The following is a 112220-nucleotide window of genomic DNA, read 5'->3' as shown; positions in this document are numbered from 1 at the left end:
TACGCCACAGTGATGCGCGATGGACACGGGGAAAAGATGCCGAATCGGGCTGTCAATCCGCGTCGCGACGTGAGAAAGTAACCCCCGTCATCGCCACACGTGGCAGATCCGCCTTGCGGTGCGGTCTGAGTTGCGTCAGGAGTGTGGCGGTCATCTTGGTCACCGCAGCCGGGAATGGAACGATCTCGAGGCGTCGGCTGTCAGGCACAGAGCGCACCGGGGTACAAGGGTGGTCGGCGGTTTTTACGTTTTGGCGAGCTTCTAATGGGACGTGGTCGTGATTTCCGGGAGCCGCGCCGTCGCGGCTTCGACGAGGGTGGTGGTAGCGAGCCGCGGTGGCCTGACCAGGCGCCGCAGGGCAGCAGCTACGGCGGTGGCTATGGTGGCGGTGGCGGCGGCTACGGTGGTGGCGGCGGCGGTGGTTACGGCGGCGGCGGCTTCGGCGGCGGCGGCGGTGGCTTCGACCGCGGCGGACCGCGTGGCGCTGCCCCCTCGGGGCCGGAGCGTGACGCGACGGTCAAGTGGTTCAACAAGGAGAAGGGCTTCGGCTTCGTCGAGCTCGGCGACGGCTCGGGCGACGCCTTCCTCCACATCCGCGCCGTCGAGGCGGCCGGTCATGCCGATCTGATGCCGGGCACCCGCCTGACCGTCCAGACCGCGCAGGGCCAGAAGGGCCCGCAGGTGACCAACATCACCAGCGTGGACACCAGCACGGCCGAGGCTCCGGTCCGTCGCGATCCCCGTCCGCCGCGTGCCGGCGGCTTCGGTGGCGGCGGCTTCGGCGACCGTCCCGAGCGCGGTGGCGGCGGTGGCCGCTTCGCCTCCGGTCCGTCGACCGAGATGAGCGGCACCGTGAAGTGGTACGATCCCGCCAAGGGCTTCGGCTTCGTCTCGGTGAATGACGGCGGCAAGGATGTCTTCATCCACCGCTCGGCGCTCGCCCGCGCCGGTCTCGAGTCCCTCGCCGAGGGCCAGCCCGTCACCATGGGCGTGGTCGAGGGCATGAAGGGCCGCGAGGCTCAGAGCATCAACGTGGATTGATCCTCGGTGCGTTGTCGCACGAGTGATCGATCGACACGGACGGAGCGGTGGTCCCTGGCCACCGCTCCTTTCCGTTTGTGCGCCGTCCTGATCGGTCCCGCCCTGGCGGGTGTCCTCTCCGGGCCGGCGGCGGCGGAGGACTTCACCGGCTTCTATGCCGGGGTCAATGCGGGCTATGGCTGGGGCAAGGCGCATCGCGAGGGCGCGAAGCCCGGCACGCCCCCTCCCGCCTGGGACAGGCCGCAGGAGGCCGACGGCCTGCCGCCGAGCGCCGCCCGGGCCGCCGACCGCAATCCCGCCCTGTCCGGGTCGAGGAACGGCGCGCGCTGAGCATCCCGGCCGCGCGCGCCTGTTTTCGTATGGCGGCCGATCGGTGCGGGTGCCTCACGCGCCGTACTGCTTCAGGACCGACACCTCCGCGAAGGGGGCCGGCCACAGGACGATCCGGTACCGGTCCTGGCCGTCGAGGCCGTCCGGGCTGATCGTTCCCAGGCCGCCATGCTCGGCTCTCACCCGGTAGATGCCGGGAGCCACCGGGACGACGTCGACCGACCCGCCCGTGCATTCGTGGATCTCCAGCCGCCCGGAGGGAAGGGCGAGGCTCGCTTCCGCGACGTGATCCCAGCGATCCAGATCGAGGGGCGGGGCGTCCCGCACGACCTCGACCTCGACGGGCACCTCCATGTTCCGCTCGGGCTGGACGACGACCACGAAGGGCGCCGCCTTGATCCGGCGAGCGACGTCCGCGGCGGTGAAGTCCGTCGGCGCGTCGGGACTTGCCCCGTGGTCCCACAGGTAGAACTGATGGTAGTCGGCGAGGATGCGGTAGCGCCTGACCATCGCGTCGGATCCCCTGCCCCGCCGGCGTGATCGGCGGCTCTCGTCGAAAAATGCTGTAGGGCGATGCCGCCGCGGGACAAGCGCAGGCGTGCGGAACCGCCGTGCTTGTGGCATGGTGCCGGCCGAACCCAACCGGGCTCGGGACCCCTCCACCATGACCAGTGTTCACGACGTCACCCCGGACCAGCTGCGCGGGCTGGAAGCCGCCGGCGAGGCCGCGCTCAACGCCGCGCTCGGCCGCCTCTCGGCCCGCGAGCGCGAGGCCTACTGGGCCTCGGTGCGCCGCGCCTACAACGCGCCCTACAACGACGCGGTGAAGAAGCCGCGGTCGGCCGGCGCGGCAGCGCGGGCCTGACGGCCGGATCCACGCTTCGCGGGCGCATCCCCGCCCGCGAGCGCTCGGGCGGATGCCGCCTCGTCCTGCCCCGCCTCGGCCCTTCGGAAACAGGTGCGACTCATGAAGAAGACAGCCGCGATCTCCGCCCTGCTGCTGCTGGCCGGCGTAACGCCCGTCCTGGCGCAGTCCTGCGACGAGTTCTGGTATCAGCGGAACATGATCTTCAAGGAGGCGGGCTACTGCTTCAAGACCGCCAAGGCGATCCGGAACTTCGGCAATGCCGGCTGCCGCTACGACGATCAGGCCGACGTGCCCCTGTCGGCGCGGCAGCGCGCCGAGATCGCCGAGATCACCTCGATGGAGCGGGCGATGCGGTGTGCCCCGTGATCGCCATCAACCCTCCCGCCTCTGCGGGGAGGGTGCCCTGCGAAGCAGGGCCGGAGAGGGGACGACGCTTCCGGAAGTGATTGACCCGTTCCGACGGGCGCCACCTGGATCAGCGTCGCGCTGCCCCTCTCGGCGGGACTTCGTCCCGCTGCGCTCGCTCCGCTTGCCACCCTCCCCCGCAGGGGGGAGGGTTCGCGTCCTGGTCTTCAGATGGGAAAGGGCGGGCGCCCGCCCCTCACTCCGCCTTCTTGGCCCGCTCGATACCCTCGAGGATCAGGCGATGTGCCTCGGCCTTGTCGCCCCAGCGCACGATCTTGACCCACTTGCCGGGCTCGAGATCCTTGTAGTGCTCGAAGAAGTGCTGGATCTGGTGGATCGTGATGTCGGGCAGGTCGGTGTAGTTCTCGATCCGGTCGTAGCGCTTGGTCAGGTTGCGCGACGGGACGGCGATGATCTTCTCGTCCTCGCCGGCATTGTCCTCCATCACCAGCACGCCGACCGGGCGCACGCTCATCACGGCGCCGGGGACGATCGCCCGGGTGTTGGCGACGAGCACGTCGCACGGATCGCCGTCGCCCGACAGGGTGTGGGGAATGAAGCCGTAATTCCCCGGATAATGCATCGCGGTGTACAGGAAGCGGTCGACGATCAGCGTCCCGGCCTCCTTGTCCATCTCGTACTTGATCGGCTCGCCGCCGACCGGAACCTCGATGACGACGTTGACGTCTTCGGGCGGGTTCTTGCCGATGGAGATGGCATCGAGGCGCATGAGCAAACTCCCTGCAAGGGCGCGAATGCCCCTGAATGGCGCGGTCCTGAGTGTCTCTCACGAAGCTTCCACGGTCGCCGCCGTTGCTCGCCGTGGCGGCGTCAGCGCAGCGGGAGCTTCGTGAGGTGCACTTAGAGGGACGCGGGCGCCCGCACAAGCGCCGGGACGCAACGGTCGCCGTGACAGTCGAGGACAAGTTCCGCGGCGGCCGGGCCACGGGCAATGTCCCTCGCGCCCCCGGGCCCGCTGCTGTGGATGACCGCAGATTGGGCAGCCGCCCGCCTCCGTGATCACCGAAGAGGCAGGACCGCTCCGCCGGGGAGCCGCTTCCTTGCGTCAGCCGAACAAGTAGGCGACCTTGTGCAGGTCGGCGCCGGCGATGCGGTCGGTCGCCTCGGCCACCACGCGCCCACCCATCCGCTCGTAGAAGTCCCGCGCCCGGTCGTTCTCCGCGAGCGACCACACCGCGACCCGGCGCACGTCGCGGTCGGCGAGATCGTTGCGCACCGCCCGGAACAGCCGGGTGCCATAGCCGAGGCCCTGATAGGTCGGCGCCAGATAGATCTCGTCGATCTCGCCCTCGGCCTTCAGCCCCCGGTCGCGGCAGCGGCCGTAGGAGACGTAGCCGATGACGCTCTCGCCCAGTTCCAGCACCACCAGCGGCCGGTTGCGGCCGATGGTGGAGCGCCACCAGCGCGGCCCGCGCCGGGCCAGCATCCGGTCGAGGGCGACGCCCGGGATGATGCCCTGATAGGCCTCGCGCCAGGCGGCGTCGAAGATCTCCGACAGCATCCCGGCATCCTGGTCCCGGGCCCGGCGAATGCTGACGACCTGAGTGCTCACGGCCTTCCCCCTCGATTGTTAGCCGACGGATCGCGTCCCCACGATGCGGGGGAGACGTCGCAAGCGCAATGCCAGGCTTGTGCGCCGGCTCATCTGCGGCGGCGTCGTTGCGGCCGGGTCACGCGGCTGATAGAGCGGCACGCTGCGCGTGACGCGAATCGCGTATTTTCTCTTAAAGCCAGGCGCCCGCCCCTTCGTGCTCAACCGCTTCCTTCCGCCCGAGACCCGCTACGCCCGCCGCATGGCCCGCATCGCCCGCTGGGAGCAGCCGATCGCCGGCCCGGGCGGGCGCCTGCGCGCCTGGGCCAACATGCTGCTGATCGATCACGGGGTGATCCGGCTGGCCTACCTCAACCGCCACCGGATCGGGCGCGGGATGGTCTGGCGCTCGGCCCAGCCGGCGCCGCACGATCTCGCCTGGTTCCGCCGCCAGGGCGTGCGCACGATCATCTCGCTGCGCGGCGGGCGCGAGCACGGCTCCTGGCAGCTCCAGCGCGAGGCCTGCGAGCGCGAGGGGCTGCAACTCGTCGAGTTCGTGATGCGCTCGCGCGAGGCGCCCGACCGGGCGACGCTGCTCGCCGCCAAGGATTTCTTCGCCGGCCTCGCCTACCCGGCGGTGCTGCACTGCAAGTCCGGCGCCGACCGGGCGGGGCTGGCCGCCGCGCTCTACCTGATCCTGCACGAGGGCCGGCCGGTGCGCGAGGCGGCGCGCCAGCTCTCGGCGAAGTTCGGCCATTTCCGCTTCGCCAAGACCGGCATCCTCGACGCGTTCTTCGAACGCTACCTCACCGAGGGCGAGCCGAAGGGCCTGAGCTTCCTCGACTGGGTCGAGCACGTCTACGATCCGGTGGCGCTCAAGCGCGACTTCCGCGCCGGGCTGTGGTCGGACCTGCTGGTGGACCGGCTGCTGCGGCGGGAGTGAGACGGGAGCCGGACGGTGACGTCCGGTTCTCGTTTCACAAGCCCGCGCGGCACTTGAGCGAAGGCAGCACCGGGCTCACCCCCGTGTCGTCAGCAGAACCCCCGCCCCGATCGCCAGGATGGCCCCGACATGGAGCGGGTCCGGCACCTCGCCGAGGACCGGAATCGCCAGCAGGGTCGCGATCACCGGCACCAGGGCGGTGAAGGCCGGGGTGCGCCGCCCGATCAGCGCGAGCGAGCGGTTGAAGGCGATGAGCGCGACGACGCTCACCATCACGCCCTGATAGACCGCCTGGATCGCCACCTCCTCCGCCGGTGCCTCCAAGACGCGCGAGAGCCCGGAGGCGAGGTAGAGCGGGATGTAGGTGACGAGCGAGCCGACGCAGATCAGTGCCGTCGCCTCCGGGGCCGTGAGGCGCGAGCGGCGCATCCGCACCGTGCCGACGGCCCACAGGAAGGCCGCGGTGAGGAGCAGGCCGTAGCCGAACAGCTCGTCGGCATCGCGAAAGCCGCCCGCCAGGGTGAGCGCCCCGGCGGCGATCAGCCCGAGGCCGGCGAGCGCGAGGCGCCCCGGCCGGTCACCAAGCACCAGCGCGCCGAGAAGGGCGGCGAAGAGCGGCATCGTGCCGGGCGTCAGCGCCGCGCCGTGGCCGGCGGGGGCATAGCGCAGGGCGATCGAGATCAGGAGCGCGAAGGGCGCGCCCTGTGCCACATACAGGAACGCCCCATCGACGAGCGCCCTCCGGTCGAGGCGCTGCCGGCGCAGCAGCAGCACCGGCAGCAGCAGGCACCCGCCGATGCCGAAGCGCAGAGCCACGAGGTCGGCGGGCCCGAGCACGCCCCCCACCCCCACCGTCCGGCGGGTGATGACGAACCAGCCGCCCCACAGGCTGATGGCCAGCAGCGCGAAGGCGACGCCCTCGGCGAGGCGGCGGCCGGATGGCGCATCGGCCGAGGTCATTCCCGAGGTCTTGCCCGGAATGTCGGGCCTCACGACGCCTGCGCCGCGGAAGCGGGCTCCCGGTCGTCGGCGAGCTGGAGCCGGTGCAGCCGGGCATAGGTGCCGCCCCGGGCAATCAGCGCGGCGTGGCTGCCGGTCTCGGCGATCCGGCCGCCCTCCATCGCGACGATCAGGTCGGCGTCGCGCACCGTCGAGAGGCGGTGGGCGATGACGAGCGTGGTCCGGCCCCGCATCAGCCGGGTCAGGGCTGCCTGGACGAGTTGCTCGGATTCGGCGTCCAGCGCCGAGGTCGCCTCGTCGAGGAGCAGGATCGGCGCGTCGCGCAGGAAGGCGCGGGCGAGCGCGATGCGCTGGCGCTCCCCGCCCGAGAGCCGGTTGCCGGCGGGCCCGACCCGGAAGTCGTAGCCCTCGGCCTTGGCGGTGATGAAGCCATGCGCCGCCGCGGCCTTCGCCGCCGCCTCGATCTCCTCGCGGCTCGCGCCTTCGCGGCCGAAGGCGATGTTCTGCGCGACGGTGTCGTCGAACAGCACCACGTCCTGCGACACCACCGCGACGGCGCGGCGGAGCGAGGCCAGCGTCACGTCGCGCACGTCCTGCCCGTCGATCGCGACCCGGCCCTGCCCGACGTCGTAGAGCCGCGGCACCAGGGAGAGCAGCGTCGACTTGCCCGAGCCCGAGCGGCCGACGAGCGCCGTGGTGCGCCCGGCCGGCACGGTCAGGTCGATGCCCTCCAGTGCCGGCGCGTCGTCGCGGTAGCGGAAGTGCACGCCCTCGAACCGGACCTCGCCGCCGGAGACCGTGAGAGCCGGCGCGCCCGGCTTCTCCCGGATCGTCGGCGCCTCGTCCATCAGCGCGAAGGTGCGCGACAGGGCGGCGAGCGCCTCCTGCAGGATGGCGTTGAGGTTGCCCAGCGCGCGGGCCGGCTGGGCGGCGAGCAGGAGCGCCGCGACGTAGCCGGTGAAATCCCCCACCGTCTTCTCGCCCGAGAGGATGCGGTGGCCGATGAAGGCGAGCACGCCCGCGACGGCGAGCCCGCCGCCGACCTCGAGCAGCGGGTCGAGCCGGCCGCGGGCATTGGCGGCCTTCATCTTCAGGCGGCGCACCTCGTCGAGGGCGTCGCGGGTGCGGCCCTTGAGATAGCCCTCGAGGCCGTAGGTCTTGGCGACGCGCACGCCGGCGAGGCTCTCGCTGATCAGGCTCGCGGTGACGCCGACCTGCTCCTGGGTCGAGGTCGAGACCCGGCGCAGCTTCTTGCCGATCCGGGCGATCGGCCCGGCGACGAACGGCACCGTGACCCCGGCGACGAGGGTCAGCCAGGGATCCATCCACACCATCGCGCAGACCAACGCCACCAGCATCGCCACGTCGCGCAGGAGCACGGTGGAGATCCGCGTCAGCGCCTCCTTGATGAAGGCGAAGTCGGTGGTGAAGCGCTGGGTCAGGCTCGCCGGGCTCTCGCGGCCGATCTGGGCCAGGTCCTGCTCGATCATGTGGCCGTAGAGCGCCGCCTGCATGTCGGCCTCGATCCGGGTGACGACCCGGTTGGTCAGCACCGTCTGGCCGAGCAGCGCGAAGCCCCGCACCGCGGTGACGACGATCACCAGGACGGGGCCGTAGGCGAGCGCGCCGGCATCCTTGGCGTCGAAGGCGTCGAAGGCGGCCTTGATCAGGGTGGGATAGAAGCCGGTGGCGGCGCCGATCACCGCGATCAGCCCCAGCACGATGGCCAGCGTGCCGGCATGCGGCCGCAGCCAGTCGCGCCACAGCCGGGTGAGCAGCGGCAGCATGTCGCCGGAGAGGAGGGGGCGCCGCGCCATGATGCTCGCTTCGTCCGTGGAATCGGACGCCGCGCTAGCACGGGGGTCGGCCAAGCGGCAATTCGGCACCGCGCGGGGCTGGGCTGCGGCTTCGCGAAAGTTGCCCACGACCGGACAATTGCCACCTGCACGTCAAGGCCGTGTCAAAACCTCAGCGTGCAGATTGCCCCGCGACACGGAGATCCGACGACCATGGCCCTGCATCGCGCTCACCGGACCGCCCTCGCCGTCGGTCTCGCGCTTGCGGGGCCTTGGCCGCTGGAATCCGCGCCGGCCCTCGCTCAGGCACCCCCGGGCTATGCCGAGGCGGAATCTCGCTTCGCCTTCATGGAGACCGAGCGGCGGGTGCGGGTGCAGACGCTCCTGACCGCCGCCGGCTACTGGACCGGCATGCCGAACGTCACCTTCGGGCGGCGGCTGTTCGAGGCGATCGCGCAGTTCCAGGGCGAGAACGGCTTCCGGCCGACCGGATGGCTCGATGGCACACAACTCGCCCGGTTGCGGGTGCTGGCGACGCAGAAGCTCGCGCCGTGGGGCCTGCGAACGATCGCCCATCCCCTTCGTCCCGTGGCGATCTGGGCGCCGATGGGCCTCGGCCTCACCGTCGAGCGCACGCCCCGCGGGCTCGACCTCAAGGATCCGACACGGCGGCTTTCGCTCGCCTACAACTACCTTCCGGGAGCCACGGTGGCGGACTCGTATGCCTATACGGTCGAGAAGTTCCAGCGCGAGGGCGCCACGCTCCATTACAAGGTGCTGCGGTCGGACTTCTTCGCCATCGCCGCCTCGCAGGACGGCACCGACATCTACATGCGCTACCACCAGGACGGGCCGGGTGCGCTCGGTTTCGCCCTGCGATGGGACACACGGGCGACCGATCTCGCCGCGGAGCGCATCGCGGTCCTGCTCTCCGCCTCCTTGTGGTCGGCGATGACGCCGGACGCGCCCTTCATCCCGCTGCCCGAATTCTCGGTACCGGATGCCCGCGCCGTCGCCCTGCCGCCGGTCCAGACCCCGCTGCCGGCCGTGCCGCCTCCGCAAGCCCCTCCGGCCGTGCCGCCGCCGAGCCCGTCCGGCGGAAAGCCGAGCGGCAGTTCCGGTACCGGCTTCTTCGTCGGCCGGGCCGGCGAGGTGCTGACCAACGCGCACGTGGTCGAGGATTGCGCACGGGTCGAGGTGCGCGGCCCCCTCGGGAGCGTTCTGGCCCAGGTCGTCGCCCGCGACCCCGCCAACGACCTCGCGATCCTGCGCACCGGCCTGACGCCCCCGAAGGTCGCAGGCCTGCGCACCGGCATCCGCCTCGGCGAGCCCGTGGCGGCCTTCGGCTATCCCCTCGCCGGCATGCTCTCCACCTCGGGCAACTTCACCCTCGGCAACGTCACGGCGCTGACCGGGCTCGGCGACAACACCAGCTACCTGCAGGTCTCGGCGCCGGTGCAGCCGGGCAATTCCGGCGGGCCGCTCCTCGACGGCAACGGCAACCTGATCGGCGTGGTGACGGCGAAGCTCAACGCCCTCAACGTGATGAAGGCGAACGGCGACATCCCGCAGAACGTCAACTTCGCCCTCAAGGGCATGGTGGCGGCGAACTTCCTGGACAGCAACGGCGTCACCTTCACGCCGGGCGCGGCCACGGCCCCGATGGCGCCGGCCGACCTCGCCGACCATTCCAAGGCGATGAGCGTCTTCGTCACCTGCCGGTAATCACCGGCCGGTGAGCCTGGCCTGACCTATTGATGCATCATCGCCAGCGCCGCGTGGATCACAGTCGCGCCGCCGATCGGGGCGAGGAACCACAAGAGCACGTTGACCACGATGATCCAGACCAGCACCCGCTCCTGGCGCCCGGTCAGCCTGGGCCGGGGCGGGCGCGGCGGCGGCTCCCAGGGGGGCCGCCATCCTCCCTCGACGAACATCGGCGCCTCCGCTCGGGCCTATGCCAAGGGAAGGTAGGAGGCCGGGACGATACTGTCAGTGCGGCGTGTTGTGCTCTGGAAAGGATCTGCCTTGGGCAAGGATCAGCCCTTGTCGCGCATCAGCCGCGCCTTGTCGCGCTGCCAGTCGCGCTCCTTGGCGGTCTCGCGCTTGTCGTGGAGCTTCTTGCCGCGCCCGAGCCCCAGCTCGACCTTCGCCCGGCCGCGCTCGTTGAAGTAGATCTTCAGCGGCACCACCGTGTAACCCTCGCGCTGGGTCGCGCCGATGAACTTGTCGATTTGGCGGCGGTGCAGCAGCAGGCGGCGCGGCCGCTTGGTGTCGTGGTTGAAGCGGTTCGCCTCGAGGTATTCGGGGATGTAGGCGTTGAACAGCAGGAGGTCGTTGCCCGACGGTCCGGCGAAGGCCTCGCCGATCGTCGCCTTGCCGCCGCGCAGGGACTTCACCTCGGTGCCCGTCAGCGCGATGCCCGCCTCGACCGTGTCGGTGATCTCGTAGTTGAAGCGGGCCTTCCGGTTGTCGGCGACGACGCGGTTCTTCGGCTCGGGTTTCTTGGCCATCGGGCGGCGGACGTCCTCGGGAGCGGGCAGCGGGAGCCGGAAGGCTCCCGCCCTCATATAAGGCGCGGCTCAGCCGTTGGTGAGGCCGGCGTGGCGCAGCGCGCCGTCGACGAGGCCGCGCGTCCCCTCGCCCACCGGCACCATCGGCAGGCGGACGTCCTCGCGCATCAGGTCCAGCTTGGCGAGCGCGTACTTGGTCGGCGACGGGTTCGTCTCGGCGAAGAGGTGGGTGTGGAGCGGCATCAGCCGGTCCTGGAGCGCGAGCGCCGTGCGGTAATCGCCCGACAGGCAGGCCTCCTGGAAGTCGGCGCAGAGGCGCGGCGCGACGTTCGAGGTCACCGAGATCGTGCCGTGGCCGCCATGCGCCATGAATCCCAAGGCGGTCGCATCTTCGCCAGAAAGTTGGACGAAGTCTTCGCCCATGGCTTGGCGTTGCAGGCTGACCCGGGCGACGTTGGCGGTGGCGTCCTTCACCCCGGCGATGTTCGGCAGCTCGAAGAGGCGGGCCATGGTGTCGACGCTCATGTCGATCACCGAGCGACCGGGGATGTTGTAGATCAGGATGGGAATGCCGACCGCATCGTTCACCGCCTTGAAGTGCTGGTACAGCCCTTCCTGGGTCGGCTTGTTGTAGTAGGGCGTGACGATGAGCAGCGCGTCCGCCCCGGCCTTCTCCGCATGACGGGACCGCTCGATCGCCTCCGCGGTGGAGTTCGAGCCGGCGCCGGCCACCACCGGCACCTTGCCGGCGGCCTCGTCGATGCAGGCCTCGACCACCCGGTCGTGCTCGGCGTGGCTCAGGGTCGGGCTCTCGCCGGTGGTGCCGGTCGGCACCAGGCCGTGGGTGCCGTTCTCGATCTGCCAGGCGACGAAGGCCCGGAAGGCGTGCTCGTCGAAGGCGCCATCGCGAAAGGGCGTCACCAGGGCGGTGAGCGAGCCCCTGAGGCGCTGCGAAGTCTGCGTCGACGTCATGGTGGCGTTCCTCGCCCGGTCGGGGCGACGCCCCCGGGATCTCTGGTTGGGAGGCCGGTCCGTAGGCCGATCTTGGGAGGGATCCAGCTCTGGGGACCAACAACTCGGCCGTCCGGCGTCCGACACATAGGACCTTCGGGGCCCCGGCGCAAACGCTCCGGCGCCCGCGGCAACGCGCCCGAACGCCCACGTCCAGCCTCGCGTTCCGGCACGACCGGGCGCCAGGGTTAATTGCTTCTTAACGCGGCGCCCGCACGATGGGCGTCCGGTCTTTCGAGCTCTCCAGGGGAACGGGAACCATGCTGCTCTCGCCTCGACGGCGCCGCCTCGCGGTCCTCGCCCTCACGGTGTCCGGCGCCGCGCTGACCTCGCTGTCGGCGCTCGGCGGCTCGACCGTGACGGCCCCGCCGGACGCTCCGGCTTCCGCGGCAGCCCTTCCTGGGGCGACCCTGACGGGGACGTCCCTGCCCGGGTCGACCCTGCCGGCCCCCACCGCCCGCGCGGTCGAGCGGGTCGACGAGGACGGCCTGCGCCCGGGCGCGGCGTCGGAGCGGCTGCCCGCGACCGCCGCGGCTTTCGCCGCCGCCGACCCGGAGGTACCGATCCCCTTCCCCGCCCCGGACGCGGCGATCAACCCCCCTGCCCCGGTGCCCAGCGTGCCCGATCCGGGCCGGCCGGTGCTCGGCATCGAGGTCGACGGCCCGGCCCTGCGCAGCGCGGTCGAGGCCTACCGGCGCGGCCAGGTGAGCGAGGGCGACCGGATCCGCGACGGGCTCAAGGACCCGGCCGCCCGCGCGCTCCTCGACTGGGCGGCAATCCGCGCCGGGGCCGGCATCGGTTTCGAGCGCACGGTGGCGTTCATCCGCGACAACCCGGACTGGCCGGTGGGCGCCGTACTGCGCCGGCGCGCCGAGGAGGCCCTGCTCTCCCAGCGCAAGTCCCCGTCCCTGGTGCGGTCCTACTTCGCCGCGCGCCGGCCGCAGAGCGCGCCGGGCAAGTTCGCCCTGGCCCTCGCCTTCAAGGCCGACGGGCTCTCCGAGGACGCCGCCGGGCTGGTGCGCGACCTGTGGCGCGAGGACACGTTCGGCCGCACCCTGGAGCTGAGGGTCCTCGACGCCTTCCCGGGGCTGATCGGCGAGGTCGATCACCGCTACCGCATGGAGCGGGCGCTGATGAAGGAGGACTGGGACACCGCCGGCCGCGCCGCGGCCTACGCCGGCAAGGCCTACGGCACCCTGGTGCGCGCCCGCCGCGCCGTCGAGGCGAAGGCCGCGAATGCCGGCTCCGCCCTCGACGCGGTGCCGCCGAGCCTGCGCCAGGATTCCTCCTACCTCTATTCCCGCGCCCAGTATTTCCGCCGCCTCGACCGGCCGGCCGAGGCCGCCGCGGTGATGGCCCAGGCGCCGCGCAACCCCGAGGTCCTGGCCGATCCCGACGAGTGGTGGATCGAGCGACGCATCGTCGCCCGCAAGCTCCTCGATGCCGGCGACGCCAAGGCCGCCTACGCGGTCGCGGCGGGCAACAGCGCCCGCTCGGTCGAGAAGCGCATCGAGGCCGAGTTCCATGCCGGCTGGATCGCGCTGCGCTTCCTCCACGACGCTCCCGTCGCGGCGACGCATTTCGCCGCCGCCGCGGCGATCGCCGAGACGCCGATCTCCGTGGCGCGCGCCGCCTACTGGCAGGGCCGCGCCGCGGAGGCCTCGGGCCAGTCGGTCGAGGCGCGGGCCTTCTACGAGCGCGCGAGCGCCCAGCCGATCGCCTATTACGGCCAGCTCGCCCGGGCGAAGCTCGGCCAGTCGTCCCTGGCCCTGCGCCCGTGCAGCACCCTCGACGAGGCCGCCCGCACCGCCTTCGAGAACCGCAACGCCGTACGGGCCCTGCGCCTGCTGGCGGCGGCCGGCCTCAAGGAGCTGATGCTGCCGCTCTACATGGACTTCGCCCAGCGGCTGACCGAGCCGGCGGAGCTCAACGCACTGGGCGACGTCGCGATGTCGCTCAACGATCCCCGTGCCCTCGTGGCGATCGGCAAGACCGCGGTGCAGCGCGGCCTGCCCCTCGACCGCCACGCCTACCCGACCAACGGCATCCCGTCCTACGAGGCCTCGGCCGCCGTGCCGCAGGTCGAGCGCGCGATGGTCTTCGCCATCGCCCGGCAGGAGAGCCAGTTCGACCCGCGGGCGCAGTCGAGCGTCGGGGCCCGCGGCCTGATGCAGATGATGCCGGCCACGGCGCAGCGCACCGCCCGCCGGGTCAGCGCCGCCTTCGACACCGACCGCCTGACCAGCGACCCGGCCTACAATGCCCGCCTCGGCCAGGCCCATCTCGGCGAGCTGATGGAGGATTGGCGCGGCTCCTACATCCTCGCCTTCGCGGCCTACAATGCCGGCGGCGGCAACGTGAAGAAGTGGATCGACGCCTACGGCGATCCCCGCAACCCGGGCGTCGACCCGGTCGACTGGGTCGAGCGCATCCCCTTCACCGAGACCCGCAACTACGTCCAGCGGGTGACCGAGAACCTGCAGGTCTACCGCAACCGCCTGGCCGAGGCCGGGGACGGGCGCAGCGCGCTCCTGATCGCGGACGACCTCAAGCGCGGGATGCGGTGAGCGCCGTCCGTCGCGGCAGCCCGCGACGGGAGAACGATCAGACGTCGCCGACGAACCGCAGCACGTCCCACATCGTCAGGATCGAGGATCCCGGCTTCGCCGGCGGGGTCTACCCCTTGGGTTGTCTGCGAAAACTCGGAAGCTGCCTCGTCCGGGAATGCCCCAGAGCATTGTCCGATGAGGTGGATACCGGTTCGTCGAGGAAAATGCGGCAAAATCAAAGAGCTGGAGAGCCTCGCGATTGCAGCGCGATCGTGAAATGCTCTAGGTGCCGGCGTCGAACCGCTCGCCCTCGTAGTCGAGATGCAGGTAATCCGGATCGAACCGGGCAACCGCCGTCAGGGCGTCGAGATCCGGGATGCCGAGCTGCTTGTCGCGCCAGTCGATCAGGCCGGACAGGCGCAATTCGCGCAAGGTGCGGTTGACGTGCACGGCCGAGAGGCCGAGCGCGTCGGCAAGCTCGACCTGGGTGATGGGCAGTTCGCACCGGCCCTCCCGCACCCGCCCGACCGCCTGCTGGCGCACGTAGACCTCGCAGAGCAGGTGGGCGACGCGCTCCAGAGCCGTGCGCCGGCCGATATTGACCAGCCATTCGCGGTGGATCGCGGCCGTCACCAGCACCTCCCACCACAGGGCCTGGGTCAGCCGCGGATCGGCGTTCAGCATCTCCTCGAGCAGGTCGCGCGAGATCTTGGCCACCGCCACGGGCGTGAGGGTGCCCAAGGCGTGGTCCATGCGGCGCAGGAGGAAGATGTTGAGGTCGCACAGGTCGCCCGGGAGCAGAAACGACATGATCTGGCGGCCGCCATCGGCGAGCTGCTTGTAGCGGCAGACCCAGCCGCCGAGGATGAGGTTGACGTCGTTCGGCTCCTCGCCCTCGGCGATGATGTCCTGGTGCGAGTCGTAGTTGACAATCCGGGCGCTCGCGGCCTGCTGCAGCAGGCGCTTGTCCGCGTCGCTCAGGCGCGTGAACCGTTCGAGCTTCCGGATCAGCGGATTCATCGTGCACCCCTCCGGCCCGCGGCTCGGCAGCGCGAGTTTCCCGTCGTTCCCCGACGGGAAGTTAGCGTCTGTCGCGGTTCAGTAAAGCGTCCGGTCGGGCGCTAACATGAAGGAGGTGCAGGGGCGGGTTTCGGCCCACTGACTTGGCGGCCGCCCCGTCTTCCTTGCGGGAAGGCGCCGGTTGAGCGGTGATGTCCGGCCCTCGCCGCGCCGGCTACCCCGCCCAGCCCAGATCCCGGCTGATCGCGCCGGCGACCGCCCGGACCGTCCCGGCCAGCGCCTCCATCCGGGCCTCGTCCATGTATTGCACCGTGCTCGTTACGCTGAAGGCCGCGACGATCGCGCCGCTGGCGTCGCGGATCGGGCCGGCGACGCAGCGCACCTCGGGCTCGTTCTCCTCGCGGTCGTAGGCGATGCCCCGGGCCGCGTAGGTCCGCATCCGCGCGAGCCAGGTCTCTAGGCTTAGCGTCTCCAGGTCCGGGCTGTGGCCGCCGCGCGCCGCGCCGAGGCGGTGGAAGCTCCGCCAGCGCGCCTCGTCGAGATCGAGGATCAGCGCCTTGCCGAGGCCGGTCGACCAGACCGGCTGGCGCTCGCCGACCCGCGAGCTGATCTCGATGCGCCGGCGTCCCGGCAGCTTGTCGAGGTAGAGCGCCCAGTCGCCCTCCAGCACGCCGAGATGGATGGTGTCGCCGCATTCCGCCGAGAGGCGCTCGAGATGGGGCCGGGCCACCCGGGTCACCGGCGCCGCCTGCTGGGCGCGAAATCCCAATTCGACGAGCTTCGGGCCGAGGGCGTAGCCCTCCCGCGGCGCGAAAGTGAGGTAGCGCTGCTCGACCAGGGCCGCGGCGAGGCGGTGGGTGGTGCTGCGGGTGGTGCCGAGCGCGGCCGACAGGGCGGCGAGGTCCCGCGCGCCCCCCGCCACCGCATCCAGGATGGCGAGGCCGCGCAGGAGCGTCTGGCTCCCCGGCGCCGCGCCCACCTCCGCGGTTGACGGCTTCGATCGCATCGGCGTATCGTCCCACATACAAGAACAAGATCCCACTATATGGGATCGTATGGCGCGGCGCCAGGGCTGTGCCGGAGGAAACCGAAGTTTCGAACCCTCCGTCCCGCCCTGCCCCGCGCCCGCACACCTGCACGCTGTGAGCGTGCTTGGATTCCACGGAGGTTCGATCCCATGAAGCTGTTGCGCTACGGCCCCGCGGGCCAGGAGAAGCCCGGCCTGCTCGACGCGGAGGGCCGCATCCGCGACCTCTCCGCCCACCTGCCCGATCTCGGTCCCGAGGCGCTGGCCCCCGAGGCGCTGGCCCGCCTCGCGGCGATCGATGCCGGCAGCCTGCCCGTGGTCGAGGGCGCGCCGCGCCTTGGCACCCCGGTCGCCAATGTGGGCAAGTTCATCGCCATCGGTCTCAACTTCGCCGACCATGCCGCCGAGTCGAACCTGCCTGTGCCGAAGGAGCCGATCGTCTTCACCAAGGCGATCAGCTCGCTCTCGGGCCCGAACGACCCGGTGATGCTGCCGAAGGATTCGGTGAAGAGCGACTGGGAGGTCGAGCTCGGCATCGTCATCGGCCGCCGCGCCGCTTACGTCGAGGAGGCGCAGGCGCTCGACTTTGTTGCCGGCTACTGCCTCGTCAACGACGTCTCGGAGCGCGAGTACCAGATCGAGCGCGGCGGCACCTGGGACAAGGGCAAGGGCTGCGATACCTTCGGGCCGGTCGGCCCCTGGCTCGTCACCTCCGACGAGGTCGGCGATCCGCAGAACCTCGACATGTGGCTCGACCTGAACGGCAAGCGCATGCAGACCGGCAACACCCGGACGATGATCTTCACCTGCGCGCAGATCGTCTCCTACGTCAGCCGGTTCATGACCCTGATGCCCGGCGACGTCATCACCACCGGCACGCCCCCCGGCGTCGGCATGGGCATGAAGCCCGAGCCGGTCTTCCTCAAGGCCGGCGACGTGATGACGCTCGGCATCGAGAAGCTCGGTGAGCAGCGCCAGGACGTGACCGCCTGGCAGCGCCGGGAGGCGTGATCCCATGACCTATCCGAACCGCTTCGAGGGCCGCATGGCCCTCGTCACCGGCGGCGCCTCCGGCATCGGCCTCGCGGTCGCCGCGCGGCTCAAGGCCGAGGGCGCCACGGTCGCCATCTGGGACCTCAACGAGGAGGCGCTGGCGAAGGCCAAGGCCGAGAGCGGCGCCGCCGACACGCGGGCCCTCGACATCGCGGACGCCGCCGCGGTCGAGACCGCGATGCGTGAGACCCTGGCGGCGCTCGGTGGCCGCCTCGACGTGCTGGTGTGCAGCGCCGGCATCACCGGGCCGAACACCAGCTTGCGCGACTATCCCGTCGACGCCTGGCAGCGGGTGATCGACGTCAACCTCAACGGCCTGTTCTACTGCAACCGTGCCGCGGTGCCGGCGATGGAGGCGGGCGGCTACGGCCGCATCGTCAACGTCGCGTCGATCGCCGGCAAGGAGGGCAACCCCAACGCCTCGGCCTACTCGGCCTCCAAGGCCGGGGTGATCGGGCTGACGAAGTCGCTCGGCAAGGAACTGGCGAAGTCCGAGATCCGGGTGAACTGCATCACGCCGGCGGCGGTGCGCACCGCGATCTTCGACCAGATGACCCAACAGCACATCGACTTCATGCTGTCGAAGATCCCGATCGGCCGCTTCGGCGCCATCGACGAGGTGACCTCTCTGATCTGCTTCCTGGCGAGCGAGGAGGCGTCGTTCTCGACCGGCGCGGTATTCGACGTGTCGGGGGGCCGGGCGACGTACTGAGCGCGACGCCCCCGCTCTTGGGCGGGGGCGATCCCCTCTGCCCTGCCGGAGGGCTTTACGCTTTCACGGTGGAGGTGAAATCGGACCACTGCTCCACCCGGAACGCCCGGATGTCTCTCACGCACAACGGAAACCACGCCAGAGCTTTGAGCGCTGTGATCGCCGCAAACAGCTTGGCCAAATCTTCTGTTTGACTCACATAGAGGCTGCCCTGAATCCAGTCGAAGCCGTGTCCGGCAAGGCTGGATCGAATATCCGCATAGGCCTGGGCAACGCCTCGTGGGTGATGCTTCTGTGTCTCGGCCACCACGAGATCGAAGGCGATGGCGAACATCATTGTTCCCGAGGATCGTCGAGAATGTCCGTGAAGCGGTAATCCACTTCCTCGCCCGTCTCGACGAGCCGCACGCGCATCAGGCAGTCGTCACCCACAATCTGCCCGACGCCGACGATCTCGTAGACCGGGCCTGTCACGCCGAAGCGCCGCCAAGTCCCAATCAGGCTTCGCGGCTGCGGCAGGAGTTTCGATTCGGTGCGCTGGTCCATGCCGCGAGCGTACCCGATCGCGGCGCAGGGTACCACGCCTCCGGGGTCGGACTTCGACCGACCACGCATTCTTGACCGCCCGCCGGCCCGCCCCTCGCGCGCCGTCCGGCTTTTCATCGAGAGGACCCTATGAACACCGCCTCCATGGCCGCCGTCGCGGATGTCTCCGCGGCGGCGGGCCGAGACCCCGACCTGCGCCGGCGCGTGCTCGCCAAGCTCCGGCCGCGCATCGTGCTCTATTGCTTCGTCCTGTTCATCATCAACTACCTCGACCGGGTGAACGTCGGCTTCGCGGCGCTTCACATGAACAAGGATCTCGGGCTGTCGGCCACCGCCTACGGGTTCGGCGCCGGCATCTTCTTTCTCGGCTACATCCTGTTCGAAGTGCCGAGCAACATGATCATGCACCGGGTCGGCCCCCGGCGCTGGATCGCCCGGATCATGGTGAGCTGGGGCCTCGTCTCCGGCGGCATGGCCTTCGTCCAGGGCGAGTGGAGCTTCTACGCCATGCGCTTCCTGCTCGGGCTGGCCGAGGCCGGCTTCGTGCCCGGGATCCTGCTCTACCTCACCTACTGGTACCCGGCCCGCGACCGCGCCAAGGCGACCGCCGGCTTCATGACCGCGACGGTGCTGTCGAGCGTGATCGGCGCGCCGCTCTCCGGCTGGATCCTCGCCAGCAACCCGACCTGGTTCGGGCTGGCCGCCTGGCAGTGGCTGTTCATCCTCGAGGCCGCTCCCGCGGTGATCCTCGGCGTCGTGACGTTCTTCTACCTCGTCGACCGGCCCGAGGACGGGCGCTGGCTCGATGCGGAAGAGCGCGCCTGGCTGATCCGCACGCTCGCCGAGGAGAACCGCCAGGTCGAGAGCGTCGGCTCGCACGAGTTCCGCGCCATCTTCCGCGATTACCGCGTCTGGCTGCTCACCCTCGTCTACATGTTCAACGCCGTGGCGGTGTACGGCGTGGTGTTGTGGCTGCCGCAGATCGTGCGCAGCATCGGCAGCCTCTCCGACCTGCAGACCGGCTTCGTCACCGCGATCCCGTTCGTCTTCGCGGCGATCGGCCTCGTCGTAGTGGCGCGCTCCTCCGACCGGACCGGCGAGCGCAAGTACCACACCGCGCTCTCGGCGCTGATCGGCGGCCTGTTCCTGGCCGCCAGCGCCGTGGCGCCGACGCCGCTCCTCAGCCTGCTCCTGCTCTGCGCCGCCGCCTTCGGGGTCTGGGCCCTGCTCGGCGTGTTCTGGGCCCTGCCGACGCAGTTCCTCACCGGCGCGGCGGCGGCCGGCGGCCTGGCGATGATCAACGGGCTCGCCCAGATCGCCGGCTTCGGCGGGCCCTACCTGGTCGGGTGGATCCGCGACGCGACGCAGAGCTTCACCCCCGCCCTCCTCGCCCTGGCGGCCGGGCCGGTGATCGCCGCCTTCCTGTGCCTCGCCGTGCGGGTGCGGCGCGAGCCGGCGGCCTGACCCGACGCCGCGGGGGGCTCGAAACCCGCGCGGCGCTGCTGCCAGCGCCGCGACCCGTCCCGTCCACGAGGTCGGGACGGGATCGCGGATGAGGGATTCGGATCCGCCCTACTTCGCCCCGGGCCCGTAGGGCGGCCGCGGGATCGCCCGGTGGGCCGCCCGCAGGGCCGCCGACCAGCGCTCGCGCAGGTCGTGGAAATACGGCTCGCCGGCCTCGATCCGGTGCAGCACCTCGGTGTCGCAGGTGTTGCGGCGGATCACCGTGAGGTCGATCGGCAGGCCGACGCCGAGATTCGAGCGCATCGTCGAATCCATCGAGACCAGGCCGACCTTCAGGGCGTCGTAGATGTCGGTGCGATAGGTCACCGCGCGGTCGAGGATCGGCTTGCCGTATTTGTGCTCGCCGATCTGCAGGAACGGCGCGTCCTGGCTGCAGGCGATGAAGTTGCCGGCGGAGTAGATCATGTAGAGCCGCATCGGCCCGTCGCCGATCTGGCCGCCGAACAGGAATGACACCTCGAAGCGCAGCTGCGCCGCCTCGAAGCCGGCGCGCTCGATCGTCCGCACCTTGCGGATCGCCCGGCCTATGAGCTGGGCGGCGCGGAACATCGTCGGCGCGTCGTAGATCGTCTCCGGCTTGCCGGTATCGGGATCCTCGACGCCCTCGGTCAGGAGCGAGAGCACCGACTGGGTCACTGAGAGGTTGCCGGCCGAGGCGAGCGCCAGCACCCGCTCGCCCGGCTTCGTGAACATGTGGAGCTTGCGATAGGTCGAGATGTCGTCGAGCCCCGCATTCGTGCGGGTGTCGGCGATCATGACGAGACCCTCTTCGACCAGGATCCCGACGCAATAGGTCATCGCTCGCCCCCCGGCGATCTCAGGCGGACGGTCCGTCACCGCGCGCGGCGCCACCCTGGCGCAGCCCGTGGCCTTAATCCAGCCGAATCGGCTGCCCCCAGGTGAGGTGGACCCCGCCTGGCGCGGCGGGGCCACAGGAGGGCCGTCGCTAGCCTTGCGCCTGCACCTGATCCCGCACCTGATCTTGGGCCTGAACCTTGACCTTCTGCGGTGCCTGCGCCTGCGCCCGGGCGTCCTCGACCCTGACCCGCACCGTCATGGTCTCGGTGCCGCCGCCGGTGCGGCTGCCGCGGACCGGGGCGGCGTCGAGGTAGTCGAGGCCGATCGCCACCCGCAGATGCGCCTCGGTGACGGCGATGCCGTGGGCGGGATCGAACCCGACCCAGCCGAGATCCGGCACCCGCGCCTCGACCCAGGCGTGGCCGGCTTCCCGGTCCGCCATGTCGGGCTGCCAGCAATAGCCCGAGACGTAGCGCACCGGGATCTCGAGGTGGCGCGCCGCCGCGATGAAGACGTGGGCGAGGTCCTGGCCCACCCCCTTGCGCAAGCCGAAGGCCTCCGCCGCCGTGGTGGCGGCGCCGGTCGGGCCGGGAGCGTAGTCGACGCTCTCGTGCACGGCGGCGAGCAGGCGGTGCAGCTGGTCGAGCCGATTGGTCGCGGCGCCGACCGCCTCGTCGGCGAAGGCCCGGATCGCCTCGTCGGCGACGGCGAAGCGCGATTCGCGCAGGTAGAACGGGTCCGGCAGCCACTCGGAGATGCCGCGCATCACCCCGTGGGTCTCAGCCGTCTCGATCTCGCCGGTGGCCCGGATGGTCAGCGCCTCTTCCGGCCCGTCGGCGCTGAAGACGTGGACGATGTTGCCGAAGCCGTCCTCGCGCCGGCTGAGCCGCCCGTCCACCGTCGGCTCGATGCGCCAGGCGCGCACGTGCTGGCCGTCATGGTCCCGCGGCGTCAGCCGCAGCATCTGGATCAGGCCCCGGGCCGGGCTGTCGTACTGGTAAACCGTCTCGTGGACGACGCGGATGCGCATGGTGTCGCGATGCTCGCTGTCATGCTGAAAGCGGGGCGGTCGTACACCGTCCCGCGGCTGGGCGAAACCTTGGCCGGATTGCGGAGCCTGCCCTCAGCCGAGATACTGCTCGACCACCGCCGCTCCGAGACGGTTGTTCTCGGCGATGAAGGCCTGGATGAACTCGTGCAGGCCGGAGGCGAAGATCTCCTCCACCGTGAGGTCGTCGAGCTTGGCCAGCATGCCGCGGGCGAGGCGCTGGCTCGGACCCCGGCGGCCGTAGGAATCGGCGATGCGATCGAGGTTGTTGACCAGCATCTCGTAGCAGTTGGCCAGCGAGCGCGGCATCTCGCGGTTGAGGATCAGGAGGTCGGCGACCAGCCAGGGCTTGATGCTCTCGCGGTAGACCCAGTGATAGGCGGTGAGCGCCGAGACCTCGCGCAGGATCGTGGTCCACTGGAAGTAGTCGAGGCTGCCGCCGACCCGCTCGGTCTCGGGCAGCAGCACGTGGTACTTCACGTCGAGGATGCGGGCGGTGTTGTCAGCGCGTTCGAGGGCGACGCCGAGGCGGGTGAACCAGTAGGCGTCGTTGCGCAGCATCGTGCGGTAGGCCGAGCCGTCGAAGGCCAGCGACACGCCCTTCACCCAGTCGAGGAAGCGGGCGAATTCCTCCCGGGTCATGTCCCGGCCCTCGAAGCTGCGCAGGTGCAGGAAGGCCTCGTTGATCGCCTCCCACATCTCGCTCGTCAGCGCCGTGCGCACGGAGCGGGCGTTCTCCCGGGCGGTCTGCAGGCAGGAGCGGATCGAGGACGGGTTGTTGGGGCTGAAGGCCAGGAAGTCCCGGACGGTGTGCTCGTTGACGCTGTCGTAGAGCGGGCGGAAGAGCTCGATGTTGCCGGCCGAGGCCAGCGCCGATTCCCACTCGTTGGTGTCGCTGCCGCCGTAATTGGCCGGCAGGGCGGAGAGGCGCAGGGCCGCGTCGAGGATGCGGGCGACGAAGTCGGCGCGCTCGGCGTAGCGCGAGAGCCAGTACAGGTTGTCGGCGGTGCGGGAGAGCATGGCGGAAGGAGGCTCACGCTGTGGGGCAGTGCGGGCGAAAACCGGGCCGGACGGCCCGGCTGACTCTCTCGGGAGGCGGGGGTGCCGCGGCGGCGATCAGCCGTCGAGCACCCAGGTGTCCTTGGTGCCGCCGCCCTGGCTCGAATTGACCACGAGGGACCCCTCCTTCAGCGCCACACGGGTCAGCCCGCCCGGCACGATCCGGATCTCGTCGGCGCCCGCGAGCACGAAGGGCCGGAGGTCGACGTGGCGCGGCGCGACGCCGGAGGCGACGAAGGTCGGGCAGGTCGAGAGCGCGAGGGTCGGCTGGGCGATGAAGCCGTCCGGCGCGTGGCGCAGCTTGCGCCCGAACTCCTCGATCTCGCGCTTGGTGGCGTGGGGGCCGACCAGCATGCCGTAGCCGCCCGAGCCGTTGACCTCCTTGACCACGAGGTCGCCGAGGTTGGCCAGCACGTGGTTCAGCGCGTCCTTCTCGCGGCAGCGCCAGGTCGGCACGTTGTGCAGGATCGGCTCCTCGCCCGTGAAGAAGCGCACGATCTCCGGCATGTAGCTGTAGACCGCCTTGTCGTCGGCGATGCCGGTGCCGACGGCGTTGGCGAGCGTGACGCTGCCGCTCTGGTAGGCGCTCATCAGCCCCGGCACGCCGAGCACCGAATCGGGCCGGAACACCAGCGGATCGAGGAAGTCGTCGTCGATGCGCCGGTAGATCACGTCGACGCGCCGCGGCCCCTCGGTGGTCCGCATGTAGACCACGTCGTCCTTGGTGAAGAGGTCGGAGGCCTCGACGAGGTCGACGCCGAGCTTGTCGGCCAGGAAGGAGTGCTCGTAGAAGGCCGAGTTGAAGCGGCCGGGGGTCAGCAGCACCACCGTCGGATCGCGGGCCGCGCTCATCGGCGCGAGGCTGCGCAGGGTCGCGAGCAGGGCGTCCGGATAGGCCTCGACCGGGGAGACCCGGTGCTTGGAGAACAGCTCGGGGAAGAGCCGCAGCATCACCTCCCGGTTCTCCAGCATGTAGGAGACCCCGGACGGCGTGCGGGCATTGTCTTCCAGCACGAAGAACTGGTCCTCGCCGGTGCGCACGATGTCGATGCCGGCGATGTGGACGTACTTGCCGTGCGGAACCTTGAAGTCCCGCATCTCGAGCCGGTAATGCGGATTGCGGTAGACGAGGTCGCCCGGGATGATCCCGGCCTTGATGCATTCCTGCGGGCCGTAGACGTCGGCGAGGAACATGTTGAGCGCGGTGACGCGCTGCTTGAGGCCGCGCTCCAGGAAGCCCCATTCGGGCTTGGTCAGCACCCGGGGGATGATGTCGAACGGGATCAGCCGCTCGGTCGATTCGTTGTCGCCGTAGACCGCGAAGGTGATCCCGATCCGGCGGAAGAACAATTCGGCCTGGCTGCGCCGCGTGTCGAAATGCTCGGGCGGAGTACTGTCGAGCCAGGTCTTGAGCGCCGCGTACGCCTCGCGCACCGCGGCCGGGCTCAGTCCGCTCTCCTGAGTACCCGTCATCTCGTCGAACGCGCTGAGCGGCATGGGCGTCCCTCTGTTTGCGCCGAAGCTAGACGCAAGACGGGGGCCAAGGCAAAGGAAATGCGTCCTGCGCGGGTGTTAACCCCCATTCCTCGCGCAAGGTCAGGGGCCATGGTGCGGGACGCACCGGGATCGGCGCGACTCTGCTCAAATTTGCGGCAACACGGCCGATGGACGGGGTGGCCTCAGGCCTCCGCCACCTGCCGCTCGCCCGCGACGTCGATGCCGGCGCCGAATTGCAGCGCCGCCAGCTGGGCGTAGAGGCCGCCGCGGGCGAGCAGCGCGTCGTGGCTGCCCTGCTCGGCGATGCGGCCGTCCTCCAACACCAGGATGCGGTCGGCGGCCCGGATGGTGGCGAGCCGGTGGGCGATGACCAGGGTGGTGCGGCCCTTCATCAGCACGTCGAGGGCCGCCTGCACCGCCCGCTCGCTCTCGGCGTCGAGGGCGGAGGTGGCCTCGTCGAGGAGCAGGATCGGCGCGTCCTTGAGGATCGCGCGGGCGATGGCGATGCGCTGGCGCTGGCCGCCCGACAGGGTGACGCCGCGCTCGCCGACGAGGGTCGCGTAGCCCTGCGGCAGGGCGCGGATGAAGCCGTCGGCATGGGCCTGGGCGGCGGCGCGCTCCACCTCGGCCTGGGTCGCCTTCGGCCGGCCGTAGCGGATGTTGTCGAGGATGCTGCCGCTGAACACCGTCGGGTCCTGCGGCACCAGGGCCATGCGGGCGCGCAACGCCTCGGGCTCGACCGCGTCGACCGGCACGCCGTCGACCCGGACCTCGCCGGATTCCGGATCGTAGAAGCGCAGCAGCAGTTGCAGCACCGTGCTCTTGCCGGCGCCCGAGGGTCCGACGAGGGCGACGCGCTCGCCCGGCGCCACCGTGAAGCTGAGGTCGTGGAGCGCCGCGTGCTCGGGTCGCGTCGGATAGTGGAAGCGCACCCGCTCGAAGGCGATCTCGCCCCGCGGCGGCACCGGCAGGGCGCGGGGCCGATCGGGCGCCGCGATGACCGGCACGGTGTCGAGGATTTCGCCCAAGCGCTCCGCGGCGCCGGCGGCCAGCGTCAGCTCGCCATAGACCTCGGAGAGCTGGCCGAGGGCGCTCGCGCCGAACACCGCGTAGAGCACGAATTGCGACAATTGCCCGGCCGAGATCGTGCCGGCCGCGACCCCTTGCGCGCCGTACCACAGCACGCCGACGACGCTGGCCGAGATCAGGAAGATCGCGACGCCGGTGAGCAGCGCCCGCGCCCGGGCCGAGCCGCGGGAGGCCAGGAACGCCTCCTCGGAGGCGGCGGCGAAGCGGGCGGCGGTGGCAGGCGCCATGCCGAAGGCCTGCATGGTCCGCACCGCCCCCACGGCCTCCGTGGCGAAGGCCGAGGCGTCGGCGAGCCGGTCCTGCGCCGCCCGCGAGCGGCGGCGCACGCCGCGGCCCGACAGGATCAGCGGGAAGACGATGAGCGGGATCGCGGCGAGCACCAGCACCGAGAGCCGGGGGCTGGTCCAGACCATCATGCCGACAGCGCCGGCGAACAGGAACAGGTTGCGCAACAGGATCGAGAGCGAGACCCCGAAGACCGACTTCACCTGAGCGGCATCCGCGGTGAGGCGCGAGACCAGCTCGCCGCTGCGCGACCGGTCGAAGAAGGCGGGATCGAGGGTCGTGAGGCGGGCGAACACCGCGGCGCGCAGGTCCGCCACCACCCGCTCGCCGAGCGTGACCACGCAGTAGTAGCGGGCGGCGCTGGCGAGCGCGAGAACCGCCACCACCCCGATCAGCGCGCCGAAATAGGCGTCGATCATCCCGACCTCGCCGTGCGAGAAGCCGAGATCGACCACCCGGCGCACCGCCACCGGCACCGTCAGGGTCGCGCCCGAGGCCGCGACCAGCGCCACGATCGCGGCGGCGATCCGCCCCTTGTAGCGCGCCGCGAAGGGAAAGAGGGGCTTCAGCGCCCCCAGGGACGCGCGGGGACGGGCGGTGTCGGAACGTGCCATCTGAACTGTCGTGCTGTCCGGGGTACGGCGCTTGTTTGGCGCACGGAGGTGAGGTATAGGCCGCCGCTCATCCGATTACGCGCGATCAATGGCCGCGGCCCGAGGCGGAGCGTTCGGCGCGGGTCGCACTCTTAGGAATTCGTCATGGCAAAGCAAGCAGCCCCCGCCGCCAAGCAGGCGATCCCCGCCGGCAAGTCGGTCGCGACCCCGAAGGTGGCCCGCACGGCGACCGAGCACCCGGACTACCACTTCATCAAGGTGGTGCTGACCGACGGCAGCTCGTTCATGACCCGGTCGACCTACGGCAAGGAGGGCGACACCCTCAACCTCGACATCGACCCGAGCACGCACCCGGCCTGGACCGGCGGCGAGCAGAAGCTGATGGACCGCGGCGGCCGCCTGTCCCGCTTCAACTCGCGCTTCGCCGGCATCTCGTTCGCGGCCAAGAAGTAAGCCTCCCGATCTCGAAGCTTCGCGCGAAAAAAGCCCCGGCCTTGAGGCCGGGGCTTTTTTCGTGCCTGCAACGAAGGCGGGGAGGGCGAAAGCCCTCCCCCATCCGTCAGCCGAAGGCCACGCGCAGCATGTCGTGCTGGGCGAAGACCGGGCTCACCCGCGGCTCAGGCGTAGGGCGGTCGTCGGAGATCAGGCGGTCGAGGTGGATGATGCGGGCGTGCAGCCGCTTCGACTGGGCGATGAGGGCCTGGAGTGACAGCGGCAGCTCGGCGATCAGGACCGGGCCGCTCTCGTTCGGCTCGGCGGTCGAGAGGCGGACCCGGGTCTTCTCCTCGGCGGCCTCGCTCAGGCTCAGCTCGCCCTCGGACACGGCGCGCTGCACGAGGAGCCACGAGGCGATCTGCATCAGCCGGGTGGTGAGCCGCATGCTCTCGCTGGCATAGGTCAAGGAGGCGTGGCGGGCGAGCAGGCGCGATTCGTCGCGGCCGGGACCGTCGAGATAGGCCGCCGTCTCCTCCACGAGGGTCATACCCTCGCGAAACAGCATCTTGAAGCTGTCGGAGGCTACGAAGGTCTCGCCGAACCGCACGGTGGGCTGCTCGTCCCGAAACATCACGTCCATCACGCCCATGATCCCTCCTGTGCCACCGCGACGCCGGTCCCGCGTCGATACGGGACATTCACGGTGCGCTCGGGCTGTCTGGCGCAACGATAGCGCCACTCGGCGGGCCGCGCGCCGTCAACGATCGGTTAACCTTAACGTCAACGCAGGCAGGGGACGGACGATCCCGGGGAAAACGGGAATTTCTGCGGAACCGCAGCCGTGAGAGCAAAAAAGAAAGCCGCCCCAAGGGGGCGGCTGAAAGAGTCGTACAGGGAGGCATCAAACAGAGTGGACAGAGACCACTCGACATCCAGAAAGCTGGACTGCGTTGGTTATCACCCGGAAGGCTTAAAAAATGGTTAACACGAAGGGAGGGGGGGTGGTGAAAGCGGTGGGGGTGCAACGCGGTGGGGTTGGCGTGATCGGGACGGGCGACGCGAGGGTGCCCGGGCAAAGGGAAGGCGCAGAATTCCTCCTCTCCCCGCCCGCGGCAGGGCTGTCCGGAGAAAATCCCTTTTAAGATCAAGCGCGCGATCCCCTCTCCCGAGTGGGAGAGGGGTAGGGGTGAGGGTGGCTCGGGTCCAGAATAGAACTCAACCGTTGAACTGCCAGCACTACGGCCTGAGCTTTGTTGCGGAAGCCGAGCCACCCTCACCCCCGGCCCCTCTCCCAAACGGGAGAGGGGAGACACGCCACATCTTTTCTCCGGACAGCCCTGCCGCCCACGGGGAGAGGGGGGAGATCCGCGCCCCTAGGTCGCCCAAGCATCACCGCCCCAGCGCCCCAAACCGGTACACCCTCCCCCACCCCCGTCCCGCTTCGGAACTCGCCCGGCGTCAGAACTTGAACGCCGCCCGGGCCGCCTCCTGCGAGGCCTGCTTGCGCCGCTTGTCCTCCTCCAGGCGGGCGATCTCGCGGTGCAGGGCCGCGATCCGCTCGTCGAGGTCGGAGACGGACAGGGCGGCGAGGTCCTGGCCGATCTGGTGCGCGGTCTGCGAAGGCTTGCGGGTCTCGGCGTCGTCGAACATCGGCGTCTCCCTCGCGTGCGGGCGCCCTCACGGTACCCGCGGCGCGATCCTTAACGCGATTGACTCGCCCGGACCATTCCGCCATACACCGGCGCGACGTGACCGCGCCCCATTCGGGCGCGGTTCGCTTTCGCCAAGACATTCTGGACCACGAGGGCCTCGGCAGCGCGTCGCGCGTCAGCCGGCCCCGGCCTTCGGAGAACGAGCCGTGAAGAGAACCTATCAACCGTCGAAGCTCGTGCGCAAGCGCCGCCACGGCTTCCGTGCCCGCATGGCCACCGTCGGCGGCCGCAAGGTCATCGCCGCCCGCCGCGCCCGCGGCCGCAAGCGCCTGTCGGCGTAAGGCCCCTCGCGGTGCCGACAAGCGCCGCGATGACCGGTGGTTCGCCGCCGCTCGGCCGGATCACCCGGCGCCCGGATTATCTGGCGGCGGCCAAGGGCCGCCGTTTTCATACCGAGCGCCTGACGGCACAGGGCCGCCTGCGGGACGATGGACCGCCGGGCGGCCTGCGCGTGGGCTTCACCGTGACGAAGCGCGAGGGCCACGCCACCGAGCGCAACCGCATCCGCCGCCGCCTCAAGGTCGCGGCGCAGATCGCGGCGGCGCAGGCCGGTCCGGCGCAGCGGGACAAGGCGGCCGACGTGGTGCTGATCGGCCGGCGCGACGCCCTGGCGGCGCCCTTCGCGCAGCTGGTCGAGGACGTCCGCCAGGCCCTCGGCGCGGTCACGAAGCCGCGGGCGCCGAAGCCGCCCTCCCCCGACGGCGGGCAGCCCGCCCGCAAGGCGGGACGCGGCAAGCGGGGCTCGGGCGGAGCGGGGACGACCCCGCGACCGGAGCCGAGACCCCCGGAACGGAATTCGTGAGGCGATCCCGGCCAGCCGGAATCGCCTCGTCGTGTTGGTCGTGAGGGCCGGGACGCGGGCCGCCAGGCCCGCCCTCGGTCCCGCTCTTTAGGCGGCAGGCGTCGCGGGTCCATGGGTAACGACAAGACGAACATGATCATCGCCGTGGTGCTGTCCTTGGCAGTGCTGCTCGGCTGGAACTACTTCGTCAGCGCGCCGCAGGTGGAGCGCCAGCGTCAGGAGCAGGCCGCCAAGCAGGCTCAGGCCGCGAAGGACGGTCCGGCGGCGAGCCCCCGCGAGGGCGGCCCCGCGGCGCCGTTGCCCGGCACCCTGCCGGGCGCCCCGGCCGGCAGCCCGGCCCTCGCCGCGAGCCGCGCCGAGGCGCTCGCCCGCTCGCCGCGGGTGAAGATCGACACCCCGGCGCTGGCCGGCTCGGTGGCGCTCAAGGGCGGCCGCATCGACGACGTGCTCCTGAAGAACTATCACGAGACCGTCGACAATTCGTCGCCGCGCATCGAGCTGCTCTCGCCGACCGGCTCGGCCAACCCCTACTACGCCGAGTTCGGCTGGGTCGGGCAGAATGCCGGCCCGCTGCCGGGCGGCGACACGCTCTGGACCGCCGAGAGCGACGTGCTGACGCCGCAGAAGCCCCTGGTGCTGACCTGGGACAACGGCGCCGGCCTCACCTTCCGCCGCACCATCTCGGTCGACGACAAGTTCATGTTCACGGTCGCCGACGCGGTCGAGAACAAGGGCGGCAACGCCGTCACGCTCTACCCGTACGGCCTCGTCTCGCGCTGGGGCAAGCCGCACACGCAAGGGTACTACGTCCTGCACGAGGGCATGATCGGCGTACTCGGCGACCAGGGCCTGCAGGAATTCACCTACGACAAGCTCGCCAAGGAGAACCCGCTCGGCGCCCCCGGCACCCGCGGCCATTCCTGGACCGGCGTGACCGGCGGCTTCCTCGGCATCACCGACAAGTACTGGGCGGCGGCCGCGATCCCCGACCAGGCGGCGCCCTATACCGGCTCGTTCACCGAGCGCGACGAGGGGGCGACCAAGGTCTACCAGGCCAGCAGCCTCGGCGAGGCCAAGCAGCTGGCCCCCGGCGCCACCGTCGAGGCCAGCCAGCGCCTGTTCGCCGGCGCCAAGGAGGTCGGCGCCATCGACGGCTACGAGAAGTCGCTCGGCATCAAGCGCTTCGATCTGCTGATCGACTGGGGCTGGTTCTACTTCATCACCAAGCCGATGTTCAAGGCGCTGGACTTCTTCTACCGGCTGTTCGGCAACTTCGGCGTCTCGATCCTGGTCGTCACCCTCATCCTGAAGCTGTTCTTCCTGCCGATCGCCAACCGCTCCTACGTCTCGATGGCCAAGATGAAGGCCGTCCAGCCGGAGATGACCGCCATCCGCGAGCGCTACGGTGACGACAAGGTCAAGCAGCAGCAGGCGATGATGGAGCTGTACAAGAAGGAGAAGATCAATCCGGTCGCCGGCTGCTGGCCGGTGCTGGTGCAGATCCCGGTCTTCTTCGCGCTCTACAAGGTGCTGTTCGTCACCATCGAGATGCGGCACGCGCCGTTCTTCGGCTGGATCCGCGACCTCGCGGCGCCGGACCCGACCTCGCTGTTCAACCTGTTCGGCCTCCTGCCATACACCCCGCCGGACTTCCTCCACCTCGGCATCTGGCCGCTCATCATGGGCGTGACGATGTTCGTGCAGATGAAGATGAACCCTGCGCCGCCGGATCCGGTCCAGGCTCAGGTCTTCACCTTCATGCCGATCATCTTCACCTTCATGCTCGGCTCGTTCCCGGCCGGCCTGGTGATCTACTGGGCCTGGAACAACACCCTGTCGGTGATCCAGCAATACGTGATCATGCGGCGCAACGGGGTGAAGGTGGAGCTGTGGGACAACCTGCGCTCGACGTTCTCGCGCACGCCGAAGGCCGCCAAGGCCAAGAGCTGAGGACCAAGAGCTGATGCAGGACGATCCTCGTTCTGAGGAAGAGAAGGTTGCCGCCCTGCGTGAAGCGGGGCGGCTGCTCTTCGCCGGCTCGGCCGACTTCTTCTACGCCGCCGACAAGCTCGCGATCCTGCCGCCGATGCGGGGCCACGAGATCGCCTTCGCGGGCCGCTCCAACGTCGGCAAGTCGAGCCTGATCAACGCGCTCACCGGGCGCAACGCGCTGGCGCGCACCTCGCACACGCCGGGGCGCACCCAGCAGCTCAACTTCTTCGACATAGGGGGCGGCAAGCTCGTCCTCGTCGACATGCCGGGCTACGGCTACGCCGCGGTCGAGAAGGCGAAGGTCGCGGCCTGGACCGAGCTGATCCACGACTACCTGCGCGGGCGGGCCAACCTCGCCCGGGTCTACGTGCTGATCGACTCGCGCCACGGCATCAAGCCGATCGACGCCGAGGTGCTGGACGGCCTCGACAAGGCGGCGGTCTCCTACCAGATCGTGCTGACCAAGGCCGACGCGCTCAAGAAGGGCGAGATCGACGCGCGGCTCGACGCCACCGCGACGGCGATCTCGCGGCGCCCGGCGGCTTACCCCGAGATCATCCTGACCTCGAGCCGCACCGACGACGGCGTCGCCGACCTGCGCGCCAGCATCGCCCGCCTGCTCTCTGAGCGCGGCGAGTGATGCAGACCTTCAACGGGATGTCTGCTGCCGACCGTGCCCTGATCGCGCTCGCCGGGCTCGCCGGCGCGCTCGGCGTCGGGCTGTCGGCGGCGGCGGCCCACATCGCAGGCGCCACGAGCCTCGCGACGGCCGCGCAATTCCTCCTCTTCCACGCCCCTGCCCTGCTCGGCCTCGCGCTGCTCGCAGGGAATGGGCGCGTGCATCCGGTCCCGGCGCGGGTCGCGGGCTTCGCCCTCGCGCTCGGCCTCGCGCTGTTCTCCGGCGACCTCTCGGTTCGGGCGCTCCTGCAGGTGCCGCTCTTCCCCATGGCGGCGCCGGGCGGCGGCATGATCCTGATCGTCGGCTGGGTGCTGGTGGCGGTCGCGGGCCTCTGGCCTGCCAGGCGCTGACGGGCGGTCCCGGGCGCCGTTTTCGGCCTCAAGGCCAAGCTTCCCTCGGCCCTCCCCCTGGACATCACCCGCCTGCGGGCCACATCTGCCGCAAACACGCGGAGACCGCAGGCATGAACCCGCTCAAGAAGCTGCACGCCGAACAGGACCAGGCCGTCTGGCTCGATTTCGTGGCCCGGGGCTTCGTTCAGGAGGGTGGGCTCAAGCGCCTGGTCGACGAGGACGGCCTGCGCGGCGTGACCTCCAACCCGGCGATCTTCGAGAAGGCGATCGGCCATTCCGACGAGTACGACGACGCCTTGAAGGCGGCCGGCGACGAGCGGGTGATCGACCTCTACGAGGGCCTGGCCATCGCCGACATCCAGGCCGCGGCGGACGTGCTGCGCCCGGTCTACGACGCCAGCGGCGGCCAGGACGGCTTCGTCAGCCTGGAAGTGTCGCCCTATCTCGCCCTCGACACCGCCGAGACCCTCGCCGAGGCCCGCCGCCTGCACAAGGCGGTGGCCCGCGACAACCTGATGGTGAAGGTGCCGGCCACGCCCGAGGGCATCCCGGCGATCCGCGACCTCACCGCCGACGGCATCAACATCAACGTCACGCTGCTCTTCGCGCAGGATGCCTACGAGCAGGTGGCGAACGCCTATATCGAGGGCCTGGAAAAGTACGCGGCGAGCGGCGGCGCGATCGACCGGGTGGCGAGCGTCGCGAGCTTCTTCATCAGCCGCATCGACGCGGCGGTCGACAAGCTGCTGGACGAAAAGATCGCCGCGGCCAACGATCCGGACGAGAAGGCGGCCCTGGAGGGCCTGAAGGGCAAGGTCGCCATCGCCAACGCCAAGCTCGCCTATCGGCGCTACAAGCGCCTGTTCGCCGGCGAGCGCTGGCAGACGCTGGCGGACAAGGGCGCCCATCCGCAGCGCCTGCTCTGGGCCTCGACGGGCGTGAAGAACAAGGCTTATTCCGACGTGCTCTACGTCGAGGAGCTGATCGGTCCCAACACCGTCAACACCATCCCGCCGGCGACGATGGACGCCTTCCGCGATCACGGAAAGGTGCGGGCGAGCCTGGAAGAGGGCGTCGACGAGGCCGAGCGGGTGCTCGCCCACCTCGCCAAGACCGGGATCGACCTCGACGCCGTGGCGCGCCAACTCGTCGAGGAGGGTGTGCAGCTCTTCGTCGACGCCGCCGACAAGGTGCTGGGCGCCGTCGCCGGCAAGCGCCAAAAATTTCTCGATCACGGCCTCGACCGGCAGGCGCTCGCGCTCGGCAGCCTCGACGCGCCGCTGAAGACCGCGATCGAGACCTGGCGCAAGGACGGGCTGGTGCGCCGCCTGTGGCAGCGCGACGCCAAGGTGTGGAGCGGCGCCGACGAGGCGAAGTGGCTCGGCTGGCTCACCATCGTGGAGGACGAGGCCAGGAAGGCGGCCGACTACGCCGCCTTCGCCGACGAGGTGAAGCGGGAGGGCTTCACCGACGCGGTGGTGCTCGGCATGGGCGGCTCCAGCCTCGGGCCGGAGGTGCTCGCCGAGACCTACGGCCCGCAAGCCGGCTTCCCGCGCCTGCGCATCCTCGATTCGACCGATCCGGACGAGGTCCGGGCGGTCGAGGCCGCGGTCAACCTCGAGCGCACCCTGTTCATCGTCGCCTCGAAGTCGGGCTCGACCCTCGAGCCCAACGTCTTCCGCGACTACTTCCTCGGCCGGATGCGCGACGTGGTCGGGGACGACAAGGCCGGCCGGCACTTCGTCGCCGTGACCGATCCGGGCTCGGCGATGGAGAAGGCGGCGCAGGACGACGGCTTCCGGCGCATCTTCTACGGCGTTCCGCAGATCGGCGGGCGCTACTCGGTGCTCTCGGCCTTCGGGCTGGTGCCGGCCGCCGCCATGGGCCTCGACGTCGCGGCCTTCCTGGCGAGCGCCCGCACCATGGTGCGCTCCTGCGGCTCCGACGTGCCGCCGGACCTCAACCCCGGCGTGCAGCTCGGCCTCGCGATGGGCATCGCGGCGACGGCCGAGGGGCGCGACAAGGTCACGCTGATCGCGTCGCCCGGCATCGACACCTTCGGTGCCTGGGCCGAGCAGCTGATCGCCGAGTCGACCGGCAAGGAGGGCAAGGGCCTCATCCCGATCGACAACGAGCCGCTCGCGGCGCCCGCCGCCTACGGCAAGGACCGGTTCTTCGTTTATCTCCGCCTCGACGAAGGCGCGGATCCTGCGCAGGATTCCGCTGTCAAGGCGCTGGAGGAGGCCGGCCACCCGGTGGTGCGGATCGCACTCGCCTCGAAGGCGAGCCTGCCGCAGGAATTCTTCCGCTTCGAGATCGCCACGGCGGTGGCGGGCGCGGTGCTCGGCATCAACCCGTTCGACCAGCCCGACGTCGAGGCGAGCAAGATCAAGACCCGGGAGCTGTTCTCGGCGGCGGAAAAGGACGGCGCGCTGCCGGCCGAGACGCCGGTGGCGGAGAACGAGACCTTCGCCCTCTACACCGACCCGACCAATGCCGACGCCCTGCGCAAGGCCGGCGCCGGCGCGGACCCGGAGAGCTGGATCAAGGCGCAGATCGGCCGGGTCTCTGCCGGCGACTACGTCGCACTGCTCGCCTACGTCACCCGCAACCCGGAGCACCTGAGGCCGCTCCAGGAGGCCCGGGTGGCCCTGCGCGAGGCCAGGCACGTCGCGACCTGCGCCGAGTTCGGGCCGCGCTTCCTGCACTCGACCGGCCAGGCCTACAAGGGCGGGCCCGACAGCGGCGTCTTCCTGCAGATCACCTCGGAGGCCCCCGACCTCGCCATCCCCGGCCGCAGCCTCGGCTTCGCGACCGTGATCGCCGCGCAGGCCCGGGGTGATTTCGGCGTGCTCTCCGAGCGCGGCCGCCGGGCGTTGCGCGTCCACATCAAGGGCGACGTCGCCAAGGGGCTCGACCGGCTGAAGTCGGCGCTTAGTTAGGGCTAGCGCCATCTCCCCTCTCCCGCACGGGAGAGGGGGACCGCGCCAGTAACACGAGACAACGGGCCCCACGCCCACGGGCCGCCGGCCCCGGCCTCGCCGGCGAGGAGTGACACGATGCAACTCGGCATGGTCGGTCTCGGTCGGATGGGCGGCAACATCGTCCGGCGGCTCCTGCGCAACGGACACACAGCCGTGGTGTTCGACCAGGATCCCAAGGCCGTGGCGGCCCTGGTGCAGGAGGGCGCGGTCGGCGCCGACAGCCTCGAGGACTTCGTCGCGAAGCTCGAGGCGCCCCGCACCGCCTGGGTGATGCTGCCGGCGGGCGACCCGACCGAGGTGACGGTGATGAAGATCGCCGGGCTGATGCAGCCCGACGACGTCATCATCGACGGCGGCAACTCGTTCTACAAGGACGACATCCGCCGCGCGGCCGTGCTCGACGAGAAGGGCCTGCACTACGTCGATGTCGGCACCTCCGGCGGCGTCTGGGGGCTGGAGCGCGGCTACTGCATGATGATCGGCGGCCACAAGGCGGCGGTCGACCGGCTCGACCCGATCTTCTCGACCCTCGCCCCCGGCCTCGGCGAGGTGCCTCGCACACCCGGCCGCGACGGCCGCGACCCCCGCGCCGAGCACGGCTACATCCATGCCGGCCCGAGCGGCGCCGGCCACTTCGTCAAGATGATCCATAACGGCATCGAGTACGGCCTGATGCAGGCCTATGCCGAGGGCTTCGACATCCTCAAGCACGCCAATTCGACGGAACTGCCGGAGGCGCAACGCTTCGACCTCAACATCGGCGACATCGCGGAAGTGTGGCGCCGGGGCAGCGTGGTCTCGTCCTGGCTCCTCGACCTGACCGCGACCGCGCTCGCCGGCGACGAGGACCTCGACGCCTTCTCGGGCCACGTCGCCGATTCCGGCGAGGGCCGCTGGACGCTGAACGCCGCGATCGAGGAGGCCGTGCCGGCCCACGTGCTCTCGGCCGCCCTCTACGCCCGCTTCCGCTCGCGCCAGGGCGCCACCTACGCCGACAAGCTGCTCTCGGCAATGCGCAAGGGCTTCGGCGGCCACCAGGAGCCGAAATGACGAGCGCCGAAATGACGAGTGCCATGGCCGAGGGGGCTGCCCCCCCGCCCGCCTGCACCCTGGTGATCTTCGGGGCGACCGGCGACCTCACCCACCGGCTCCTGATGCCGGCCCTCTACAATCTCGGCCGCTGGGGCCTGCTGCCGAAGGATTTTTCCGTCATCGGCGTCAGCCGCACCGAGATGTCGTCGGAGGAGTTCCGCGCCGAGCTGAGCGAGACCGTGCGCGGCTTCATCACCGCCAAGGGCGGCGAGGCCGGCGGCGGCTCCTTCGACGAGGGCGTGTGGAACGACCTCGTCGGGCGGGTCCATTACCGCTCGGGCGACCTCTCGGATTCAGGCTTCTTCGCGGAGCTGAAGGGCGCGATCGCCGAGATCTCCGGCAAGGAGGATGGCGGCAGCGTGCTGTTCTACCTCGCGGTCGCCGCCAGCCTGTTCGGCACGACGATCGCCAAGCTCGGCGAGGCTGGCCTGACCGAGGAGGGGGAGGATCGCTGGCGTCGGGTCATCATCGAGAAGCCGTTCGGCCACGACCTGCCCTCGGCGGAAAAGCTCGACGCCGACATCCTGAAGGTCCTGTCCGAGGACCAGATCTTCCGCATCGACCACTTCCTGGGGAAGGAGACGGTGCAGAACATCATGGCGTTCCGGTTCGGCAACGGCCTGTTCGAGCCGCTGTGGAACCGCGATCACATCGACCACGTCCAGATCACCGTGGCCGAGACCGTCGGCGTCGAGGGGCGGGGGAAGTTCTACGAGGCCACCGGTGCGCTCCGCGACATGGTGCCGAACCACCTGTTCCAGCTCTACACGCTCGTCGCGATGGAGCCGCCGATCTCGTTCGAGGCCGAGGCCGTGCGCGACAAGAAGGAGGAGGTGCTGCTCGCCACCCCCTCGGCCAGAATCGAGGACGTGGTGCGGGGCCGCTACACCGCCGGCACCGTCAACGGTAAGCCGGTGAAGGATTACCGCGAGGAGCCGGAGGTCGCGGGTGACAGCGACACCGAGACCTTCGTGGCGTTGAAGCTCGGCATCGACAACTGGCGCTGGGCCGGGGTCCCGTTCTACCTGCGCACCGGCAAGGCGATGACCCGGCGCGACACCGAGATCGCGATCCGCTTCAAGCAGGCGCCGCTCTCGCTGTTCAAGGGCACCAACGTCCGCGAGGACGTGCCGAACTGGCTCGTGCTGCAGCTCCAGCCCGACGAGGGCATCTCGCTGCAATTCGGCGCCAAGGTGCCGGGTCCGGCGGTGCGGCTGGGCAGCGTCGACATGCGGTTCTGCTACAAGGACTACTTCAAGACCGAGCCCAGCACCGGCTATGAGACCCTGATCTACGACGCGATGATCGGCGACCCGACCTTGTTCCAGCGCGCCGACATGATCGAGGCCGGCTGGCGCATCGTCCAGCCGATCCTCGATGCGGCGGCGAAGGGCGAGCTCGCCACCCTCCCCTACGAGGCCGGCAGCGCCGGGCCGGGCCGAGCCCGGGACCTCCTGACCCGAGACGGGCGGGACTGGCGCTCGCTGGAGCACGGGTCGTGAGCGCCCTCCCCGCCGGAGCTCAAGTCCTGCCGGATGCCGACCCGGTCGCCCGGGCGGCGGCCGAGCGGCTGGTGGCCGTGGCATCCGCGAAGCAGGGCCGGGTCGGGATCTGCCTGTCGGGGGGCTCGACCCCAAAACTCCTCTACCGGCTGCTCGCCGGGCCGGAGTTTCGCGATTCGCTGCCCTGGGAGCGCCTGCACTGGTTCTTCGGCGACGAGCGCGTCGGTGATGGGCCGGAGGCCGGCAGCAACCGGCGCCTGGCCGAGGAGGCGTTCGGGGAACTCGTGCCCGACGGCCACCTGCACCCGATCCCGACCGACCGCGCCGTGCCGGCCTGCGCCGAGGCCTACGCGGCGGAGCTGCGGGCTTGGTACGGCGCAGACCGGCTCGACCCGGCCCGGCCGCTCTTCGACCTCGTGCTCCTCGGCCTCGGCGAGGACGGCCACACCGCCTCGCTGTTCCCGGGCAAGCCCGAGGCACGGGAGGGCGAGGCCTGGGTCGTGGCGGTGCCGGAGGCCGGCCTCGCCCCCTTCGTGCCGCGGGTGAGCCTGACCTTGCCGGCGCTCGGCGCGACGCCGCTGATCCTGTTCCTGGTCACCGGGGCGGGCAAGCAGGCGCCCCTCGCCCGCCTCGCCGCCGGCGAGGACCTGCCCTCCGGCCATGCGAGAGCCCGCGGCGAGACGGTCTGGCTGCTCGACCAGGCTGCCGCGGGCTGATGGATGCAGGTGAGAGGCGGCGCCGGCGACGCAACTCGAGCGTGCGTGGTGGATCGTTGCATCGGGCCGGCCCGGTGCCGTCCGGTCGTCCCCCGAGACGTCCCGGGGCACGCCAGTCCTTGCTGTCTCGCATCCGTCATCTCGCTGTCAAAGCGCGTTCATCACGCCGCAAGCGGCGTTCCGACATCATCGGCGGCAGCTTCCGGTCGTGGCGATGCCGATCCCTGTATTCGATGATAAGATACCCAGGGTGAGCATCGCAATTACAATCTGTAATTGACGAAATCTTGGCCATAACGGTTAGCCGGCCAAAATAGCGTCACTGATGAATCGATCTTAACGGCTCACCATCGAGGATGGGCGGACGCAGATCTGCGTCACCCATCCACCGTCGGCTTCCGGGAGCCGACCTGCCGAGCAGGCCGATGCGCGCGCTCAACAATCTCAAGATCGTTCCCAAGCTGGCCATCGCGTTCGGCAGCCTGGTGGTCGTCACCCTGACGGTCAACGCCCTGAACTACTGGAGCTTCCAGTCGATCAAGGAGCGGAATTACTGGACCGACCACACGCAGGCGGTGCTCCACGCCGTCGATGACGTGGTGGCCGGGATGCTCAACCAGGAGACGGGGGTGCGCGGCTACTTGCTGTCGGCCGATCCGTCCTTCCTCGCCCCCTACCGCCAGGGCCAGCAGGGCTACCGGACCGCCTTCACCGAGGCCAAGCGCCTGACAGCCGATAACCCGGCGCAGCAGGCCCGCCTCGACGCGCTCGACGGGCATGCCCGCCGCTGGATGCAGGAGATCGGCGAGAAGGAGGTCGCCCTGATGGGCGACGCAGCGACCCGCGACCAGGCGCGCGCCATCGCCGTCAAGGGAGCCGGCAAGGCGGCGATGGACGCCCTGCGCGAGACGGCGGCCGAGATCCGGTCCGTCGAGGTCGCGCTGATGGACGAGCGCGGCCGCGCGCAAGGACGCACCTTCCGGCTCGCCGACCTGCTGAACCTGGCCGGGGTCGCCGCGAGCCTGCTGATCGCCGCCGCGATGGCTCTCATGGTCTCGCGCACCCTGGCCGTGCCGCTGCGGGCGATGGCCGGGCTGATGCAGCGGCTGGCGCAGGGCGACAAGACGATCGTGGTCGCCGGCCTCGGGCGCGGCGACGAGGTCGGCGCCATGGCGCAGGCCGTCGAGGTCTTTCGCCGGAACGCCATCGAGGCGGAGCGGCTCGCCGCCGCCCAGGCCGCCGAGGACGAGGCCCGGATGCGCCGCGCGCGCCTCGTCGACGACCTGGCGCGGGACTTCGAGCGGACCGTCTCGGGCCTCACCGCCGGCCTCGCCGGCGCCGCCACCGAGATGGAGGCGACCGCGCGCGCCATGACGGGCGTGGCCGAGGAGACGACCCGCCAGACCGTCACGGTGGCGGGTGCCGCCTCGCAGACCTCCTCCAACGTCCAGACGGTCGCGGCGGCGAGCGAGGAGATGACCGCTTCGATCCAGGAGATCGTCCAGCAGGTCGCCCAATCGTCCCGCATCGCCGCCCGCGCGGTGGAGGATGCGGCGCGCACCAACGCGACGGTGCAGCGCCTCGCCGGGACGGCGGAGCGGATCGGCGACTTCGTCGCCACCGTGTCGAGCATCGCCAGCCAGACCAACCTGCTGGCGCTGAACGCCACGATCGAGGCGGCGCGGGCGGGCGCGGCGGGCCGCGGCTTCGCGGTGGTGGCCGCCGAGGTCAAGGAACTCGCCGGCCAGACCGGCAAGGCCACCGACGAGATCGGCGCCCGGATCGGCGAGATCCAGGACGCGACCCGCGAGACCGTGACCGACATCCGCCAGATCGCCAAGGTGATCGAGGACCTGTCGACCTACGCCGCCACCATCGCGGCGGCGATGGAGGAGCAGGGCAGCGCCGTGCAGGAGATCACCCGCAACGTGCAGCAGGCGGCCCGCGGCACCGAGCAGGTCACCGGCAACATTGCCGGCGTCCGCGACGGCGCCGGCCAGACCAGCGCCGCGGCGTCCCAGGTCCTGGACGCGGCGCAGGAACTATCGCGGCAATCGGAGATGCTGCGGCACGAGGTGACGCACTTCCTCGGGCAGGTGAAGGCGGCCTGAAATCCCAGAACCTGTTCCCGGCTGGATCGAGCCGGTTGCTCCGGCACGCACACCGGTGCCTGTCCACGGTCATGGATCCCGGGGCTCGACGAAGTCGAGGAACCGGGATCCATGACCGCAGACGCTTCAGGATGAAGCGGGACATCCTCCGCGTCCTTCTCGACCGTCAGCCGAGATGGATCCCGGGCTCCGCATCGCGGCCCCGGGATTGCGGCCAGGGTTTGGACGGGGTCGACGGGCGTGAACGGACGCTCATACGATTTTCGATTGATCGCTCGGCGATTGCTGCGCAATCGCTTTCGCGACGCGGACATCGGACTCGCTCACGTGTGTGGAGCCGGAGGCTCCACCGCGCGGGCTGGTGATACGATGTCCGAACCGATCGTCCGGAAATCGTATCACACGAAGTGCTTCGAGAGCTTCAGCCCCTGCGCCTGGTAGTTCGAGCCCGCAGCACTTCCGTAGAGCGCGGCCGGGCGCTGGGCCATGCGCTCGTAGACGAGGCGGCCGACGATCTGGCCGTCCTCCAGCATGAACGGCACGTCGCGGGAGCGCACCTCCAGCACCGCGCGGGCGCCGGTGCCGCCGGCCTCGGCATGGCCGAAGCCGGGATCGAAGAAGCCCGCGTAATGGACCCGGAACTCGCCGACGAGCGGATCGAACGGCACCATCTCGGCGGCGAAGTCCGGCGGCACCTGCACCGATTCCTTCGAGGCCAGGATGTAGAACTGGCCCGGATCGAGGATCAGGGTGCCGGAGCCGTCGGCCCGCAGGGGCTCCCAGAAGTCGGAGGCCGGGTAGGTGCGGGGCCGGTCGACGTCGACGAGGCCGGTATGGCGCTTGGCGCGGTAGCCGATCAGCCCGTCGAAGCCCGACAGGTCGACCGAGACCGCGACCCCGCCCTGGAACGAGGGATCGGCGGCGTCGACCAGCGGCGTCGCCGCGTGCAGGCGGGCGAGCGCGGCGTCGTCGAGCCGCACCGCGCCGCGGCGGAAGCGTGCTTGCGACAGGCGCGAGCCGGTGCGCACCAGCACCGGGAAGGTCCGCGGCGAGATCTCGGCGAAGAGCGGGCCGGCATAGCCGGCCTCGACCATGTCGAATTCCCGCGCCTGGTCGGTGATGACCCGGGTGAACACGTCAATGCGCCCGGTCGAGCTTTTGGGATTGGCGCTGGCGGCCAGGTCCGGCGGCAGGGCGAGGCCCTCCTGCAACTCGGCGATGTAGACGCAGCCGGTCTCCAGCACCGCGCCCTGGCGCAGGTCGATCTCGTGCAGCTTCAGCTTGGCGAGGCAGGCGGCGACGTCGCGGGTGCGTCCCGGCAGGAAGCTCGCCCGCACCCGCCAGGCCCTGGCACCCAGCCGCAGGTCGAGGCTCGCCGGCTGGATCTGGTCGTCCGCGAAGGGGCTGGCCGGCCGGATCACCCCGGCGCCGGCGAGCGCCGCGATGGCCTCCGCCGATTGAATCCCGTCCTCGAGCTTCACCATGACCCGTCCATCCCTGATGGGCCATTGTCGTAGGCCAGGGTTTCGACGAGGTGAAGAGCCTCACGACAGGGTTTCGACGAGGGTTCACGAGGCTCACGCCTCGTCGCGGACGCCTCGGACCACGGCGACCGCGAGACTCGCCCGGGCGATCGCCCCCATGGCGGTGAGGCCGGCGAGCGCGCCGGCGACCAGCGGCAGGGGCTCCGGCCACAGGATCAGGGCGGTAAAGCCCAGGGCGGCGACGAGGTCGGCCCCCTGCCCGCCGGCGAGGATCAGCGAGTGCAGGTCGGCGCCGGGCAGCGCGGTCCCGGCCCGGGCGGCGGCGCGCGCGGTCAGCCGCGCCACCGCGATCTCGAGGAAGAGGCTCGCGACGAGGGCCGCCGCCGGCCCGCCGGGCGCCCGCCAGGCGAGCGCGAGGGACAGGGCGAGGCGGATCCAGGGCGTGTCCCCCACCCCCTCCCGCCGCGCCGCGACGAGCGCCAGCCTGCACCAGAGGGCGAGCAGGACGAGGGCGGCGGCGTCGGCGCGGAGCGCCAGGCCTACGGCGGCGCCGAGGCCTGCGAGACGCCCCGCGCGGGCTGTGGACGAGCGAAGGAACCTCATGGCGGGGATGGGCGCACCTCGTGCAGGATTACCGACCGTGGTCGCCGGTGATTGACGATCCGGAAGGCCGGACGTACCACGACCCCCGTCGGCCGTCGCGCTTGCCCGCGGGCCGCCAGCGGAGGTTCCCTGATGTACAAGGCAGAGACCCGCGGCATCAGCGTGTCCGTGCAGCCGCGCTTCGTCGAGGAGGAATCCTCGCCCGACAGCGGACGCTACTTCTTCGCCTATACGGTGGAGATCACCAACAACGGCAGCGAGCAGGTGCAGCTGCGCTCCCGCCACTGGCGCATCGTCGACGGTCGCGGCGAGATGCAGGAGGTGCGCGGCGCCGGCGTGGTGGGCAAGCAGCCGGTGCTCGGGCCCGGCGAATCGTTCAGCTACACCAGCGGCTGCCCCCTCACGACGCCGGACGGCACGATGGAGGGCACCTACACCATGGCGACCCCGGACGGCCGCAGCTTCGAGGCGGCGATCCCTGCCTTCTCGCTCGACTCGCCGCATGTGCGCCGGGTGATGCACTAGAGCAGCGCCCGATCGCGGTGCAATCGAACGCTGCTCTCGGTCTTTGATTTGGCCGCATCGTCTTCGCCCGACCGGCATCCACTTGGTCGGAAAATGCTCCAACCCGTGCTCGGAGGTCTGGGGGTGGCTGCACCGGCACGGCTGTCTGGGGCGGCGGGCTTGGGCTAAGACCTGGGCTTTCCCACCCTTGTGAGCCTGCTCGCCCCGATGACCCAGACCGGCCCCCGCCTGACCCCGCTCGAACTCCTCGCCCGGCTGGTCTCCTTCGATACCGAGAGCCAGAAGTCGAACCTGCCGCTGATCGCGTGGGTCCGCGACTACCTCGATGCCTGGGGCGTGCCGTACGTCGTCGCCCCCAACGAGGCCGGCGACAAGGCGGCGCTCTTCGCCACGATCGGGCCGATGCGGGACGGCGGCGTGGTGCTGTCGGGCCATACCGACGTGGTACCGGTGGCCGGGCAATCCTGGACAAGCGACCCCTACACGCTCCGCATCGCCGACGGCAAAGCCTATGGCCGCGGCGCCGTCGACATGAAGGGCTTCGACGCGCTCTGCCTCGCCCTGGTGCCGGAGATGCTGGCGGCCGACCTCAAGACGCCGATCCACATCCTGCTCTCCTACGACGAGGAGCTGACCTGCCTCGGCGTCGCCGACGTGATCGCCCGGTTCGGCAAGGACCTGCCGCGGCCCGGCGCGGTGATCGTCGGCGAGCCGACCGACCTCGACGTCGCCGACGCCCACAAGAGCATCTACACCTACCGCACCACCGTGCACGGCCACGAGGCGCATTCCTCGAAGCCGGCGCTCGGCGCCAACGCCGTGATGGCGGCGGCCGAGCTGGTGGCGGGCCTGAACCGCATCGCCGACCAGATGGCGGCGCGGGGCGATGCCGGCGGCCGGTTCGATCCGGGCTACACCACGGTCCATGTCGGGGTGATCGGTGGCGGCACCGCCCGCAACATCCTGCCGAAATCCTGCGAATTCCAGTGGGAGTTCCGCGGCCTGCCGGACTTGGCCCCCGACGAGATCCCGAACCTGTTCGCGACCGAGGTGGAGCGGGTGACCCGCGAGCGGCTCAACCGCTTCGGGGCCTACGGCCATATCGCGACCGAGGAGGACGCGGCGGTGCCGGGGCTCGCTCCCGAGCCCGGCTCCCCGGCCGAGCGCCTGGCCCTGCGGCTCGCCGGCCGCAACCACACCATCACGGTGCCCTACGCCACCGAGGCCGGCCGCTTCCAGCTCGCCGGCCTGCCGACCGTGGTCTGCGGCCCGGGCTCGATCGACCAGGCGCACCAGCCCGACGAGTACATCACGCTCGCGGCGCTCGAGGCGGGGGAAGTCTTCCTGCGTCAGCTGGTGCGGGATTGCGCGGCGGGGTGGAGCCCGGTGTAAGCGGCCGGCCTGTCAGATCGGGAAAAATACACGCACCATTGCCACCTCTCAGGGTCATCCCGGGGCTCGCCGAAGGCGAGAGCCCGGGATCCAGAACCTCGGCTGATCCCGAAAGAAGCGGTCGGCGTCCCACTCGATCCTGAACCATCCGCGGTTCTGGATTCCGGGCTCCGCTTCGCGGCCCCGGAATGACCCGGAGGGTGTTGACAGACCTGAGAGAAGCGACCGGCCGTTAAGCGGTCGCGCTTCGCTGACCTCACGGCTTCCGGGCCAGCGCCAGCCCCAAACCCGCCCCGAGCAGCAGCCCGCCAGTCAGCCGGTTGCGCCAACGCCCCTTCGCCAGCACGACCCGCGCCCGCCCCGCCAGTACCGCCCAGACCGCGTCGCCGGCGACCGCGAGCACCAGGAAGGTCGCGGCGAGCAGCACCAGCTGCCCGAAGGGCGCCGCGTCGCGGCTGACGAATTGCGGCAGGAAGGCGCCGAAGAACAGCAGCGTCTTCGGGTTGGTCAGCGCCACCAGGAAGCCCCGCACGGCGATGGCCCGGACGACCCGGGGCTCCGGGGCGGTCCGGCCGAGGTCGGTCGCGGGCGCCCGCCAGGCGCGGAAGGCGAGCCAGGCGAGGTAGGCGACGCCGAGCCAGCGCAGCACCTCGAACCACGCCGCCATCACCGCCAGCATCGCCGAGAGGCCGGCGACCGTCAGTGCCAGCTGCACGGTGAGCGCCGCCCCGACGCTCGCCACGGTGACGAGGCCGTAGCGGCTGCCATGGGCGACGCTGTTGGCGACGATGAGGGCGACGTTCGGGCCCGGGATCAGGATCAGGACGAGCGTCGCGGCGACGAAGCCGAGATAGAGGTCGAGGGGCATGGCGGGAGATGTCCGGTCGTGAACCGGACGGCAGCGTGCCACGCACGATGCCGTCCCGCCAAGCTCGGGCTCTACTGCTGCGCCGGCTGGGTCGCGGTGGTGCCGGTGGCGGCCGGGACGTCGGACTTCTGGGCGTCCGTCTTGCTCGCGTCCGTCTTGGCCGCATCCGCCTTGGCGGGCTGCTGGCCGAGATAGACGTATTCCGGTGCGGCGCGCAGCTGGTCCTTGTCGGTGTTGATCACCGCCTTCAGCGTCTTGTCGTCGACGCGGGAGACCTGCAGCGCTTCCTTGGCGACCGAGACGTACTTGGTGCCCAGCCCGAGGAAGCCGCCGACGCCGACGACGTAGGACTTCACGGCCAGATCCGGCCCGAGCACGATGTCGGCCACCGAGCCGATCGTCTCGTTGGCGCCGTTCACGATGCTCTGGCCGATCATCTTCGAGGCCATGAGATCGCTCGGCTCCTGCGCGACGAAGGTCGGCCGCAGGTCGTTGGCGAGGGTGGCGGGGGCGCCCGGCACGGGTTTGGGACCGCTCGCATCCTGCGCCAGGCCGGCGCTGGCGCCGGCGACGAGGAGGAACGCGGCGGCGAGGAAGGGGCGAGACATCGTGGGCTCCGACTTCGTGCGCCCGACACGCTCGGGCGCATGATGAGTCGGTTGCGGTGCGAAAGGTTCCCTCCCGCACCCGCTTTCCCAGCGGAAGGCCCGGAACTCAGCCCTGCTGGCCGGCTTCCTGATCGCGGGCGATCTCGGCCTCCACCTCGGCCGGGTCGAGGTCGTAGTGCCGCGAGCAGAACTCGCAGGTGATGCCGATGCGGCCGTCCTCGCCGACGATGTCGCGGCGCTCCTCGGGCGAGAAGTTGCGCACCATCCCCATCACCCGCTCGCGCGAGCAGCGACAGGCCTCGTGCACCCCCTGCGCCTCGAACACCCGCACGCCGCGCTCGTGGAACAGGCGGTAGAGCAGGCGCTCGCTCGACACGGTCGGATCGACCAGTTCGTGATCCTCGATCGTGGCGATCAGCGACTTCGCCTCGACCCAGGCATCGTCCTCCTGGGTCCGGCTGTCGTCGAGCAGCGCGTGCCCCTCCGGCAAGTCGCCGGGCGGCAGGTCGGCGAGGCGGGCACGGTCGGGCGAGTGGGGCAGGAACTGCACCAGCAGGCCGCCGGAGCGCCAGGAATTCCCGGGCCCCTCTCCCCCGCCCTCGACCTGCTCGGCGACGGCGAGGCGGACCCGGGTCGGGATCTGCTCCGACTGCCGGAAATACTGGTGCGCCGCCTCCTCGAAGCCCTGGCCCTCGAGCGCCACCACGCCCTGGTAGCGGCTCTGGGCCGAGCCCTGGTCGATGGTCATGGCGAGATGGCCGTGGCCCAGCAGCTGGGCGGTGCCGGCCCGGGGACCGGCCGCGGCGACGCGCCCGGCATCGAAGCGAGCGGTGGCGCGCACCCGGTCGGGCGCCTCGAAATCCACCACCACCATCTCGACCGGTCCGTCGGACTTGGTCTGGAGCTGGAACCGGCCCTCGAACTTGAGCGAGGAGCCGAGCAGCACGGTCAGCGCCGCGGCCTCGCCGAGGAGCCGCGCGACGGTGTCGGGATAGCCGTGCCGGCGCAGGATGGTGTCGACCGAGGGGCCGAGGCGCACGACGCGGCCGCGCACGTCGAGGGGCTCGACCGCGAAAGGCAGGATCGCGTCGTCGCGGCCGTCGGGATTCTGGGAAGTGGTCGTGTCGGACATGCTCTCACCGCCGCCGGTCCGACGAGGGTCCGGCACTCGTGCAGGAAGAAGGTCTCCCAGCGGGGCGCCTTCCGCACGAGCCGCAGCGCATGCCGTCACGAGAAGCAAGCAGACAGAGCGGAGGCGGGAGATGCCGCGGCGAGAGACCGGCGTATCCCGGCATATGGGAGCCGGAGCGATGTTTTCGAAGGGGTTACCGCTCGGATCGGAGTATCGGAGTCGGCTCGATCGAACCCGACGGGTACCAAACCCTCCGTGTCATTCCGGGGCCGCGCAGCGGAACCCGGAATCCATAACCGCGGATGGTGCCGGACAAGGCGGGCGCGTTCCGACCATTTCCGAAGCGTCAGCGGTTATGGATCCCGGGTTCTCGCTTGCAGCGAGCCCCGGGATGACCGTCGAGGGTATCAGTCTCGTCGTCGGGTCAGAAACAGCTCGTCAGGCGACGGCGCCGAGGCACCAGGCCAGGATGCCCTTCTGGGCGTGGAGCCGGTTCTCGGCCTCGTCGAACACCACCGATTGCGGCCCGTCGATCACGTCCGCGGTGACCTCCTCGCCGCGATGGGCCGGCAGGCAGTGCATGAACACCGCGTCCTTGGCGGCGGCCCCCATCAGCCGGCCGTTGACCTGGTAGGGCATCAGCAGGTTGTGGCGGTGCGCCTCGTCCTCGTCGCCCATCGAGACCCAGCAATCGGTCACGACCGCGTCGGCTCCCGCCACCGCCTCGAACGGGTCGGCGGTGACCTTCAGCTCCGCGCCCTCGGCCTTGGCGCGGGCGATCAGGCTCTCCGGCACCGGCAGCTCCGGCGGGCAGGCGACGTTGAGCTTGAAGTCGAACCGGGCCGCGGCGTGGGCCCAGGAGGCCAGCACGTTGTTGGAATCCCCCGACCAGGCGACGGTGCGGCCCTTGATGGGGCCGCGATGCTCCTCGAAGGTCATCACGTCGGCCATGATCTGGCACGGATGCGAGTCCTTCGTCAGGCCGTTGATGACCGGGATCGACGCGTATTCCGCCAGTTCCAGCATCATGCCGTGGTCGAGGATGCGGATCATGATCGCGTCGAGGTAGCGCGACAGGACCCGGGCGGTGTCGGCGACGGTCTCGCCGCGGCCTAGCTGCATCTCCCGGCCGGTGAGCATCAGGGTCTCGCCGCCGAGCTCCCGCATCGCCACGTCGAACGAGACGCGGGTGCGGGTCGAGGGCTTGTCGAACACCATGCCGAGGAACTTGCCGGCGAGCGGCCGCTCGGCCGGCGGCTCGCCCTTGCGGCGGCGCCGCTTCAGCTCGGCGCAGGCGTCGAGCACCGTGCGCAGCTCGGGCCCGGAAAAGTCGGTCAGGTCGAGGAAGTGCCGGGGGGCCGGCGCGATCTTCACGGGCGCGTTCATCACTCTGCGGCCCTCCGGCCCCTCGTTTCCATGGCGGCGCAGGCCGCCTCCAGCTTGTCCAGGGCCGCCCCCACCTCGGCTTCGCCGATGATCAGCGGCGGCAGCAGGCGTACGACGTTGTCGCCGGCCGGGATCACCAGGAGGTGCTCGTCCCGCGCGGCGGCGGCGAAGTCGGTGTTGGTGACCACGAGGCGCAGGCCCATCATCAGGCCCTCGCCGCGGATCTCGTCGACGATGTCGGGATGACGGTCCTTGAGGGAGGCGAGGCGCTGCTTCAGGAGCAGGCCGGTCTGGCGCACGTGCTCCAGGAAGCCCGGGGCCAGGATGATGTCGAGCACGGCGTTGCCCACCGCCATGGCGAGCGGGTTGCCGCCGAAGGTGGTGCCGTGGGTGCCCACCACCATGCCGCGGGCCGCCTCGCTTGTGGCGAGGCAGGCGCCCATCGGGAAGCCGCCGCCGATGCCCTTGGCCGAGGACAGGATGTCCGGCGTCACGCCGGACCACTCGTGGGCGAAGAGCTTGCCGGTGCGGCCGATGCCGGTCTGGACCTCGTCCATGATCAGCAGGAGGCCGTGCTCGTCGCACAGGCCGCGCAGGGTGCGCAGCCACTCGTGCGAGACGACGCGCAGGCCGCCCTCGCCCTGGATCGGCTCGATCATCAGGGCGGCGGTCTCGGGCGTGATGGCGCTTTTAAGGGCCTCCAGGTCGCCGAACGGCACTTGGTCGAACCCGTCGACCTTCGGGCCGAAGCCGTCGATGTACTTCTGCTGGCCGCCGGCCGCGATGGTGGCGAGCGTGCGGCCGTGGAAGGCGCCCTCGAAGGTGATGATCCGGTAGCGCTCCGGGTGGCCGCCGGCGGCGTGGTACTTGCGCGCCATCTTGATGCAGGCCTCGTTGGCCTCGGCACCGGAATTGGCGAAGAACACCACGTCGGCAAAGCTCGCCTCGGTCAGCCGCTGGGCCAGCCGCTCGGCCTCCGGCACCTCGAACAGATTCGAGACGTGCCAGACCTTCTGGGCCTGCTCGGTCAGCGCGGCGACGAGGTGCGGATGGCCGTGGCCGACCGAGTTGACCGCGATGCCGGCGCCGAAATCGAGGTATCGCGAGCCGTCTCGGGCGATGAGCCAAGCGCCCTCACCGCGCTCGAAGGACACCTTGGCCCGGGCGTAGGTCGGCAGCAGCGAGGAGGTCACGATCTCGTCTCCGTCGCGGTCGAGTGAGTCGGTCGACCGGAAAACAAAGCGCCGCCTCGAAGGGCGGCGCGCGCGGATACTATGGAACGAGCGCGCTGTGTCAACGTCGCGCCATGAAGATGACGCCGAGATGACGGCGCGAGGTCACCTCGCCCGGGGTTGCGGCGGGACTTCCTTCCGGGCACAGACCCTCGGGCGGCCGGTCCCGGCCGCGCCGCGGCGGGGGCGCCGCGGGACGACGGACCGGCCCGGCATGCCCGGCGGATCGATGCCCCTTCGACGCCCCGGGGCGGGCCTGGTGGGAGACCAGACAGATGAGCGCGACCCTCGACCGCCTGAAGGAGCTCGGCCTCACCCTGCCGCCGGCCGCGGCACCCGTGGCGAACTACGTCGGCTTCCAGCGCAGCGGCAACCTGGTGGTGATCTCGGGCCAGCTGCCCTTCAACGCGCAAGGCCAGATCGACCCGGCCCACAAGGGCAAGGTCGGGGCCCAGGTCTCGCCGGAGGCGGCGGCCGAGGCCGCGCGGCACTGCGCCCTCAACGTGCTGGCCCAGCTGCGCGCCGCGGCCGGCAACCTCGACGACGCGGTGGTGGCCTGCCTGCGGCTCGGCGGCTTCATCAACACGGCGCCGGGCTTCTCGGCGGTGGCGGGCGTGATGAACGGCGCCTCCGACCTGATGGTGCAGGTGCTGGGCGAGCGCGGCCGCCACGCCCGCTCGACGATCGGCGTCGCCGAGCTGCCGCTCGACGCCGTGGTCGAGGTCGAGGGTATGTTCGAGATCCGCTGAGACGGGACCGAGCAGCGTCTCACTTTATTCCGATCAGCGACCTCATCCTGAGGCGTCAGTCGATCGAGGATCGATCGACCTCGAAGGAGATATCCAGATCTCTGGAGGCCTCCTTCGAGGCTGCTGCACGCAGCAGCACCTCAGGATGAGGGTGCGGGTGGGATCGAACGCCCATACCCATCAGACAGGCTGCGACCGATGACAGACCGCCTCGCCCCCGACTGGCTGACCGCCCGCCCGATCGCCCATCGCGGCCTGCACGACCGCAACGCCGGCATTCCCGAGAACACGATCGCGGCGGCCGAGGCTGCGATCACCGGCGGCTACGCGATCGAATGCGACGTGCAGCTCAGCCGTGACGGCGAGGCGATGGTCTTTCACGATGCCGGTCTCGGCCGGCTCACCGGGGCCGAGGGCCTCGTTCGCGAGCGCGACGCCGCCGATCTCAGGGAACTGACGGTGCTCGGCAGCGTCGAGCGCGTGCCCACCCTAGCGGAGTTCCTGAAGAAAATCGCCGGCCGCACGCCGCTCGTCGTCGAGGTGAAGACCCGGTTCGACGGCGACCTGGCGCTCGCCCGGCGCACCGCGGAGATCGTCGCAGCGCATGTTGCCGCCGATGGCGGCCCGGTGGCGCTGAAGTCGTTCGATCCCGCCATCGTCGGGGCGCTCGCCGATCTCGCGCCCGGCATCCCGCGCGGCATCGTGGCGGAGAGCCGGCACGACGACCCGGCCTACGCCTCCCTGACCGAGGCGCAGCGGCACGGGCTGGCGCACCTGCTGCACTTTTCCGAGAGCCGGCCGGACTTCCTGTCCTGGCGCGTCGACGACCTGCCGAACGCCGCGACCCATCTCTGCCGCCTGCTCGGCCGCATGCCGGTGATGACCTGGACCGTGCGCAACGAGGCGCAGGTGCGGCTCGCGCGGGCGCATGCCGACCAGATGGTGTTCGAGGGCTTCCGGGCCTGACGGCTCAGGGCCGCGCCGGATCCTGGAACCAGGCGTAGCGGGGCATCATCCCGGCGAGCGGAGCGGACGGCAGGTCCGTGCTGAGCGCGTCCGCCACGGCGTCGGCCTCGTCCATGGCGAGGCCGACCTGCAGCACCTCGTCGATCACCGCGATGGCGCCGGAGCGGACGTCGTAGACCGTCCAGCCGGCACGGTCGCGGCGGATGTCGTAGCGGACGACGTCGTGATGGATGGTCTGGATCGACATGGCGGACGTCCCGGCTGGTGGTGAAGCTTTAGGGTCGGTGAGGGCGTGCTCGATGTGCCGGCGCGCACGCTGCGCGGTGGGTCGTGTGGGGAGAGGATGTCGAGGTGAAGCGCGACGCTTGACCCCTCCCCCCTCTGCGGGGGAGGGTGCCCCACGGAGTGGGGCGGGAGAGGGGAACCCGCTTCCGGAGATGTCGCGACGATTCTGACGGGCGCCCCCTGGATCAGCGTCGCGCCGCCCCTCTCCCGGCCCGCTCCGCGGGCCACCCTCCCCCGCAGAGGGGGGAGGGTTCAGGTGGGCGCCCTCACGGCCAGCTCGCCTCCCCGCCCGGCCCCGCCCGCACGTAGCCGCGGGAGATCAGCCGGTCCCTCTGGCGCGTCCGCCGCTCCGCCTCGCCGAGATCCGCGAGCGCGTCGGCGATCGCCCGGCGCAGAGCGAGGCCCGCATCGCCCCCGGCGGCGGTGAGATAGGCGACGGCGATCGTCTCGACGCCGGGCGCCCGCCCATCCCGTCGTTCCGCCGGCTCGTGATTCATGGGTCTGGCTCGCCGCTGCACGAAGCCGGCGCCGCCGACTCACGTTAGAACATAACGTGAACAAGCCACGGCGAGGCCGTCCTGGTCAAGCTGCGTTCGCGCCTGACTCGGGCGATGTGAATAACGGGGAGAGCGACGCTCAGGGGGTCCGCGTCGCCTCTGGGTCGCCGGCGCGTACCGGCGCCTCGACGTAGCGCCCCGTCTCCGGCACCGCCACCGCCGCGAAGTCGCGGGCGAGGTCGTGCAGGGCCTGGCGCAGGCCCGGGCCGTGCAGGGGCCGGCCGTGGCCGGTGAGCGCCAGCTCGGGCTCGAGCTGCGCCAGCGCCGCGACCGAGCGCCCGGCGGCGTCCCAGTCGGTGGTGAGGTAGCGCGGCGGGCCGTGCATCTCGGGCGCCTGGGTAGCGACGGCGTAGACCGATTCCTGCGCCGTCGTGACGAAGGCGTCGCCAGCGATCAGCGTCCGGTCGGCGGCGCGCCAGAGCGAGACGTGGCCGGGGGCATGACCCGGGGTGTGGATCCAGCGCCAGCCCGGCAGCGGCGGCACGCCGCCATCCTCCGGCAGCAGGCGCAGGCGGGCGCCGACATCGACCGGCTTCGTCGGGAACAGCGGCGAGAGCCGGGCGACGAGACCGCCGCCGACGCTCGGATCCGGGGCCGGATAGGCGGCGCAGCCGTCGAGATAGGGGCGCTCCAGGGGATGGGCCCAGACCGGGACGTCCCAGGCCTCGGCGAGATCCTCCAGCACCCCGACATGGTCGAAATGGCCGTGGGTGAGGACGATCGCCGCCGGCCGGGCCCCCGCACCGAACCGCGCCGCCGCGGCCGCTTCGATGGCGCCGCGCGAGCCCATGATCCCGGCATCGACCAGCACCCAGCCGCGGTCGCCGGCGCCGGGCGCGCCGAGATACGCGACGTTGACGAGGACGTGGCGCTGGTAGGCGAGGTCCGGGCGCAGGCCGTGGGTGCCGTCCGGGCCGGCGGGCTCGTCGGAGACCGAATCGGGGCCGATCGGGATCTGCTGGGTCATGCCGGCACCTCGCGTCGGGACTGCCCGGCTCAATGCCCCCAAGGAGTATCGGTTCCCGCCGGCGGCTCCGGGGCGTGCCGGTTCCGTGACGTTTCTGCCACGGCGCGCGGGAAATACACGATTGCGAAACATCCGCGGCCCCAATCGGGCTTTTTCGCGGCTAGCATTGTTGTCGGCGCCCAGGCGCGTCGTCCCCGAAGAAGAAGTCTGAAAAGACCGCGGCCAAATCGAGGCAACGTGATGCAAGTCCAGACAATGTCGAGACGCAAGGTGATGGCCGCGCGCGGCCTGATCTCGCTCCTCTGCTCGACGATCTCTTACGCAGCTTTGGCACAGTCGACCGGCTATCAGGATCCGGGGCGCGCCGGCGACGCCGCGAGCTGGCGGACGCCGGAATATCTCGCCGACTGGGGCCTGACCTCGATGCGGGCCGACCAGGCCTATGCCCGTGGCGTCACCGGCCGCGGCGTCGTGGTCGGCTCGGTCGATTCCGGCTTCCTCGCCACCCATCCGGAATTTGCCGGGCAGGTGACGCCGCTGACCGTCCAGGGCACCTACCTGGCGAACGGCTACCGCTACGAGACCGCCGCGGGCGTGCGCAGCGACCTGTTCTCGGCCGGTACCCCGTTCTCGGTGCCGGGCACCTGGATCCGCGGCACCAACGACGACCACGGCACCCATGTCGACGGCACCATCGTGGCGCGCCGCGACGGCACCGGGATGCACGGCGTCGCCTTCGGGGCAACCCTGCTCGCCACCAACACCAACGCCACCGATTCGTCGATCTACGGCGCCAACCAGGACTACACCTACTTCAAGGCCGCCTACGGCAACCTGGCGGCCTCCGGCGCGCGGGCGATCAACTCGTCCTGGGGCAGCCCGCCGCCCTCCGAGAATTACAACACCGTCGCCGGGGTCGCCGCCGGCTACGCCAAGTTCCAGGGCCGGCCCGACTGGCTCGACGCGGTGGCCGAGACCACCCGGCAATACGGTACGATCATGGTCTTCGCCGCCGGCAATGCCGGGGTGAACAACCCGACGGTGCGGGCCGCCCTGCCCTATTTCGAGCCCGACCTCGAATCGCGCTGGATCGCCGCCTCGGGCCTGACCATCGACGACGGCACGGCATTCAACCGCTGCGGGCTGGCCAAGTACTGGTGCGTCGCCGCGCCCGGCCGCAATATCTTCAGCACCGTCACCTCGACCACGGGCGTGGCCGGCTACGGAACTAAGAGCGGCACCTCGATGTCGGCGCCGCACGTCACCGGCGCGCTAGCGCTGGTGATGGAGCGCTTCCCCTACATGACCAACGAGCAGGCGCGCGACGTGCTGCTCACCACCGCGACCCATCTCGGCAGCGGTCCGGCCGACCGGCCGAACGATACCTTCGGCTGGGGCAAGATCGACCTTGGCCGGGCGATGAACGGCCCGGGCCAGTTCCTCGGCCGCTTCACCGCCGCCCTGCCCGGCGGCACGGTCGACACCTGGTCGAACGACATCTCGGATGCAGCCCTCCGCCAGCGGCAGGTGGAGGACTCCGCCGAGCACGCGACCTGGCTGCAGGACAAGGCCGCCCGCGGCTGGGGCAACGGCCTGCCGGCCGGCGCGACGTCCGATCAGCAGATCGAGTACACCTACCGCGAGGCCCGCGACCAGGCCTTCCTCACCCGCATCTACCAGGGCGGGCTGACCAAGGCCGGGAACGGCGCGCTGATCCTCACCGGCGCCAACACCTATACGGGCGCGACGGAGGTCAATGGCGGGCTCCTCGCCGTCAACGGCTCGATCACCTCGGTCGCCACCGTCAATGCCGGCGGCACGCTGGGCGGCACCGGCACCCTCGGCGGGCTCGCCGTCCGCGCCGGCGGCACGGCGGCGCCAGGCAACAGCATCGGCACCCTGAACGTCGCCGGCACTATCAGCTTTGCCCAAGGCTCGCTCTACGCCGTCGAGGTGGCGCCGGGCGTGAGCGACCGCATCAGCGCCATCGGCGCGGCGCGGATCGACGGCGGCACCGTGACGGTCGCGGCCGAGGGGACCGGCACCCCCTTGAGCCCGGGCGCCTTGCGCGGGCTGCTCGGCCAGCGCACCACGATCCTGTCGGCGGCCCAGGGCGTCACCGGCCGGTTCGACGCCGTGACGCCGGGCTACACCTTCATCGGGGCGAGCCTCGACTACGACCCGAACAGCATCGGCCTGACCCTCGGGCGCAACGCCACGACCTTCGCGTCGATCGGCGCCACGCGCAACCAGGCGGCGACGGGCGGGGCGATCGAGCGCCTAGGCCTCGGGAACCCGCTCACCGAGACCGTGCTGGTCAACACCGATGCGGGGGCGGCCCGCAGCGCCTTCGCGGCCCTGTCGGGCGAGGTCCATGCCAGCGCGGTGACGGCGCAGTTCGAGACCGCGTTCTTCGTCCGCGAAGCGATCCTCGACCGGCTGCGCCGGGGCGATCCCGGCGACGCTCCCCTGTTCCCGGGCCTCTCGAGTCCGAGCCTGCCGGCGGCCTATTCCGCCGACCTGCCGGGCCGGGTCGCGCCGCCGGTCCAGGTGCCGGCGCAACTGGTCGAGCCGCGCCCCTACGCAGTCTGGGGCCAGGGCTTCGGCGCCTTCGGCCGCAGCCGCAGCGACGGCAACGCCGCCTCTCTGTCGCGGCAGATCAGCGGCTTCGTGCTCGGGGCCGACACCCGGCTCGATCTCGGTGGATTGCCGGGCGGCTGGCGCGTCGGCGTCGCCGGCGGCTACACCAATACCAGCCTCGACATCACCGGCCGCGCCGCCTCCGGCGTGATCGAGAGCGGCTTCGGCGGCCTCTATGCCGGCACGACCCTCGGGCCTGTGGCTCTCCGCTTCGGCGGCGTGGCCGGCGGCAACAGCCTGTCGCTCCGGCGCAGCATCCTGGCGCCGGGCTTCGCTCAGGGCCTGAGCGCCCGCTACGGCGGCCTCACCGCGCAGGTCTTCGGCGAGGTCGGCTATCGGGTCGCCTTCGGGGCGGCCGTGATCGAGCCCTTCGTCGGCGCGGCCGCGATCCGCATCGGCCAGGACGCCTTCGCCGAGCGCGGCGGCCCGGCGGCCCTCTCCGGCCTCGGCCGCGACAACGATCTGGCCGCGACCACGGTGGGGGTGCGCGGCTCGACCCGGCTCTCGGCCGACCTGCCCGTGACCCTCACCGGCCTCGTCGGCTGGCGCCGGGCCTATGGCGACGTGGTGTGAAGGCCCTCCTCGCCTTCGGGGCCGGCCAGACCGGCTTCCTGGTCGCCGGCGTGCCGATCAACCGCGACGCGGTGGTGGCGCAGGCCGGCATCGATTGGGCCTTCTCCCCGGCGGCATCCCTCGGCGTGTCCTATACCGGTCAGGCCGGCGAGCGGGCGCAGGACCATGCGGTGAAGGGCAACTTCACGTACCGGTTCTGATGCGGTGACGAAAGGAAAGGCCCGCCGCTTCGTGCATGAAGCGGCGGGCTTTCTCGTTGAATCGCGGTCTTGTTTTCCCGACAGTATTTGTACCCGCCGAGTCATTCCGGGGCCGCGCAGCGGAGCCCGGAATCCAGAACCGCGGATGGTTCAGGATCGAGCGGAGAGCGTTCCGCTCCGCCCTGCATCACCTGAGTGTCTGGATTCCGGGCTCCGCTGCGCGGCCCCGGAATGACCCTGTGGGTGTGAAAACCGTAGCAGCCAGTCGAGCGAACTCTCGGCAGACTGTCTTTGAAGCCACTGCCGGGATCATCACGCAGCGATCACGATCACCCGCACCGGTCCGACGCAAGTGCCCCGGGGGAGTCGCCCGCCTCCCCCGGAACGCCCCCTCAGAACACCTCTTCCCGCCGCGGCGCCGCCGCCTCCTCCGCCTCGCGCCGGGCGATCGAGCGCTCGACCACCTTGGCGAGGCCGACCATGATCGTGTCGAGGGCGTAGTCCTTCGGGGTGTAGATCGCCGCGACGCCCATGTTCTTCAGCACCAGCTCGTCCTCGGACGAGATGATGCCGCCGACGACGACCGGGATGTGGTCGAGGCCTTCCTGGCGCAAGCGGGCCCGGACCTCGCGCACCAGCGGCACGTGCGATCCCGACAGGATCGACAGGCCGATGATGTGGGCGTTGCGCTCGCGCGCCTTGGCGACGATCTCGGCCGGGGTCTGGCGGATGCCGTCATAGGTCACGTCGAAGCCGACGTCGCGGGCGCGGAGCGCGATCTGCTCGGCGCCGTTCGAGTGGCCGTCGAGGCCGGGCTTGCCGACGACGAGCTTCGGCGCTTCCCCTAAGCGCTCCCCGAGGTCGGCGATGAGCAGGCGCGCCTCCTCGGCCGCCCCCGAGGTCACGGTCTCCGGCGTCACGCCGGTCGGCGCGCGGTACTCGCCGAAGACCTGGCGCAGGCGCTCGCCCCACTCGCCGGTGGTGACCCCGGCCTTGGCGCAGGCGATCGAGGCCGGCATCACGTTGCGGCCCTCCCGGGCCGCGGCCTCGAGCTCGTCGAGGGCCGCCGCGACGGCCGCCGAATCACGCTGCGCGCGCCAGGCCTTGATGCGGGTCTGCGCCTCCATCTCGACCGTCTCGGAGACGGTGAAGATCGCCCCGTCGCCGGCAGTCAGCGGCGAGGGCTCGCCGTTCTGGAACTTGTTGACGCCGACCACGACCTGCTCGCCGCGCTCGATCGCCGCGATGCGCTTGGCGTTCGACTCGACCAGCGCCCGCTTCATCAGGCCGGTCTCGATCGCCGTCACCGCGCCGCCGAGCCCGCCGATCCGGGCCAGCTCCGCCCGGGTCTCGGCCTTCAGCGCCTCGACCTTGGCGTCGATGGCGGTCGAGCCGTCGAAGATGTCGTCGTATTCGAGCAGGTCGGTCTCGAAGGCGAGGATCTGCTGCATCCGCATCGACCATTGCTGGTCCCACGGGCGCGGCAGGCCGAGCGCCTCGTTCCAGGCCGGCAGCTGCACCGCGCGGGCCCGCGCCCGCTTCGACAGGGTGACGGCCAGCATCTCGATCAGGATGCGGTGGACGTTGTTCTCCGGCTGCTGCTCGGTGAGCCCCAAGGAATTCACCTGGACGCCGTAGCGGAAGATGCGCTTCCTTGGATCGTCGATGCCGTAGCGGTCGCGGGTGATCTCGTCCCAGAGATCGCAGAACGCCCGCATCTTGCAGATCTCGGTGACGAAGCGCATCCCCGCATTCACGAAGAACGAGATGCGCCCGACCACGTCGGCGAAGCTCGCCTCGTCGAAGGCGGGGTCGTCCCGCACCGTGTCGAGCACCGCGATGGCGACCGCGAGCGCGTAGGACAGTTCCTGGACCGGCGTCGCCCCGGCCTCCTGCAGGTGGTAGGAGCAGACGTTCATCGGGTTCCATTTCGGAACCTGGCTCGTCGTGAACAGGATCACGTCCTTGGTGAGCCGCAGCGACGGCCCCGGCGGGAAGACGTAGGTGCCCCGCGACAGGTATTCCTTGATGATGTCGTTCTGCGTCGTGCCTTGCAGCGCCGAGAACGGCGCGCCCTGCTCTTCCGCCACTGCGAGATACAAGGCCAGCAGCCAGGGCGCCGTGGCGTTGATCGTCATCGAGGTGTTCATCTGGGCGAGCGGGATGTCCTGGAACAGGGTCCGCATGTCGCCGAGATGGGCGATCGAGACGCCGACCTTGCCGACCTCGCCGCGGGCGAGCTCGTGGTCGGGGTCGTAGCCGGTCTGGGTCGGCAGGTCGAAGGCGACCGAGAGGCCGGTCTGCCCCTTGGCGAGGTTGCCGCGGTAGAGCGCGTTCGATTCCGCCGCCGTCGAGTGGCCCGCATAGGTGCGGATGATCCACGGCTTGTCCCGCTTGACGTCCGGTTCGCCCATTTGCGCCCTCGCCCTTCCTTGTCCGGCTGCCCGCGGGGCCGGAGGCCCGCTGCGGCGCGGGATGGTAACCGCACCCGGCTTAACCGTCATCCTTGACGTAAAGCCCACAAGTAGGCCACGCCGCCAAAAGGGCTATTGAGGCCCCCTGGAACGACGCTAGAATCCACGGTGCAGTGCATCATTTCAAGGGAGGGGTCCGCGATGGCAGCGAGCGCCGCGGTGGAACCGGTTGCTAAGGGTGGACCGGAGCGGAAGGACCTGTACGAGATTGGCGAGATCCCGCCGCTCGGCCACGTCCCGTCGAAGATGTACGCCTGGGCGATCCGGCGTGAACGGCACGGGCCGCCGGAAGACTCGATGCAGATCGAGGTCCTGCCGACCTGGTCGATCGGCGACGACGAGGTGCTCGTCCTCGTGATGGCCGCCGGCGTCAACTACAACGGCGTCTGGGCGGGCTTGGGCGAGCCGATCTCGCCGTTCGACGTCCACAAGGCCGATTTCCACGTCGCCGGGTCGGATGCCTCGGGCATCGTCTGGGCGGTCGGCGCCAAGGTGAGGCGCTGGAAGGTCGGCGACGAGGTCATCGTCCACTGCAACCAGGACGACGGCGACGACGAGGAGTGTAACGGCGGCGACCCGATGTTCTCGCCGACCCAGCGCATCTGGGGTTACGAGACCCCGGACGGCTCCTTCGGCCAGTTCTGCCGGGTGCAGTCGCGCCAGCTGATGCACCGGCCCAAGCACCTGACCTGGGAGGAGAGCGCCTGCTACACGCTCACCCTCGCCACCGCCTACCGGATGCTGTTCGGCCACGCGCCGCACACGATCAAGCCGGGCCAGAACGTGCTGATCTGGGGCGCCTCGGGCGGCCTCGGCGTGTTCGGCGTGCAGCTCTGCGCCGCCGCCGGCGCCAACGCCATCGCGGTGATCTCCGACGAGTCGAAGCGCGACTACGTCATGAGCCTGGGCGCCAAGGGCGTCATCAACCGCAAGGACTTCAACTGCTGGGGCCAGCTGCCCAAGGTCAACTCGCCCGAGTTCAACGAGTGGACCAAGGAAGCCCGCAAGTTCGGCAAGGCGATCTGGGACATCACCGGCAAGGGCAACGACGTCGACATCGTGTTCGAGCACCCGGGCGAAGCGACCTTCCCGGTCTCGGCCCTGGTGGTGAAGCGCGGCGGCATGGTGGTGTTCTGCGCCGGCACGACCGGCTTCAACATCACCTTCGACGCCCGCTACGTCTGGATGCGCCAGAAGCGCATCCAGGGCTCGCACTTCGCCCACCTGAAGCAGGCGGCCGCCGCCAACCAGTTCGTCATCGACCGCCGGGTCGATCCCTGCATGAGCGAGCTCTTCCCCTGGGACAAGATCCCGGAGGCCCACACCAAGATGTGGAAGAACCAGCACGCGCCGGGCAACATGGCGGTGCTGGTGAACTCGCCGCGTCCGGGCCTGCGGACCTTCGACGACGTGCTGGAGCTGTCGGGGTCGCGGTAGCGACCCGCTCGCGATGACGCGATCCGCGTGGCAGTGATGCGGCTCGCGCTTCCCGCCGCACCGGCGACTTGCTAGAACACCTCCGAACTGACGCCGCGCGGGGATTTTCCCCGCGCGGCGCGCCTCTTCGGACGAAACGACGCTCGGACGACACGAATCATGGAAAAGTTCACCGTGCTGGAGGGCGTCGCGGCGCCGCTGCCGATCGTCAACGTCGACACCGACCGCATCATCCCCAAGCAGTACCTCAAGACGATCAAGCGCACGGGCCTCGGCAAGGGCCTGTTCTCCGAGATGCGCTACCGCGACGACGGCTCGGAGAATCCCGACTTCGTGCTCAACCAGCCGGCCTATCGCAACGCCAAGATCCTGGTGGCGGGCGACAATTTCGGCTGCGGCTCCTCGCGCGAGCACGCCCCGTGGGCTTTGGCCGATTTCGGCATCCGCTGCATCATCTCGACCAGCTTCGCCGACATCTTCTTCAACAACAGCGCCAAGAACGGCATCCTGCTGATCACGGTGAGCCCTGAGGACCTGGAAAAGCTCATCGACGACGCCAATCGCGGCGCCAACGCGACGCTGACGATCGACCTCGAGAACCAGCTCATCAAGGGGCCGGACGGCGGCACCCTGCATTTCGACATCGATCCAGGCCGCAAGCACAACCTCATCAACGGCCTCGACGACATCGGCCTGACCCTCGAGAAGGCGCCGGTGATCGATGCCTACGAGCAGAAGCTCGCCGAGCGGCCCTGGGCGTAACGTCAAGGCACCGTCAGGGAGCGTACGGCTACGCTCGACCGGTAATCCCGCAAGGTCGGAGGGCGGTTCGCCGCGGCCAAACCCCTCCGATCGCCGATCCCGTCAGGTTTTCCTTAACCCTGATGCCGCCCTATTCCGGTGCTTGGATCGGCGAAACGGGAGAGACTTCTTGCTCATGACGCGGCGCGCGACCCTCAAGGCCGCCACCCTGCTCTGCCTCGCCGGGATCGGCCTGCCGCAGGCGGCTTTGGCGGATTTCCGCTCCTGCCTCGCCGGGATCGGCCAGGATGCGGCGGCGGCCGGCGTCTCGCCGGCGGCGTTCCAGGCGGCGACGGCCGGCATCACCTTCGACGACAAGGTGATCGAGCTGTCCCAGGCCCAGCCCGAGTTCAAGACCCCGATCTGGGACTACATGGCCGCCCTCGTCGACGACGAGCGCGTCGATGACGGCCGCGCCGCCATGCGCCAGCACGCGAGCGCCCTCGCCCTGGCCGAGTCGCGCTACGGCGTCGACCGCTACACCATCGCGGCGGTATGGGGCGTCGAATCGAATTTCGGCAAGAATCTCGGCAAAATGCCGCTGGTCCAGTCGCTCGCGACGCTGGCCTGCGGCGGCACCCGCCGGCGCGAGTTCTTCCGCAGCGAACTCATCGCCACCCTGAAGATCATCGCCAAGGGCGACATCGCACCCGAGCGTCTGACCGGCTCCTGGGCCGGCGCCTTCGGTCAGACCCAGTTCATGCCGACCACCTATCACCGCCTCGCCGTCGACCTCGACGGCGACGGGCGGCGCGACGTGGTCGATTCGGTGCCGGACGCGGTCGGCTCCACCGCCAACTTCCTGCGCGTCGCCAAGTGGCACAACGGCCAGCCCTGGGGCTACGAGGTGCGGCTGCCCTCCGGCTTCAACGTCTCGGCCGCGGGGCGCAAGAACAAGAAGCCGGTGGCGCATTGGGCCTCCCTCGGCGTCACCCGGCTCGACGGGCGGCCGCTCTCGGCCGAGGGGCCGGTCGGCATCCTGGCACCGGCTGGCGCCAACGGCCCGGCCTTCCTGGTGACCAGGAACTTCGACGCGATCTACTCCTACAACGCCGCCGAATCCTACGGCCTCGCCATCGCGGTCCTGTCCGACCGCCTGCGCGGCAAGGCCGGCGTCCAGACCGCCTGGCCGACCGACGACCCGCCCCTGTCGCGCGCCGAGCGCCGCAGCCTCCAGAGCGCGCTGGCCGCCCGCGGCTACGACGTCGGCGAGCCCGACGGCCGGGTCGGCGCCAAGACCCGCGAGGCGATCAAGGACATCGAGCGCCGCCTCGGCATGCCGCAGACCGGACGCCCCGGGGCGAAGGTGCTCGAAGCGCTGGTGCGCAACTGACAGGACGGTCCAGTCTCCCGTCTTCGAGCATCAGCGCACGGAAAGGTGGAGACTGGTTCTCTCGTGTCTCCCACTCACGGCCCCCAGGATGAGGTCGTGAGTGGGACGAGCGAAGCGGAAGCGTCTCCACAACGCTTCCGGATCGCCGCTCAGATCCGCACCGTCCGGTCCCGCGCGGCGAGCAGCCCAAAACTTCCCGCCGAGACGCACAGGATCGCGTAGAGCGCCGCCGGCAGGCCCCAGCCGCCGCTGAGATCGTGCACGATGCCGACCAGGAACGGCCCGAGGGCCGCGAAGCAGTAGCCGACGCCCTGCGCCATGGCGGAGAGTTCGGCCGCGGCGCGGGGATCGCCGGCCCGCAGCACGATCAGCGTGAGCGCAAGGCCGAAGCAGCCGCCGAGGCCGAGGCCCAGCAGCAGCGCGAAGCCCCAGGCCAGGGCCAGCGGCCCGAGCAGGAGTCCGGTGAAGCCGACGAGCGGCAGGCTGATCACCAGCACCACCCAGGGGCGCTGGTCGGGCCGGCGCGCGGCGAGCGTCGGCACGACGAGGGCGAGCAACCCTTGCGCCAGCGCCGAGACCGAGGCGACGAGGCCGGCGGTCACGAGGTCGAAGCCCCGGTCGACCAGGGCGGCGGGCAGCCAGCCGAACACGATGTAGGCGAGCGACGATTGCAGGCCCATGAAGGCGGTGACCTGCCAGGCCAGCGGGTCGCGCCAGAGCCGGCCGCTCGGCCGTGCGGCCGAGGCGGAGGGAAGCGGCCGGCCGCGCACGAAGGGCAGCCAGGCGGCCGCCGCCACCAGGGCGGGGGCCGCCCAGAGCATCAGGGCCCCGTCCCAGCCGAGGTCGAGGGCGCGCCGCGCCGGCACGGTGAAGCCGGCCCCGGCGGCGGCGCCGAGGCAGAGCAGAGCCGTGTAGAGGCCGGTCATCAGCCCGGCCCGGTCGGGAAAGTCGCGCTTGACGATGCCGGGCAGGATCACCCCGACGATCCCGATCGCCGCGGCGGCGACCACCGAGCCGAGGAAGAGCAGGGGCACCCCGCCGAGGCCGCGTAAGGTCAGGCCAAGAGCCAGCACCACCAGGGCCGCCAGCACCCCGGCATCCGGCCCGATGCGCCGCACCAGCAGCGGCGCGAGCCGGCCGAACACCCCGAGGCACAGGACCGGCAGGGTCACCAGCGCGCCGGCCAGCGCGCCCGAGAGGCCGGTCTCGGCCCGGATGCCGGGCAGGAGCGGGCCGACGCTCGACAGGGCGGGCCGGAGGTTGAAGGCGACCAGCATCAACCCGAGTCCGATCAGGACCGGGGAAAAGCCGGCTCCCTCCCGCTCCGGCCGCGCGCTGTCCGCGCCGGGCTCCCGTTCGATGCTCCGCAAGGCCGTCCCCTCCCCATCGCGCATCCGCGCGAGTGCGTCGCGCTTGTGCGCGCGTTCGGCAGGGTCATATCGCGGCGGCGTCGGGGTGGGCAGCGAAACCTTTGCAACCCCGGCCCGCCGGATCCGTCACTCGGTGGCGTCCGGCGGCGCGGTGCCGGCGCCGATCGCCTCGACCAGGCTGATGATGCGCCGGCGCACCTGGTGGTCGGTGATGCGCTGGAAGGCGCGCACCAGCTGCAGGTCCTGGCTGGTCCAGAACACGTCGGTGGCGGCGAGGTCGGAGGTGGGCTCGGCCGCCCCCTCCTCTCGCCCGCCATCCGCGCGCGGCGCCCCTTCGTAGAAGAAGCTCACCGGCACGCCGAGCATGTCGGCGATCTGGCGCAGCCGGCTGGCGCTGATCCGGTTGGTCCCCTTCTCGTATTTCTGGATCTGCTGGAACGTCACGCCCAGGGCGTCGCCCAGCTTCTCCTGGCTCACGCCGACGAGAAGCCGCCTGACGCGCACGCGGTGCCCGACATGACGATCAACCGGATCGGGTGCCTTCTTCACATCGACGCTCCGCGGGGCGGGACGGGCGCGCGCCGGACGCGCGCCACCAGGGCCATCACCCCGCACCCTAAGAGCATGATGGTGAAAAAAACATCGCCGAATCGTACGTACGCTGTACTTTCCCTAAGGTTTCTCGGCAGGTTTCGGTCGAGAACGCCCTCGGTCCCGACCGACAACATGCCCGTCACCCTGCCGTAAGGATCGACCACCGCACTGATCCCGGTATTGGCGGCCCGCACCAGAGGAATCCCTTCCTCGACTGCGCGCAGGCGCGCCTGAGCGAAGTGTTGGCGCGGACCGGGCGTGTCGCCGAACCAACCGTCGTTGGTGACGTTGAGGAGCAGGCCCGGCCGCTCCCGGTGCGAGGCGACGGCGCCGGGGAAGATCGCCTCGTAGCAGATCGAGGGCGCCACCGGCGGCAGGCCCGGCACCGCGAGCGGCGGCCGCTCATGCGCCTCGCCGGCGGTGAAGCCCCCCGGCACCGCCACGAACTGCTTGAGACCGAGCGCCCGCAGCAGGCTGTCGACCGGGCCCGGCAGGTACTCGCCGAACGGCACGAGGTGGAGCTTGTCGTAGCGCCCGCCGACGAGGCCGTCCTGCCCGATCATCAGGATCGAATTGTAGAAGTGCAGGCGCTCGCCGGGCAGCGGTTCGTCGGCCCGCGCCGCGCCGGTGACGAGGAGCGTGCCGGGCGGCAGCGCGCTGCCGATCCGCCGCAACGCCTGCGGATCGCGCTGGATCAGGAACGGGAACGAGGATTCCGGCCAGATCAGGTGGGTGACGTCGGAGAGGCCCTGCCGGTCCGGCGCGGTGGCGCTGTCGCTGAGCCCTAGGTAGCGCTCGAGGATGCCCTCGCGGTTGCGCGGGTTGAAGCGGGCATCCTGCGGGATGTTGGCCTGGACGAGGCGCAGGCGCACGTCGGGCACCTCCGGCATCGGCCCGGCCGGCAGGCGCAACGCGCCGCCGAAGCCCAGGACCGCGAGGACGAGGAGCGCGCCGGCGGGCGGTCCCCACCGCCGGGCCTGTCCGTCGCCATCGGCGAGGGTGGCGGGCGCCGCGCCGCAGAGCACCGCCAGCACGGTGAGCCCGTAGAGCCCGACGACCGAGGCCGCCTGCATCAGCCAGAGGTTCTGGCCGAGCGCCATCCCGAGCGTGTTCCAGGGAAAGCCCGTGAACAGGTGGCCGCGCAGCCACTCGGCGCCGGCGACGCCGAAGGCGAGCGCGGCGATCCGGCCAGGCCCCGGCGACCACAGGAGACGGGCGACGGCAAAGCCCGCGCCGTAGAACAGCCCCAGCACGGCCGGCAGGCCGAGCACGCCGAGCGGCATCAGGTAGGCGAACTGGTCGGCCTCGACCAGGAAGGCGGCGCCGAGCCACCACAGGCCGGCGGTGAGGTAGCCGAAGCCCCAGGCCCAGCCGATCAGTCCGGCGGCGAGAGCCGTGCCGGCGCGCCGTCCGAGGCGCGAGGAGGCGGTGGCCGCCCCGTCGAGCAGCCAGACCGCCGGCACCAGGGCGATGCAGAGGGCGGGCAGGACGCCGAAGGGCGGCATCGCCAGCGCCCCGCAGGCCCCGGCGAGCCAGGCCAGGGCGAGGCGGGTCCAGCCGGCGGTGAGGGCGATGCGGTGGGCGAGCGGCGCGAAGCCGAAGGACGTTGCCGGGAGGGCGAGCGCCGCCCCGCCGGTATCGGTGTCGTGCATGACAAGCGGGCTCGTGGACGGCTCCCGAGCGGAACCGCGCGGCCCGTTCCTCTCAGGTCATTGTTTCTACATCATGGCCGCTCCGGCCCCGGCCGCCCGCCTGCGCGGTCCCGCGGCCCGCCCGGAAGGGCAAGGCCGCGAGCGACGCGCGGGCCGGGGTTCAGGCCGCGGAATCGGCCCGCACGGCCTCGCCGCCGGGCGGCGGCAGGGCGAGCGGCGCCTCCGGCCCTTCGAGCCGGGCGAGGCCGCGATGCATGCGCAGGCGCTTGATCCGCCGCGGATCGGCATCCAGCACCTCGACCTCGAAGTCGCCCGGCACGGCGATGACCTCGCCCCTGGCCGGGACCCGGCCGGCGAGGGTGACGATCAGGCCGCCGAGGGTGTCGACCTCCTCAGCCGCCTCCCCCACCGCCGCCGCGAGGTCGACACCGGTCGCCTCGGCGACGTCGTCGAGGCTGGCGCGGGCGTCGGCGACGAAGATCTCGCTCTCGCCGTCGACCTTGAGGACGCGGTGGGTCTCGGCGACGTCGTGCTCGTCCTCGATGTCGCCGACCACGACCTCGATCAGGTCCTCGATCGAAATCAGGCCGTCGGTGCCGCCATACTCGTCGATGACGAGGGCCATGTGGGTGCGGCTCGCCTGCATCCGGGCGAGCAGGTCGATCGCCGGCATCGAGGGCGGCACGAACAGCACCGGGCGCAGGATGCGGGTGGTGGCCAGCGTCGCCGCGAGGTCGACCCCGGCGAGATCGGGCAGGCGGTCGCCGCCGGACTCGGCGCGGCTCGCCAAGTAATCGACGAAGTCGCGGATGTGGACCATGCCGCGGGGGTCGTCCATGCTCTCGCCGTAGACCGGCAGGCGGGAATGGCCGGCGCCGCGGAAAACCTTGAGCAGGTCGCCGAGGGCGGTGTCGATCGAGACCGCCACCACGTCGGAGCGGGGGATCATGACGTCGTCGACCCGCACCCGGTGGAGGCTCAGCACGTTCTTGAGCATCGCCTGCTCGACGGCGGAGACCGGGTGATCGCTATTCTGCACCTCGGCGAGGGCGTCCGAGAGGCCATCGCGCTGGGCGTCGCGCGTCTTCAGGTGGAAGATGTTCAGAAGGCGATCATACCAGGGTTCGCGCCCCGGACTGTCGTCCTCCGGGATCGCCTGCGCGGTCGCGGCGGCGCTGCGACTTCGATCGTTGCTCATGTCTCTCGCGTCTGGGGTGAGGGCGTCCGCGGCCTAGACCGCCGCGTCGCCATACGGGTCCGGCACGCCGAGGCGCCGCAGGGCCGCGACCTCCAACGCCTCCATGGCGTCGGCCTCGGCGTCGCCGAGCTCGTGGTCGTGACCGAGGAGGTGCAGCGTGCCATGAACCACGAGATGGGCGAGGTGGTGGTCGAGGGGCTTGGACTGCTCCCCACTCTCGCGCAGGAGTGTGTCATACGCAAGAACCACGTCGCCGAGGAGGCGCGGGCCGCCGCCATGCGGCTGCTCGTTGGGGAAGGACAGCACGTTGGTCGGCTTGTCCTTGCCCCGCCAGGTCCGGTTCAGCTCCTGCACCGCGGGATCGTCGGTCAGCACGATGCTGATCTCGATCGGCCCGCCCGGCGGCACGATGGCGAGCGCCGCCTCGACGGCTGTCGCGACGAAGCCTTCGAGGTCGGGCGCGACGGTCTCCCAGCGCTCGTCCTCGATCGCCACGTCGATCTCGTTTTCGTCGCTCAGTTTCTGCTGGCTCACGGCAGCGGCCCCCGGCGCGGCGGCGTCGGCCGCTGGGCCGGCTCGTCACGGTGTTCGTGCGCGTCCGACTCGTAGGCCGTGACGATCCGGCGCACCAGGTCGTGGCGCACCACGTCGACGTCCCGGAAGGTGACCCGGCCGATGCCCTCGACGCCGTCCAGGATCCGCACCGCCTCGACGAGGCCGGATTTCTGGCCCGGCGGCAGGTCGATCTGGCTCGGATCGCCGGTGACGATCATGCGCGAGTTCTCGCCGAGCCGGGTCAGGAACATCTTCATCTGCATCGAGGTGGTGTTCTGCGCCTCGTCGAGGAGCACCACCGCGTTGGTCAGCGTCCGCCCGCGCATGAAGGCGAGCGGCGCGATCTCGATCATGCCGGTCTGGAGGCCCCGGTCGACGTGGCGCGCCTCCATGAAGTCGTAGAGGGCGTCGTAGATCGGGCGCAGGTACGGATCCACCTTCTCGCGCATGTCGCCGGGCAGGAAGCCCAGCCGCTCGCCGGCCTCGACCGCCGGGCGCGACAGGATCAGCCGCTCGGCGTGGCCCTGCTCCAGCAGCGACACCGCGTAGCCGACGGCGAGCCAAGTCTTGCCGGTGCCGGCGGGGCCTTCGGCGAAGACCAGCTCGTGGGCGCGCAGCGCCTTGATGTAGGCGTCCTGCGCCGCGTTGCGGGCGCGCACGCCGCCGCGGCGGCGGGTGGCGATCTGGTCGAAGGACGGCCGCTCGCCGTCCGCCGGCGCCTCGGCCGGCGAGAACAGGTTGCCCTGGAGCGAGGATTCCTGGATCACCCCGTCGACGTCGCCGAGGGTGAGCGGCATCCCGCCCCCGTCCCGGACGCGGGAATAGAGCAGCTCCAGCACCCGGCGCGCCCGCTCGGTCGAGTCGGGCGGGCCCTTGACCACGACGTGGTTGCCCAGCGCGGTCGCCACCACGCCGAGCCGCCGCTCGAGATGGGCGACGTTCTGGTCGTACTGGCCGAAGACCAGGCTCGCCAGGCGGTTGTCGTCGAAGGTGAGGGCGATCTCGGCCGCCTCGCTCAGGCCCGCCACCGCCCGCGGGGCGAGCTCCCGCTCGCGCGCGGAGTCGCGCCCTCTCGGCCCGCGCCCGCCCGCCTCTCCCGTCGCCATCCTGTCGTTCCTCACGCGGCGGCCGGTGCGGCCGCATTGGCCGTCGCTGCGGCCGCATCGGCCGTCGTCACGGGTGCCGGAGCTTCGGTGATCGCCTCGCCGAACAGGCTGTTCGAGCCGGCCCGGGTGATCCGCACCGGGATCACGGTGCCGATCGCCGAGACGTCGCCCTCGATCTGCACCGCCTGGAGATAGGGCGACTTGCCGGCGACCTGGCCCGGATGCCGCCCCGGCTTCTCCAGCAGCACCGGCACGGTGCGCCCGATCGTGGCGTGGTTGAAGTCCTGGCGCTGGCGCTCCAGCAGCGCCTGCAGCTCGGCGAGCCGGGCGCTCTTCACCGCCTCCGGCACCGCGTCGTCGCTCTCCGCCGCCGGCGTGCCGGGGCGCGGGCTGTACTTGAACGAGAACGCGCTGGCGAAGCCGACATCGGCGATCAGCCGCATCGTCTCGGCGTGGTCGGCGTCGGTCTCGCCCGGGAAGCCGACGATGAAGTCGGAGGACAGCGCGATGTCGGGCCGGGCCGCCCGCACCCGGTCGATGATGCGGCGATAGGTGTCGCCGTCGTGCTTGCGGTTCATCGCGTGCAGGATCCGGTCCGAGCCCGACTGCACCGGCAGGTGCAAGTAGGGCATCAGGGCCGGCAGGTCGCGATGCGCCGCGATCAGGGCCTCGTCCATGTCGCGCGGGTGGCTGGTCGTGTAGCGCAGGCGCAGAATCCCTGAGATCGCGGCGATGCGGTGCAAGAGTTCCCCGAGCGTCCAGTCGCGCCCGTCAGGACCCGCGCCGTGATAGGCGTTGACGTTCTGGCCGATCAGGGTCAGCTCGCGGGCACCCGCCGCCGCCAGGCGCTCGGCCTCCGCCACGATCTTCTCCACCGGGCGCGACACCTCGGCACCACGGGTATAGGGCACGACGCAGAAGGCGCAGAACTTGTCGCAGCCCTCCTGCACCGTGAGGAAGGCCGAGACGCCCGGGGTGCGGCGCAGCGGCAGGTGGTCGAACTTGTCCTCGACCGGGAATTCGGTGTCGACGACGCGGCCGTCCTTTGACGCCGCGAGCAGCTGCGGCAGGCGGTGGTAGCTCTGAGGGCCCACCACCACGTCGACGCCCGGCGCGCGGTTCAGGATCTCGCGCCCTTCGGCCTGCGCGACGCAGCCTGCCACCACCACCGTGGTGTCACGGCCGGCCTCCGCCCGCTCGCCCTTCAGGACGCGCAGCCGGCCGAGCTCGGAATAGACCTTCTCCGCCGCCTTCTCGCGAATGTGGCAGGTGTTGAGGACGACGACGTCGGCCTCCTCGACAGTGCCGGTCTCGACGAAGCCCTCGCGGCCGAGCAGGTCGACCATGCGGGAGGCGTCGTAGACGTTCATCTGGCAGCCGTAGGATTTGACGAACGCTTTCTTCAACGAACCGGCCCTGAAGGGATGAGATGATCGGATGCGGCGGCGGCCCGAAGGGGCCGCGTCCCATTCATTTAAGCCGTCGCGGCCGGAATGAGAATAGGCGGCGCCTCGTGCGCGGGGCGCGGCATCGGCGCAGGCAGCGGGTCCGGCTCGGGCACGGGCGCGCGGCCGGTCACCGCCTCCTGGAGGGCGCGGCGCACCGCGGCCTCGGCGCGCGCGGTCGCGGCCTTGCGGTCGGTCCCGGCCGCGAAGGCGATCGGCTCGCCCCAGGTCACCCGGACGTCGATCGGCCCGCGCTCGAAGAACAGCTTGACGCTGGGGCCGAGCTCCATGTCGCCGTACCAGGCGATCTCGGGGCGCTCGGTCCGGGTCAGCGGCAGGCCGTTGCGGCGCGTATAGGCGATGCAGAGCGGCTGGAGCCGCACCCGGTCGAGCCCGCCCTCGGTGATCGCCGCCCGGGCGGCGCCGACGAGAGAGGTGCGGAACGGCAGGAGCCGCGTCCCGTCGCCGGTGGTGCCCTCGGCGAACAGCACGATCAGCTCGCCGTCGCGCAGGCGCCGGCTCATCTCGGTGTTGACCACGGCGGTGTGGCGCTTGCGGGCGCGGTCGATGAACACCGTGCGCTGGAGCCGGGCGAGCGTGCCGATCACCGGCCAGCCGGCGATCTCGGACTTCGCCACGAAGGAGAGCGGGCGCAGGGCTCCCAGCACCGGGATGTCGAGCCAGGAGATGTGGTTGGCGATGACGAGCGCCGCCTCGCCCGGGGCCGGCGGCGTGCCGGTGACGGTGATGCGGATCTGGAACAGGCGCAGGAAGACCCGGTGCAGCCAGGCCGGCGCGTGGCCGGCGAGGTGGCTGCGCCCGAGCTTCAGGATCAGCCAGTGCGGCCCGGCGAGGAGCACGAAGGTGAGGGCGTAGGCGAGGAGCCGCAGGCCGGCGACGAGGTACGTCATGGGTGAGGCGGCGGGGGCTCGGCTCGGGAAGGTTGTCGGGAGGGCCGCGCGGTGCACGTCGCGCGTCCCTCGCCGCATATCAAGTCCGGCCCGGAGCGTCCACCGCCCGGGCCCCCCTACCCCAACGCCGCCTGCATCATGATCGCGTTGGCGCGGCTGCCGTCGGGCCGGGCGTAGTAGCTCGCCCGGCGGCCGGTCTCGGTGAACTTGAGCCGGTGGTACAGGGCCAGCGCCGGGGCGTTGCCGTCGTCGACCTCGAGATGGACTCGGCGCACGCCGGCATCCTCCAGGGCGACGAGGTGGGCGCGCAGGAGCTGGCGGCTCAGGCCCGCGCCGCGGGAGGCCGGCCCGAGCACGATGGTGAGGATCTCGGCCTCGTCGAGCACCTGGCGCGAGAGCACGAAGCCGCCGATCACCGTGCCGAGCATCAGGGCGTGGGCGCGATGGCCGCGCTCGCACAGCATGCGCTCGAACTCGTCCGCCTCCCAGGGCCGCGCGAAGGCGGTGGCGTGGAGCGCCGCGAGCTCCCCGGCCCGGTCGGCCGAGAGCAGGGGCGCGACATGGGCGGTCGGGGGGGAGCGGAACGGCATCCACTTCATCGGGGTCTCCGTCAGCGGCGGGCGAGGCGGGCGTGGTCCTGCGGCTGGGCGTCCGGCCCGCGCAGGTAGAGGGGGCGGGCCAGCGCGTGGGCCGGGTCGGCGACGAGGCCCAGCGAGGCGACCCAGGCGATCTGCGGGGCGATGTGGCCCTGCGGCACCACGGCGCGCTGCCCCTGCCCCGTCGCCGCGGCGGCGAGCGCCGGGGCGGCGGAGCCGGCGAGCGCCGCGGGGCCGGGCCCGAGGAGCCGCACGGCGTCCGCCAGCGGCAGCAGGGTCGGCGGCACGGCGATGCCGCCGTCCTGGCTCAGGGCCTGGAAGTAGACGTGGCCGTGGCGGGCGTCGATCGCGGCGGCCAGCAGGTAGCCCTGGCCGAGGTAGTCCTCCTCGGCGGCGAGGAGCGGCGCCAGCAGGGCCGACAGGGTGGTTACGCCGACGACCGGGATGCCGCAGGCGAGGCCCACGGCGCGTGCGGCCGAGAGCCCGACCCGCAGGCCGGTATAGGAGCCGGGGCCGACCGTGACGGCGACCCGGTCGAGGCTCTCGAACCCGCCCTCGACCCGGGCCGTCACCCGCTCGACGAGGGGCAGCAGCGCCTCGGCGTGGCCGCGGGCGAGGTCCATGCTCTCCTGGGCCAGGGGCTCGGGCGAATCGTCCGCCATGATGCAGGCCGCGCAGCGCTCCAGCGCCGTGTCGATGGCCAGGATCCGCATCACCGTCAGGCTCCGCCCTCTCGCCGCCCGCGGGCTTTGAACGCCACGGCCGGGTCCGTGCCGCCGGCCGCGCCGGGTCGTTCGCCGACCCGCCGCCAGAGTCCCAGCATGGCACGCACAGGTTAACACAAGAAGGACCGCCCCGCGTCAGGCGGGGCGGCCCGGTTCGGCTCAGCCTTTAGATCATCCCTCGCCGCCGGGGAAACCGCCGACGGTGGATAAGCGGCGCCGTTTCAGGCGCCGCGCCGGCTCACGAGACCGCCTGGACCTCGCGCACGTCCGGCAGGAAGTGGCGGAACAGGTTCTGCACGCCCTGGCGCAGGGTGGCGGTGGAGGACGGGCAGCCCGAGCAGGCGCCCTTCATCTCCAGGAAGACCACGCCATCGCGAAAGCCCCGGAAGGTGATGTCGCCGCCGTCGCCGGCCACCGCCGGGCGCACCCGGGTCTCGAGCAGGTCCTTGATCGTGGCGACCGTGTCGGCGTCGGCCTCGTCGAAGAACTCCTCGGCCGCCTCCTCCGGGGCGTGGCCGGCTTCGAGGACCGGGGCCCCCGACATGAAGTGCTCCATGATGGCGCCGAGCACAGCGGGCTTGACCTGCGGCCAGCCGGGCTCGCCCTCGGCCTTGGTCACCGAGATGAAGTCGTGGCCGAGATAGACGCCGGAGACGCCCTCGACGCCGAACAGCGCGCGGGCGAGCGGCGAGCGGGCCGCGGCGCCCTCGTCCCGCGCCTCGAAGGTGCCGTCGGACAAGACGACCTTGCCGGGCAGGAACTTCAGGGTGGCGGGGTTCGGGGTGGCTTCGGTCTGGATGAACATCGGTGATCCTCGACAATAGTTCTCTGCGCCGGTTCAAGGCCGGCCGGGAACGGCGCGCGGGTTCCTGAGCCAGGGTCCCGCGCGCCTGCCGGCAGATGTGGACCCGAACGGGCGAAAGCTCAATGGAGCAAGAGCCCGGAGCAGGGGTTCATCCGGCGAGCGCCGTGATCTCCGCCTCGCTCAGGGCGCCGGGCACGATCACCACCGGCACCGGGAAGCTGCCGGCGCTGCGCCCGGCGATCGAGGTGACGAGCGGCCCCGGCCCGTCGGTGCCGGGGGCGGCGGCGAGCACCAGGAAGCCGATATCCTCGTCGGCCTCGATCTGGCGCAGGATCGCGTCGGCGCGCTCGCCGGTGCGCACCACCAGCTCGGGATCGACGCCCGCGGCCTGCCGCGCCGCCGCCGCCAGCGCCTCCAGGCGCGCGGCCGTCTCGGCCTCGGCCTCGGCCCGCATCGCGTCGCCGACGCCGAGCCACTCCATCGTCTCGGGCGGCTCGGCCACCGCCAGCATCACCACCCGGGCCCCGATCCGCGCCGCCCGGCGCACGGCGAAATGCACCGCGCGGTCGCATTCCGGCGTCTCGTCGACCAGCACCATGAACTTGAGCCGATGCCCGGCCTCGAAGGACCGGCGCCGCTTGATCCCGACCATGCCCGGACGCGCTCCGCCGCCGCGATGCTGCCCGCGCGGCCGGCCCGCCGCAAGGGGCGGGGATGAGATCGGAGACCCTAGTGCGGCCTCGAGGCCGCCGGTACGAATCGGCGGCCGGAAAAATCCCCGGGGCTGGGACTTCGCAAGCGGGGCGAATCCGGCTATCGCCCCGATCGACCGCTTCGCGCGGGACCTGTCCCTGAGGCAGGATCGACCTCGTTTGCACAACCGGAAAGCAGATCGCGAATTTTTTCAGCGCATTCTGGCCGGAGATCGCGCCCGGACGACCACTCGGCGACTTTTTCTTCGACTCGGCGCGGGACTTCCCTTGACCGGCGCAGTAACACTCTGGTCAGCCTCTGTGGGCTAACATGGCGTCCGGCGGGCCCGCACCCCGATTTGCGGGCGGCCCGGGCCGAAGGTCTCGGGCCGGTGGTGTCCCGGGCGGGAGAGAGCGGTGCTCGCAACTGACTTCCTGGCGTTCCACGAGGCGTCCCGGCGCAACGGCATCATCCTGTCGTTCGGCGGCGACTTGTCCGAGAACGTGCTGTTCTCCCTCGGGGAGGTCTTGAAGCTGCGCATGCAGCAGGGCGACACCGACGCGGCGGTGTCCAAGCGCGTGTTCTCGATCTTCGTCGAGCAGGCCCAGAACGTCATCCGCTACTCCGCCGACAAGCTCGTGCCGCACGGCTCGCCCGCCGGCGGCATGGTGAGCGCCGGCCTGATCGTGGTCGGGATCGAGGACGGCCGCTTCTTCGTCGCCTGCGGCAACGAGGTGCCGGGCGAGCACGTCGCGACCCTGCGCGCCCGGCTCGACCACATCGCCGGCCTGTCGGGCGACGAATTGAAGAAGTACTACCGCGAGCGGCTGCGCCAGCCCGCCGACGAGGGCAGCCTCGGCGGCAGCATCGGGCTGATCGAGATCGCCCGGCGCTCGAGCGCCCCGGTCGAGTACGACTTCCAGGCGCGCGGCGACGATCGCGCGTTCTTCTGCCTCAAGGCCTTCATCTGAGGCGCTGCGACATGGACCGGATCCAGATCCCCGCCACCAGCCGCTCGCCGCTGGTCGATTTCGACTTCGCCGCCGGGCGCCTGCTCCTGCGCGGCGAATCCTACCCCGAGGATGCCGCGGCCTTCTACGGCCCGCTGCTCCAGGCCCTGCGCGCCTGCCTCGACGAGGAGGGCGGCGCGCTGATCGTCGACGTCGCCCTGTCGTACTTCAACTCGTCGAGCGCCAAGGCCTTGATGAACCTGTTCATGCCCCTTGAGGACGCCGCCGAGGCGGGCCGCGACGTGACGATCCGCTGGCTCTACGCGGAGGGCGACGACACCATCGCGGAGGCCGGCGAGGACTTCGCGGCAGATTTCTCGCATGCCCGGTTCGAGATGGTGCAGGAGACGGCGGCATGACGACCAGGGCGGGCCAGGGCGGACGCACGACCGGGCGGATCGCGACGACCGACGGCGGCGCGCCCCGGGAGCCCGCAGGAGGCCATCCCGACGGAGACCATGACGGGGCCGGCCAGCGGAGCGAGGGCGGCAAGCGCGCCGCCGCGCCGGCCAACGTCTTCAGCCTGTTCGACAACGAGGAGGCCGTCCTCGACCGGACCGAGGTGATGCTGACCCAGCTCGCCGCGGTCGCGGACGGGGTGAAGGTGCTGGCCGAGGCCTATCGCCGGGGCTACCGCGAGCAGCGCCGGCTGGTGCGCCTGAGCGACCGGATGCAGGCCGACCTGCAGAAGGCCAACAAGCGCCTCGCCGAGCAGCAACGCGACCTGCAGACCCTCAACGAGGCGCTCTCGGGCGAGATCGAGACCAGCGCCCGCCTGGAGGCGGAGCTGCGCCGGCTCGCCGACACCGACCCGCTCACCGGGGCGCTCGCCCGCCGCCGCTTCCTGGAGGTCTGCGCCCGCGACTGGCCGCGCCGCCCCGGGCAGAGGGCCTGCCTGCTGATGCTCGACCTCGACCGGTTCAAGCTCGTCAACGACAGCCACGGCCACGCCGCCGGCGACGCGGCGCTGATCGCCTTCGTGGCCGCCTGCCGCTCGGCCCTGCGCTCCCTCGACGCGGTCGGGCGCCTCGGGGGCGAGGAATTCGCGATCCTCCTGGTCGAGACCGGACCCGAGGACGGGGCCCTGATCGCCGAGCGCATCCGCGCGGCGGTCGCGGCGAACCCGGTCGCCACCGAGGGCGGGCCGATCGGCATCACGGTCAGCATCGGGCTGGCCGCATCCGGGCCGGAGGAGAGCCTCGAAGCCGCGATGCGCCGGGCCGACGCGGCGCTCTACGGCGCCAAGCATGGCGGCCGCAACCGGGTCGAGCAGGCCCCCTCCCCGGAGGTCCGGGCTTGAGCGGCGAACCTCTGGCGGACGGAGCACCCCGCCGCGGCGGTTCCCTGCGCGGCGCCGGGCCGATGCGCCGGGGCGACGCGCTCGCCGATCTCGGCTTCACCGAGGTGCCGACGACGCAGGACGGCGGCGCCGACACGATGCGCCCCGGGGCCCTGCGGGGCGCCGCGCGGGGCCGCAACCTCGACGGCCTCGCCCATACCCTGTTCCTGCGCCTGTCGCCGGTGATCGCCGCCGTGGTGCTGGCGACCCAGGTGGTGATCGCCTGGGTCAATTACGGCGACCAGATCCGGATCGAAGGCGGGCGCGCCCAGATGATGGCGGACATGACCGCCCGGGCGCTGGCCCGTCCGGGCTGGACCGGCGACCACGCCTCGCAGCTCCAGGCGCTCGCCCTCGATCCCGCCTTCCGCTTCGCCCTGCTGCGCGACGCCGCGGGGGGCGTGGTCGGGCGGCTCGGCGAGGAGCCGCGGGGGCGCAGCTTCGAGCGCATCCAGGTCTCGGCCGAGGTCGAGCCCGGCCCGGCCGCCCAGCCCGCCGGCAGCCTGACCCTGGTCCTGTCGGCGGAGGGCCTGCGGGCCAATGCCGAGAAGCAGATCGTGATGGTGCTCGGCGCCAGCCTGGCGCTGATCCTGGCCTTCGCCCTCTCCTTGCGGCTCGCGGTCGGCCGCCACGTGCTGGCGCCCCTGCGCCGGCTCCTCGCCGCCATGGGAGAGGTCGAGCACAAGAGGTGGGTCACCGTCGACCTCGCCGGCCGCCGGCGGCCGAGCCGCGAGATCGCCGACATCTCCGCCGCCTTCAACCGCATGGTCGAGGGGCTGAAGAGCGGCGACGAGGCCCGCCACCTGCTGGCCGAGCTGGAGCGCACCCATGCCCGCCTCGCCGAGGCGAACGGCCTCGTGATGGAGAGCCTCGGCTACGCCCGCCGCATCCAGCAGGCGGTGCTGCCGGGGCCCGCCGCACTGAGTGGGGCCGGCCTGGAGGTCGCAGTGCTGTGGGAGCCGCTGCACGTCGTCGGCGGCGACTATTACTGGATCGAGGAGATCGACGGCCTCGGCATCGTGGTGGTGGCCGATTGCACCGGCCACGGCGTGCCCGGCGCCTTCCTGACCCTGATCGTCGCGACCGCCCTCGACCGGATCCTCCACGACCAGGGCTTGCGCCGTCCCGACGCGATCCTCGCCGCCCTCGACGGCGTGGTGCGGGCGCGGCTGCGCCAAGAGTTGCAGCAAGAGACGAGCGTGCCCGACGGATCGGATGACGGCCTCGATTGCGGGATCTGCGTCGTCGACCGGGCGAACGGGGTCGTGCATTTCGCCGGCGCCGGCCTCGCCCTGACGGTGCTCGCCGATGGCGGGACCACCCGGATCAAGGGCCGGCGCCACGGGCTGGGCTACCGGCGCACCGGCCGGGAGGAGCCGATCGCCGCGGTGGAGATTCCGCTGCGCGGTTCCCCGACCTTCTTCCTCATGACCGACGGGGTCAGCGACCAGATGGGCGGGGCGTCCCGCCGGCTCCTCGGCCACCGCGGCGTCGCCGAGATTCTGGGGCGGCACCAGGATATGCCCCTGCCTTCGCAGGTGGCGGCCCTGGAGGCGGCCCTCGCCGTCCATCGCGGAGCGGAGCCGCGTCGGGACGACATGGCGCTGGTGGCATTCCGGCCAGGGGTGGAGTGAAGCAACCCTCACCCCACGCTGCCCTTTCCCGGACGACCGGAACGAAGTAGAAGGAGAGCAGGGATCCAGGGGAGAAGTGCCGCGAAGCGGCTCTGCACATTGCAACGTTGCAAACGGACGGACGCTTCGCGATTTTTTGTGCTGGATCCCGGATCTCCTTCCGCTGACGCTTCAGTCGTCCGGGAAAGGGGGGAACAATGTTCTGTTGCGCTGGACGACGGTTCGCGACTGAAGGGCAGCAGGCGCTCCAGCCGGCGGCTTGAGGCGGGGCTCCTGCGAACCCCGCCCGGATCGTCACGCGTCGCCGATCAGAACCGGCAGATCCGGCGCGGCCCGTACGGCGTCGGGCGGATGAAGCAGCGGCGGCCGTAGACCCGCGGCGGACCGTAGAAGGGGCGGCCGTACATCGGCCGGCAGCGGCCTTATGGCCCGCGGGCGAAGCCGGGGCCGCAGCCCTGCGCGACCTGCGTCACCGGTGCCTCGGGGGCGAGAAGGCCGGCGAGGCCGGGCCCGGCCGGGGCCGCGCTCGCGGGAGCGGCCGCGAGACCGCCGAACGCCAGGGCAGCGAGACCGGCGATCTTCCAACGCATCAGCATGGTGGATGGTCCTCCGTATGGTCCTCGGACGTGCGAGTCCAGAGGGGCGGCCGGCACCGGGGGGTAGCGCCGCGCCGAGCCGAAGCAACACGGCCCGCGCCGTCCGGTTCCCCGGCCCGGCCGATCCTACGCCGCGAAAATGCCGTGCCGGTGCGTGTCGACAAGCCGCGGCCGTTCCTGTAAGGAGCCGGCAACTCACAACAGGACGCCGAAATCCTGACGCTGGATCCCATCCCGGGGCGCGGCGGCGACGGCAGGAGTTTGACCGATGAACATCATCCAGCAGCTCGAGCAGGAGCAGATCGCTCAGCTCAACAAGACGATCCCCGACTTCGAGCCCGGCGACACGGTCATCGTGAACGTCAAGGTGAAGGAAGGCGAGCGCAGCCGCGTCCAGGCCTACGAGGGCGTCGTGATCGCCCGCTCGGGCGGCGGCATCAACGAGAGCTTCACGGTCCGCAAGATCTCGTACGGCGAGGGCGTTGAGCGCGTCTTCCCGATCTACTCGCCGAACATTGATTCGATCAAGGTGGTCCGTCGCGGCAAGGTGCGTCGCGCCAAGCTGTACTACCTGCGCGATCGCCGCGGCAAGTCGGCCCGCATCGCCGAGCGCGCCGAGCGCGGCGCCGAGAAGGGCAAGACCAAGAAGCCCGCCGCCGCGGAGTAAGAATTTTCGCAGATCGCGAAATCGAAGAGGCCGTCTCCCCGATCGGGTCGAGGCGGCCTTTTTGCGTTTCAGAGCCGATTCGATTGTCCGAGACGGTGATGATCCCCGCCGTGTCATCCCGGGGCCGCGCAGCGGAACCCGGGATCCATAAACGCCGACGCATCAGGATGAAGCGGAGCGCGTTCAGTTCGGCCTTATATTGTCAGCGGTTATGGATCCCGGGTTCTCGACTGCGTCGAGCCCCGGGATGACGTGGTGAAGCGGTGATGAGAGCGCGAGTTTGACTTGCCTCGGCTGAAGCCGCTCCTCGATCTACCCCGCCCCGAGCGCCCCCGGCCCGAACCCGGCCTTGCGCGCCAGGCCGGTCTCCTGCCGGAACTGCAAGTGCAGGCCGCCGACCTTGAGCGCGCCGGAGCGGGCGAGCCGGGTCAGCGGGCCCAGCATCGAGAGGAGGAAGCCGGCATCCGAGGCGTAGCGTCCGGCGAGCCGCCTCGGGTTGCTCGCGAGCCGCCAGGCCCATTCGAGGCCGGTGCGGCGCAGGAAGACCGGCGAGCGGGTCTGCTTGCCGAGTGCGAACTCGAACGCCGCGCCGCAGCACAGGATCGACGGCTCGGCGAGGCCGGCGCGGCGCAGGCGCAGGGCGAGCATCTCGCTCTGCGGCGCGCCGACGGCGATGAACACCATGTCGGGCGCGGCCTCCCGCACCCGGGCGATGACATCGTCCACCGCCGCCGGGTCGTGGATGAAGCCGAAGGGCGGGCGCACGACGTCGAGGCGCCGGCTCGCCATCACGGCGGATGCCTCCTCCGCGCTCACGTTGCCGATCACCAGGACCGAGCGGTCGCGTAAGGAGCGCCGGGCCGAGAGGTGCTGCACGAGGTCGCTGCCGGTCGCCACCGTCATCCGCCGGCGCAGGAAGACGGTGTTGAGCAGGTTGCTGTCGAGGGTGACGATCGAGGCCTGGCGATAGCTCTCGCGGAATTCCGGCTCCCGGCCCAGGAGCCGCAGATGCATCGTGTTGAGGGTGAAGACCGTGGTCCGGCCCCTCGTCAGGGCCGTCGCCAGGGCGTCGAAGCTCAGGCCCCGGACCACGCAGGTCGGGGCTTTGTCCGCTAAGGTCGGCATGTCGGTGCTCCTTCGCCGACGAGTGTCGGAATCGAAGGCATCCCCTGCCCAGAGCGGAAAACGGCGAGGCGTCGCTCCCCGCCGGATTGGTTTTCTCGCCGGTCTCTACATCCGAAGCGGTAGAATGACTGGACCGTTCTGACGTCGATCGGGGTGATTAGGGTGTAACGCGTACCCTCGCATTGGCACGATTACTTGGCTGCGCCGGCCGCCTAGCGTCCCGTCACTGGGATGCGACGGGGGACGGAATGCCGGTCGTGAATGCGAGGATCGATGCCAGCGCGGAGTTCGTCGATCCCGCCCTCGTCAACGTCTATGGCTGCACGGTCGGGCCGGGCACCCGGATCGAGCCCTTCGTGGAGATCCAGCGCGGCGCTGCCGTCGGGGCGCGCTGCCGGATCGGCGCCAACGCCTTCCTGTGCGAGGGCGTGAGCCTCGAGGACGACGTCGCGATCGGTCCCGGCGTGATGTTCACCAACGACCGCCATCCCCGCGCCGTCACGGCCGCCGGCACCCTGATGGGGCCGGAGGACTGGACCCTCGAGACGACCCGGGTCGGGGCGGGCGCGGTCATCGGCGCCAACGCCACGATCCTGTGCGGCCTCTCGATCGGCGCGGGCGCCCGGATCGCCCCCGGCTCGGTCGTGACCCGCGACGTGCCGCCCGGCGCCGAGGTGGCGGGCGTGCCCGCCAGAGCCGGCCGCCAGGCCCGGGCCGGCGATGCCGCGCCCGCCCCCCTCTCCCACCCCTCTTCCCTGCTCAACCTCGTGGAGGCGTCATGATCGGGATCGGAGTCATCGGTTACGGCTATTTCGGGCCGAACATCGCCCGTTGCGTCGCGGAGGCGAACGGCACGACCCTGAAGGCGATCGCCGATCCGTCGCCGGCCGCGCAAGCCCGGGCCGCCACCCGCCACCCAGGCGTGACGATCGACGAGAGCTGGCAGCGGATGCTGGCCGATCCGGAGATCGACGCGATCGCCATCGCGACGCCGACCAAGCTGCACTACGAGATCGCGCTTGCCGCCCTCATGGCCGGCAAGCACGTGCTGGTCGAGAAGCCGATCACCCCGACTTCCCGCGAGGCCGCCCGCCTCGTGGCGGAGGCGGCCAAGCGCCGCCTCACGCTGATGGTCGACCACACCTTCGTGTATACCGGCGCGGTCCAGAAGATCCGCGAGCTGATCGATACCGGCGTCACCGGTGACCTGTTCTACTACGACTCGACGCGGATCAATTTCGGCCTGTTCCAGGACGACGTGAACGTGATCTGGGACCTGGCGGTGCACGACCTCGCCATCCTGGACTACCTGCTGCCGGCCGAGACCCTGGCGATCTCCGCCACCGGCGCCGGCCACATCAAGGGCAGCCCGGAGAACCTCGCCCACATCACCCTCTACCTCGAGGGCGGGGTCACCGCGCATCTCAACGTGAACTGGCTCGCCCCGGTGAAGATCCGCCGCACCCTGATCGGCGGCAGCCGCCGGATGATCGTGTTCGACGACATGGAGCCGAGCGAGAAGGTGAAGGTCTACGACCGCGGCGTCGAGATCGACGAGCGGCCCTCGCAGGAGGAGATCCGGCGCATCCTGCCGTCCTACCGCATGGGCGACGTCTGGACCCCGCACATCCCGGTCAAGGAAGCGCTCGTCACCGAGATCGAGCACTTCGCCCGCTGCATCACCACCGGCGAGGTGCCGCTCACCTCCGGCGAGAGCGGCCTGCGCGTGGTGCGCCTGCTCGAGGCCGCCTCGCAATCCCTGGCCCAGCGCGGCCATCCGATCGACCTGTCTCCCCTGAGGGCCGCCTGATGATCCCGCTTCTCGACCTTGAAGCCCAGTACCGGGCCGTGCAGGAGCCCCTGGAGGAGGCGGTGCTGGCGGTGCTCCGCAGCGGCGCCTACGTGCTCGGGCCTCAGGTCGCCGCCTTCGAGCGCGACTTCGCCGCCCATTGCGGGACCGCCGAGGCCGTGTCGGTGTCGACCGGCACCGCCGCCCTCCATCTCGGGCTGATCGCCGCCGGGGTGCGCCCCGGCGACGAGGTGATCACCGTCGGCATGACCTTCGTCGCCACCGTCGCGGCGATCCTCTATGCCGGCGCCAAGCCCGTCCTGGTCGACGTCGATCCCCAGACCTACACCATGGATCCGGCGGCCTTCGCGGCGGCGATCACGCCCCGTACCCGCGCGGTGGTGCCGGTGCACCTGCACGGGCGCCTCGCCGACATGGCGGCGATCTGTTCGATCGCCGAGCGCCACGGCATCACGGTGGTGGAGGATGCAGCCCAAGCCCACGGCGCCGAGCGCGGCGGACGGAAGGCCGGCGCGTTCGGGACGGTCGGCTGCTTCAGCTTCTACCCGGGCAAGAATCTCGGCGCCTGCGGCGAGGGCGGGGCGATCACGACGTCGGATCCCGACCTCGCCAAGACCCTGCGCTCGTTGCGCGACTGGGGCCAGGAGGGGCGCTACAACCACGTCCGCCCGGGCTTCAACTACCGCCTCGACACCGTGCAGGCGGCGGCCCTCGGGGTGAAGCTGCGCTACCTCGACGGCTGGACGGACGGGAGGCGGCGGGCCGCCGCGCGCTACGACGCGCTGCTGGCCCAGGCTGGCCTCAAGGCGCCGAAGGCCGGCGGGCGCGACCACGTCTACCACGTTTACGCCGTGCGGGTGCCGGACCGGGACGCGGTGCGAGCCCGGATGCAGGAGATGGGCGTCGCCACCGGCATCCACTACCCGAAGGCGGTGCACCACCAGCCGGCCTACGCCGATTGCGTGCGCCTCGGCACGCCCTGCCCGGTCTCGGAGGCGCTGGCCGGCGAGTGGCTGTCCCTGCCGCTCTTCCCCGAGATCACCGAGCGCCAGATCGCGACCGTCGTTTCGGCCCTCACCGACAGCCTGGGAGATGGTTATGCTGAAGCCGTGTGAGCCCTCTCGTGAGTTGGGCCGCGTCCTCGTCACCGGCGGGGCCGGCTTCATCGGCTCCCACATCGTCGACCTCCTGGTGGCGCGCGGCTGCCGCGAGATAGTGGTGGTCGACAACCTGATCCGGGGCCGGACCGAGAACCTGTCCGGTGCCATGGCCTCCGGCGCGGTCGAGCTCGTCATCGGCGACATCCGCGACCGCGACCTGATGGCCGGGCTGGTGGCGGGCTGCGACACCGTCTTCCACCAGGCGGCGCTCCGCATCACCCACTGCGCCGCCGAGCCGCGCGAGGCGATCGAGGTGATGGTGGATGCCACCGCATCGCTCGTCGAGCTCTGCGTCTCGGAAGCTGTGGGCAAGGTGGTCTACGCCTCCTCGGCCTCGGTCTACGGCATGGCGACGACCTTCCCGACGCTCGAAACCGAGGCGCATTCCGGCAACCGCACGCTCTACGGCGCGGCCAAGAGCTTCGGCGAGGGTCTGCTGCGCTCGTACAACGACATGAACGGGCTCGACTACGTCGCGCTCCGCTACTTCAACGTCTACGGCCCGCGCATGGACCTGCACGGGCGCTACACCGAAGTCCTGATCCGCTGGATGGAGCGGATCGCCCGCGGCGACCCGCCGCTGATCTTTGGCGATGGTCTCCAGACCATGGACTTCATCGACGTGCGCGACGTCGCCCGGGCCAACATCCTGGCGGCGCTCTCGCCGGCGAGCGACGTGGCGCTCAATGTCGGGCGCTCGGAAGAGACCTCGCTCCTCGAACTGGCGCAACGCCTCGCCGCGGTGATGGGCCGGCCGGACCTGGTGCCGGTCCACGAGGCCGAGCGCAGCGTCAACCCGGTGCCCCGGCGTCTCGCCGACACACGCCTCGCCCGCGAGCTGACCGGCTTCCAGGCGGCCATCGGCCTCGACGAGGGCCTCGACGCCCTGGTCGCCTGGTGGCGGGCCAACAGCAAGCCCGCCGCCCCCGCCCTCGTGATGGAGCTCGCCTCGTGATCCCGATCATCAAGCCGAGCCTCGGCGAAGCCGAGGTCGAGGCGGCGAGCGCCGTCATCCGCTCCGGCTGGCTCACCCAGGGGCCGCAGGTTGGCGCCTTCGAGACCGAGTTCGCGCAGGCCGTCGGCGCCCCCCATGCCTGCGCGGTCTCGAACTGCACCACCGGCCTGCATCTGGCCCTGCTCGCCGCCGGCGTCGGGCCCGGCGACGAGGTGATCACCGTCAGCCACACCTTCATCGCCTGCGCCAACGCCATCCGGCAATGCGGGGCCGAGCCGGTGCTGGTCGACATCGACCCCGTCACCCTCACCATCGACCCGGATCTCGCGGAGGCCGCGATCACGCCGCGGACCCGGGCGATCCTCGCCGTGCACCAGATCGGCATGCCCTGCGACATGGCCCGGCTGATCGGCATGACCCGCCGGCACGGGATCCGCCTCGTCGAGGACGCCGCCTGCGCGATCGGCTCGGAGATCCGGATCGACGGCGAATGGCAGCGGATCGGCCGGCCGCTCGGGGACGTCGCCTGCTTCTCGATGCACCCACGCAAGATCCTCACCACCGGCGAGGGCGGCATGCTGACGACCCGCCACGCGGCGTTCGACCGCCAGTTCCGGCTCTGGCGCCAGCACGGGATGGGCGTCTCGGACGTCGCCCGCCACGCCAGCCGGGCGGTGGTCTTCGAAGACTACCCGACGATGGGATACAACTACCGATTGACTGACCTGCAGGCGGCGATCGGCCGGGTGCAGCTCGCGCGGCTCGACGCCATCGTGGCGGAGCGCCGGCGCCTCGCCGGGCTCTACGCCGAGGCCCTGGCGGGCTTGGCCCTCGCAATCCCGGTCGAACCGGACTGGGCCCGGTCGAACTGGCAGAGCTACGCCGTGCGCCTGGACGACGGTGCCGATCAAGTTTCCGTGATGCAGGGCCTGCTCGATCGCGGCGTCGCCAGCCGCCGCGGCGTGATGTGCATCCATCTCGAACCGGCCTATGCCGACTTGAGATTGCGCGCGCCCCTGCCCCACTCGGAGGCCGCGCGCGACCGCTGCATCCTGCTGCCGCTCTATTCCGGCATGGGCGACGACACCGTCCACGCCGTTGCGGGCGCCCTGGCAGAGGCCCTGGCGGGCCGCCCTGCCCTGCCCCTCAGCGCCTGAGGTTTCGCGTTCATTGTCGGGGCGGAGCAGCGGCGGGCCACCCGGCCCGCCGCTGATCTTTTCTGGACTGAATCGGTACGGCACGACATTTACCGTTAAAAATTATCAAACGATATGGTTGACTGGACATGCTTCAGATGATTGTTGAGCGCGAACGGAGCGAGCCGCCCTAGAGCGGACGTGTCAGAATATATACATAGAGTGATGTACGGGGGCGGCGATGAGGTTGATCGAGGACGAAGGACGGATGCCGCTTCCCGCCCTCATCCCTGTCGGGGCTGGTGCGGACCGCGCCGTGCCGGAAGCCGGAGCCCGAGAACCGGGTTGCCGCTGACGCTTTGACGTCGGTCGGTCTCGCTCGGGAGAGACGCCAGATTTATCGCCGTCCGACAGTGTGACGCTCGTCCGCGTCGCGTCGCAGATCCCTCTTATCAAAGTATAGACCGCCCAGGGACCGATCGATGTCCCGTTGGGCGGCTATGCGCGTCTGTGGAATATCCTCCAACGTCAATAATGTTCCGCTACTGATTGCGGATTACACGTCTTGCGTGTGTATCATAAGATCGTCTCTTGCCTCCGATCAATCAAGGCGATTGGTCTCATCAGTGAAAGCCGACCTAGATCATCATATTGAGGATTGTAACTGATTTATCCCCGTGTTAGGACTGAAATCAGGAGGAGCGGGCGGATGCGAGGGGCCGGATCGACTGGATCATGCAGTCGAGGCCCTGGCGGCGCCGGCTGATTCCACAGATCCGGTTCCGGACAAGGGGTGGCACGGCGGGATTGCGCCGGGCCGTGACCATCACGCCGAGAGCCGCATCCAACAATAATGCTCGGTCGTACAGTGGTGGAGGTGAAGCATGTCGACGCCCGCTCTCGTTGATTACGGCCTCGCTTCGCGGGGCCGCAGACTGGTCGAAGTGAGTGACGCCGTGGTGGAGGCGTTCGAGCCCGGCGAGGAGCCCGGCCTGAAGCCCGCCATCGCGATCATCGAGCCGCGGCAGCTGGTGCGCGAATGCCTGCGCAACTGCCTCGCCGAAGCGATTCCGGACCACGAGGTCGTGACCTTCGGGTCGATCGACGAGTGGGAGCGGGGCAAGGTCGGCCACCAGGACGGCGACCTGGTGGTGCTCTACTACGATCCCCGAGAGGCCGGGCGCGGCGCCGCCCAGCGCGAGGCCGCCCTGCGCTCGCGGATCGGGCCGAACACCAGCCTGGTCCTGCTCTGCGACAGCGAGGATCCGGGCGAGATCGTCGAGCGGCTCAACGAGGGCGCCCGCGGCTACATTCCCACCAATGTCAGCCTGAAGGTGGCGATCGAGGCGATGCGGCTGGTGCGGGCCGGCGGCGTCTTCGTGCCGGCGAGCTGCCTGCTGCAGCGCCGGAGCGGGGCCGAGGATGCCGGCGCGGCCGACCCCCGCAGCCAGTTCACCCCGCGCCAGACCGCGGTGCTGGAGCAGCTGCAGAAGGGCAAGGCGAACAAGATCATCGCCTTCGAGCTCAACATGAAGGAGAGCACCGTGAAGGTGCACGTGCGCAACATCATGCGCAAGGTCGGCGCGACCAACCGGACCGAGGTGGCGATCCGCGCCTTCGAATCCCGCTCCGACCTCAAGCTGTAGCACAGGGGGCGCGGGGGATGTCTCCCGCGCGGTCCCGCCCGGGGCGAGCCGTGACCCGCCCCCGATCCGTCATCCGTTGATCCGACGCGGTCGAGCCGGCCGGCGTCGATTTTCTTTTTCGTCGATTGCCTCGATCGATTCAGCACATTGGCCGACGTCTCTCGACGTCATCCCGGGGCTCGACGCAGTCGAGAACCCGGGATCCATAACCGCTGACGATTCAGGATAGAGCGGCCCGCGGCCCGCTTCGTTCGTCCATGTCGGCGGTTATGGATCCCGGGTTCCGCTGTCGCGGCCCCGGGATGACGGAGAGGGTGTCAAGGCTGTTGGGTTCTGTCGACAAGCTCCCGGGCGACCTCACTCCCCCTTGAGCGGCGGCGGCGGGGGAGCCACCCGGGCGCCGGGGCCGCCCGGATGAGCGGCGTCGTTGTTGGTCACCATCGCCAGCACCGACAGGATCTTGTCCTTGTCCGATTGCAGATGGTTGATCTGCGTCTCGGTGCAGCCCTCCTCCAGATAGGCGATCACCAGGGTGCGGGCGGCGGTGTCGGTGATGTAGCCGCCGAAATCCTGGAACGCCCGGGCGAGCGCCCGCCCCTCCGGCGTCGTGAGCCCGAGGCGGCCGAGATCGACCTGCGGCGGGATCGCGAACAGGGCCCCCATCGGGATCGTGCCGGTATGCGCGTTGTGCCCGCCCCCGTCGGTCGAGGAGGCCGGCCAGACGATGCGGGTCGGGCTCGCCTGGCTGGTGCTCGCCGCCATCGCGATGGCGTGGCGGATCTCGCCCCGCTCGAGCTCGGCCCGCCGCACCAGCCCGCCGATGAGCGAGCCGCCGAAGGCGCGCACGCCCTCCGTTGTGCCGGGCGTCGCCGAGATGCCGCTGCCGCGCAGGTCGGTGCGCACCAGGTACTGCGCCGAGTAGAGCTTGCGGGCCGGATCGAACGCGCCGAGCCACAGCTCGTAGGCGTAGCGGCCTTCCGCGTCGATCAGCACCGCGTGCCGGTCGGTGCCGCCCAGGAAGGCGAGGCCGGGCGGGGTGCGCAGGATGAACCGGCCGCCATTCGGGGCCCCGCCATGGGGCCAGGGCACGCTCGGCGGCCGTCCGCGATAGGTCCAGCTCCGCTCCGGATCGTCGGGCGCCTGGCGGTAGATCCCGAAGGCGTGGCCGCCGATCCACGCATAGGCGCCGGCCGGCCCGCCGGCATTCTGGTTGCGCAGGAGCGCCGTCTCGGCCGCGTCGCCGGGCTGGAACGTCGCCCCCCGGCCAAGCGGCGTGTTCCAGATGCTCGTCGAGGCGAAGGGCTGCGCGACGGGATCGCGGAACGGCTCGTCGGCCCGTGCGGGCGGGCCCAGCAGGGCGAGGCCGAGCGCGAGGGCGGCAGCGGAACGGTGCATCGGCGCGGATCTCCCGGCAGGACCGGCCGCAGGGTAGCGGGCCGGGGCGTCGCGCGAAGCGTCCCCTTCGGGGCGCGGGGCCGCCCCGGATCTCGGCCGGAGGTGGCGTTCGTCCTGCACCTTTCGAGGGTGGCCGCCGCCTTTCTCGGGGGACGGGCCGCCGGATTGCACCGCTCCGGGCCGGCCGGGCAGTCCCTTAAGCTCCCCTCCCGTGCGCTTCCCTCTCGCGGCCCGCCCTTCGCGACGTGGCCGCGACCAGCAGAGTCCGGATCGATCATGACGCCAGCCGGTTCGATGCAGTGGATCCTCGCGGTGCCCTTCCTGCGGGACGAGGGCGGCGACTGGATCCCCCGTCACGTCGGCGGGTCCCACCGTTTCGCGACGGCGCCGGCGCCCTACGACCACGACCGCTCGCGGGCCGTCACCGGCGCGGCGGAATGGTCGGACTACCTGCGCCACGCCTGGAGCGCCTGGCGCCTCGTGCGGGCGGCGCCGCGGGGGGGCGCCGGGGTGATGACCGGCTTCCCGCAGCTCGCCGTGACGGCGGCCCTGGTCAAGCTCGTCCTCGGGCGGCGGGACGTGCCCCTCGTCGCCTGGTGCTTCAACCTCGGCCGGACGCCGGGCGGCTGGAAGGCGCGCCTCGCCCGCGCGGTCCTGGGGCAGGTCGACGTGTTCGTGGTGCATTCCCGCCGCGAGGTCGGGCTCTACGCCGACTGGCTCGCCCTGCCCCGCGACCGCTTCGTGTTCGTGCCCCTGTCGATCCACGACGAGCCGCGCGAGACGCACGAGGACGCGGCGGCGCCCTTCGTGCTCGCCATGGGCTCGGCCAACCGCGACTACGCCACGCTCGTGGCCGCGGTCGCCCGGCTCGGCCTGCCCACCGTGATCGTCGCCGGCGCTCACGCCGTCGCGGGTCTCGACCTCCCGCCGAACGTCACCCTGCGCAGCAATCTGACCATCGCCGAGTGCCACGACCTCTGCGGGCGGGCGCGGGTCAACGTCGTGCCCCTGCGCAACACCAGCTTCACGTCCGGCCAGGTCACGGTGCTGGAGGCGATGATGCTCGGAAAAGCCGTCGTGGCGACGCGGGCCGCCGGGACCGAGGATTACGTGAGCGAGGGCGAGAACGGCCTCCTGGTGCCGCCCGAGGACCCCGCGGCGCTCGCCGCCGCCATCGCGGCCCTGTGGGAGGATCCCGCCGCCCGCGCCCGGCTCGGCGAGGCTGCGCGCCGCACCGTCGCGGAGGGCACCACCTTCCGGTCGGTCGCGCCCGCGATGGCGGCGGTGCTCGACGCGGCGCGGAGGCGGGCGGCGGCGGAGGCGGGTGGCGTCGCGGCGCCGGGGGCGCCGTCGCGGCGCCCGACGGGCTGAGCGAGCAGCAACAGCCCCTGGCTCATCAATGGGATCCCTCACCCTGAAGTCATGCCGGGGCCACGCGGTGGAGCCCGGAATCCAGAAACTCCGATGATTCAGGATGAGGCGGATAGTTGTTCACCTCGTCCTGCATCCGCCTGAGTGTCTGGGCGTGCCTTCGGCACTCCGGGCTCCGCTGCGCGGCCCCGGAATGACCCTGAATGTGTCGCTTCGATCCGTGCAAAAGTCGGCCTGGTTCGAGCTGCCGCCGGGGCTCTCGCCCCGGCCGCTTCCTCCTCTCTACCCCGCCGACTTCCCCTCCCCGGCCCGCTCGGTCCGCACCCATTCCGTCTGCCGCCGCAGCGCGAAGCGGCGCAGGATCCCGGCCTTGCCGGCGATGAGGCGCGGCAGGGCTGCGAGGTCCTGCCAGCGCAGCAGACCGCCCCCCCAGCGCCGGGCCGCGAGGCCGAAGGCGAGGACGAGGCCGGCGAGGCTGGCGGCGGAGACCAGCAGCGGTCCCGCCCCGCCGCCGAATACCCACCAGGCCAGGCCGAGGCCGGCGAGCCCGGCCTGCGCGAGCGCGAGTGTCACCAGTGGCAGCACGCAGAGGTCGAGGGCCATCGCGGCGAGGCGGGCGTCGCCCCGGTGCAGGGCGGCGCGCAGGAGCGCGCCGGCATAGGGCAGGATCAGCGAGAGGTGTCCGTGCTCCCAGCGGGTCTGCTGCGCCCGCCGCGCCGCCGCGCCGGCGGGGAGCGCGCTCGTCACCTCGGCCTCCGGACAGAAGCGGGGCGGATGGCCGGCGAGCGCCAGGTCGAGGCCGAGCTTCAGATCCTCGGCGAGGTGCCCGTTCGCCAGCCCGACCGTGCCCATCAGGCGCGTCGGCACCGCGAAGCCGGTGCCGGAGATGCCGCAGGGCCAGCCGAGGCGGCTGCCCCCGAGGGGCCGGCCGATCTGCTTGACCACCGTCGCGACGGTGGCGAGGCGCAAGGCGGAGGAGGCCTGCGGCGGCGGCGCGAGGCGGTAGGCGGCCTGGACCGGCCCGTCGAGGGCGGCGCTCAGCCGCGCGATCCGGTCGAGGGCCTCCGCGCCGAGGGCGCAATCGGCATCGACCACCACCAGGGTCTCGGGCAGGCCGGTGCGGACGAGGTGGCGATAACCGAAATCGAGGGCGTAGCCCTTGCCGCGCCGCTCGGGATCGTGGCGCTCCACCACCTCGGCCCCGGCTTCCCGCGCCGCGGCGGCGGTGGCGTCGCGGCAATTGTCGGCCACGACCAGCAGGCGGTCGCCGGAGGCGAGGCCGGGGCGCAGCGAGGCCACCGTGGCGGCGATCTCCCCGGCCTCGTCGTGGGCCGGGACCAGCACCGCCAGGGACGGCCGGCGCGGGGCCGGCGGTGGGGGGCGCAGGGCCGGCAGCGAGGCCAGGACCTGCGCGGCGAGAACCAGCACCGGCACCGCGCCGGCGAGCGCCAGGGCGCAGAGGACGACATCGACGACGATCATGGGGTCAGGAATCCTCGCGGCCGGAAAGCCTCGCCCGGCCGCGCGGGCGCGCAGCCGGGACACGGATGAGGGTGATGGTCAGTAGGCGGCCTGCGAGCGGAAGATCTCGCGCAAGGTCATCCCGAGGATGAGCAGGTCGAGCAGCAGCGACCAATGCTCGATATAGGCGAGATCGAGATCGACCCGGCGCTGCATCGCGGCGGCGTTCGGCGTCTCGCCGCGGCAGCCGCGCACCTGTGCCCAGCCGGTGATGCCCGGGCGCACCGCGTGGCGCTCGGCGTAGCGGGCGACCGTGCCGGTGAACTGCGCGTCGTGCGCTACCGCGTGCGGCCGCGGTCCGACCAGGGACATCGAGCCGAGGAGCACGTTCACGAGCTGGGGCAGCTCGTCGAGGCTGGTGCGGCGCAGGACGCGGCCGATGCGTGTCACCCGCGGGTCGTCGCGCCGGGCCTGGCGGACCACGCTGCCGTTCTCGCAGCAGGTCATGGTGCGGAATTTCCACACCCGGAACGGCCGGTTGCCGAGGCCGATGCGGCTCTGGCGAAACAGGACCGGCCCGCGCGAATCGCACTTGATCAGCAGCGCGACGACGAGGAGGAGCGGCAGCAGCAGGACCAGCCCGAGGGCGGCGCCGACCACGTCGAGGGCGCGCTTGGCGACCGGGCCCATCCCCGGCCGGAAGGCCGGTGCCGGGCGGACCCGAGCGATTGCGGCCGCGCTGCCGGCTTCGCCCGCGGGCGACAAGGCCAAGGTTCCGGAGGCCAAGGTTCCTGAGGCCGAGACCTGAGACGTCAGGGCTCCCGCCGTCAGAGCTCCCGGTGCCAGCAATCCCGGGGCGAGCAGGAGCGCGAGGCCGCCGGCCGGCATCGCACCTCCGAGCCCGCTTGCGGCAAGCCCCTTACTGCCAAGTTCATCACCACCGCCCACGCGGGATTGCGGTCGTGCTCCACGAGCCATGCGCCGTCTCCACCGTTAACGAGCGATTAACGATACGCAGAGGCGCGATACTCAGGTCAATTTCACCACAATATCACACGGATCTACGTTGCATCATCTTCGGTTACCTCGTTCGGGTACTGGTGTTTCATCGAAGGAAGCGAAGGTGAACAGGGGCCGGCAGGACAAGGCGCGGGGGGTGGTGCGGCCCTACCGCTTATTGGGAGGCTGCGCCGTGCGGCCGGACGGTCGAGGCTTTCCCGACAGTCACGGCAATGGAGCCCGGCGGCCGGGAGAGGGCTCGCGGGCAACCGACATCACCGGCAGCTGACACATTTGGCAGCCGATATCTCTGGCAGCCGATATCTCTGGGACGAGAAGGCCTGATCCGCATGCGAGCCGCACACCGTCTTCCCGCCTCCCTCCGGCGCGGTCTCCTCCTCGGCGCGCTCTGCCTGCCGGCCGGGCTCGCGAGCGCGGCGAACGGGCCGCGTCCCGCCATCTCCGCCCCTCCGTCGGCGCCCGCGGCGGCCGCGAGCAACCCCGCGGGGAGCCTCGCGGGCTACGCCCTCGGGCCGCTCGACCGCATCCGGCTGCGGGTGTTCGAATGGCGGGCGAGCCGCGACGAGATCTTCGCCTGGACGGCGCTGAACGACGAGTTCACCATCGGAGCCGACGGCACGCTGTCCCTGCCGATCATCGGCGACATCCCGGTGGCCGGCCTGCCGACCCGGGAGGTCGGGCGGCTGGTGGCGCGGCGCCTGCGCGACCGGATGGACCTGGCGGACCCGCCCGACACCGCGGTCGAGATCGCCGTCTACCGGCCGTTCTACATCAGCGGCGCCGTCGACAAGCCCGGGGAATACGCCTTCCGGCCGGGGCTCACGGTCGCGAAGGCGGTGGCGCTCGCCGGCGGACCGCCGCGGGTCACCGATGGCGGGCTGCTGCGCCTGGAGCGCGACGCGATCACCGCGCGGGGCGACCTCGCCGGCCTGCAGAAGGATCGCGACCAGCTCACCCTGCGGCTGGCCCGCTTCGCCGCCGAGCGCGACGACAAGCCGAAATTCGAGCCGCCGAAGGAGCTGGCCGGGCGCCCGGATCCCGGCCTGCTCGCCCTCATCGACCGCGAGACCTCGATCTTCGAGGCCCGCCGCAAGGCGCTTGCGACCCAGGTCGACGCCATCGAGGACCTCAAGCGCTTCCTGCGCCAGCAGATCGACGCGCTGAACGGCCAGCTCGCCACCATCGACACCCAGATCAAGCTGATCGCCACCGAGATCCGCAGCAACGAGCAGCTCGCCGAGCGCGGCCTCGCCACGCAGCAGCGCACCATCGCGTCCGGCCGCTCGATGGCGCAGATGGAGAGCGAGAAGCTGCGGACCACCACCGACCTCCTGCGCGCCCGCGAATCGATCTCGCGTGCCGACCTGTCGATCCTCGACCTGCGCAGCCGGCGCGCCACCGAGGTTACGGCGGAGATGCGCGACACCCAGCGCGCCCTCGAGCAGCTGAAGCCCCGGATGGAGGTCGCCGAGCGGCTGATCATCGAGGCCGAGGTCTCCGCCCCGCGCTTCCTCTCCGACCGCGCCCAGGCCCGGCGGGCGAAGCCCACCTATCGCGTCAGCCGCCAGACCGGCCCGAGCGCGCAGGAGATCGTGGCCGACGACACCACGACGCTGATGCCGGGCGATTCCGTGAGCGTCGAACTGCCCAACGTCGACCTGCCGGCGGTCTCCTGGCCGGCGCCGCGGACGGGGGCGATGACGTCGTTGAACTGAAGCATTTTCCGACGCAGTGGATGCCGGATCGTCGAATAAAATGCGGTAAAAACAAAGGCCTGTAGCACTATGCGGTAGCAGTGCGATTGAATGGTGCTCTAGCGGTTCATCCCTCGAGGAGTGACGCCACTCTTCCTGCCGCAGGAATCTTCATAGAACTCCGTGTCATTCCGGGGCCGCGAAGCGGAGCCCGGAATCCAGACACTCAGGTGGTTGAGAATGAAGTGGACCGCGTTCCGCCCTCTTCGGCACCAACTGCGGTTCTGGATCCCGGGCTCCGCTTCGCGGCCCCGGGATGACCCTGTGCGGTGGCAGCGTTGCACCCTTCCGATGAGCGAGTTACCGCCTCCGCCACCACGCGACGACCCGCTCCCACTTGGCTTCCAGCCATCGGGCCGAGCGCTCCAGCCCCGGCTTCATGCCCGGCAGATCCTCGCTGAGGAGGGCGAGGCCGAGCGGCAGCATCCACAGGCCGAAGACCGGCAGGACCGCCAGGAAGCCGCCGAGGATCAGCACCAGGGCGGCCGGGATGCGGACCCAGCGCCGGGACGGGGCGCGCAGCCAGGCGATCGCATCGCCGACCCGCTTCGGCAGGAGATCGAGCAGCCGGGCGATCCGGTCGTCCCAGGCTTGAGCCAGCGGGTTCGCGGAGCCGTGGTTTAAGGAGCCTTGCGGGTTCGGCATCGCCGGGGGGGTGCGCGGGCGCGCGGTGGTGTCGTCGGTGATCATGGCGAGAAACAAAGCGGCAAAGCGGGCGAACGGTTCCGCGCCTCCGCGCGGTCCCGCCCCTGCGAGGCCGCGCCGCATTGCCGAGCCCCCGGCCGCGACCTAACTCCGGACGTCATGGAGACAACCGGCGAAGCAGGGTGCGGCGCCACCCCGGCGGCGGGCACCTTGCAGGTCCGCGTCGTCCAGCGCATCTCTGAGATCGCGGCGGCGGACTGGGACCGCTGCGCCCTCTCGGCCGAATCGCTCGCGGGGGCGGCCGAGAGCCACAACCCCTTCGTCACCCACGCCTTCCTGTCCTCGCTCGAGGATTCGGGTTGCGTCGGCGGCCGCACCGGCTGGCTGTCCCTGCACGTCGCCGTCGAGCGCGACGGTCAGGTGATCGGCTACGCCCCCTGCTACCTGAAATCCCACTCGCAGGGCGAGTACGTGTTCGATCACGGCTGGGCCGACGCCTTCGAGCGCGCCGGCGGCCGCTACTACCCGAAGCTCCAGGTCAGCGTGCCGTTCACGCCCGTCACCGGCCCGCGCTTCCTGGTCGCCCCGGGCGAGGATCCGGAGGAGGCCACCGCCGCCCTCGTCGCGGGCCTGCGGGCGCTCCGCCGGCAGGTCGAGGCCTCGTCCATCCACGCGACCTTCCTGCCCGAAGCCGAGGCCGAGCGGGCGGGCGAACTCGGCTTCCTGCGCCGGGTCGACCAGCAGTTCCACTGGGACAATGCCGGCTACGCCACCTTCGACGATTTCCTCGGCGCGCTCGCCTCGCGCAAGCGCAAGGCGATCAAGCGCGAGCGGCGCGACGCGCTCTCGGCCGGGATCACGGTCGAGTGGGTCACCGGCTCCGACCTCACGGAGGCCCACTGGGACGCGTTCTACCGCTTCTACATGGATACCGGCTCGCGCAAATGGGGCCGTCCCTACCTCAACCGGCGCTTCTTCTCGCTCATCGGCGAGCGCATGCCCGAGCGCATCCTCCTGGTGATGGCCCGGCGCGAGGGGCAGTACGTGGCGGGCGCCATCAACCTGATCGGCGACCGCGCCCTCTACGGCCGCAACTGGGGCTGCATCGAGGACCATCCCTTCCTGCATTTCGAGGTCTGCTACTACCAGGCGATCGACTTCGCGATCGCCCGCGGGCTCGCCCGCGTCGAAGCCGGCGCGCAGGGTGAGCACAAGCTCGCCCGCGGCTACCGCCCGGTGATCACCCACTCCGTTCACGACATCGCGGATTCCGGCCTGCGTGCGGCGATCGCCGACTACCTCGCCCGCGAGGCGCGCCACGTCGAGGCGGCGGCGGAGGCCCTCGACGAGGCGACGCCGTTCCGGAAGGGCGAGGACTGATAAGATTTCCGGACGATCAGTTCGGACATCTTATCGCCAGCCCGCGCGGCGCATGAGCGAGGCCGATTTCCGCATCGCGACAGCGATTGCGCAGCAATCGCCGAGCGATCAATCGGAAATCGTATGACGCCTTCTCGCGGGGTTGTCGGGCCTCGCGGGAGTCATGCATCCGCGTGCCTGGACTTCGGTCCGCCGGCACCGGAGGATGCGCGCCGTCCGGCCCCGACCCCGGGCCGCCAGTCCGGAGCGTTTTCGTCGCATGTCCCCGATCGACCGCATCTCCGCCGACCTCGAGGCGCTCACCGCCATCCGGCGCGACTTCCACGCCCATCCGGAGCTCGGCTTCGAGGAGGTGCGCACCTCCGGCATCGTGGCCGACAAGCTCGCCTCCTGGGGGATCGAGGTCCATCGCGAGGTCGGCCGCACCGGCGTCGTCGGGGTGCTGAAGGGCCGCGGCACCAGCCCCCGGCGCATCGGCCTGCGCGCCGACATGGACGCCCTGCCGATTGAGGAGGCGACCAACCTCCCCTACCGCTCGACCGTGCCGGGCAAGATGCACGCCTGCGGCCATGACGGCCACACCACGATGCTGCTCGGGGCCGCCAAGTACCTCGCCGAGACCCGCGACTTCGACGGCACCGCGGTGTTCATCTTCCAGCCCGCGGAGGAGGGCTTAGGGGGAGCCCGCGCCATGCTGGCCGACGGGCTCTTTTCGCGCTTCCCCTGCGACGAGGTCTACGGCCTGCACAACAACCCGAGCGGACGGACCGGCGAGCTCTCGCTGCGCCCCGGCCCCGCCATGGCGGCGGCCGACTTCTTCGACATCCGCATCATCGGGCGCGGCGCCCACGGGGCGCAGCCGAACCGCGGCATCGACCCGGTCATCGTCCAGGCGGCGCTCGTCCAGGCGTTGCAGACCATCGTCAGCCGCAACGCCGACCCGCTGCAATCGGCGGTGCTCTCGATCACCCAGGTCCATGCGGGGGCGGCCTACAACGTGATCCCAGAGGAGGCCCACCTCGCCGGCACGGTCCGCACCTTCGACGACGACATCCGCGCGCTGATCGCCAAGCGCATGCGCGAGATCGCGGCTGGCGTGGCCGCGACCTTCGGGGCCGAGATCACCGTCGAGATCAACGACATCTTCTCGGTCCTGCGCAACAGCGAGGAACAGACCCGCGCCGCCGCCGCGGTCGCCACCGAATTGTTCGGCGCCGCCAAGGTCGACACCGCGCCGGAGCCGAAGATGGGCAGCGAGGACTTCGCCGACATGCTGCACGCGGTGCCGGGCGCCTATGCCTGGCTCGGGGGCAAGGCCGGGGCGAACCTGCACAACGCCGCCTTCGACTTCGACGACGCGATCATCCCGCTCGGTGCGGCGTATTTCGCGCGGCTGGTCGAGACGCGCTCGGCGGCCGCCGCCGGCTGAGGCTGGTTCCGGGCGCACGGACGTTCGGATAAGGTCCTGGCGACGCCATCTCCCTGCGTCACCCCGGGGTCCGCTCGTGCGGCCTCGGGGCGACCCGCGGGGTGGCAGCAACGGTGATCGAGCCGTGCAATCCCCGACAGGAAACCGTGCGATGACCGAGACCGCCTACGACTCCCAGAACATCTTCGGCAAGATCCTGCGGGGCGAGGTGCCCTGCCACAAAGTCTACGAGAACGAGCACGTCGTCGCGTTCATGGACGTGATGCCCCAGGCCGACGGTCACACCCTGGTGGTGCCGAAGATCCCGAGCCGCAACCTCCTCGACGCGGACCCAGCCACCCTCGGCCACCTCTACGCCGCGGTGCAGACCGTGGCACGGGCGGCGAAGGCGGCTTTCGCGGCCGACGGCGTCGCGGTCTACCAGTACAACGAGGCGGCGGCCGGCCAGACGGTGTTCCACCTCCACGTCCATGTCCTGCCCCGGCACGAGGGCGTGGCGCCGCGCCGGCACGTCGAGGGGATGGCGGATCCGGCGGTGTTGGCGGAGCACGCGGAGAAGATCCGGGCGGTGCTGAAGGGCTGATCCGGCCTCGTTGATGCAACTCCAATCAAGAGGGGCGCGGGTTTTCTCCTCTCCCCGCGGGCGGGGAGAGGGCTGCGTCCCCGTGCAGGGGATGCAGCAAGCGGAGGCGCAGCCGGAGCGAGGGTGAGGGGGCGGTTCCGGAGGAGCCTCACACGGAGACACCCCCTCACCCTCGCCCTACGGGCTCGCCATGCTCCCTGAACGGGAGCATGGCCCTCTCCCCGCCCGCGGGGAGAGGAGAAGCCCGTGCCTCTTGTTTCTCTGGATCGTTTATCAATTCGGGAAAAACAAAAAAGAAAAGCCGCCCTCGCGGGCGGCTCTCCAGAACTCTCGACCTCTGCGTCGCTTAGATCAGCGCGAGTAGAACTCGATGACCAGGTTCGGCTCCATCTGCACCGGGTACGGCACCTCGGACAGGGTCGGCACGCGGGTCATGCGCGCGGTCATCTTGCCGTGGTCGACCTCGATGTAGTCGGGCACGTCGCGCTCGGCGAGCTGGCTCGCCACGAGGACGATCTCGAGCTGCTTGGACGATTCCTTGATCTCGATCACGTCGTCCGGCTTGACGAGGTAGCTCGGGATGTTGACGCGCACGCCGTTCACCCGGATGTGGCCGTGGTTCACGAACTGGCGGGCGGCGAACGGGGTCGCCACGAACTTCGAGCGGTAGACCACCGCGTCGAGGCGGCGCTCGAGCAGGCCGACCAGGTTCTCGCCCGAGTCGCCGCGCAGGCGGATCGCCTCGGCGTAGTACCGGCGGAACTGCTTCTCGGTGATGTTGCCGTAGTAGCCCTTGAGCTTCTGCTTGGCGCGCAGCTGCGTGCCGAAGTCGGACATCTTGCCCTTGCGGCGCTGGCCGTGCTGGCCCGGGCCGTACTCGCGGCGGTTCACGGGGCTCTTCGGGCGGCCCCAGATGTTCTGGCCCATGCGGCGATCGAGCTTGTGCTTCGCCTGAACGCGTTTCGACATCGCGTGTCCTCTAGAACTGTTTCATCACGTATTGAGAGGAACGCGCCCTCCTCCCCCCCGAATCCGGGGCGACAGAGCGGCCGTGACGAGCCGCTCGCGGGTGCGCAAAATGTTTCGGGGCCCCGAACCGGAGCCCCGCGAACCGGGCGCTCTTAGGCGACAAAGCGTGTGGGGTCAAGACTCAAGGGTCCGGCCGGAACCGGGCCTCGGCCTCCGCGTCCCGTCTTCCCAGGATGGAGACGTGGTCGCCCGGCACCTCCACGAAGTCGGCGCGCGCGGCGCGCGCGAGCCGGGCGCCGTACTTCGCCGGGATCACCGGGTCGGCATCGCCGTGCACGATCAGGACCGGGACGTCGAGCGCGCCGACGACCCGGTCGGAATGCCAGGTATCGGAGAGGAGGCCCGCCGGCAGGAAGCGGAAGTGGTGGCGCGCCATCGCGGTCATCGAGTCGAACGGCGCTTCGAGGTAGAGCCCCCGGAGGCCCGCCGCCCCGGCGCGGGCCGCCACCGCGACCGCCACCGCCGCGCCGAGGGAATGGCCGTGCAGCAGCACCGGGGCGCCGGGCGCCCGACGCCGCGCTTCCGCCAGGGCCGCCAGCCCGTCGGCGATCAGCCCGGCCTCGCTCGGCCGCCCGGTCGAGCCCGGATAGCCGCGATAGGCCGGCGCCATCACGCCCCATCCGTGGACCCGCCAGGGCCCGGCGGCGAAGCGCTCCGCGTGCCATTCGGGCAGCGAGGCGTTGCCGTGGAACGTCACCACCACGCCGGCGCCCGGAGCGGGCGCGAGCCAGAGGGCGCGCAGGCGCTCGCCGTCCGCCGTCGCCAGCGCGATCGTCTCGACGCCCGGCAGCCGCGCGCCGGTCGCCGGGACCGGGCCGCCCTGGCCCGGATAGAGCAGGCTGCGCTGGAACCACCAGAACGCGGCGATCACCGCGCCGTACAGGACGATGACCGCGACGAGCAGGCCGGCCGCGAGCAAAGCCAGCCGGGCGAGGCTCACTGGAGGACGAGCGGCATCGCCTGGAGCGCGACCTCGGCGATGCCACGCTCGCCGAGGGCCGCGCGCAAGGCGGGCGTCAGCCGGTCGCCGGAGGTGAAGGCGGCGAGGACCGGGCCCGGGACGTCGTCGCCGAATCCCCGCGCGGGACCGCCGATCAGCTGGGTCATGCGCCGGGCGATCGCCGGGGCGGGGTCGATCCAGGTCACCGGCCAGGGCGCGATCGCCTGGTAGCGGGCGAGCAGCAGGGGATAGTGGGTGCAGGCGAGCACCACCACGTCGGTGCGCCCCGCCTCGCCCTCGACGAAGCACGGACCGATCTCGGCCCAGAGGTCGGCGTCCGAGACCGGCAGCCCGGAGAGCGCCGTCTCGGTGAGGGCCGCGAGGCCCGTCGCGCCGACGAGGGTGACCCGGCAGCCGGCGGCGTAGGTGTCGATCAGCTCGCGGGTATAGTCGCGCCGCACGGTGCCGGGCGTGGCGAGCACGCTGACGAGGCCCGAACGGGTCGCGGCGGCCGCCGGCTTGATCGGCGGCACGGTGCCGACGAACGGGATGTCGAAGCGCTGGCGCAGGGCCGGCAGCACCAGGGTCGAGGCGGTGTTGCAGGCCACCACAACGAGATCGGGGGCGTGGGCCGCGATCAGCCGCTCCATCACGGTGAGCACGCGGGCCACCAGCACTGGCTCGGCGAGGCCGCCATACGGGAAGGCGGCGTCGTCGGCGGCGTAGACCACCCGGGCGTCGGGCCGGGCGCGCCGCACCTCGGCGAGCACCGTAAGGCCGCCGAGGCCGGAATCGAACACGAGGACCACGGGGGCACGGGTGATCGGCGCCAGGGGCGCCGCGGCAGTGCCGGCCATCAGATCGAACCGCATGAGAGGCTTTGACCGAGAGGGATGAGAGGTTGCCGGCGAGAGTCCGGCGGGCTCGTTAAGGCTTGGTCAAAGCGGCGGCAAAATGGCCCCGCTTCCCCCGTGACGCACCGTCCGAAGCGTCGCCGTACGGGAGCCAAGCTGCGCGGTAACGCCGCGCCGGAGAAACGAGTTCCCCGGACCCGCGTTGAGCGTGGACAATCCGTCTACGCATAAGGGACGATCCGATGGCAGCGACCGCGACCGCGCAGGTCAGAGACACGCGCCCCGCGTTTCCCCCGCCCCCCGTCGGTGCCCGCCCGGTCGACCGGGCGGCCTGGATCGCGGCCTTCCGGCACGTCCGCGACGAGACCGAGCGCCGCGCCGCGCCGCTCTCGCCGGAGGACCAGCAGGTCCAGTCGATGCCGGATGCGAGCCCGACCAAGTGGCACCGCGCCCACACGACCTGGTTCTTCGAACAGTTCCTTCTGACGGCGATGGTGCCGGGCTACACGGTCTTCGACGAGCGCTTCTTCTACCTGTTCAACTCCTACTACGTGCAGGCGGGTCCGCGCGCGCCGCGGATCAGCCGCGGCCTCGTGACCCGGCCGACCTGCGACGAGGTGGCGGCCTACCGCGCCCATGTCGACGCCGCCGTCGCCGACCTGATCGGGAGCGCCCGCGAGGCGCAACTGCCCGAGATCGTCGGCATCGTCGAGATCGGCCTGCATCACGAGCAGCAGCACCAGGAGCTGATGCTCACCGACATCCTGCACGCCTTCGCGCAGAACCCGCTCCTGCCGGCCTACGACGCAGGTTGGCGCTGGCCCGACTTGTCGCAGCGCTCCGGCCAGGTCGCCCTCGATGGCGGCGTGACGCAGATGGGACATGCCGGCGAGGGCTTCCACTTCGACAACGAGGAGCCGCGCCACGACGTGCTGCTGCGGCCGGCAACCCTGGAGCGCGCCCTCGTCACCAACGGCGAGTGGCTCGAATTCATGCAGGACGGCGGCTACGCCAAGCCGGAGCTGTGGCTCTCGGACGGGTACGTGGCGGCGCAAGACCAGGGCTGGGATGCGCCGGGCTACTGGCGCCAAGCCGACGGCGTGTGGTCGAGCATGACGCTCGCCGGGCTGAAGCCCGTCGATCCGGCCCTGCCGGTGACCCATGTGAGCTACTACGAGGCCGACGCCTTCGCCCGCTGGGCCGGGCGCGACCTGCCGACGGAGGCCGAGTGGGAGGAGGCGAGCGGCTCGCTGGACGCCGCCTTCGGCCATGTCTGGCAATGGACCCGCAGCGCCTATTCCGCCTATCCGGGCTACCGTCCGCTGCCCGGCGCGCTCGGCGAGTACAACGGCAAGTTCATGGTCAGCCAGTTCGTGCTGCGCGGCTCGTCCGTGGCGACGCCGCAGGGCCACAGCCGGCAGACCTACCGGAACTTCTTCTATCCCCATCAGCGCTGGCAGTTCACGGGCCTGCGTCTATCTCACTACGGCGCGTGAGGCGCGGCCGGACGTGCCTCGATTCGGGCGCCCGCGAGGGCGCCCGCCCGATCTCGGAGTAACAGCTCGTGAACGCTCCCGTTCCCCACCTCGCGCCCGCCGCCCCCCTCGCGGGCGCCGATCGCGGCTTCCTGCAGGACGTGCTCGCGGGCCTCGGCTCTCCCCGCAAGCACCTCTCCGCCAAGTACTTCTACGACCGGCGCGGCTCCGAGCTGTTCGAGGCGATCACCCGCCTGCCGGAATATTATCCCACCCGCACCGAGCTCGCGATCCTCGATCGGTACGGCCCCGAGATCGGCGCCGGCCTGCCGCCGGGTGCGGCGCTCGTCGAGTTCGGCAGCGGCTCCACCGCCAAGGTGCGGCGCCTGCTGCCCCACCTCCCCGACCTCGCGGCCTACGTGCCGGTCGACGTCTCGGAGGAGTTCCTGCGCAGCGAGGCGGAGGAACTCGGCCGCGACTTCCCGCGCCTGCGGGTCGAGCCGGTGGCGGCGGACTTCACCAGGCCCTTCCCCCTGCCCGACGACCTGAGGGACGCGCCGAAGGCCGGCTTCTTCCCGGGCTCGACGATCGGCAATTTCGAGCCCGAGCTGGCCGCGGGCCTCCTCGGCAGCTTCGCCCGCACGCTCGGGCCCGATGCCACGCTCGTCGTCGGCATCGACCTCGTGAAGGACAAGGCGGTGCTCGACGCGGCCTACGACGATTCGGCCGGGGTGACGGCGGCGTTCAACCTCAACCTGCTCGCCCGGATCAACCGCGAGCTGAACGCCGATTTCGACCTCGACGCCTTCGCACACCAGGCCTTCTTCGACGAGAACCTGGGGCGGATCGAGATGCACCTCGTGAGCCGGCGCAGCCAGCTCGTCACCGTGGCGGGCGTGCCGTTCCATTTCGGCTCCGGCGAGACGATCCACACCGAGAACAGCTACAAGTACACGGTGCCGGGCTTCCGGGCGCTGGCCCGCGGCGCCGGCTGGGAGCACCGGAGCGTCTGGATCGATCCGGACGGGCTGTTCTCGGTCCACGCGCTCACCGCCAGCACCATCCGCCGGCACTGAGCGGGCGATGGGCGACCGCGACCTCGACCGTGCGCGGAATGCTGCGGTCGACGCCTTCCTGGAGACGGCGCGGCAGGTCGCCGCGCCGTCTCCAGGATCGGGCGGCGCGCCGCGGCTGATCTTCGCCCTCGACGCGACGATGAGCCGGCAGCCGACCTGGGACCTCGCCTGCGGGGTCCAGGCCGGGATGTTCGAGGCGACCGCCCGGCTCGGCGGCCTTTCGGTGCAGCTCGTCTACTTCCGGGGGTTCGACGAGTGCCGGGCCTCGCGCTTCGTCGCCGATGCCCGCGCGCTCACCGGCCTGATGCGGGGCGTGACCTGCCAGGGCGGCCGCACCCAGATCGGCCGCGTGCTGCGCCACGCCCGCAACGAGGCCTCGCGCGGCCCGGTCAAGGCTCTGATCCTGGTCGGCGACGCGATCGAGGAGGACATCGACGACCTCTGCGGCGTCGCGGGCGAACTCGGCCTGCTCGGCCTGCCGGCCTTCTGCTTCCATGAAGGGCCCGACCCGGATGTCGCCGCGGGGTTTTCCGAGATCGCCCGGCTGAGCGGGGGCGTGTCGGCGCGGTTCGACCTCGCGGCGCCCGACGTGCTGGCGGCGCTCCTGCGCGCCGCGGCCCTCTACGCCACGCGGGGACTCGACGGATTGCGTCTCGCCGCGCATGAGGATGCGGCGGCGCGCCGGCTCCTCGCCGGCATGACCGGCGGGTAGACAGGGGTTCCCTGCGCGCATCTGAGGGTGGTAGAAGACGGATGATCGCCCTAGGCCTCGGTGTCCTGGTCCTCGTCGGCCTGTGGTGGCTCGGCCGCCATTACTCCACCGCGAACCCCTCGACGATCGCGCGGATGATCCGCCAAGCCGGCGGCTGGCTGGCCCTCGCCGCGGCCGCCCTCCTGTTCCTGCGCGGGCGCTTCGACATGGCCGGCGCGCTCGGCCTCGGCGGCGCCTGGCTGCTCGGCTGGCGCCAGGGCTCTCCCCTTCCCTTCGGGCTCGGCAAGTACGGCCTCGGCAAGTTCGGTCTCGGCAGTGCCGGCCCGCGGCCGGACGCCGTCTCGCGGGTGCGCTCCGCCATGCTGGAGATGGAGCTCGACCACGCCTCCGGGGCGATGCGCGGCACGGTGCTGGCCGGGCCACTCGCGGGTCACGCCCTCGACGCCCTGGCCCCGCCCATCCTCGCGTCGCTGCTCGCCGAGTGCCGCACCGGCGACCCGGACGGCGCCCGCCTGCTAGAGGCTTATCTGGACCGCCGGTCTCCCGGATGGCGCGTAGACGCTGAGGCTGACCGCGACACGCGGCCGGGCGGCGCGGCGCAGCCAGGGCCGATGACGGAGGAGGAGGCCTATCAGATCCTGGGGCTTCAGCGCGGGGCGCCCCTCGAGGAGGTGCGCCGGGCGCACCGGACTCTCATGAAGCGGCTTCACCCGGACCAGGGCGGGTCCGACTACCTGGCGGCCCGCGTCAACGCGGCCAAGGACTTTCTGCTCAACCGACATCGCTGAAACTCCACGCGCGTGTCGACGGAGCCGCGGCAGGGATGCGCCGCGGCGGGGATGTGGTGCTGATTGTGATAGACTTGGCGCGGGATCCCCTCTCCCGTGTGGGAGAGCGGTAGGGGCGATCGAAGATCGCGCGAGGGTGGAACGGTGCAGCAACAAGTCTGAACCGTTGAGCTGCGCAGCTCGACGCTCGGTGCCTAATCCTGGACCCGAGCCACCCTCACCCCTGTCCCCTCTCCCACTCGGGAGAGGGGGACCCGCGCTCATATGTTTTGCGGGGAGCCTCGCCCTTCGCGGAATGCGAAGACCTTCAGCTCCGGGTCGCGAAGCAGGTGAAGCCGTTGCGCTTCAGCGCCCGGCAGGCGTCCTGCGCGGCCTCGGCCTCGGAGAAGCCGGAGAACCGGGCGCGGAACAGCGTGGTGCCGCCATGGGTCACCCGCTCGGTGAACGGAGCGGCCTTGCCCAGCGCCGAACCGCTGCGCTGGCGCGCGTCGGCGAGCATCGACTTCGCCTTGCCCTCGTCGTCCATGGCGCCGAGCTGGATCACCCAGGGCGTCACGCTGACGGGCTTCGCCGCCGGTGCCGCGGTCTCGCGCAGCGGGGCCGGAGCCCGGGCCTCGCCGGGCTCGGAAGCCGGCAGGCGCGAGGCGTACTTGCCGTTCGCGGCCGGGAAGGCGGCCGTGGCGGCCGGCGCGTAGGCCTGGGCGCTCGCCGGCACGGCCCCGGGGGCGCCGGCGCGCCACTTCGGCGAACCTTGCGGCGTGGCGCCGCCGCGGGGCGCGATGTCGAGGGGCTGGCCGGTGGAATTCGTGGTCTCGACCGCGTCGTCCTCGTCGGCGGAGGCCACGAGGGTACGGGTCGCGACCGGGCGCTCGGCGACCACGGCGGGGCGCGGCCGCTCGGCCACCTCGACCACCGGGGCCGCGGTGCGGGCGCCCGCATAGGCCACCGGCAGGTTGGCCTGGACGAGCTTGGCCATGATGTTGTCGCGGCTCGCCACCGACTTGCCGCCGAGCACCACCGCCACGATGTGGCGGCCGTCGGTGCGGGCCGAGGTCATCAGGTTGAAGCCCGAATCGCGGGTGTAGCCGGTCTTGATGCCGTCGACGCCCTCGACCCGGCCGAGCAGGTGGTTGTGGTTGCCGATCACCCGGCCCTTGAAGGCGAAGGAGCGGGTCTGGAAGTAGCGGTAGTATTTCGGGAACCGGTCCTGGATCGCACGCGCCAGGATCGTCAGGTCGCGCGCCGTGGTGATCTGGTCGGAATCCGGCAGGCCCGAGGCGTTGGCGTAGTGCGTGCGGCTCATGCCGAGCGAATGCGCCTTGCGGGTCATCATCTCGGCGAAGGCGGCCTCCGAGCCGGCGATGTTCTCGCCGATGGCGCAGGCGATGTCGTTGGCCGACTTCGTCACCAGCGCCTTGATCGCCTCCTCGACCGTCACGGTCGAGCCGGGGCGCACGCCGAGCTTGGACGGCGGCATCCGGGCGGCGTTGGCCGAGACCGTCAGCGGGGTGTCGAGCTCCATCTTGCCGCGTTCGAGCTGCTCGAACAGCAGGTAGAGCGTCATCACCTTGGTGATCGAGGCCGGATGGCGCAGGGCGTCCTCGTTGACCGCGTGCATCACGCGGCCGGTCTTGGCATCCACCACCATCGCGGCGTAGGGCGGATTGTACCCGCCCCCGCCGCCGTGGTGGGCCCGCCTACGCGCCTCGGCGGGCGAGGCGGTGAGCGCCGTCAGCACCGCCGCGGCGGCGAGCACGGCCGGCAACGCGGGTCCAGATTGGCCGTGAACGCAACGCATCACGCTACTACCCCGTTCGACTGAAAGGGGCGCCCGCGACGTGGGCGGCGCCCTCAAGACCGATGGCGCCTCCCCGGAAACGGCGTGGCGCAGCGGCATCACTGTCAATCAGGCTAGGCAGGCGCGGTTACGCCCCGGTTAACCGCCGGCAAATTCCGATGCTCGAATTCGCTCATTGTGCGCCGCACAATCGGCTCTTGACGAATTTTGTGCGCTGCACATATTGCAGGTCAGCGGGGCGCGACGCGCGGGCGCCCTGCCGATGCCCTGACCGCCGCGCGAGGAGGGGCGCCCCCTTGAGGCGCCGCCACACCATGAACCAGCAGAACATCAACCAGCAGGCCGAGGCCGCCCAGAAGTTCGGCAAGGACGGCATGGACGCGATGCTGCGCAGCTTCGGCACCCTGTCGAAGGCGAGCCAGGCCATCGCCGTCGAGGCGACCGACTTCGCCAAGCAGTCGTTCGAGCACGGCACCGCCACCCTCGAGAAGCTCGCCGGCGTGCGCTCGCTCGACAAGGCGCTCGAGATCCAGACCGAGTACATGAAGACCTCGTACGAGCGTCTCGTGGCTCAGAGCCAGAAGATGACCGAGCTCTACCAGAACCTCGCCAAGGAGATGGTGAAGCCGTTCGAGGGCTTCGCCGCCAAGGCTCAGGAGCAGGCGTTCAAGGCGCAGGACCGCGCCGTCGGCATGGCCAAGGACGGCCTGCGGAAGGTCGAGGACGAGTCCAACAAGTTCAACGACGCCGCGTAATCGCGCGTCACGCGAGAGCGGACGGCCTCCGGGCCGCCGCTCCACCATTGAGACTGCGATGCGACCGGCACGGGCCCCGTGCCGGTCGCGCGCGTTTCAGGCCCTCCTTGAGGAGCCTGCACGACAAGAGCGCGCAGCCGACTGGCGAAGCGCCGACTCGGCCTATAGATTAGGCTCGGCACCGGCAGCCGACGTGATAGGCTGCCGTCCCGCACGACCACCCGAGCCCCCGTCCGCGGGAGTCCGGTGCGGTTTCAGCGCGGTCGCCAGAGCGAGGTCGGTACGATTCAGATGGCTCAGGTCCCGAGGCAGGGAGAACCCTCCACCAGGCCGGTCGCGGCCAATCCCCGCGCCCCCGGGAACGGAAACGGCGACGGGCGATCGGGAACCGCCGTGATCACGCGGACGAAGCCGCGCACCAAGCGGCCCAACCTCTACCGCGTGCTGCTCCTCAACGACGACTACACCCCGATGGAATTCGTGGTCCACGTGGTCGAGCGCTTCTTCAACAAGTCGCGCGAGGACGCGACTCGCATCATGCTGCACGTTCACCAGAACGGCGTCGGCGAGTGCGGCATCTTCACCTACGAGGTCGCCGAGACCAAGGTGACGCAGGTCATGGACTTTGCGCGGAAACACCAACATCCTCTGCAATGCGTCATGGAAAAGAAATAGGCACCAGCCGAGACGGACCCTGACCAAGACAGGCACCAGCAAAGAGGCCCGCTTTGCCCAGCTTCTCACGCAGCCTTGAACAAGCTCTTCACCGCGCCCTGGCGCTGGCGGGCGAGCGCCGACACGAATACGCCACGCTCGAGCACCTCCTGCTGGCCCTGGTCGACGACCAGGACGCGGCCGCGGTCATGCGGGCCTGCAACGTCGATGTCGACCTGCTCAAGCGCAACCTCGTCGAGTACATCGACACCGAACTCGCCAACCTGACCGGCGACGGGCGCCAGGACGCCAAGCCCACGGCGGGCTTCCAGCGCGTGATCCAGCGCGCGGTGATCCACGTGCAGTCCTCCGGCCGCGAGGAGGTTACCGGCGCCAACGTGCTCGTGGCGATCTTCGCCGAGCGCGAGAGCCACGCCGCCTACTTCCTGCAAGAGCAGGACATGACCCGCTACGACGCGGTCAACTACATCAGCCACGGCATCGCCAAGCGCCCCGGCCTGTCCGAGGGCAAGCCGGTGCGCGGCGCCGACGAGGACGGCCCGACGGAGCGCCCGAGCGGCCCCGAGGACGAGCGCGGCGGCCAGAAGAAGAAGGGCGACGCCCTCGACGCCTACTGCGTCAACCTCAACAAGAAGGCCCGCGAGGGCAAGATCGACCCGCTGATCGGCCGCGAGACCGAGGTCCAGCGCACGATCCAGGTGCTGTGCCGCCGGCAGAAGAACAACCCGCTGCTGGTGGGCGATCCCGGCGTCGGCAAGACCGCGATCGCCGAGGGGCTGGCGCGCAAGATCATCCAGCACGAGGTGCCGGAGGTCCTGGCCGACGCGACCGTGTTCTCCCTCGACATGGGGACGCTGCTCGCCGGCACCCGCTACCGGGGCGACTTCGAGGAGCGCCTCAAGCAGGTGATGAAGGAGATCGAGGCGCATCCGAACGCCATCATGTTCATCGACGAGATCCACACGGTGATCGGCGCCGGTGCGACCTCGGGCGGCGCGATGGACGCCTCGAACCTGCTCAAGCCGGCTCTGGCCTCCGGCTCGCTCCGCTGCATCGGCTCGACCACCTACAAGGAGTACCGCCAGTACTTCGAGAAGGACCGCGCCCTGGTGCGCCGGTTCCAGAAGATCGACGTCAACGAGCCGTCGATCCCCGACGCGATCGAAATCCTCAAGGGCCTGCGCCCGTCCTTCGAGGAGTTCCACAAGCTCAAGTACACGACCGAGGCGGTGAAGGCCGCGGTCGAGCTGTCGGCCCGCTACATCAACGACCGCAAGCTGCCGGACAAGGCGATCGACGTGATCGACGAGACCGGCGCCTCGCAGATGCTGGTGCCGGAGGGCCGCCGCAAGCGCACGATCGGCGTGAAGGAGATCGAGGCGACCATCGCCACGATGGCCCGCATTCCCCCGAAGACCGTCTCGAAGGACGACGCGGAGGTGCTCGCCCACCTCACCGACAACCTGAAGCGGGTGGTCTACGGCCAGGACGCCGCGATCGACGCGCTGACCGCCTCGATCAAGCTCGCCCGGGCGGGCCTGCGCGATCCCGACAAGCCGATCGGCGCCTACCTGTTCGCCGGCCCGACCGGCGTCGGCAAGACGGAGGCCGCCAAGCAGCTCGCGTCGAGCCTCGGCGTCGAGATGCTGCGCTTCGACATGTCGGAATACATGGAGCGGCACACCGTCTCGCGGCTGATCGGCGCCCCTCCGGGCTATGTCGGCTTCGACCAGGGTGGCCTCCTCACCGACGGCATCGATCAGCACCCGCATTGCGTGCTGCTGCTCGACGAGATCGAGAAGGCCCACCCGGACCTGTTCAACATCCTGTTGCAGGTGATGGACCACGGCAAGCTCACCGACCATAACGGCAAGCAGGTCGATTTCCGCAACGTCATCATCATCATGACGACGAATGCGGGCGCGGCCGACCTCGCCAAGGCGGCGTTCGGCTTCACCCAGAACAAGCGGACCGGCGACGACCAGGAGGCGATCAACCGCCTGTTCGCCCCGGAATTCCGCAACCGCCTCGACGCGACCGTGTCCTTCGGGCACCTGCCGAAGACCGTGGTGGCCAAGGTCGTCGACAAGTTCGTGCTCCAGCTCGAGGCGCAGCTCGCCGACCGCAACGTCACGATCGAGCTCTCCGACGAGGCGCGGGACTGGCTGGTCGAGAACGGCTACGACGAGGCCATGGGCGCCCGCCCGATGGCCCGCCTGATCCAGTCGACCATCAAGACCCCGCTCGCCGACGAGGTGCTGTTCGGCAAGCTCAAGGACGGCGGTGCCGTCCGGGTGATCGTCAAGCGGCCCGACGGCGAGAAGCCGAGCCTCGGCTTCGTCTTCCCGGCCGGTCCGGTGACGCCGCGGCCCGAGAAGGACGTGACGATCGCGGCCAAGAAGGCGGCCAAGAACGCCGCCAAGAAGCAGAAGCGCCCCCGCGCCGCCGCGCCGAAGAAGCCGAAGGACGGCGGCTCGGGCGGCGGCGAGGGCGGGGTCCGCACGGTGCCGAAGGTGCCGCTGGTCCGGGCCTGATCCGGACGGGGCCGGGGGCGAGAGCCCTCGGCCGCGCGGATCGCAGGCTGCCCCCTCGATCCCGGACCGCCTCCCGTGTATGAGGTTCCGCGAGACGCGCACATCCCGGCGGGGCCTCCCCGCCGGGATGTGCATTTGAGGCCCCGGCCGCCCTCGCGGCGCCCCGGGGCCCCCGTGACGGATGCGCCAGGGCTCGCGGGCCCGGCTGCCCAGGAAGCGTGAGACGATCTCCATGAGCGGTGATCTGAACGAGGGGCCCCTCGCCCCGGCCGCGACGGTGACCCCACCCTCCCCGAAGCTGACGGGGCGCGAGAAGCGGCGCCAGCGCCGCCGCCGCCGCAAGATCGGCGAGGAGATCTTAGGGTGGATCCTGGTGCCGCTGATCCTGTTCGCCTGCTACTGGTCGATCAATGCCGGCTTCGCCTTCTTCGGCACCACGCCGGGCGCGGTGTTCGACCAGCTGAAGCAGGTGAAGACCCAGCTGGAGAAGCGGGAATCGCGGTAGGCCGTGTTGAATACCGAGAGCGGTATTTGATCGGCGTGAGCGGACAGAATTGAAACCCGTTGCGTCATTCCGGGCCGCGCAGCGGAACCCGGAATCCATCAACGCTGAGCTTTCAGAAGAGTCCGAACGCGCACCGCCTCATCCGAATCCGTCGGCGGTTATGGATCCCGGGTTCCGCTGCGCGGCCCCGGGATGTTGGGGTGGACGGCCCCCGCCGGCATCATAAGTGCCAGGTTGAGGTCGTCTGACACCCAACCGAGGAGACCGTCCGTGACGCAGATTAGCATCATCGGCCTGGACATCGCCAAGTCCGTCTTCCAGTTCGAGGCCCAGGACGCGCAGGGCGCCGTGGTGAGCACCGAACGCGTCTCGCGCGACAAGCTGCTGCCGGCGCTCAAGAAGATCCCCGCCACCATCGTGGCGATGGAGGCCTGCGCCACCGCCCATCACTGGGCGCGCCAGATCCGGGCTCTGGGCCACGAG

At 71.0% G+C, this 112220-nt stretch carries 106 protein-coding genes and 1 pseudogene; 55 read left to right on the top strand and 52 right to left on the bottom strand.

What is annotated here, in order from left to right; genetic code table 11:
- The first annotated feature begins 264 nt into the window (after positions 1-264).
- Positions 265-1041 (top strand): cold-shock protein, encoded by a 777-nt coding sequence (locus BM430_RS14330; RefSeq protein WP_093567930.1) that lies wholly within the window; start codon positions 265-267, stop codon positions 1039-1041.
- A gap of 75 nt (positions 1042-1116) precedes the next feature.
- Positions 1117-1371 (top strand): hypothetical protein, encoded by a 255-nt coding sequence (locus tag BM430_RS14325; RefSeq protein ID WP_093567929.1) that lies wholly within the window; start codon positions 1117-1119, stop codon positions 1369-1371.
- Between the two features lie 54 nt (positions 1372-1425).
- Here the strand turns inward: BM430_RS14325 and BM430_RS14320 are convergent, their stop codons facing one another.
- The gene (locus BM430_RS14320) at positions 1426-1881 is read right to left on the bottom strand and encodes a hypothetical protein (RefSeq protein ID WP_093567928.1); all 456 of its coding nucleotides are present in this window, start codon (positions 1879-1881) and stop codon (positions 1426-1428) included.
- A 154-nt stretch (positions 1882-2035) separates the two neighbouring features.
- Between BM430_RS14320 and BM430_RS14315 the strand changes: the two genes are divergently transcribed.
- Together BM430_RS14315 and BM430_RS14310 are read left to right on the top strand one after the other, a co-directional pair.
- Positions 2036-2236, top strand: a complete 201-nt coding sequence (locus BM430_RS14315; protein WP_093567927.1) for a hypothetical protein — start codon at positions 2036-2038, stop codon at positions 2234-2236.
- 102 nt (positions 2237-2338) lie between these two features.
- Positions 2339-2605 (top strand): YARHG domain-containing protein, encoded by a 267-nt coding sequence (locus tag BM430_RS14310; protein WP_093567926.1) that lies wholly within the window; start codon positions 2339-2341, stop codon positions 2603-2605.
- A 235-nt stretch (positions 2606-2840) separates the two neighbouring features.
- On the opposite strand, the gene ppa is transcribed toward BM430_RS14310, so the two are convergent.
- Together ppa and BM430_RS14300 are read right to left on the bottom strand one after the other, a co-directional pair.
- On the bottom strand, positions 2841-3374 hold the full coding sequence (gene ppa, locus BM430_RS14305; protein ID WP_093567925.1) for an inorganic diphosphatase: 534 nt from the start codon (positions 3372-3374) through the stop codon (positions 2841-2843).
- Positions 3375-3710: 336 nt separating this feature from the next.
- On the bottom strand, positions 3711-4217 hold the full coding sequence (locus tag BM430_RS14300; protein WP_093567924.1) for a GNAT family N-acetyltransferase: 507 nt from the start codon (positions 4215-4217) through the stop codon (positions 3711-3713).
- Positions 4218-4413: 196 nt separating this feature from the next.
- On the opposite strand from BM430_RS14300, the gene BM430_RS14295 reads away from it, so the two are divergent.
- Positions 4414-5139 (top strand): fused DSP-PTPase phosphatase/NAD kinase-like protein, encoded by a 726-nt coding sequence (locus BM430_RS14295; protein WP_093568015.1) that lies wholly within the window; start codon positions 4414-4416, stop codon positions 5137-5139.
- A gap of 75 nt (positions 5140-5214) precedes the next feature.
- Here the strand turns inward: BM430_RS14295 and BM430_RS14290 are convergent, their stop codons facing one another.
- A complete protein-coding gene (locus BM430_RS14290) occupies positions 5215-6099 on the bottom strand; it encodes a DMT family transporter (RefSeq protein WP_093567923.1) in 885 nt (294 codons plus the stop codon).
- Between the two features lie 29 nt (positions 6100-6128).
- Positions 6129-7916, bottom strand: coding sequence for an ABC transporter ATP-binding protein (locus tag BM430_RS14285; RefSeq protein ID WP_177303045.1), 1788 nt, complete (start codon positions 7914-7916; stop codon positions 6129-6131).
- 192 nt (positions 7917-8108) lie between these two features.
- On the opposite strand from BM430_RS14285, the gene BM430_RS33975 reads away from it, so the two are divergent.
- Positions 8109-9620: a serine protease gene (locus tag BM430_RS33975; RefSeq protein ID WP_177303044.1), complete on the top strand. Its 1512-nt coding sequence runs from the start codon at positions 8109-8111 to the stop codon at positions 9618-9620.
- A 26-nt stretch (positions 9621-9646) separates the two neighbouring features.
- Here BM430_RS33975 and BM430_RS14270 read toward each other — a convergent pair whose 3' ends face one another.
- The 3 genes from BM430_RS14270 to dapA all read right to left on the bottom strand — a co-directional run bounded on the left by BM430_RS14270 (position 9647) and on the right by dapA (position 11380).
- Positions 9647-9832, bottom strand: coding sequence for a hypothetical protein (locus BM430_RS14270; protein ID WP_093567921.1), 186 nt, complete (start codon positions 9830-9832; stop codon positions 9647-9649).
- A 102-nt stretch (positions 9833-9934) separates the two neighbouring features.
- Positions 9935-10408: an SsrA-binding protein SmpB gene (gene smpB / locus BM430_RS14265; RefSeq protein ID WP_048428442.1), complete on the bottom strand. Its 474-nt coding sequence runs from the start codon at positions 10406-10408 to the stop codon at positions 9935-9937.
- 69 nt (positions 10409-10477) lie between these two features.
- On the bottom strand, positions 10478-11380 hold the full coding sequence (dapA, locus tag BM430_RS14260) for a 4-hydroxy-tetrahydrodipicolinate synthase (protein ID WP_093567920.1): 903 nt from the start codon (positions 11378-11380) through the stop codon (positions 10478-10480).
- Between the two features lie 299 nt (positions 11381-11679).
- Here dapA and BM430_RS14255 point away from each other — a divergent pair, with 299 nt between their 5' ends.
- On the top strand, positions 11680-13986 hold the full coding sequence (locus BM430_RS14255; protein WP_093567919.1) for a lytic transglycosylase domain-containing protein: 2307 nt from the start codon (positions 11680-11682) through the stop codon (positions 13984-13986).
- 264 nt (positions 13987-14250) lie between these two features.
- On the opposite strand, the gene BM430_RS14250 is transcribed toward BM430_RS14255, so the two are convergent.
- Together BM430_RS14250 and BM430_RS14245 are read right to left on the bottom strand one after the other, a co-directional pair.
- Complete coding sequence (locus BM430_RS14250) at positions 14251-14988, bottom strand: Crp/Fnr family transcriptional regulator (RefSeq protein WP_093567918.1); 738 nt, start codon at positions 14986-14988, stop codon at positions 14251-14253.
- A gap of 214 nt (positions 14989-15202) precedes the next feature.
- Positions 15203-15994 carry an IclR family transcriptional regulator gene (locus BM430_RS14245; RefSeq protein ID WP_093567917.1) on the bottom strand — a complete coding sequence of 264 codons (792 nt, stop codon included), beginning with the start codon at positions 15992-15994 and terminating at the stop codon, positions 15203-15205.
- 171 nt (positions 15995-16165) lie between these two features.
- Between BM430_RS14245 and BM430_RS14240 the strand changes: the two genes are divergently transcribed.
- Together BM430_RS14240 and BM430_RS14235 are read left to right on the top strand one after the other, a co-directional pair.
- Positions 16166-17026, top strand: a complete 861-nt coding sequence (locus tag BM430_RS14240) for a 2,4-didehydro-3-deoxy-L-rhamnonate hydrolase (RefSeq protein WP_093567916.1) — start codon at positions 16166-16168, stop codon at positions 17024-17026.
- A 4-nt stretch (positions 17027-17030) separates the two neighbouring features.
- Positions 17031-17780 carry an SDR family NAD(P)-dependent oxidoreductase gene (locus BM430_RS14235; RefSeq protein ID WP_093567915.1) on the top strand — a complete coding sequence of 250 codons (750 nt, stop codon included), beginning with the start codon at positions 17031-17033 and terminating at the stop codon, positions 17778-17780.
- Positions 17781-17835: 55 nt separating this feature from the next.
- Here the strand turns inward: BM430_RS14235 and BM430_RS14230 are convergent, their stop codons facing one another.
- Entirely contained in the window at positions 17836-18117 is a 282-nt protein-coding gene (locus BM430_RS14230) for a virulence factor (RefSeq protein ID WP_280142276.1), read from the bottom strand.
- On the bottom strand, positions 18114-18326 hold the full coding sequence (locus tag BM430_RS14225) for a DUF5397 family protein (protein ID WP_093567914.1): 213 nt from the start codon (positions 18324-18326) through the stop codon (positions 18114-18116). The genes BM430_RS14230 and BM430_RS14225 overlap by 4 nt, the downstream gene beginning before the upstream one ends.
- A gap of 129 nt (positions 18327-18455) precedes the next feature.
- On the opposite strand from BM430_RS14225, the gene BM430_RS14220 reads away from it, so the two are divergent.
- Positions 18456-19790: an MFS transporter gene (locus BM430_RS14220; protein WP_093567913.1), complete on the top strand. Its 1335-nt coding sequence runs from the start codon at positions 18456-18458 to the stop codon at positions 19788-19790.
- 108 nt (positions 19791-19898) lie between these two features.
- Here BM430_RS14220 and BM430_RS14215 read toward each other — a convergent pair whose 3' ends face one another.
- The 5 genes from BM430_RS14215 to BM430_RS14195 form a co-directional block, all read right to left on the bottom strand.
- Positions 19899-20648 carry a proteasome-type protease gene (locus tag BM430_RS14215; protein ID WP_093567912.1) on the bottom strand — a complete coding sequence of 250 codons (750 nt, stop codon included), beginning with the start codon at positions 20646-20648 and terminating at the stop codon, positions 19899-19901.
- Between the two features lie 148 nt (positions 20649-20796).
- On the bottom strand, positions 20797-21678 hold the full coding sequence (locus tag BM430_RS14210) for a transglutaminase family protein (protein ID WP_093567911.1): 882 nt from the start codon (positions 21676-21678) through the stop codon (positions 20797-20799).
- Positions 21679-21771: 93 nt separating this feature from the next.
- Positions 21772-22716 carry an alpha-E domain-containing protein gene (locus tag BM430_RS14205; protein WP_093567910.1) on the bottom strand — a complete coding sequence of 315 codons (945 nt, stop codon included), beginning with the start codon at positions 22714-22716 and terminating at the stop codon, positions 21772-21774.
- A 96-nt stretch (positions 22717-22812) separates the two neighbouring features.
- Entirely contained in the window at positions 22813-24252 is a 1440-nt protein-coding gene (locus tag BM430_RS14200) for a circularly permuted type 2 ATP-grasp protein (RefSeq protein WP_093567909.1), read from the bottom strand.
- A gap of 182 nt (positions 24253-24434) precedes the next feature.
- Entirely contained in the window at positions 24435-26240 is a 1806-nt protein-coding gene (locus tag BM430_RS14195) for an ABC transporter transmembrane domain-containing protein (RefSeq protein WP_093567908.1), read from the bottom strand.
- Between the two features lie 213 nt (positions 26241-26453).
- Here BM430_RS14195 and rpmE point away from each other — a divergent pair, with 213 nt between their 5' ends.
- Positions 26454-26693 carry a 50S ribosomal protein L31 gene (rpmE, locus tag BM430_RS14190; protein WP_244539497.1) on the top strand — a complete coding sequence of 80 codons (240 nt, stop codon included), beginning with the start codon at positions 26454-26456 and terminating at the stop codon, positions 26691-26693.
- Positions 26694-26799: 106 nt separating this feature from the next.
- On the opposite strand, the gene BM430_RS14185 is transcribed toward rpmE, so the two are convergent.
- Positions 26800-27324: a protease adaptor protein RcdA gene (locus BM430_RS14185; RefSeq protein WP_093567906.1), complete on the bottom strand. Its 525-nt coding sequence runs from the start codon at positions 27322-27324 to the stop codon at positions 26800-26802.
- An 809-nt stretch (positions 27325-28133) separates the two neighbouring features.
- Positions 28134-28325, bottom strand: coding sequence for a DUF1192 domain-containing protein (locus BM430_RS14180; protein WP_093567905.1), 192 nt, complete (start codon positions 28323-28325; stop codon positions 28134-28136).
- A gap of 208 nt (positions 28326-28533) precedes the next feature.
- On the opposite strand from BM430_RS14180, the gene rpmH reads away from it, so the two are divergent.
- From rpmH to BM430_RS14130, 10 genes are all read left to right on the top strand, one after another.
- A complete protein-coding gene (gene rpmH, locus BM430_RS14175) occupies positions 28534-28668 on the top strand; it encodes a 50S ribosomal protein L34 (RefSeq protein WP_010300405.1) in 135 nt (44 codons plus the stop codon).
- A gap of 29 nt (positions 28669-28697) precedes the next feature.
- Positions 28698-29189, top strand: a complete 492-nt coding sequence (locus tag BM430_RS14170; protein WP_093567904.1) for a ribonuclease P protein component — start codon at positions 28698-28700, stop codon at positions 29187-29189.
- A gap of 111 nt (positions 29190-29300) precedes the next feature.
- Entirely contained in the window at positions 29301-31139 is a 1839-nt protein-coding gene (gene yidC, locus BM430_RS14165) for a membrane protein insertase YidC (protein ID WP_093567903.1), read from the top strand.
- Positions 31140-31152: 13 nt separating this feature from the next.
- Complete coding sequence (gene yihA / locus BM430_RS14160) at positions 31153-31821, top strand: ribosome biogenesis GTP-binding protein YihA/YsxC (RefSeq protein WP_093567902.1); 669 nt, start codon at positions 31153-31155, stop codon at positions 31819-31821.
- A 17-nt stretch (positions 31822-31838) separates the two neighbouring features.
- Positions 31839-32210, top strand: coding sequence for a DUF423 domain-containing protein (locus BM430_RS14155; RefSeq protein ID WP_093568012.1), 372 nt, complete (start codon positions 31839-31841; stop codon positions 32208-32210).
- Positions 32211-32323: 113 nt separating this feature from the next.
- The gene (locus BM430_RS14150) at positions 32324-35155 is read left to right on the top strand and encodes a bifunctional transaldolase/phosoglucose isomerase (protein ID WP_093567901.1); all 2832 of its coding nucleotides are present in this window, start codon (positions 32324-32326) and stop codon (positions 35153-35155) included.
- Positions 35156-35272: 117 nt separating this feature from the next.
- The gene (gene gnd, locus BM430_RS14145) at positions 35273-36247 is read left to right on the top strand and encodes a phosphogluconate dehydrogenase (NAD(+)-dependent, decarboxylating) (RefSeq protein WP_093567900.1); all 975 of its coding nucleotides are present in this window, start codon (positions 35273-35275) and stop codon (positions 36245-36247) included.
- Complete coding sequence (zwf, locus tag BM430_RS14140; protein ID WP_210188438.1) at positions 36244-37791, top strand: glucose-6-phosphate dehydrogenase; 1548 nt, start codon at positions 36244-36246, stop codon at positions 37789-37791. The genes gnd and zwf overlap by 4 nt, the downstream gene beginning before the upstream one ends.
- On the top strand, positions 37788-38507 hold the full coding sequence (gene pgl / locus BM430_RS14135) for a 6-phosphogluconolactonase (protein ID WP_093567899.1): 720 nt from the start codon (positions 37788-37790) through the stop codon (positions 38505-38507). Before zwf ends, pgl begins: the two co-directional genes overlap by 4 nt.
- Positions 38508-38932: 425 nt before the next feature.
- Positions 38933-40618, top strand: a complete 1686-nt coding sequence (locus tag BM430_RS14130) for a methyl-accepting chemotaxis protein (RefSeq protein ID WP_093567898.1) — start codon at positions 38933-38935, stop codon at positions 40616-40618.
- A 398-nt stretch (positions 40619-41016) separates the two neighbouring features.
- On the opposite strand, the gene BM430_RS14125 is transcribed toward BM430_RS14130, so the two are convergent.
- Both BM430_RS14125 and BM430_RS14120 read right to left on the bottom strand, forming a co-directional pair.
- Positions 41017-42102, bottom strand: coding sequence for a 2'-deoxycytidine 5'-triphosphate deaminase (locus BM430_RS14125; RefSeq protein WP_093567897.1), 1086 nt, complete (start codon positions 42100-42102; stop codon positions 41017-41019).
- A gap of 93 nt (positions 42103-42195) precedes the next feature.
- A complete protein-coding gene (locus BM430_RS14120) occupies positions 42196-42705 on the bottom strand; it encodes a hypothetical protein (RefSeq protein ID WP_093567896.1) in 510 nt (169 codons plus the stop codon).
- A 132-nt stretch (positions 42706-42837) separates the two neighbouring features.
- On the opposite strand from BM430_RS14120, the gene apaG reads away from it, so the two are divergent.
- Both apaG and argE read left to right on the top strand, forming a co-directional pair.
- On the top strand, positions 42838-43230 hold the full coding sequence (gene apaG, locus BM430_RS14115) for a Co2+/Mg2+ efflux protein ApaG (protein ID WP_093567895.1): 393 nt from the start codon (positions 42838-42840) through the stop codon (positions 43228-43230).
- A 207-nt stretch (positions 43231-43437) separates the two neighbouring features.
- Positions 43438-44622 (top strand): acetylornithine deacetylase, encoded by a 1185-nt coding sequence (gene argE, locus BM430_RS14110; RefSeq protein WP_093568010.1) that lies wholly within the window; start codon positions 43438-43440, stop codon positions 44620-44622.
- Between the two features lie 256 nt (positions 44623-44878).
- Here the strand turns inward: argE and BM430_RS14105 are convergent, their stop codons facing one another.
- From BM430_RS14105 to BM430_RS14085, 5 genes are all read right to left on the bottom strand, one after another.
- Positions 44879-45490 (bottom strand): LysE family translocator, encoded by a 612-nt coding sequence (locus tag BM430_RS14105; RefSeq protein WP_093567894.1) that lies wholly within the window; start codon positions 45488-45490, stop codon positions 44879-44881.
- A gap of 71 nt (positions 45491-45561) precedes the next feature.
- Complete coding sequence (locus BM430_RS14100) at positions 45562-46098, bottom strand: PRC-barrel domain-containing protein (protein ID WP_093567893.1); 537 nt, start codon at positions 46096-46098, stop codon at positions 45562-45564.
- A 106-nt stretch (positions 46099-46204) separates the two neighbouring features.
- A complete protein-coding gene (locus BM430_RS14095; protein ID WP_093567892.1) occupies positions 46205-47230 on the bottom strand; it encodes an Hsp33 family molecular chaperone in 1026 nt (341 codons plus the stop codon).
- A 438-nt stretch (positions 47231-47668) separates the two neighbouring features.
- Positions 47669-48616, bottom strand: coding sequence for an ornithine carbamoyltransferase (gene argF / locus BM430_RS14090; RefSeq protein WP_093567891.1), 948 nt, complete (start codon positions 48614-48616; stop codon positions 47669-47671).
- Positions 48616-49809, bottom strand: a complete 1194-nt coding sequence (locus BM430_RS14085) for an aspartate aminotransferase family protein (RefSeq protein WP_093567890.1) — start codon at positions 49807-49809, stop codon at positions 48616-48618. Before BM430_RS14085 ends, argF begins: the two co-directional genes overlap by 1 nt.
- 314 nt (positions 49810-50123) lie before the next feature.
- Here BM430_RS14085 and BM430_RS14080 point away from each other — a divergent pair, with 314 nt between their 5' ends.
- The gene (locus BM430_RS14080) at positions 50124-50597 is read left to right on the top strand and encodes a RidA family protein (protein ID WP_093567889.1); all 474 of its coding nucleotides are present in this window, start codon (positions 50124-50126) and stop codon (positions 50595-50597) included.
- A gap of 198 nt (positions 50598-50795) precedes the next feature.
- Entirely contained in the window at positions 50796-51563 is a 768-nt protein-coding gene (locus BM430_RS14075) for a glycerophosphodiester phosphodiesterase family protein (RefSeq protein ID WP_093567888.1), read from the top strand.
- 4 nt (positions 51564-51567) lie between these two features.
- On the opposite strand, the gene BM430_RS14070 is transcribed toward BM430_RS14075, so the two are convergent.
- The 3 genes from BM430_RS14070 to BM430_RS14060 form a co-directional block, all read right to left on the bottom strand.
- Complete coding sequence (locus tag BM430_RS14070; RefSeq protein WP_093567887.1) at positions 51568-51810, bottom strand: hypothetical protein; 243 nt, start codon at positions 51808-51810, stop codon at positions 51568-51570.
- Positions 51811-52114: 304 nt separating this feature from the next.
- Positions 52115-52345: a hypothetical protein gene (locus BM430_RS14065; protein ID WP_093567886.1), complete on the bottom strand. Its 231-nt coding sequence runs from the start codon at positions 52343-52345 to the stop codon at positions 52115-52117.
- Between the two features lie 139 nt (positions 52346-52484).
- Entirely contained in the window at positions 52485-53372 is an 888-nt protein-coding gene (locus BM430_RS14060; RefSeq protein ID WP_093567885.1) for an MBL fold metallo-hydrolase, read from the bottom strand.
- Between the two features lie 240 nt (positions 53373-53612).
- On the opposite strand from BM430_RS14060, the gene BM430_RS35035 reads away from it, so the two are divergent.
- Together BM430_RS35035 and BM430_RS14050 are read left to right on the top strand one after the other, a co-directional pair.
- A complete protein-coding gene (locus BM430_RS35035; protein ID WP_093567884.1) occupies positions 53613-56585 on the top strand; it encodes an autotransporter serine protease in 2973 nt (990 codons plus the stop codon).
- On the top strand, positions 56582-56785 hold the full coding sequence (locus tag BM430_RS14050; protein ID WP_093567883.1) for an autotransporter outer membrane beta-barrel domain-containing protein: 204 nt from the start codon (positions 56582-56584) through the stop codon (positions 56783-56785). The genes BM430_RS35035 and BM430_RS14050 overlap by 4 nt, the downstream gene beginning before the upstream one ends.
- Positions 56786-57177: 392 nt before the next feature.
- Here the strand turns inward: BM430_RS14050 and BM430_RS14045 are convergent, their stop codons facing one another.
- Positions 57178-59199, bottom strand: coding sequence for a protein meaA (locus tag BM430_RS14045; protein WP_093567882.1), 2022 nt, complete (start codon positions 59197-59199; stop codon positions 57178-57180).
- Between the two features lie 201 nt (positions 59200-59400).
- On the opposite strand from BM430_RS14045, the gene ccrA reads away from it, so the two are divergent.
- From ccrA to BM430_RS14030, 3 genes are all read left to right on the top strand, one after another.
- Positions 59401-60696: a crotonyl-CoA carboxylase/reductase gene (gene ccrA, locus BM430_RS14040; protein ID WP_093567881.1), complete on the top strand. Its 1296-nt coding sequence runs from the start codon at positions 59401-59403 to the stop codon at positions 60694-60696.
- 159 nt (positions 60697-60855) lie between these two features.
- On the top strand, positions 60856-61458 hold the full coding sequence (gene leuD / locus BM430_RS14035) for a 3-isopropylmalate dehydratase small subunit (protein WP_093567880.1): 603 nt from the start codon (positions 60856-60858) through the stop codon (positions 61456-61458).
- 175 nt (positions 61459-61633) lie between these two features.
- A complete protein-coding gene (locus tag BM430_RS14030) occupies positions 61634-62830 on the top strand; it encodes a lytic murein transglycosylase (protein WP_093567879.1) in 1197 nt (398 codons plus the stop codon).
- Positions 62831-62979: 149 nt separating this feature from the next.
- On the opposite strand, the gene BM430_RS14025 is transcribed toward BM430_RS14030, so the two are convergent.
- The 12 genes from BM430_RS14025 to BM430_RS13970 all read right to left on the bottom strand — a co-directional run bounded on the left by BM430_RS14025 (position 62980) and on the right by BM430_RS13970 (position 74439).
- On the bottom strand, positions 62980-64200 hold the full coding sequence (locus BM430_RS14025; RefSeq protein ID WP_244539493.1) for an MFS transporter: 1221 nt from the start codon (positions 64198-64200) through the stop codon (positions 62980-62982).
- Positions 64201-64326: 126 nt separating this feature from the next.
- Positions 64327-64749 (bottom strand): helix-turn-helix domain-containing protein, encoded by a 423-nt coding sequence (locus BM430_RS14020; protein WP_093567877.1) that lies wholly within the window; start codon positions 64747-64749, stop codon positions 64327-64329.
- Positions 64746-66446 carry an apolipoprotein N-acyltransferase gene (gene lnt, locus BM430_RS14015; RefSeq protein ID WP_093567876.1) on the bottom strand — a complete coding sequence of 567 codons (1701 nt, stop codon included), beginning with the start codon at positions 66444-66446 and terminating at the stop codon, positions 64746-64748. Before lnt ends, BM430_RS14020 begins: the two co-directional genes overlap by 4 nt.
- Before the next feature lie 160 nt (positions 66447-66606).
- Positions 66607-67644 (bottom strand): hemolysin family protein, encoded by a 1038-nt coding sequence (locus BM430_RS14010; RefSeq protein WP_093567875.1) that lies wholly within the window; start codon positions 67642-67644, stop codon positions 66607-66609.
- A 33-nt stretch (positions 67645-67677) separates the two neighbouring features.
- Complete coding sequence (ybeY, locus tag BM430_RS14005) at positions 67678-68178, bottom strand: rRNA maturation RNase YbeY (protein ID WP_244539492.1); 501 nt, start codon at positions 68176-68178, stop codon at positions 67678-67680.
- A complete protein-coding gene (locus BM430_RS14000) occupies positions 68175-69305 on the bottom strand; it encodes a PhoH family protein (protein ID WP_093567874.1) in 1131 nt (376 codons plus the stop codon). Before BM430_RS14000 ends, ybeY begins: the two co-directional genes overlap by 4 nt.
- Positions 69306-69316: 11 nt before the next feature.
- Positions 69317-70711: a tRNA (N6-isopentenyl adenosine(37)-C2)-methylthiotransferase MiaB gene (gene miaB, locus BM430_RS13995; protein ID WP_093567873.1), complete on the bottom strand. Its 1395-nt coding sequence runs from the start codon at positions 70709-70711 to the stop codon at positions 69317-69319.
- Between the two features lie 68 nt (positions 70712-70779).
- On the bottom strand, positions 70780-71661 hold the full coding sequence (locus tag BM430_RS13990) for a lysophospholipid acyltransferase family protein (protein WP_093567872.1): 882 nt from the start codon (positions 71659-71661) through the stop codon (positions 70780-70782).
- A 116-nt stretch (positions 71662-71777) separates the two neighbouring features.
- Positions 71778-72260: a GNAT family N-acetyltransferase gene (locus BM430_RS13985; protein WP_093567871.1), complete on the bottom strand. Its 483-nt coding sequence runs from the start codon at positions 72258-72260 to the stop codon at positions 71778-71780.
- Between the two features lie 11 nt (positions 72261-72271).
- Positions 72272-72970: a tRNA (adenosine(37)-N6)-threonylcarbamoyltransferase complex dimerization subunit type 1 TsaB gene (tsaB, locus tag BM430_RS13980; protein ID WP_093567870.1), complete on the bottom strand. Its 699-nt coding sequence runs from the start codon at positions 72968-72970 to the stop codon at positions 72272-72274.
- Between the two features lie 250 nt (positions 72971-73220).
- A complete protein-coding gene (locus tag BM430_RS13975) occupies positions 73221-73787 on the bottom strand; it encodes a NifU family protein (protein WP_093567869.1) in 567 nt (188 codons plus the stop codon).
- Between the two features lie 148 nt (positions 73788-73935).
- Positions 73936-74439 carry a universal stress protein gene (locus BM430_RS13970; RefSeq protein ID WP_093567868.1) on the bottom strand — a complete coding sequence of 168 codons (504 nt, stop codon included), beginning with the start codon at positions 74437-74439 and terminating at the stop codon, positions 73936-73938.
- A gap of 457 nt (positions 74440-74896) precedes the next feature.
- On the opposite strand from BM430_RS13970, the gene BM430_RS13965 reads away from it, so the two are divergent.
- Genes BM430_RS13965 through BM430_RS13950 form a run of 4 tightly spaced genes read left to right on the top strand, consistent with a single transcriptional unit; the run spans position 74897 to position 78463 of the window.
- Positions 74897-75451, top strand: coding sequence for a SiaB family protein kinase (locus BM430_RS13965; RefSeq protein ID WP_093567867.1), 555 nt, complete (start codon positions 74897-74899; stop codon positions 75449-75451).
- Between the two features lie 11 nt (positions 75452-75462).
- The gene (locus BM430_RS13960; protein ID WP_093567866.1) at positions 75463-75849 is read left to right on the top strand and encodes a DUF1987 domain-containing protein; all 387 of its coding nucleotides are present in this window, start codon (positions 75463-75465) and stop codon (positions 75847-75849) included.
- Positions 75846-76790: a GGDEF domain-containing protein gene (locus tag BM430_RS13955; RefSeq protein ID WP_093567865.1), complete on the top strand. Its 945-nt coding sequence runs from the start codon at positions 75846-75848 to the stop codon at positions 76788-76790. The genes BM430_RS13960 and BM430_RS13955 overlap by 4 nt, the downstream gene beginning before the upstream one ends.
- Entirely contained in the window at positions 76787-78463 is a 1677-nt protein-coding gene (locus BM430_RS13950) for a SpoIIE family protein phosphatase (protein ID WP_244539491.1), read from the top strand. The genes BM430_RS13955 and BM430_RS13950 overlap by 4 nt, the downstream gene beginning before the upstream one ends.
- Positions 78464-78885: 422 nt before the next feature.
- Here BM430_RS13950 and BM430_RS35685 read toward each other — a convergent pair whose 3' ends face one another.
- Complete coding sequence (locus BM430_RS35685) at positions 78886-79059, bottom strand: GCG_CRPN prefix-to-repeats domain-containing protein (RefSeq protein WP_348273081.1); 174 nt, start codon at positions 79057-79059, stop codon at positions 78886-78888.
- Between the two features lie 268 nt (positions 79060-79327).
- Here BM430_RS35685 and rplS point away from each other — a divergent pair, with 268 nt between their 5' ends.
- A complete protein-coding gene (gene rplS, locus BM430_RS13940; RefSeq protein ID WP_093567864.1) occupies positions 79328-79726 on the top strand; it encodes a 50S ribosomal protein L19 in 399 nt (132 codons plus the stop codon).
- 312 nt (positions 79727-80038) lie between these two features.
- On the opposite strand, the gene BM430_RS13935 is transcribed toward rplS, so the two are convergent.
- Positions 80039-80851 (bottom strand): WecB/TagA/CpsF family glycosyltransferase, encoded by an 813-nt coding sequence (locus tag BM430_RS13935; protein ID WP_093567863.1) that lies wholly within the window; start codon positions 80849-80851, stop codon positions 80039-80041.
- Positions 80852-81099: 248 nt separating this feature from the next.
- Between BM430_RS13935 and BM430_RS13930 the strand changes: the two genes are divergently transcribed.
- From BM430_RS13930 to BM430_RS13905, 6 genes are all read left to right on the top strand, one after another.
- The gene (locus BM430_RS13930; protein ID WP_093567862.1) at positions 81100-81633 is read left to right on the top strand and encodes an acyltransferase; all 534 of its coding nucleotides are present in this window, start codon (positions 81100-81102) and stop codon (positions 81631-81633) included.
- The gene (locus BM430_RS13925) at positions 81630-82661 is read left to right on the top strand and encodes a Gfo/Idh/MocA family protein (RefSeq protein WP_093567861.1); all 1032 of its coding nucleotides are present in this window, start codon (positions 81630-81632) and stop codon (positions 82659-82661) included. The genes BM430_RS13930 and BM430_RS13925 overlap by 4 nt, the downstream gene beginning before the upstream one ends.
- Positions 82661-83776, top strand: a complete 1116-nt coding sequence (locus tag BM430_RS13920) for a DegT/DnrJ/EryC1/StrS family aminotransferase (protein ID WP_093567860.1) — start codon at positions 82661-82663, stop codon at positions 83774-83776. The genes BM430_RS13925 and BM430_RS13920 overlap by 1 nt, the downstream gene beginning before the upstream one ends.
- A 13-nt stretch (positions 83777-83789) precedes the next feature.
- The gene (locus BM430_RS13915; RefSeq protein WP_244539490.1) at positions 83790-84776 is read left to right on the top strand and encodes an NAD-dependent epimerase/dehydratase family protein; all 987 of its coding nucleotides are present in this window, start codon (positions 83790-83792) and stop codon (positions 84774-84776) included.
- Positions 84773-85933, top strand: a complete 1161-nt coding sequence (locus BM430_RS13910; RefSeq protein WP_093567858.1) for a DegT/DnrJ/EryC1/StrS family aminotransferase — start codon at positions 84773-84775, stop codon at positions 85931-85933. The genes BM430_RS13915 and BM430_RS13910 overlap by 4 nt, the downstream gene beginning before the upstream one ends.
- Positions 85934-86796: 863 nt before the next feature.
- The gene (locus BM430_RS13905; RefSeq protein ID WP_093567857.1) at positions 86797-87558 is read left to right on the top strand and encodes a response regulator transcription factor; all 762 of its coding nucleotides are present in this window, start codon (positions 86797-86799) and stop codon (positions 87556-87558) included.
- 357 nt (positions 87559-87915) lie between these two features.
- Here BM430_RS13905 and BM430_RS34680 read toward each other — a convergent pair whose 3' ends face one another.
- The gene (locus BM430_RS34680; protein ID WP_093567856.1) at positions 87916-88953 is read right to left on the bottom strand and encodes a hypothetical protein; all 1038 of its coding nucleotides are present in this window, start codon (positions 88951-88953) and stop codon (positions 87916-87918) included.
- A 276-nt stretch (positions 88954-89229) separates the two neighbouring features.
- On the opposite strand from BM430_RS34680, the gene BM430_RS34675 reads away from it, so the two are divergent.
- Positions 89230-90324, top strand: a complete 1095-nt coding sequence (locus BM430_RS34675) for a glycosyltransferase family 4 protein (protein ID WP_093567855.1) — start codon at positions 89230-89232, stop codon at positions 90322-90324.
- A gap of 282 nt (positions 90325-90606) precedes the next feature.
- On the opposite strand, the gene BM430_RS13890 is transcribed toward BM430_RS34675, so the two are convergent.
- Positions 90607-91806, bottom strand: a complete 1200-nt coding sequence (locus BM430_RS13890; protein WP_093567854.1) for a glycosyltransferase family 2 protein — start codon at positions 91804-91806, stop codon at positions 90607-90609.
- A 78-nt stretch (positions 91807-91884) separates the two neighbouring features.
- A complete protein-coding gene (locus BM430_RS13885; protein WP_244539489.1) occupies positions 91885-92550 on the bottom strand; it encodes an exopolysaccharide biosynthesis polyprenyl glycosylphosphotransferase in 666 nt (221 codons plus the stop codon).
- A 584-nt stretch (positions 92551-93134) separates the two neighbouring features.
- Here BM430_RS13885 and BM430_RS13880 point away from each other — a divergent pair.
- Positions 93135-94520: a polysaccharide biosynthesis/export family protein gene (locus BM430_RS13880; RefSeq protein ID WP_177303042.1), complete on the top strand. Its 1386-nt coding sequence runs from the start codon at positions 93135-93137 to the stop codon at positions 94518-94520.
- Positions 94521-94859: 339 nt separating this feature from the next.
- Here the strand turns inward: BM430_RS13880 and BM430_RS13875 are convergent, their stop codons facing one another.
- The gene (locus tag BM430_RS13875) at positions 94860-95249 is read right to left on the bottom strand and encodes a hypothetical protein (protein WP_348273080.1); all 390 of its coding nucleotides are present in this window, start codon (positions 95247-95249) and stop codon (positions 94860-94862) included.
- 114 nt (positions 95250-95363) lie between these two features.
- On the opposite strand from BM430_RS13875, the gene BM430_RS13870 reads away from it, so the two are divergent.
- The 3 genes from BM430_RS13870 (at position 95364) to BM430_RS13860 (ending at position 98596) form a co-directional block, all read left to right on the top strand.
- On the top strand, positions 95364-96584 hold the full coding sequence (locus tag BM430_RS13870) for a GNAT family N-acetyltransferase (RefSeq protein ID WP_093567851.1): 1221 nt from the start codon (positions 95364-95366) through the stop codon (positions 96582-96584).
- 259 nt (positions 96585-96843) lie between these two features.
- On the top strand, positions 96844-98013 hold the full coding sequence (locus tag BM430_RS13865; RefSeq protein ID WP_093567850.1) for a M20 aminoacylase family protein: 1170 nt from the start codon (positions 96844-96846) through the stop codon (positions 98011-98013).
- A gap of 151 nt (positions 98014-98164) precedes the next feature.
- Entirely contained in the window at positions 98165-98596 is a 432-nt protein-coding gene (locus BM430_RS13860) for an HIT family protein (protein WP_093567849.1), read from the top strand.
- 351 nt (positions 98597-98947) lie between these two features.
- On the opposite strand, the gene rpsD is transcribed toward BM430_RS13860, so the two are convergent.
- From rpsD to murI, 3 genes are all read right to left on the bottom strand, one after another.
- Positions 98948-99565: a 30S ribosomal protein S4 gene (rpsD, locus tag BM430_RS13855; protein ID WP_048430210.1), complete on the bottom strand. Its 618-nt coding sequence runs from the start codon at positions 99563-99565 to the stop codon at positions 98948-98950.
- 181 nt (positions 99566-99746) lie between these two features.
- A complete protein-coding gene (locus BM430_RS13850) occupies positions 99747-100565 on the bottom strand; it encodes an alpha/beta hydrolase (protein ID WP_244539488.1) in 819 nt (272 codons plus the stop codon).
- Entirely contained in the window at positions 100562-101437 is an 876-nt protein-coding gene (gene murI / locus BM430_RS13845) for a glutamate racemase (RefSeq protein WP_093567848.1), read from the bottom strand. Before murI ends, BM430_RS13850 begins: the two co-directional genes overlap by 4 nt.
- Positions 101438-101661: 224 nt before the next feature.
- Between murI and egtB the strand changes: the two genes are divergently transcribed.
- The 4 genes from egtB (at position 101662) to BM430_RS13825 (ending at position 105470) form a co-directional block, all read left to right on the top strand.
- A complete protein-coding gene (gene egtB / locus BM430_RS13840; protein ID WP_093567847.1) occupies positions 101662-102915 on the top strand; it encodes an ergothioneine biosynthesis protein EgtB in 1254 nt (417 codons plus the stop codon).
- Between the two features lie 68 nt (positions 102916-102983).
- Positions 102984-103970, top strand: coding sequence for an L-histidine N(alpha)-methyltransferase (gene egtD / locus BM430_RS13835; protein ID WP_093567846.1), 987 nt, complete (start codon positions 102984-102986; stop codon positions 103968-103970).
- 7 nt (positions 103971-103977) lie between these two features.
- Positions 103978-104682: a hypothetical protein gene (locus tag BM430_RS13830; RefSeq protein ID WP_093567845.1), complete on the top strand. Its 705-nt coding sequence runs from the start codon at positions 103978-103980 to the stop codon at positions 104680-104682.
- Positions 104683-104723: 41 nt separating this feature from the next.
- Positions 104724-105470, top strand: a complete 747-nt coding sequence (locus tag BM430_RS13825; protein WP_093567844.1) for a DnaJ domain-containing protein — start codon at positions 104724-104726, stop codon at positions 105468-105470.
- A 307-nt stretch (positions 105471-105777) separates the two neighbouring features.
- Here BM430_RS13825 and BM430_RS13820 read toward each other — a convergent pair whose 3' ends face one another.
- Positions 105778-107268, bottom strand: a complete 1491-nt coding sequence (locus BM430_RS13820) for a D-alanyl-D-alanine carboxypeptidase (RefSeq protein WP_093567843.1) — start codon at positions 107266-107268, stop codon at positions 105778-105780.
- A 296-nt stretch (positions 107269-107564) separates the two neighbouring features.
- Here BM430_RS13820 and BM430_RS13815 point away from each other — a divergent pair, with 296 nt between their 5' ends.
- From BM430_RS13815 to BM430_RS13795, 5 genes and pseudogenes are all read left to right on the top strand, one after another.
- The gene (locus BM430_RS13815) at positions 107565-108023 is read left to right on the top strand and encodes a phasin family protein (RefSeq protein ID WP_348273079.1); all 459 of its coding nucleotides are present in this window, start codon (positions 107565-107567) and stop codon (positions 108021-108023) included.
- 291 nt (positions 108024-108314) lie between these two features.
- A complete protein-coding gene (clpS, locus tag BM430_RS13810) occupies positions 108315-108698 on the top strand; it encodes an ATP-dependent Clp protease adapter ClpS (RefSeq protein ID WP_048443496.1) in 384 nt (127 codons plus the stop codon).
- A 53-nt stretch (positions 108699-108751) separates the two neighbouring features.
- Positions 108752-111232: an ATP-dependent Clp protease ATP-binding subunit ClpA gene (clpA, locus tag BM430_RS13805; RefSeq protein WP_093567841.1), complete on the top strand. Its 2481-nt coding sequence runs from the start codon at positions 108752-108754 to the stop codon at positions 111230-111232.
- Between the two features lie 232 nt (positions 111233-111464).
- Positions 111465-111737 (top strand): hypothetical protein, encoded by a 273-nt coding sequence (locus BM430_RS13800; RefSeq protein WP_093567840.1) that lies wholly within the window; start codon positions 111465-111467, stop codon positions 111735-111737.
- Between the two features lie 270 nt (positions 111738-112007).
- Positions 112008-112220, top strand: a pseudogene (locus tag BM430_RS13795) (IS110 family transposase); the annotation flags it as partial.

This window comes from Methylobacterium sp. 174MFSha1.1 (assembly GCF_900116815.1).
Classification (GTDB): domain Bacteria; phylum Pseudomonadota; class Alphaproteobacteria; order Rhizobiales; family Beijerinckiaceae; genus Methylobacterium.
This window is presented reverse-complemented; position numbering and strand designations above follow the sequence as displayed.

Bases quoted from the DNA above. Each gene is read 5' to 3' on its own strand.
- BM430_RS13830 (WP_093567845.1), top strand. From the start codon at position 103,978: ATGGGCGACCGCGACCTCGACCGTGCGCGGAATGCTGCGGTCGACGCC.
- ppa (WP_093567925.1), bottom strand. From the start codon at position 3,374: ATGCGCCTCGATGCCATCTCCATCGGCAAGAACCCGCCCGAAGACGTC.
- BM430_RS14130 (WP_093567898.1), top strand. From the start codon at position 38,933: ATGCGCGCGCTCAACAATCTCAAGATCGTTCCCAAGCTGGCCATCGCG.
- BM430_RS13990 (WP_093567872.1), bottom strand. From the start codon at position 71,661: ATGACGTACCTCGTCGCCGGCCTGCGGCTCCTCGCCTACGCCCTCACC.
- BM430_RS13970 (WP_093567868.1), bottom strand. From the start codon at position 74,439: ATGGTCGGGATCAAGCGGCGCCGGTCCTTCGAGGCCGGGCATCGGCTC.
- BM430_RS13960 (WP_093567866.1), top strand. From the start codon at position 75,463: ATGGACCGGATCCAGATCCCCGCCACCAGCCGCTCGCCGCTGGTCGAT.
- ccrA (WP_093567881.1), top strand. From the start codon at position 59,401: ATGGCAGCGAGCGCCGCGGTGGAACCGGTTGCTAAGGGTGGACCGGAG.
- BM430_RS14220 (WP_093567913.1), top strand. From the start codon at position 18,456: ATGAACACCGCCTCCATGGCCGCCGTCGCGGATGTCTCCGCGGCGGCG.
- rplS (WP_093567864.1), top strand. From the start codon at position 79,328: ATGAACATCATCCAGCAGCTCGAGCAGGAGCAGATCGCTCAGCTCAAC.
- BM430_RS13865 (WP_093567850.1), top strand. From the start codon at position 96,844: ATGTCCCCGATCGACCGCATCTCCGCCGACCTCGAGGCGCTCACCGCC.
- BM430_RS13955 (WP_093567865.1), top strand. From the start codon at position 75,846: ATGACGACCAGGGCGGGCCAGGGCGGACGCACGACCGGGCGGATCGCG.
- BM430_RS14000 (WP_093567874.1), bottom strand. From the start codon at position 69,305: ATGGCGACGGGAGAGGCGGGCGGGCGCGGGCCGAGAGGGCGCGACTCC.
- BM430_RS14270 (WP_093567921.1), bottom strand. From the start codon at position 9,832: ATGTTCGTCGAGGGAGGATGGCGGCCCCCCTGGGAGCCGCCGCCGCGC.
- BM430_RS14240 (WP_093567916.1), top strand. From the start codon at position 16,166: ATGAAGCTGTTGCGCTACGGCCCCGCGGGCCAGGAGAAGCCCGGCCTG.
- lnt (WP_093567876.1), bottom strand. From the start codon at position 66,446: ATGCACGACACCGATACCGGCGGGGCGGCGCTCGCCCTCCCGGCAACG.
- rpsD (WP_048430210.1), bottom strand. From the start codon at position 99,565: ATGTCGAAACGCGTTCAGGCGAAGCACAAGCTCGATCGCCGCATGGGC.
- BM430_RS14255 (WP_093567919.1), top strand. From the start codon at position 11,680: ATGCTGCTCTCGCCTCGACGGCGCCGCCTCGCGGTCCTCGCCCTCACG.
- BM430_RS13875 (WP_348273080.1), bottom strand. From the start codon at position 95,249: ATGATCACCGACGACACCACCGCGCGCCCGCGCACCCCCCCGGCGATG.
- BM430_RS14080 (WP_093567889.1), top strand. From the start codon at position 50,124: ATGAGCGCGACCCTCGACCGCCTGAAGGAGCTCGGCCTCACCCTGCCG.
- BM430_RS13880 (WP_177303042.1), top strand. From the start codon at position 93,135: ATGCGAGCCGCACACCGTCTTCCCGCCTCCCTCCGGCGCGGTCTCCTC.
- BM430_RS14235 (WP_093567915.1), top strand. From the start codon at position 17,031: ATGACCTATCCGAACCGCTTCGAGGGCCGCATGGCCCTCGTCACCGGC.
- BM430_RS14045 (WP_093567882.1), bottom strand. From the start codon at position 59,199: ATGGGCGAACCGGACGTCAAGCGGGACAAGCCGTGGATCATCCGCACC.
- BM430_RS14070 (WP_093567887.1), bottom strand. From the start codon at position 51,810: ATGTCGATCCAGACCATCCATCACGACGTCGTCCGCTACGACATCCGC.
- BM430_RS14180 (WP_093567905.1), bottom strand. From the start codon at position 28,325: ATGTTCGACGACGCCGAGACCCGCAAGCCTTCGCAGACCGCGCACCAG.
- tsaB (WP_093567870.1), bottom strand. From the start codon at position 72,970: ATGCGGATCCTGGCCATCGACACGGCGCTGGAGCGCTGCGCGGCCTGC.
- BM430_RS14125 (WP_093567897.1), bottom strand. From the start codon at position 42,102: ATGGTGAAGCTCGAGGACGGGATTCAATCGGCGGAGGCCATCGCGGCG.
- BM430_RS13975 (WP_093567869.1), bottom strand. From the start codon at position 73,787: ATGTTCATCCAGACCGAAGCCACCCCGAACCCCGCCACCCTGAAGTTC.
- BM430_RS14200 (WP_093567909.1), bottom strand. From the start codon at position 24,252: ATGCCGCTCAGCGCGTTCGACGAGATGACGGGTACTCAGGAGAGCGGA.
- BM430_RS14075 (WP_093567888.1), top strand. From the start codon at position 50,796: ATGACAGACCGCCTCGCCCCCGACTGGCTGACCGCCCGCCCGATCGCC.
- BM430_RS14315 (WP_093567927.1), top strand. From the start codon at position 2,036: ATGACCAGTGTTCACGACGTCACCCCGGACCAGCTGCGCGGGCTGGAA.
- BM430_RS14330 (WP_093567930.1), top strand. From the start codon at position 265: ATGGGACGTGGTCGTGATTTCCGGGAGCCGCGCCGTCGCGGCTTCGAC.
- BM430_RS14310 (WP_093567926.1), top strand. From the start codon at position 2,339: ATGAAGAAGACAGCCGCGATCTCCGCCCTGCTGCTGCTGGCCGGCGTA.
- BM430_RS14030 (WP_093567879.1), top strand. From the start codon at position 61,634: ATGACGCGGCGCGCGACCCTCAAGGCCGCCACCCTGCTCTGCCTCGCC.
- BM430_RS14210 (WP_093567911.1), bottom strand. From the start codon at position 21,678: ATGCGCATCCGCGTCGTCCACGAGACGGTTTACCAGTACGACAGCCCG.
- BM430_RS14120 (WP_093567896.1), bottom strand. From the start codon at position 42,705: ATGAGGTTCCTTCGCTCGTCCACAGCCCGCGCGGGGCGTCTCGCAGGC.
- leuD (WP_093567880.1), top strand. From the start codon at position 60,856: ATGGAAAAGTTCACCGTGCTGGAGGGCGTCGCGGCGCCGCTGCCGATC.
- BM430_RS14195 (WP_093567908.1), bottom strand. From the start codon at position 26,240: ATGGCACGTTCCGACACCGCCCGTCCCCGCGCGTCCCTGGGGGCGCTG.
- gnd (WP_093567900.1), top strand. From the start codon at position 35,273: ATGCAACTCGGCATGGTCGGTCTCGGTCGGATGGGCGGCAACATCGTC.
- BM430_RS14060 (WP_093567885.1), bottom strand. From the start codon at position 53,372: ATGACCCAGCAGATCCCGATCGGCCCCGATTCGGTCTCCGACGAGCCC.
- BM430_RS14205 (WP_093567910.1), bottom strand. From the start codon at position 22,716: ATGCTCTCCCGCACCGCCGACAACCTGTACTGGCTCTCGCGCTACGCC.
- clpS (WP_048443496.1), top strand. From the start codon at position 108,315: ATGGCTCAGGTCCCGAGGCAGGGAGAACCCTCCACCAGGCCGGTCGCG.
- BM430_RS14225 (WP_093567914.1), bottom strand. From the start codon at position 18,326: ATGGACCAGCGCACCGAATCGAAACTCCTGCCGCAGCCGCGAAGCCTG.
- BM430_RS14320 (WP_093567928.1), bottom strand. From the start codon at position 1,881: ATGGTCAGGCGCTACCGCATCCTCGCCGACTACCATCAGTTCTACCTG.
- BM430_RS34675 (WP_093567855.1), top strand. From the start codon at position 89,230: ATGACGCCAGCCGGTTCGATGCAGTGGATCCTCGCGGTGCCCTTCCTG.
- BM430_RS13905 (WP_093567857.1), top strand. From the start codon at position 86,797: ATGTCGACGCCCGCTCTCGTTGATTACGGCCTCGCTTCGCGGGGCCGC.
- yihA (WP_093567902.1), top strand. From the start codon at position 31,153: ATGCAGGACGATCCTCGTTCTGAGGAAGAGAAGGTTGCCGCCCTGCGT.
- BM430_RS35685 (WP_348273081.1), bottom strand. From the start codon at position 79,059: ATGCTGATGCGTTGGAAGATCGCCGGTCTCGCTGCCCTGGCGTTCGGC.
- BM430_RS14155 (WP_093568012.1), top strand. From the start codon at position 31,839: ATGTCTGCTGCCGACCGTGCCCTGATCGCGCTCGCCGGGCTCGCCGGC.
- egtB (WP_093567847.1), top strand. From the start codon at position 101,662: ATGGCAGCGACCGCGACCGCGCAGGTCAGAGACACGCGCCCCGCGTTT.
- BM430_RS13985 (WP_093567871.1), bottom strand. From the start codon at position 72,260: ATGAAGTGGATGCCGTTCCGCTCCCCCCCGACCGCCCATGTCGCGCCC.
- zwf (WP_210188438.1), top strand. From the start codon at position 36,244: ATGACGAGCGCCGAAATGACGAGTGCCATGGCCGAGGGGGCTGCCCCC.
- BM430_RS13870 (WP_093567851.1), top strand. From the start codon at position 95,364: ATGGAGACAACCGGCGAAGCAGGGTGCGGCGCCACCCCGGCGGCGGGC.
- BM430_RS33975 (WP_177303044.1), top strand. From the start codon at position 8,109: ATGGCCCTGCATCGCGCTCACCGGACCGCCCTCGCCGTCGGTCTCGCG.
- BM430_RS13800 (WP_093567840.1), top strand. From the start codon at position 111,465: ATGAGCGGTGATCTGAACGAGGGGCCCCTCGCCCCGGCCGCGACGGTG.
- BM430_RS14170 (WP_093567904.1), top strand. From the start codon at position 28,698: ATGACCGGTGGTTCGCCGCCGCTCGGCCGGATCACCCGGCGCCCGGAT.
- BM430_RS13930 (WP_093567862.1), top strand. From the start codon at position 81,100: ATGCCGGTCGTGAATGCGAGGATCGATGCCAGCGCGGAGTTCGTCGAT.
- BM430_RS13920 (WP_093567860.1), top strand. From the start codon at position 82,661: ATGATCCCGCTTCTCGACCTTGAAGCCCAGTACCGGGCCGTGCAGGAG.
- argF (WP_093567891.1), bottom strand. From the start codon at position 48,616: ATGAACGCGCCCGTGAAGATCGCGCCGGCCCCCCGGCACTTCCTCGAC.
- smpB (WP_048428442.1), bottom strand. From the start codon at position 10,408: ATGGCCAAGAAACCCGAGCCGAAGAACCGCGTCGTCGCCGACAACCGG.
- BM430_RS14285 (WP_177303045.1), bottom strand. From the start codon at position 7,916: ATGGCGCGGCGCCCCCTCCTCTCCGGCGACATGCTGCCGCTGCTCACC.
- BM430_RS14250 (WP_093567918.1), bottom strand. From the start codon at position 14,988: ATGAATCCGCTGATCCGGAAGCTCGAACGGTTCACGCGCCTGAGCGAC.
- BM430_RS13935 (WP_093567863.1), bottom strand. From the start codon at position 80,851: ATGCCGACCTTAGCGGACAAAGCCCCGACCTGCGTGGTCCGGGGCCTG.
- BM430_RS14105 (WP_093567894.1), bottom strand. From the start codon at position 45,490: ATGCCCCTCGACCTCTATCTCGGCTTCGTCGCCGCGACGCTCGTCCTG.
- BM430_RS13925 (WP_093567861.1), top strand. From the start codon at position 81,630: ATGATCGGGATCGGAGTCATCGGTTACGGCTATTTCGGGCCGAACATC.
- BM430_RS35035 (WP_093567884.1), top strand. From the start codon at position 53,613: ATGCAAGTCCAGACAATGTCGAGACGCAAGGTGATGGCCGCGCGCGGC.
- BM430_RS13825 (WP_093567844.1), top strand. From the start codon at position 104,724: ATGATCGCCCTAGGCCTCGGTGTCCTGGTCCTCGTCGGCCTGTGGTGG.
- BM430_RS14065 (WP_093567886.1), bottom strand. From the start codon at position 52,345: ATGAATCACGAGCCGGCGGAACGACGGGATGGGCGGGCGCCCGGCGTC.
- BM430_RS14290 (WP_093567923.1), bottom strand. From the start codon at position 6,099: ATGACCTCGGCCGATGCGCCATCCGGCCGCCGCCTCGCCGAGGGCGTC.
- BM430_RS14150 (WP_093567901.1), top strand. From the start codon at position 32,324: ATGAACCCGCTCAAGAAGCTGCACGCCGAACAGGACCAGGCCGTCTGG.
- BM430_RS14230 (WP_280142276.1), bottom strand. From the start codon at position 18,117: ATGATGTTCGCCATCGCCTTCGATCTCGTGGTGGCCGAGACACAGAAG.
- BM430_RS14215 (WP_093567912.1), bottom strand. From the start codon at position 20,648: ATGACCTATTGCGTCGGGATCCTGGTCGAAGAGGGTCTCGTCATGATC.
- BM430_RS14010 (WP_093567875.1), bottom strand. From the start codon at position 67,644: ATGAGCAACGATCGAAGTCGCAGCGCCGCCGCGACCGCGCAGGCGATC.
- yidC (WP_093567903.1), top strand. From the start codon at position 29,301: ATGGGTAACGACAAGACGAACATGATCATCGCCGTGGTGCTGTCCTTG.
- BM430_RS13890 (WP_093567854.1), bottom strand. From the start codon at position 91,806: ATGATCGTCGTCGATGTCGTCCTCTGCGCCCTGGCGCTCGCCGGCGCG.
- BM430_RS14100 (WP_093567893.1), bottom strand. From the start codon at position 46,098: ATGTCTCGCCCCTTCCTCGCCGCCGCGTTCCTCCTCGTCGCCGGCGCC.
- BM430_RS14185 (WP_093567906.1), bottom strand. From the start codon at position 27,324: ATGGGCGTGATGGACGTGATGTTTCGGGACGAGCAGCCCACCGTGCGG.
- argE (WP_093568010.1), top strand. From the start codon at position 43,438: ATGACCCAGACCGGCCCCCGCCTGACCCCGCTCGAACTCCTCGCCCGG.
- BM430_RS34680 (WP_093567856.1), bottom strand. From the start codon at position 88,953: ATGCACCGTTCCGCTGCCGCCCTCGCGCTCGGCCTCGCCCTGCTGGGC.
- BM430_RS13860 (WP_093567849.1), top strand. From the start codon at position 98,165: ATGACCGAGACCGCCTACGACTCCCAGAACATCTTCGGCAAGATCCTG.
- murI (WP_093567848.1), bottom strand. From the start codon at position 101,437: ATGCGGTTCGATCTGATGGCCGGCACTGCCGCGGCGCCCCTGGCGCCG.
- BM430_RS14095 (WP_093567892.1), bottom strand. From the start codon at position 47,230: ATGTCCGACACGACCACTTCCCAGAATCCCGACGGCCGCGACGACGCG.
- BM430_RS13820 (WP_093567843.1), bottom strand. From the start codon at position 107,268: ATGCGTTGCGTTCACGGCCAATCTGGACCCGCGTTGCCGGCCGTGCTC.
- apaG (WP_093567895.1), top strand. From the start codon at position 42,838: ATGTACAAGGCAGAGACCCGCGGCATCAGCGTGTCCGTGCAGCCGCGC.
- BM430_RS14245 (WP_093567917.1), bottom strand. From the start codon at position 15,994: ATGCGATCGAAGCCGTCAACCGCGGAGGTGGGCGCGGCGCCGGGGAGC.
- dapA (WP_093567920.1), bottom strand. From the start codon at position 11,380: ATGACGTCGACGCAGACTTCGCAGCGCCTCAGGGGCTCGCTCACCGCC.